Source organism: Paenibacillus sp. ACRRX (genome assembly GCF_022346885.1).
Taxonomy (GTDB): domain Bacteria; phylum Bacillota; class Bacilli; order Paenibacillales; family Paenibacillaceae; genus Paenibacillus_B.
In genome coordinates, this window is the sequence record NZ_JAKRNK010000008.1 from 115,343 (window position 1) to 230,685 (window position 115,343).

Annotated in this window: 103 protein-coding genes, 1 tRNA gene and 1 riboswitch (1 of these 105 cut by a window edge); of the genes, 51 read left to right on the forward strand and 53 right to left on the reverse strand. The window is 45.7% G+C overall.

Translation table 11 applies throughout. The annotated features are described in order from the left end of the window. Together MH117_RS20885 and MH117_RS20890 are read left to right on the forward strand one after the other, a co-directional pair. Positions 1 to 26: the final stretch of a mannose-1-phosphate guanylyltransferase gene (locus MH117_RS20885; protein WP_239332094.1), read on the forward strand. 1,027 nt of this gene lie to the left of the window's left edge; only the last 26 of its 1,053 coding nucleotides appear in the window; the start codon falls outside the window, past its left edge; the stop codon is at positions 24 to 26. Next, positions 23 to 973, forward strand: coding sequence for a GDP-mannose 4,6-dehydratase (locus tag MH117_RS20890; protein ID WP_239332096.1), 951 nt, complete (start codon positions 23 to 25; stop codon positions 971 to 973). The genes MH117_RS20885 and MH117_RS20890 overlap by 4 nt, the downstream gene beginning before the upstream one ends. 120 nt (positions 974 to 1,093) lie before the next feature. Here the strand turns inward: MH117_RS20890 and MH117_RS20895 are convergent. The 4 genes from MH117_RS20895 to MH117_RS20910 all read right to left on the reverse strand — a co-directional run bounded on the left by MH117_RS20895 (position 1,094) and on the right by MH117_RS20910 (position 4,042). After that, a tRNA-Pro gene (locus MH117_RS20895) sits at positions 1,094 to 1,170 on the reverse strand. Positions 1,171 to 1,342: 172 nt separating this feature from the next. After that, positions 1,343 to 2,002 carry a response regulator gene (locus tag MH117_RS20900; RefSeq protein WP_239332098.1) on the reverse strand — a complete coding sequence of 220 codons (660 nt, stop codon included), beginning with the start codon at positions 2,000 to 2,002 and terminating at the stop codon, positions 1,343 to 1,345. Then, on the reverse strand, positions 1,953 to 2,837 hold the full coding sequence (locus MH117_RS20905) for a sensor histidine kinase (protein ID WP_239332100.1): 885 nt from the start codon (positions 2,835 to 2,837) through the stop codon (positions 1,953 to 1,955). The genes MH117_RS20900 and MH117_RS20905 overlap by 50 nt, the downstream gene beginning before the upstream one ends. A gap of 200 nt (positions 2,838 to 3,037) precedes the next feature. Further along, positions 3,038 to 4,042, reverse strand: a complete 1,005-nt coding sequence (locus MH117_RS20910; RefSeq protein WP_239332102.1) for a LacI family DNA-binding transcriptional regulator — start codon at positions 4,040 to 4,042, stop codon at positions 3,038 to 3,040. Between the two features lie 290 nt (positions 4,043 to 4,332). Between MH117_RS20910 and MH117_RS20915 the strand changes: the two genes are divergently transcribed. Together MH117_RS20915 and MH117_RS20920 are read left to right on the forward strand one after the other, a co-directional pair. Then, positions 4,333 to 4,659 (forward strand): YbjQ family protein, encoded by a 327-nt coding sequence (locus tag MH117_RS20915; RefSeq protein ID WP_239332104.1) that lies wholly within the window; start codon positions 4,333 to 4,335, stop codon positions 4,657 to 4,659. Next, positions 4,659 to 4,919, forward strand: a complete 261-nt coding sequence (locus MH117_RS20920) for an HD family phosphohydrolase (RefSeq protein WP_239332106.1) — start codon at positions 4,659 to 4,661, stop codon at positions 4,917 to 4,919. The genes MH117_RS20915 and MH117_RS20920 overlap by 1 nt, the downstream gene beginning before the upstream one ends. A gap of 38 nt (positions 4,920 to 4,957) precedes the next feature. On the opposite strand, the gene MH117_RS20925 is transcribed toward MH117_RS20920, so the two are convergent. Together MH117_RS20925 and MH117_RS20930 are read right to left on the reverse strand one after the other, a co-directional pair. Continuing rightward, positions 4,958 to 5,098: a hypothetical protein gene (locus tag MH117_RS20925; RefSeq protein ID WP_239332108.1), complete on the reverse strand. Its 141-nt coding sequence runs from the start codon at positions 5,096 to 5,098 to the stop codon at positions 4,958 to 4,960. A gap of 285 nt (positions 5,099 to 5,383) precedes the next feature. Then, on the reverse strand, positions 5,384 to 6,352 hold the full coding sequence (locus MH117_RS20930) for an aldolase catalytic domain-containing protein (RefSeq protein ID WP_239332110.1): 969 nt from the start codon (positions 6,350 to 6,352) through the stop codon (positions 5,384 to 5,386). Between the two features lie 257 nt (positions 6,353 to 6,609). Here MH117_RS20930 and MH117_RS20935 point away from each other — a divergent pair, with 257 nt between their 5' ends. Genes MH117_RS20935 through MH117_RS20945 form a run of 3 tightly spaced genes read left to right on the forward strand, consistent with a single transcriptional unit; the run spans position 6,610 to position 9,053 of the window. Then, positions 6,610 to 6,843 carry a FeoA family protein gene (locus MH117_RS20935; protein ID WP_239332112.1) on the forward strand — a complete coding sequence of 78 codons (234 nt, stop codon included), beginning with the start codon at positions 6,610 to 6,612 and terminating at the stop codon, positions 6,841 to 6,843. Continuing rightward, a complete protein-coding gene (gene feoB / locus MH117_RS20940; protein ID WP_239332114.1) occupies positions 6,840 to 8,864 on the forward strand; it encodes a ferrous iron transport protein B in 2,025 nt (674 codons plus the stop codon). The genes MH117_RS20935 and feoB overlap by 4 nt, the downstream gene beginning before the upstream one ends. Before the next feature lie 21 nt (positions 8,865 to 8,885). After that, the gene (locus tag MH117_RS20945) at positions 8,886 to 9,053 is read left to right on the forward strand and encodes a FeoB-associated Cys-rich membrane protein (RefSeq protein ID WP_239332116.1); all 168 of its coding nucleotides are present in this window, start codon (positions 8,886 to 8,888) and stop codon (positions 9,051 to 9,053) included. 210 nt (positions 9,054 to 9,263) lie between these two features. On the opposite strand, the gene MH117_RS20950 is transcribed toward MH117_RS20945, so the two are convergent. Further along, complete coding sequence (locus MH117_RS20950; protein ID WP_239332118.1) at positions 9,264 to 10,154, reverse strand: LysR family transcriptional regulator; 891 nt, start codon at positions 10,152 to 10,154, stop codon at positions 9,264 to 9,266. A 201-nt stretch (positions 10,155 to 10,355) separates the two neighbouring features. Here MH117_RS20950 and MH117_RS20955 point away from each other — a divergent pair, with 201 nt between their 5' ends. Continuing rightward, positions 10,356 to 11,333 (forward strand): DMT family transporter, encoded by a 978-nt coding sequence (locus MH117_RS20955; RefSeq protein WP_239332120.1) that lies wholly within the window; start codon positions 10,356 to 10,358, stop codon positions 11,331 to 11,333. A gap of 250 nt (positions 11,334 to 11,583) precedes the next feature. Here MH117_RS20955 and MH117_RS20960 read toward each other — a convergent pair whose 3' ends face one another. The 3 genes from MH117_RS20960 to MH117_RS20970 form a co-directional block, all read right to left on the reverse strand. Next, on the reverse strand, positions 11,584 to 13,125 hold the full coding sequence (locus MH117_RS20960) for a leucyl aminopeptidase (protein ID WP_239332122.1): 1,542 nt from the start codon (positions 13,123 to 13,125) through the stop codon (positions 11,584 to 11,586). A gap of 61 nt (positions 13,126 to 13,186) precedes the next feature. Then, the gene (locus tag MH117_RS20965) at positions 13,187 to 14,641 is read right to left on the reverse strand and encodes an ATP-binding protein (protein ID WP_239332124.1); all 1,455 of its coding nucleotides are present in this window, start codon (positions 14,639 to 14,641) and stop codon (positions 13,187 to 13,189) included. 359 nt (positions 14,642 to 15,000) lie between these two features. Continuing rightward, a complete protein-coding gene (locus MH117_RS20970) occupies positions 15,001 to 15,408 on the reverse strand; it encodes a hypothetical protein (RefSeq protein WP_239332126.1) in 408 nt (135 codons plus the stop codon). A 167-nt stretch (positions 15,409 to 15,575) separates the two neighbouring features. On the opposite strand from MH117_RS20970, the gene MH117_RS20975 reads away from it, so the two are divergent. The 5 genes from MH117_RS20975 (at position 15,576) to MH117_RS20995 (ending at position 24,068) form a co-directional block, all read left to right on the forward strand. Then, positions 15,576 to 15,827: a KTSC domain-containing protein gene (locus tag MH117_RS20975; RefSeq protein ID WP_239332128.1), complete on the forward strand. Its 252-nt coding sequence runs from the start codon at positions 15,576 to 15,578 to the stop codon at positions 15,825 to 15,827. 229 nt (positions 15,828 to 16,056) lie between these two features. Next, the gene (locus MH117_RS20980) at positions 16,057 to 16,596 is read left to right on the forward strand and encodes a DUF4912 domain-containing protein (RefSeq protein WP_239332130.1); all 540 of its coding nucleotides are present in this window, start codon (positions 16,057 to 16,059) and stop codon (positions 16,594 to 16,596) included. After that, positions 16,593 to 19,613, forward strand: coding sequence for a 1,4-alpha-glucan branching protein domain-containing protein (locus MH117_RS20985; RefSeq protein ID WP_239332132.1), 3,021 nt, complete (start codon positions 16,593 to 16,595; stop codon positions 19,611 to 19,613). The genes MH117_RS20980 and MH117_RS20985 overlap by 4 nt, the downstream gene beginning before the upstream one ends. Beyond that, on the forward strand, positions 19,613 to 22,039 hold the full coding sequence (locus MH117_RS20990; RefSeq protein ID WP_239332134.1) for a sugar phosphate nucleotidyltransferase: 2,427 nt from the start codon (positions 19,613 to 19,615) through the stop codon (positions 22,037 to 22,039). The genes MH117_RS20985 and MH117_RS20990 overlap by 1 nt, the downstream gene beginning before the upstream one ends. Positions 22,040 to 22,043: 4 nt before the next feature. Next, positions 22,044 to 24,068: a glycoside hydrolase family 15 protein gene (locus MH117_RS20995; RefSeq protein ID WP_239332136.1), complete on the forward strand. Its 2,025-nt coding sequence runs from the start codon at positions 22,044 to 22,046 to the stop codon at positions 24,066 to 24,068. A gap of 82 nt (positions 24,069 to 24,150) precedes the next feature. On the opposite strand, the gene MH117_RS21000 is transcribed toward MH117_RS20995, so the two are convergent. Then, complete coding sequence (locus tag MH117_RS21000; RefSeq protein ID WP_239332138.1) at positions 24,151 to 24,696, reverse strand: peroxiredoxin; 546 nt, start codon at positions 24,694 to 24,696, stop codon at positions 24,151 to 24,153. Between the two features lie 424 nt (positions 24,697 to 25,120). On the opposite strand from MH117_RS21000, the gene MH117_RS21005 reads away from it, so the two are divergent. The 5 genes from MH117_RS21005 to MH117_RS21025 all read left to right on the forward strand — a co-directional run bounded on the left by MH117_RS21005 (position 25,121) and on the right by MH117_RS21025 (position 30,603). Continuing rightward, complete coding sequence (locus MH117_RS21005; protein ID WP_239332140.1) at positions 25,121 to 25,798, forward strand: class I SAM-dependent methyltransferase; 678 nt, start codon at positions 25,121 to 25,123, stop codon at positions 25,796 to 25,798. 36 nt (positions 25,799 to 25,834) lie between these two features. Continuing rightward, positions 25,835 to 26,920, forward strand: a complete 1,086-nt coding sequence (locus MH117_RS21010) for a glycosyltransferase family 61 protein (protein WP_239332142.1) — start codon at positions 25,835 to 25,837, stop codon at positions 26,918 to 26,920. A 189-nt stretch (positions 26,921 to 27,109) separates the two neighbouring features. Continuing rightward, positions 27,110 to 27,754, forward strand: coding sequence for an acetyltransferase (locus MH117_RS21015; protein ID WP_239332144.1), 645 nt, complete (start codon positions 27,110 to 27,112; stop codon positions 27,752 to 27,754). A gap of 30 nt (positions 27,755 to 27,784) precedes the next feature. Beyond that, entirely contained in the window at positions 27,785 to 28,891 is a 1,107-nt protein-coding gene (locus MH117_RS21020) for a DegT/DnrJ/EryC1/StrS family aminotransferase (protein WP_239332146.1), read from the forward strand. A 32-nt stretch (positions 28,892 to 28,923) separates the two neighbouring features. Next, entirely contained in the window at positions 28,924 to 30,603 is a 1,680-nt protein-coding gene (locus MH117_RS21025; RefSeq protein WP_239332148.1) for a DUF4214 domain-containing protein, read from the forward strand. Positions 30,604 to 30,633: 30 nt separating this feature from the next. Here MH117_RS21025 and MH117_RS21030 read toward each other — a convergent pair whose 3' ends face one another. The 6 genes from MH117_RS21030 to ilvB all read right to left on the reverse strand — a co-directional run bounded on the left by MH117_RS21030 (position 30,634) and on the right by ilvB (position 38,603). Then, positions 30,634 to 31,803: a glycosyltransferase gene (locus tag MH117_RS21030; protein WP_239332150.1), complete on the reverse strand. Its 1,170-nt coding sequence runs from the start codon at positions 31,801 to 31,803 to the stop codon at positions 30,634 to 30,636. 354 nt (positions 31,804 to 32,157) lie between these two features. Then, positions 32,158 to 33,252, reverse strand: coding sequence for a 3-isopropylmalate dehydrogenase (gene leuB / locus MH117_RS21035; RefSeq protein ID WP_239332152.1), 1,095 nt, complete (start codon positions 33,250 to 33,252; stop codon positions 32,158 to 32,160). Positions 33,253 to 33,568: 316 nt separating this feature from the next. After that, the gene (locus MH117_RS21040; RefSeq protein WP_239332153.1) at positions 33,569 to 35,119 is read right to left on the reverse strand and encodes a 2-isopropylmalate synthase; all 1,551 of its coding nucleotides are present in this window, start codon (positions 35,117 to 35,119) and stop codon (positions 33,569 to 33,571) included. Between the two features lie 93 nt (positions 35,120 to 35,212). Then, positions 35,213 to 36,205, reverse strand: a complete 993-nt coding sequence (gene ilvC, locus MH117_RS21045; RefSeq protein ID WP_239332154.1) for a ketol-acid reductoisomerase — start codon at positions 36,203 to 36,205, stop codon at positions 35,213 to 35,215. Between the two features lie 155 nt (positions 36,206 to 36,360). Further along, on the reverse strand, positions 36,361 to 36,861 hold the full coding sequence (gene ilvN / locus MH117_RS21050; protein ID WP_239332156.1) for an acetolactate synthase small subunit: 501 nt from the start codon (positions 36,859 to 36,861) through the stop codon (positions 36,361 to 36,363). Continuing rightward, positions 36,858 to 38,603: a biosynthetic-type acetolactate synthase large subunit gene (ilvB, locus tag MH117_RS21055; RefSeq protein WP_239332158.1), complete on the reverse strand. Its 1,746-nt coding sequence runs from the start codon at positions 38,601 to 38,603 to the stop codon at positions 36,858 to 36,860. The genes ilvN and ilvB overlap by 4 nt, the downstream gene beginning before the upstream one ends. A 572-nt stretch (positions 38,604 to 39,175) precedes the next feature. On the opposite strand from ilvB, the gene MH117_RS21060 reads away from it, so the two are divergent. Next, on the forward strand, positions 39,176 to 39,616 hold the full coding sequence (locus tag MH117_RS21060) for a GNAT family N-acetyltransferase (RefSeq protein ID WP_239332160.1): 441 nt from the start codon (positions 39,176 to 39,178) through the stop codon (positions 39,614 to 39,616). Between the two features lie 140 nt (positions 39,617 to 39,756). Here MH117_RS21060 and MH117_RS21065 read toward each other — a convergent pair whose 3' ends face one another. After that, positions 39,757 to 40,110 carry a hypothetical protein gene (locus tag MH117_RS21065; protein WP_239332162.1) on the reverse strand — a complete coding sequence of 118 codons (354 nt, stop codon included), beginning with the start codon at positions 40,108 to 40,110 and terminating at the stop codon, positions 39,757 to 39,759. 291 nt (positions 40,111 to 40,401) lie between these two features. Between MH117_RS21065 and aspD the strand changes: the two genes are divergently transcribed. Beyond that, positions 40,402 to 42,045, forward strand: coding sequence for an aspartate 4-decarboxylase (gene aspD / locus MH117_RS21070; protein ID WP_239332164.1), 1,644 nt, complete (start codon positions 40,402 to 40,404; stop codon positions 42,043 to 42,045). 711 nt (positions 42,046 to 42,756) lie between these two features. On the opposite strand, the gene MH117_RS21075 is transcribed toward aspD, so the two are convergent. Next, on the reverse strand, positions 42,757 to 43,830 hold the full coding sequence (locus MH117_RS21075) for a nucleoid-associated protein (protein ID WP_239332166.1): 1,074 nt from the start codon (positions 43,828 to 43,830) through the stop codon (positions 42,757 to 42,759). A gap of 268 nt (positions 43,831 to 44,098) precedes the next feature. Here MH117_RS21075 and MH117_RS21080 point away from each other — a divergent pair, with 268 nt between their 5' ends. The 7 genes from MH117_RS21080 to MH117_RS21110 all read left to right on the forward strand — a co-directional run bounded on the left by MH117_RS21080 (position 44,099) and on the right by MH117_RS21110 (position 51,069). Continuing rightward, a complete protein-coding gene (locus tag MH117_RS21080) occupies positions 44,099 to 45,772 on the forward strand; it encodes an alkaline phosphatase (RefSeq protein ID WP_239332391.1) in 1,674 nt (557 codons plus the stop codon). Between the two features lie 61 nt (positions 45,773 to 45,833). Next, positions 45,834 to 46,556: an ABC transporter ATP-binding protein gene (locus tag MH117_RS21085; RefSeq protein ID WP_239332168.1), complete on the forward strand. Its 723-nt coding sequence runs from the start codon at positions 45,834 to 45,836 to the stop codon at positions 46,554 to 46,556. After that, entirely contained in the window at positions 46,553 to 47,917 is a 1,365-nt protein-coding gene (locus MH117_RS21090; protein WP_239332170.1) for an ABC transporter permease, read from the forward strand. The genes MH117_RS21085 and MH117_RS21090 overlap by 4 nt, the downstream gene beginning before the upstream one ends. Positions 47,918 to 47,968: 51 nt before the next feature. Beyond that, positions 47,969 to 49,027, forward strand: a complete 1,059-nt coding sequence (locus MH117_RS21095) for a hypothetical protein (RefSeq protein ID WP_239332172.1) — start codon at positions 47,969 to 47,971, stop codon at positions 49,025 to 49,027. A 153-nt stretch (positions 49,028 to 49,180) separates the two neighbouring features. Then, entirely contained in the window at positions 49,181 to 49,825 is a 645-nt protein-coding gene (locus MH117_RS21100; RefSeq protein WP_239332174.1) for a TetR/AcrR family transcriptional regulator, read from the forward strand. Between the two features lie 4 nt (positions 49,826 to 49,829). Next, on the forward strand, positions 49,830 to 50,486 hold the full coding sequence (locus MH117_RS21105; RefSeq protein ID WP_239332176.1) for a hypothetical protein: 657 nt from the start codon (positions 49,830 to 49,832) through the stop codon (positions 50,484 to 50,486). Further along, on the forward strand, positions 50,467 to 51,069 hold the full coding sequence (locus MH117_RS21110; protein ID WP_239332178.1) for a GNAT family N-acetyltransferase: 603 nt from the start codon (positions 50,467 to 50,469) through the stop codon (positions 51,067 to 51,069). The genes MH117_RS21105 and MH117_RS21110 overlap by 20 nt, the downstream gene beginning before the upstream one ends. A gap of 146 nt (positions 51,070 to 51,215) precedes the next feature. On the opposite strand, the gene rplT is transcribed toward MH117_RS21110, so the two are convergent. The 7 genes from rplT to MH117_RS21145 form a co-directional block, all read right to left on the reverse strand. Continuing rightward, positions 51,216 to 51,575: a 50S ribosomal protein L20 gene (gene rplT / locus MH117_RS21115; protein ID WP_239332180.1), complete on the reverse strand. Its 360-nt coding sequence runs from the start codon at positions 51,573 to 51,575 to the stop codon at positions 51,216 to 51,218. 83 nt (positions 51,576 to 51,658) lie between these two features. Continuing rightward, the gene (gene rpmI / locus MH117_RS21120; RefSeq protein ID WP_239332182.1) at positions 51,659 to 51,859 is read right to left on the reverse strand and encodes a 50S ribosomal protein L35; all 201 of its coding nucleotides are present in this window, start codon (positions 51,857 to 51,859) and stop codon (positions 51,659 to 51,661) included. Between the two features lie 72 nt (positions 51,860 to 51,931). Beyond that, complete coding sequence (gene infC / locus MH117_RS21125) at positions 51,932 to 52,429, reverse strand: translation initiation factor IF-3 (RefSeq protein ID WP_239332393.1); 498 nt, start codon at positions 52,427 to 52,429, stop codon at positions 51,932 to 51,934. Positions 52,430 to 52,753: 324 nt separating this feature from the next. Continuing rightward, complete coding sequence (locus MH117_RS21130) at positions 52,754 to 55,060, reverse strand: DUF4434 domain-containing protein (RefSeq protein ID WP_239332184.1); 2,307 nt, start codon at positions 55,058 to 55,060, stop codon at positions 52,754 to 52,756. Positions 55,061 to 55,293: 233 nt separating this feature from the next. Beyond that, on the reverse strand, positions 55,294 to 56,535 hold the full coding sequence (locus tag MH117_RS21135; protein ID WP_239332186.1) for a glycosyltransferase family 2 protein: 1,242 nt from the start codon (positions 56,533 to 56,535) through the stop codon (positions 55,294 to 55,296). A gap of 611 nt (positions 56,536 to 57,146) precedes the next feature. Beyond that, positions 57,147 to 57,860, reverse strand: coding sequence for a glycosyltransferase (locus tag MH117_RS21140; RefSeq protein WP_343224478.1), 714 nt, complete (start codon positions 57,858 to 57,860; stop codon positions 57,147 to 57,149). Next, positions 57,785 to 58,333, reverse strand: coding sequence for a glycosyltransferase (locus tag MH117_RS21145; RefSeq protein ID WP_239332190.1), 549 nt, complete (start codon positions 58,331 to 58,333; stop codon positions 57,785 to 57,787). Before MH117_RS21145 ends, MH117_RS21140 begins: the two co-directional genes overlap by 76 nt. Before the next feature lie 244 nt (positions 58,334 to 58,577). On the opposite strand from MH117_RS21145, the gene MH117_RS21150 reads away from it, so the two are divergent. After that, positions 58,578 to 59,108 carry a phosphatase PAP2 family protein gene (locus tag MH117_RS21150; RefSeq protein WP_239332192.1) on the forward strand — a complete coding sequence of 177 codons (531 nt, stop codon included), beginning with the start codon at positions 58,578 to 58,580 and terminating at the stop codon, positions 59,106 to 59,108. A gap of 168 nt (positions 59,109 to 59,276) precedes the next feature. Further along, positions 59,277 to 60,443, forward strand: a complete 1,167-nt coding sequence (locus MH117_RS21155) for an MGDG synthase family glycosyltransferase (protein ID WP_239332395.1) — start codon at positions 59,277 to 59,279, stop codon at positions 60,441 to 60,443. 118 nt (positions 60,444 to 60,561) lie between these two features. On the opposite strand, the gene trmB is transcribed toward MH117_RS21155, so the two are convergent. After that, positions 60,562 to 61,284 (reverse strand): tRNA (guanosine(46)-N7)-methyltransferase TrmB, encoded by a 723-nt coding sequence (gene trmB, locus MH117_RS21160; RefSeq protein WP_239332194.1) that lies wholly within the window; start codon positions 61,282 to 61,284, stop codon positions 60,562 to 60,564. 227 nt (positions 61,285 to 61,511) lie between these two features. Beyond that, a complete protein-coding gene (locus tag MH117_RS21165) occupies positions 61,512 to 61,679 on the reverse strand; it encodes a hypothetical protein (RefSeq protein WP_239332196.1) in 168 nt (55 codons plus the stop codon). 422 nt (positions 61,680 to 62,101) lie between these two features. On the opposite strand from MH117_RS21165, the gene mnmL reads away from it, so the two are divergent. The 4 genes from mnmL to MH117_RS21185 all read left to right on the forward strand — a co-directional run bounded on the left by mnmL (position 62,102) and on the right by MH117_RS21185 (position 65,186). Next, a complete protein-coding gene (mnmL, locus tag MH117_RS21170; protein WP_343224479.1) occupies positions 62,102 to 63,067 on the forward strand; it encodes a tRNA modification radical SAM protein MnmL/YtqA in 966 nt (321 codons plus the stop codon). Between the two features lies 1 nt (position 63,068). Further along, positions 63,069 to 63,653, forward strand: coding sequence for a tRNA 5-(aminomethyl)-2-thiouridylate-methyltransferase MnmM (gene mnmM / locus MH117_RS21175; protein ID WP_239332200.1), 585 nt, complete (start codon positions 63,069 to 63,071; stop codon positions 63,651 to 63,653). Between the two features lie 149 nt (positions 63,654 to 63,802). Further along, the gene (locus tag MH117_RS21180) at positions 63,803 to 64,195 is read left to right on the forward strand and encodes a VOC family protein (RefSeq protein WP_239332202.1); all 393 of its coding nucleotides are present in this window, start codon (positions 63,803 to 63,805) and stop codon (positions 64,193 to 64,195) included. 22 nt (positions 64,196 to 64,217) lie between these two features. After that, entirely contained in the window at positions 64,218 to 65,186 is a 969-nt protein-coding gene (locus MH117_RS21185) for a type I phosphomannose isomerase catalytic subunit (protein ID WP_239332204.1), read from the forward strand. Positions 65,187 to 65,436: 250 nt separating this feature from the next. Here MH117_RS21185 and MH117_RS21190 read toward each other — a convergent pair whose 3' ends face one another. Both MH117_RS21190 and MH117_RS21195 read right to left on the reverse strand, forming a co-directional pair. Beyond that, complete coding sequence (locus tag MH117_RS21190) at positions 65,437 to 65,754, reverse strand: ArsR/SmtB family transcription factor (RefSeq protein WP_239332206.1); 318 nt, start codon at positions 65,752 to 65,754, stop codon at positions 65,437 to 65,439. Between the two features lie 150 nt (positions 65,755 to 65,904). After that, entirely contained in the window at positions 65,905 to 67,836 is a 1,932-nt protein-coding gene (locus tag MH117_RS21195; protein WP_239332208.1) for a helix-turn-helix transcriptional regulator, read from the reverse strand. A 128-nt stretch (positions 67,837 to 67,964) separates the two neighbouring features. On the opposite strand from MH117_RS21195, the gene MH117_RS21200 reads away from it, so the two are divergent. Both MH117_RS21200 and MH117_RS21205 read left to right on the forward strand, forming a co-directional pair. Continuing rightward, positions 67,965 to 68,798, forward strand: a complete 834-nt coding sequence (locus MH117_RS21200) for a CPBP family intramembrane glutamic endopeptidase (protein ID WP_239332210.1) — start codon at positions 67,965 to 67,967, stop codon at positions 68,796 to 68,798. A gap of 254 nt (positions 68,799 to 69,052) precedes the next feature. Continuing rightward, on the forward strand, positions 69,053 to 70,246 hold the full coding sequence (locus tag MH117_RS21205) for an MFS transporter (protein WP_239332212.1): 1,194 nt from the start codon (positions 69,053 to 69,055) through the stop codon (positions 70,244 to 70,246). Between the two features lie 73 nt (positions 70,247 to 70,319). Here the strand turns inward: MH117_RS21205 and MH117_RS21210 are convergent, their stop codons facing one another. Beyond that, entirely contained in the window at positions 70,320 to 72,116 is a 1,797-nt protein-coding gene (locus MH117_RS21210; protein ID WP_239332214.1) for a B12-binding domain-containing radical SAM protein, read from the reverse strand. Positions 72,117 to 72,297: 181 nt separating this feature from the next. On the opposite strand from MH117_RS21210, the gene MH117_RS21215 reads away from it, so the two are divergent. The 4 genes from MH117_RS21215 to MH117_RS26735 all read left to right on the forward strand — a co-directional run bounded on the left by MH117_RS21215 (position 72,298) and on the right by MH117_RS26735 (position 77,442). Further along, positions 72,298 to 73,533, forward strand: a complete 1,236-nt coding sequence (locus MH117_RS21215) for an aminopeptidase (protein WP_239332216.1) — start codon at positions 72,298 to 72,300, stop codon at positions 73,531 to 73,533. A gap of 361 nt (positions 73,534 to 73,894) precedes the next feature. Beyond that, positions 73,895 to 74,821, forward strand: a complete 927-nt coding sequence (locus MH117_RS21220) for a polyprenyl synthetase family protein (protein WP_239332218.1) — start codon at positions 73,895 to 73,897, stop codon at positions 74,819 to 74,821. Between the two features lie 81 nt (positions 74,822 to 74,902). Beyond that, a complete protein-coding gene (locus tag MH117_RS21225; RefSeq protein WP_239332220.1) occupies positions 74,903 to 75,082 on the forward strand; it encodes a hypothetical protein in 180 nt (59 codons plus the stop codon). Next, the gene (locus tag MH117_RS26735) at positions 75,073 to 77,442 is read left to right on the forward strand and encodes a sensor histidine kinase (protein WP_239332222.1); all 2,370 of its coding nucleotides are present in this window, start codon (positions 75,073 to 75,075) and stop codon (positions 77,440 to 77,442) included. The genes MH117_RS21225 and MH117_RS26735 overlap by 10 nt, the downstream gene beginning before the upstream one ends. A gap of 187 nt (positions 77,443 to 77,629) precedes the next feature. Here the strand turns inward: MH117_RS26735 and recQ are convergent, their stop codons facing one another. Continuing rightward, positions 77,630 to 79,477, reverse strand: coding sequence for a DNA helicase RecQ (gene recQ / locus MH117_RS21235; RefSeq protein WP_239332224.1), 1,848 nt, complete (start codon positions 79,475 to 79,477; stop codon positions 77,630 to 77,632). Between the two features lie 212 nt (positions 79,478 to 79,689). Between recQ and MH117_RS21240 the strand changes: the two genes are divergently transcribed. After that, entirely contained in the window at positions 79,690 to 80,910 is a 1,221-nt protein-coding gene (locus MH117_RS21240) for an RluA family pseudouridine synthase (RefSeq protein ID WP_275444762.1), read from the forward strand. A 156-nt stretch (positions 80,911 to 81,066) separates the two neighbouring features. Here MH117_RS21240 and helD read toward each other — a convergent pair whose 3' ends face one another. Further along, on the reverse strand, positions 81,067 to 83,424 hold the full coding sequence (gene helD, locus MH117_RS21245; protein ID WP_239332226.1) for an RNA polymerase recycling motor HelD: 2,358 nt from the start codon (positions 83,422 to 83,424) through the stop codon (positions 81,067 to 81,069). A gap of 495 nt (positions 83,425 to 83,919) precedes the next feature. On the opposite strand from helD, the gene MH117_RS21250 reads away from it, so the two are divergent. The 3 genes from MH117_RS21250 (at position 83,920) to MH117_RS21260 (ending at position 87,166) form a co-directional block, all read left to right on the forward strand. Further along, entirely contained in the window at positions 83,920 to 86,094 is a 2,175-nt protein-coding gene (locus tag MH117_RS21250; protein ID WP_239332228.1) for an anthranilate synthase component I, read from the forward strand. A gap of 289 nt (positions 86,095 to 86,383) precedes the next feature. Further along, positions 86,384 to 86,809: a GNAT family N-acetyltransferase gene (locus MH117_RS21255; protein WP_239332230.1), complete on the forward strand. Its 426-nt coding sequence runs from the start codon at positions 86,384 to 86,386 to the stop codon at positions 86,807 to 86,809. 102 nt (positions 86,810 to 86,911) lie between these two features. Beyond that, positions 86,912 to 87,166: a YciI family protein gene (locus tag MH117_RS21260; protein ID WP_239332232.1), complete on the forward strand. Its 255-nt coding sequence runs from the start codon at positions 86,912 to 86,914 to the stop codon at positions 87,164 to 87,166. An 82-nt stretch (positions 87,167 to 87,248) separates the two neighbouring features. Here MH117_RS21260 and MH117_RS21265 read toward each other — a convergent pair whose 3' ends face one another. Continuing rightward, a complete protein-coding gene (locus MH117_RS21265) occupies positions 87,249 to 88,043 on the reverse strand; it encodes a GNAT family N-acetyltransferase (protein WP_239332234.1) in 795 nt (264 codons plus the stop codon). A gap of 105 nt (positions 88,044 to 88,148) precedes the next feature. Between MH117_RS21265 and MH117_RS21270 the strand changes: the two genes are divergently transcribed. Further along, positions 88,149 to 88,538: a tautomerase family protein gene (locus tag MH117_RS21270; protein ID WP_239332236.1), complete on the forward strand. Its 390-nt coding sequence runs from the start codon at positions 88,149 to 88,151 to the stop codon at positions 88,536 to 88,538. Between the two features lie 107 nt (positions 88,539 to 88,645). Here MH117_RS21270 and MH117_RS21275 read toward each other — a convergent pair whose 3' ends face one another. Continuing rightward, complete coding sequence (locus MH117_RS21275) at positions 88,646 to 89,023, reverse strand: VOC family protein (RefSeq protein WP_239332238.1); 378 nt, start codon at positions 89,021 to 89,023, stop codon at positions 88,646 to 88,648. A 226-nt stretch (positions 89,024 to 89,249) separates the two neighbouring features. On the opposite strand from MH117_RS21275, the gene MH117_RS21280 reads away from it, so the two are divergent. From MH117_RS21280 to MH117_RS21295, 4 genes are all read left to right on the forward strand, one after another. Beyond that, positions 89,250 to 90,032, forward strand: coding sequence for an FkbM family methyltransferase (locus tag MH117_RS21280; RefSeq protein ID WP_239332240.1), 783 nt, complete (start codon positions 89,250 to 89,252; stop codon positions 90,030 to 90,032). Between the two features lie 320 nt (positions 90,033 to 90,352). Next, entirely contained in the window at positions 90,353 to 90,685 is a 333-nt protein-coding gene (locus MH117_RS21285; protein ID WP_239332242.1) for a YnfA family protein, read from the forward strand. Between the two features lie 208 nt (positions 90,686 to 90,893). After that, positions 90,894 to 92,390, forward strand: coding sequence for a gluzincin family metallopeptidase (locus MH117_RS21290; RefSeq protein WP_239332244.1), 1,497 nt, complete (start codon positions 90,894 to 90,896; stop codon positions 92,388 to 92,390). Between the two features lie 180 nt (positions 92,391 to 92,570). Then, positions 92,571 to 93,914: an aminotransferase-like domain-containing protein gene (locus MH117_RS21295; protein ID WP_239332246.1), complete on the forward strand. Its 1,344-nt coding sequence runs from the start codon at positions 92,571 to 92,573 to the stop codon at positions 93,912 to 93,914. Positions 93,915 to 93,973: 59 nt separating this feature from the next. Here MH117_RS21295 and MH117_RS21300 read toward each other — a convergent pair whose 3' ends face one another. The 4 genes from MH117_RS21300 to MH117_RS21315 form a co-directional block, all read right to left on the reverse strand. After that, entirely contained in the window at positions 93,974 to 94,384 is a 411-nt protein-coding gene (locus tag MH117_RS21300) for a VOC family protein (protein WP_239332248.1), read from the reverse strand. Between the two features lie 183 nt (positions 94,385 to 94,567). Next, positions 94,568 to 95,440, reverse strand: a complete 873-nt coding sequence (locus MH117_RS21305) for a sugar phosphate isomerase/epimerase family protein (protein ID WP_239332250.1) — start codon at positions 95,438 to 95,440, stop codon at positions 94,568 to 94,570. Positions 95,441 to 95,527: 87 nt separating this feature from the next. After that, positions 95,528 to 96,592, reverse strand: a complete 1,065-nt coding sequence (locus MH117_RS21310) for a Gfo/Idh/MocA family protein (protein WP_239332252.1) — start codon at positions 96,590 to 96,592, stop codon at positions 95,528 to 95,530. A gap of 58 nt (positions 96,593 to 96,650) precedes the next feature. Continuing rightward, positions 96,651 to 97,514: a sugar phosphate isomerase/epimerase family protein gene (locus tag MH117_RS21315; RefSeq protein ID WP_239332254.1), complete on the reverse strand. Its 864-nt coding sequence runs from the start codon at positions 97,512 to 97,514 to the stop codon at positions 96,651 to 96,653. Between the two features lie 298 nt (positions 97,515 to 97,812). On the opposite strand from MH117_RS21315, the gene MH117_RS21320 reads away from it, so the two are divergent. Continuing rightward, complete coding sequence (locus tag MH117_RS21320; RefSeq protein WP_239332256.1) at positions 97,813 to 98,886, forward strand: hypothetical protein; 1,074 nt, start codon at positions 97,813 to 97,815, stop codon at positions 98,884 to 98,886. Here the strand turns inward: MH117_RS21320 and MH117_RS21325 are convergent. Further along, complete coding sequence (locus tag MH117_RS21325; RefSeq protein ID WP_239332258.1) at positions 98,866 to 99,021, reverse strand: hypothetical protein; 156 nt, start codon at positions 99,019 to 99,021, stop codon at positions 98,866 to 98,868. The two genes, MH117_RS21320 and MH117_RS21325, sit on opposite strands and share 21 nt — an antisense overlap. Positions 99,022 to 99,099: 78 nt before the next feature. On the opposite strand from MH117_RS21325, the gene MH117_RS21330 reads away from it, so the two are divergent. Beyond that, positions 99,100 to 99,807, forward strand: a complete 708-nt coding sequence (locus tag MH117_RS21330; protein ID WP_239332260.1) for a M50 family metallopeptidase — start codon at positions 99,100 to 99,102, stop codon at positions 99,805 to 99,807. Between the two features lie 219 nt (positions 99,808 to 100,026). Here MH117_RS21330 and MH117_RS21335 read toward each other — a convergent pair whose 3' ends face one another. The 6 genes from MH117_RS21335 to MH117_RS21360 form a co-directional block, all read right to left on the reverse strand. Continuing rightward, a complete protein-coding gene (locus MH117_RS21335) occupies positions 100,027 to 101,037 on the reverse strand; it encodes an ABC transporter ATP-binding protein (protein ID WP_275444763.1) in 1,011 nt (336 codons plus the stop codon). Next, positions 101,030 to 102,016, reverse strand: a complete 987-nt coding sequence (locus tag MH117_RS21340; protein WP_239332262.1) for an ABC transporter ATP-binding protein — start codon at positions 102,014 to 102,016, stop codon at positions 101,030 to 101,032. The genes MH117_RS21335 and MH117_RS21340 overlap by 8 nt, the downstream gene beginning before the upstream one ends. Positions 102,017 to 102,029: 13 nt before the next feature. Next, positions 102,030 to 102,956 (reverse strand): oligopeptide ABC transporter permease, encoded by a 927-nt coding sequence (gene opp4C / locus MH117_RS21345; protein WP_239332264.1) that lies wholly within the window; start codon positions 102,954 to 102,956, stop codon positions 102,030 to 102,032. 75 nt (positions 102,957 to 103,031) lie between these two features. Next, on the reverse strand, positions 103,032 to 103,985 hold the full coding sequence (locus MH117_RS21350) for an ABC transporter permease (protein ID WP_239332266.1): 954 nt from the start codon (positions 103,983 to 103,985) through the stop codon (positions 103,032 to 103,034). Between the two features lie 67 nt (positions 103,986 to 104,052). Continuing rightward, entirely contained in the window at positions 104,053 to 105,795 is a 1,743-nt protein-coding gene (locus tag MH117_RS21355) for an ABC transporter substrate-binding protein (protein WP_239332268.1), read from the reverse strand. Between the two features lie 432 nt (positions 105,796 to 106,227). After that, entirely contained in the window at positions 106,228 to 107,172 is a 945-nt protein-coding gene (locus MH117_RS21360; RefSeq protein WP_239332270.1) for a helix-turn-helix domain-containing protein, read from the reverse strand. 162 nt (positions 107,173 to 107,334) lie between these two features. Here MH117_RS21360 and MH117_RS21365 point away from each other — a divergent pair, with 162 nt between their 5' ends. Further along, positions 107,335 to 108,015, forward strand: a complete 681-nt coding sequence (locus MH117_RS21365; RefSeq protein WP_239332272.1) for an MOSC domain-containing protein — start codon at positions 107,335 to 107,337, stop codon at positions 108,013 to 108,015. Between the two features lie 174 nt (positions 108,016 to 108,189). Here the strand turns inward: MH117_RS21365 and MH117_RS21370 are convergent, their stop codons facing one another. From MH117_RS21370 to MH117_RS21400, 7 genes are all read right to left on the reverse strand, one after another. Further along, complete coding sequence (locus MH117_RS21370) at positions 108,190 to 108,621, reverse strand: DUF6157 family protein (protein ID WP_239332274.1); 432 nt, start codon at positions 108,619 to 108,621, stop codon at positions 108,190 to 108,192. A gap of 183 nt (positions 108,622 to 108,804) precedes the next feature. Beyond that, a complete protein-coding gene (locus MH117_RS21375; protein WP_239332276.1) occupies positions 108,805 to 110,250 on the reverse strand; it encodes an MDR family MFS transporter in 1,446 nt (481 codons plus the stop codon). Positions 110,251 to 110,480: 230 nt separating this feature from the next. Further along, positions 110,481 to 111,173, reverse strand: a complete 693-nt coding sequence (locus MH117_RS21380; RefSeq protein WP_239332278.1) for an ABC transporter permease — start codon at positions 111,171 to 111,173, stop codon at positions 110,481 to 110,483. Between the two features lie 25 nt (positions 111,174 to 111,198). Next, positions 111,199 to 112,101, reverse strand: a complete 903-nt coding sequence (locus MH117_RS21385) for a glycine betaine ABC transporter substrate-binding protein (RefSeq protein ID WP_239332280.1) — start codon at positions 112,099 to 112,101, stop codon at positions 111,199 to 111,201. A 33-nt stretch (positions 112,102 to 112,134) separates the two neighbouring features. Next, complete coding sequence (locus MH117_RS21390; protein WP_239332282.1) at positions 112,135 to 112,794, reverse strand: ABC transporter permease; 660 nt, start codon at positions 112,792 to 112,794, stop codon at positions 112,135 to 112,137. Positions 112,795 to 112,798: 4 nt separating this feature from the next. After that, entirely contained in the window at positions 112,799 to 113,971 is a 1,173-nt protein-coding gene (locus MH117_RS21395) for an ABC transporter ATP-binding protein (protein WP_239332284.1), read from the reverse strand. A gap of 369 nt (positions 113,972 to 114,340) precedes the next feature. Next, positions 114,341 to 114,474: riboswitch (cyclic di-AMP (ydaO/yuaA leader) on the reverse strand. A 141-nt stretch (positions 114,475 to 114,615) separates the two neighbouring features. Further along, entirely contained in the window at positions 114,616 to 115,134 is a 519-nt protein-coding gene (locus tag MH117_RS21400; RefSeq protein ID WP_239332286.1) for a DUF2179 domain-containing protein, read from the reverse strand. Positions 115,135 to 115,343 lie beyond the last annotated feature (209 nt).

Here is a 115,343-nt window from a genome sequence, read left to right on the forward strand (position 1 = left end):
TTAAAGAGGTGAAACCAACCCAATGAAGGCTCTAGTAACCGGTATTTCTGGATTTGTCGGCAGTCATATGGCCGAATTTCTGTTGGATCAACAAGTCGAGGTGATCGGTACGATCCGCAACCGCAGCCGGATGGATCACATTGAGCACATTCAGTCTCACATTCGACTGGTCGAATGTGAGCTCCGTGATCCATTCTCAGTCGAAACGCTGCTGGCTGCAGAACGACCCGACTATATTTTCCACCTCGCTGCCCAAAGCTTCGTACCTACATCCTGGAACTCTCCAGTAGATACAATATATAATAACGTTGCAGGCCAGTTGAATATTTTTGAGGCCGTCAGACGACTGGAACTGTCTGCAAAGATCCAGATTGCTTGCTCCAGTGAGGAATACGGCCATGTGGAACCACACGAGACCCCGATTAGCGAAGACAATCCGCTGCGACCACTCAGCCCTTATGCTGTCAGTAAAGCTGCTCAAGATTATCTAGGCTATCAATATTATAAGAGCTATGGCGTACATGTTATTCGAACAAGGACCTTCAACCACACTGGACCGCGCCGCGGCGAACAATTTGTGACTTCTAACTTTGCCAAGCAAATCGCAGAGATCGAAAAAGGAATTCGACCTCCTATCGTATCTGTGGGTAACCTGCAGGCCAAACGCGACTTTACGGATGTCCGAGATATTGTACGCGCATACTGGGTGGGCTTGGAAAAAGGAGAGGCCGGAGAATGTTACAACATCGCCTCTGGTACGTGTGTCACCATCGAAGAAATGCTGAATCTGCTGCTTAGTATGAGCACGATCTCCATCGAGGTGGTACCGGATCCAAGTCGGATGCGCCCATCTGACGTCGAGATTCTGCTCGGTGATGCCTCTAAATTTGAGCGCCAGACAGGTTGGAAGCCAACAATACCGTTTGAGCAGACGATGTTCGATCTACTTACCTATTGGCGCGAGCGAGTCTAAATACATGCCATTGTAAAGACAAGGCAGCGCTGACAGTGCTGCTTTGTCTTATTACTTGTAATTACGTGCTGGATACACAAAAAAACGTATTCCCAAAGGAATACGTTGCGATGATAATAATGGTCGGGACGACACGATTTGAACATGCGACCCCTTGGTCCCAAACCAAGTGCTCTACCAAGCTGAGCTACGTCCCGTTATATGCGCCCTATTAAGGCGACATAGACTAATATAGCACACCTTAAAATAACGTGCAATACAAATCAGGCATATTTATGAACATTTTCAACCATACAGCCTTATTCATACCCATGTGCGCTCACCTTGACCTCATAATATGCGGTTACGATAGCGCCCTTCCTGTTTAAATCATGCCAACCCATTTTCAAACGCATAGCGGGTAAGCTGTACGCGATTATCCAGATGCAGCTTCTGTAAAATATTTTTGAGATGATTCTTTACGGTATGCTCGGACAAGGTTAAGCGGAGTGCAATCTCCCGATTGGATTCACCCTTGGCAACACGCTCTAATATTTCACGTTCCCGTGCCGTTAAAGGTGAAGCGTGCACAGGACGAGCGCTCTGCTTTGGCGCAAATTCCTGCAACAGCCGCATCGCTAGCTCCTGCGACATAGGTGCTTCATCAATCGCAACTGCACGTAAATATTCATGCCAAGCAGCAGGCTGCAAATTTTTAAGCAAATATCCTTGTGCCCCTACTTTCAGCGCTTCAAATAAGTGAGTGATGTCGTCGGAGACGGTAACCATCACTATTTTCACATAAGGGAACTTCTCCTTAATACGACGAGTTGCTTCTAATCCTCCCATAACAGGCATCGAGATGTCCATCAGAATCAAATCGGGCATTAAATGCTCGGTCAAGCTTAATGCTTCTTCTCCATTTACCGCTTCACCAACAAGATGAAATAAAGGATCAATGGATAAAATATCATTAATACCCTCACGCGCGTGTGCATTATCATCCGCAATTAATATGCGAAATCGCTGTTCTTGCAGTTTCGTGCTCATTCCATGACATCTCCTTTCCTTTGCTAATGCATATCACTGTTTCCTCATGCTGGCGATATACAGACATCTGCCACCCCATGTTATGAATTCGGTCTCTCATCATTTTCATACCATATTTTCCTGGGAGAGCAAACGGATCGTCCTTCATTCCCGCTCCATCATCCCGAACCTCACAATAAAACTGATCATTGCCTCCCTCTGACAAAACTGTAACATGCCTTGCCTGCGCATGCTTGCGTACATTGGTTAAGGCCTCTCGCACACAGGAAAACAACGTAATCTTCTCTTTTATCGTCATCTGCTCGTCATCAAGCCGCCAGTCTACTTCTGGCTCCCACTCCGTATCTACCCGCATTTCTTCAATCATCTGCATAAAGGTATTGCTCCAAGAGAAGTCAGCTTCCTGCGGTGCGGCTTGCAAATTGGCTATCGCTTGCCTCACATCATCATGCACGTGATGTACGGTCTGTTTCAATTTATCGAATTGGATTTGGCGCTCTTCGCCCTCCGCATGCTCCAGTCGATTAATCTTAACTGACAGCATAAACAGCGATTGCGAAATACCGTCATGCAGTTCTTGGGCAAGGCGCTCGCGCTCCTCCAGTTCAGCCTTTAACTGCTGCTCTTGCCGCAGCTTACACTGAGTCTCTTCCAATAGTGCAAACAACTTCGTTAAGAAGATAGCCGACACAGCAAATACAATAATCGGTGCCAGCACATTGCCCAGGTCCATCGACATGTAAGGGAGCAGGACAGTATGGCGTATGTACTCCCACAACCCTATCGTAATGGTTGGAATCCATAAGATAAGCCTTTTAATCATGCGATCGCTCATTACACACCTCCTGTTTGTTATGGTCTATTTTAACTATGAGGTCAGTTAGACTGTTGAATTGTTGAATTGCTATTACAAACTCACCTGCTGATACCGATTGTAAACATCAAGTCTCTCTGTGTCCATCATTTAAAAAAGCATGAGCGACCTGTGTAAGATCACTCATGCCTGATGGGTTTACAAAAGGAAAACGATTACAATTATAACTGTGGCAAGCGCGGAGCGGTTGATTCACGCACCACCAGTTCCGAATCAAATTTAAATGTCATGCTGCGTTTATTCGTGCCGTTCACTTGCTTCATCAGCACATCTACTGCCATTCTTGCGATTTGTTCAGCTGGCTGCTTCATCGTAGTCAAGCGCGGCTTAAGCTGGGAGGCCAGTATTTGATCATCATATCCCACGATGGAGACATCACGCGGTACCTTATATCCGGCTTCGGTTAAAGCGTTAATCGCGCCAATTGCCATAAAATCGTCGGCCGCGAATATCGCCTCTGGCACATTCCCTGATTCAATCCAACGCATCATCGCCTCGTAGCCGGAAGTAATGGAGAAATCACCGGTTTCCACTGCAAACGGTTCCAATCCCGCTTCCGCCATCGCTTGCATAAATCCGCGCTCGCGCTCGTGGGCACTCAAAAAGAATGCCGGTCCTCTAATGTGCGCGATACGCTTATGGCCCAGATCAATCAAATGCTGAGTGGCCTCGTACCCGCCTTTTAGATTATCAACAAGCACACAGGATACTGAAGGCTGCATCACTTGATTGTCAATCAGTACAAATGGAATCTTGCGCTTCTTCAGTTCCACGATGTACAGTTCTTCATGGACAGCCGATAAGATTAGCAGTCCATCCACCCGATCTTCTTGAATCAGCTCCGTTCCGTGTCCTTCTTCTGTAGGGTAGTTGGCAACCGAAAGTGCTAAATAATATCCATAGTCCTTAAGTTGGCTAGACACGTTCTGCACTACACTGTCCAGGAATGAATCCTGTAATGTCGTTACAATTACCCCGATTACGCCTGTCTTTCCTTTAGCCAAGCTGCGAGCCGCTGCATTCGGATGATAATCCAATTCCTTCATCGCCTGCAGCACCTTCTGCCTATTTTTCTCCCGTACGGTCTTTGCATTATTAAGTACGCGCGACACCGTGACGACAGATAAGCCAGCTTTTTTGGCCACATCAAAAATACTGACTTTCATCACTATCCTACTCTCCTCATAAAAACTAAAAATATGTGCTCTATTATTATTTATCTCTGTCTCCTTACATAATAAACAATGTACAGCCTCATTCCAATAAAATCCTTCGTATTTAATAACAATTCTTTCATTTTAGCAGCAAACAATATTTGGCATGAGCCATACCGAAACTCAATTGGATCAATGAAATAACACAAATTCGTGCATGTGAATGAAACGAATAGCGGAAACTAACCGTATTAAAAGTAAATGGCCGTCAAAATGGCCTGTGACAAAGAGGAGCTGACGTTATGCTGGTATCAACTACGGAACGTGTTGCAAATGCTGAGATCGCTGAAACTTTAGGAACGGCTTTTGGAGTTGTGGTGCGCGCTCGCGGCATTGGTGGAGACATTATGGCTTCGCTGAAGGGTCTTGTTGGAGGAGAAGTCAAACAATATACGCAAATGATTGAAGATGCACGTCGTCAAGCGATGGACCGTATGATTCAGAACGCACACGCAATGGGTGGAGACGCTGTCATCATGATGCGCTTCGACAGCGGCGACATCGGACAGAATATGAGTGAGATTGTAGCCTATGGAACTGTCGTGCGGCTTAAGCCGGTGAGTTATTAATGTCCGGACTCGCCACTTTGCTCGGTATTGCTGGAGTATTCTACGGAATACCGCTTATTGGTCTTATTATTCTTATTATTATCGGCAAGAAAGTGTACGACAAGCGCTATAAGCAGCATGATAATGTGCGGGATGCCATCGGGCTGAATGCTGATTATGTCCCTACCAAGGAAATATTTATTGATCCGCGTGACGGTTTTCAATATCAAGTATACTACAATCCCAAGACCGGTGACAGACAATACATCCGCACGAATTAATCGTGCGGATGTATTGTTGATTGCCTATTATCGCTTTATCATGCACATCTGCCCCCGTACAACTGAACTGTCACTTTGATTTTCAACTCGCCACGCTGCCACCTCTCCCCGTATTCATATACACCTTCGACGTGCCGCACCTCGATATGCTGCATTGGCTTCGCATCGTCGATTAGCACAACGTGCGTTCAGGCAATGAAGCTCCATCCGAAGGCAATGAATTTCAATAAGCCTCTGCTTAGCTATCTTTTAAGGTGCTCGCCATAAGCATTAACTACACTTAGCTTTTCGATCGGTCGCAGCTCTTGCACCTCTTCTTCAAGCGCCCCCATTTCCACACAACCATATGAAAGCCAATAGCTGTTGTCTTCATGCGCGCAGCATTATGAACTACTAGAGAACAATAAAACAGCACTGTCTCTCCTTAAGAGCAACAGTGCTGTACATATTGACAACATATCAAATTATTCCGGTTTCTTCTGCACAAAGTTACCTTCTGGTGTCATCATGCGGTCATAAAATTCGGTGAACTTGTTACGCTCCGGCGAAGCCAACAGTGCCATCGCAGAACGCGGATGCTCATCCAACGTGCCTGTAATCAAATATGGCACTAGGTAGCCCCACTCCCACTTTTCACGCATCGGAATCATGTGTTTCTCCAAGAAACGTAAAGTTGGACGCAAATGGAACTTGCTGTTCTTCAAATGAGTCAGCAGCGCTTCCGTAGGACAGTTCCCTGCTCCGCGACCCATGCCGTAAACGGAGGAATCAAGCAGTTCTACGCCTTTCTCCGCTGCAACGAGCGTATTGGAGAATGCAAGCTGCATATTGTTATGTGTATGAACGCCAAGACTCTTGTTAGGCAGATGTTCTTGGAACTTCGTCACTAAGAAATGAAAATCGTTATGGTCCATGCTGCCGTACGAATCCACAATGTATACGACGTCAACCGGACTTTCCTTAATCATCAGGAAAGCTTCATTCAAGTCGTTTTCCATTACATTTGACAACGCCATAATATTCAAAGTGGTCTCATAACCACGATCGTGGAACGTCTGAATAAGCTCCAATGCTTTGTCAACGTCTTTAATGTAACAAGCCACTCGAATCAGATCTAGCAAGCTTTCACTGCGCGGAAGAATGTCATTTTCATCCACTCGTCCAATATCTACTAATGCAGACAGCTTGGTTTGACCTTTTTGCGGAATGACCTTACGCAAGAAATCATCATTCAAAAATCGCCATGGACCCGTTTCATCAGCGCCACTTAACAGCTTAGGCGAATTTTTGTAGCCGATTTCCATATAATCGACGCCCGCTTCATTCAATGCGGCATACAGATCTTGCACAAATTCTACACTGAAGTCCCAATTATTTACGAGGCCGCCGTCTCGAATGGTGCAGTCGACAATTTTACAATGATTCGTTTTCATTCCGCTTTCTCCTTTTTACGTTTTAATTTTCTTCATTCTACTGGAAACAACGACATAAAGCAAAGTAAAAGATGCCTGATTTCGGTAATTTGATGCAAAAAAAGTGCTTATTATGACACATGTCTATCCCGAATATGATTTTGATCACAAGAGCTCCATATAAAAAGTGATACATTACAAATGTAAATGATAAAGATTATCACTCTTGAAGCTGAAAGTAGGAATCAGGTATGACTTCACACACACATTCCCCTTGTATGTGCAAATCGCTAGGACATCTAAAACCAGGTGAAACAGCATGTATTACGAATTTAGCCAAACTATCTGATGCTGTTTCCCATCGACTGCTGGATCTTGGTGTGACAAAAGGAACACTTGTGAAGGTGAAGCGCTGCAGCTTGTTAGGCGGTCCGCTGATGCTGGAAGCAAACGGACAATTGTTCGGTCTGCGCAGAGTCGAAGCGACTTTAATCGAGGTGGATGCATGTTGAGCACCTGGTCAACTGCCCTTGTCGGCAATCCGAATACTGGAAAGACTTCTTTGTTTAATTCCCTCACTCGCTCCTATGAATATGTGGGTAACTGGACTGGCGTTACCGTAGAGAAAAAAGTGGGGTTGCTTCGCAACCGTTCATCTCAATTAATTGATCTTCCCGGCATCTACTCATTGCAGCCTATGTCCAGAGACGAGGGTGTTGCTGTTCATTATTTACTGCATGATCGACCAAATGCGATGCTTAATGTCGTCGATGCCTCCCAATTAGAGAGAAATTTATTTTTAACCATACAACTGCTAGAATATGGCGCGCCGATGTTGATCGCCTTAAACATGAATGATGTGGCTGAAGGACGAGGCATATGTATTAAGTCTGAGCTCTTAGAGGCCAGATTGGGAATTCCAGTGTACAAGATCAATGCACGTCGTGATCAAGGAATCCCTAATTTACTGAACGACCTGACGCCAGACTGTATGATTGCCAAGAAACCTTCCACCTTCCGGCTTGATTACGGTCAGCCTGTGGAAACAGCTATTCAGAGCTTGGAGGCACTGCTTCCAAATATCGAGCATATTCCAAGCAGATGGATCGCCCTTCAATATTTAGAAAATAACAAAACAATTCACGAATGGGTTCACCAATACGCTGATATTGAACCTGCGATTACGCGCCTATACGAAGAGACCGAGCAACAACTGCAATCTGCTGGCACAGCACTTCATCTTCCACAGCATATTCGTGCTGTCAGGACTACGTATATTCGGCAAATCGTTGCCGAGAGCTTGTTTCACGCAGCACCCGCAAAGCCAACACTAACGGATCGAATCGATGACATTGTCACAAACCGTTGGCTTGGCATTCCATTCTTTATTGCTGTGATGTACTTGATGTTTAAAGTCACTTTTGAATGGATTGGATCCCCGTTATCGGATCTGCTTGATGGTTTCTTAGGTGGCACATTTACCGATTGGACCTCATCGCTGCTTGATTTGGTCGGTGCTTCAACTTTCACCCATGCTTTGATTCAAGAAGGCATCATTGCAGGTGTCGGTGGTGTCCTAGTCTTTGTACCGCAAATTTTTATTTTGTTCTTGTTTATTTCTTTCGTCGAAGATTCCGGCTATATGGCCCGTGTCACTGTTGTTATGGACAGGTTAATGGAGGCTGTTGGATTAAACGGAAAAGCGTTCATTCCCTTTGTTATCGGATTCGGCTGCAGTGTACCTGGTATAATGGCCGCACGTACAATCGAGCAGCCGCGCGAACGTCTCGTAACAACACTGCTTGTTCCGTTTATGTCATGTTCTGCTAGACTATCGGTGTACGCTTTGTTTGCGGGTGTCTTTTTTAAACAGCATCAAGCCCTCGTCGTATTATCCTTATATCTGCTTGGGATCGTACTAACGCTAATTTTAGCAAAAGTGTTCTCCAAAAGCTTCATGAAAGAAGAGCAAACCGTCTTTGTAGTAGAATTGCCGCCCTATCGCATGCCGCAATGGCGTACCTTGTTTCGCAGCACTTGGGAGAAAGGGAAGGGCTTTATACGCAAGGCAGGCACATTTATACTTGGCGGATCTGTCCTGATCTGGCTCTTGTCCTATGCCGGCCCTACTGGCATGGGCGTAGAGATGAATGAAAGCTATCTAGCCAAACTAGGAGGCCTATTAGCACCACTGTTCGTTCCACTTGGCTTTGGTACTTGGCAAGCAGGCGCAGCTCTTGTAACCGGATTTATGGCGAAGGAAATCGTTGTATCCACGATGAACATTATCTATCACGCGCCTGACGCAGCTATGCTGGAAGCACAAATTGCACATGCATTTACGCCGTTAACGGCTTATGCCTTCTGTGCATTCGTCCTGCTGTACGTTCCGTGTTTAGCGACCGTCGGCATTATTCGGCGAGAGGTAGCTTCATGGAAATGGACACTTTTCGCAATGGGCTATGCTTTAGTGGTGGCGTACCTAGTAGCCTTGTTTATTCGGCTTGGCGGCATGCTGCTCGGCTTTGCTTAAATGGGAAAGGAAGCGATAACGATGTCGTGGTTCGAATTCATACTATTGGCTGCCATTTTCGGATATGCAGCCTGGGCTGTTCTAAGACATGTCAAAAAGAGTAAGCAGGGGGCATGTGCATCTTGTTCCATCAGCAATTCATGCTCTTCCAAATGCGGAATGCAGGAGGACACATTCCCACGACCTTAGTCATTCCACATACTTGATATTCAAATGACAGAGAACCTTTCATCCCGCTTTTAGGCGTGGGATGAAAGGTTCTCTGTTTACATAAGTCCATATTCCTCATTGGGCTCGCTGCCGCTAACACCAAATCCAATTCCGGCACCCGTCATAGTCCACTTGGTCGACTTCAAAAATGCCACGTACCTTACATTTGGTTATCGGTGATCGTATCTGTTATACCAATTGTCGCCTCAACTTAGTGACTTCATGGATCGTTTCCATAAATTTACGTTCCACTTCACCCAAATAGGCATCCATACGGCGAATATACAAGACAGACACATACCTGAACTGCTCTGGTATAGTATACAGCTTCACCAATCCCTCGCGCTCCAACTTCTCGACTGCGGCACGAGGAACAAGCGTAATGCCCAGTCCCGCTACCACCGTACCGATTATCGTTTCCAGCGTACCGAATTCCATCACTTTATGCGGCGTCACGCGCTCAGCTTGCATCCACTGGCGCAGCTTCGCACGGTATCCACATCCTTGACGAAAAACGAGCAGCGGCAGATGCAGTAATTCTCGTACATCGCGCAATTGAGCTAGTTCATCACGATTTGTACTGCACACCAGCACAAGCTCCTCCTCGAACACCGGGTGTTGTTCTATATTAGGCTCTTGAATAGGGCCTGACACAAATGCTCCATCAAGTTTCAATTCTAGCACTTCTTCTATTAATTTCTCCGTCACACCTGTCATCAGCGATAGGTCAACCTTCGCGTACTTGCGATGATACAGGCTTAAAATATCAGGCAAGCCAACCACTGTCTCGACAGAGCCAATAAGAAGGGAGCCCGATGGATCTTCAGGATTCTGAAAGGCCTTCCGCATCTCCGTAATCAGCAGCAGCATACGCTCGGCATAAACGAGCAGCTTCCTGCCTTCCGCATTAAGGGTCATCCCGCGGCGATGTCGGTGAAATAACGGATGTCCGATCTCTTGTTCCAACGTGCGAATACGTGCCGTTACGTTAGACTGCACATAACCAAGCTGTTCTGCAGCGCGACTGACGCTGCCCTGCTCCGCAACCGCCTTAAAAATATGGATATCACTCAAATCCACACTGAACACCTCTTCACATCAGACGTTAGGTATTAATTTAAATGATATCATAAATCACTTTCAATTATTTTACAAGATACTTCCTTAAGCCGTATGATGATTCCTGTCGATAGAAATTAATTCAGATTTTAAATATGATTGTCTATATACATGAAACTGTCGTTACTTCATGAGTCAGACAACTAGGAGTGTGCCGTTACCATGTCCAAGTCTCAATTGTTAAAGGGAGCCTTATTATGCTTTATTGCTGCTGTCGCTTGGGGAGCGATGTTTCCCGTAGCTGAGAGTGCGCTCCACCATCTGGATCCCTTCTGGTTCTCTACCCTTCGTTATGTAACTGTTACGATCCTCCTCGTTTTGTTGTTGCTATGGAAGGAAGGTCGTTCTGCTTTCCGCCTGGATGGCAAGGGATTTAAGCTCTGGATATTTGGTACATTTGCTTTTACAATCTACAATTTTGGCGTGTTCTGGGGACAGCAGCAATTAGGAAAATCAGGTGTCCTGCTTGCCTCGATTATGGAGTCGTTTATGCCTATGTTAGTCGTACTGCTGATGTGGTTCCTAACACGAAAGCGCCCTAATCTAGGAACATTAGCCTGTGTCATCGTTGCATTTATAGGCGTGTTGTTTGTAGTAACAAAAGGTGATCTGGCGATGTTTGGTAGCAGTGGCTTTAAAATAATGCCATTGCTTTCTATTTTTGCAGCGGTCATTAGTTGGGTACTGTATACGGTAGGCAGCGGACAATTCAAAGGTTTCTCCGCGCTGCGTTATTCCACGCTAACCTGTTTATTAGGATCGATTACATCTTTAGTTATCGTATCGATAGCGACGATGTTTGGTCAACTCAAAATGCCAACATCAACTGAAATTGTGCCCGTACTGCCGGAAATGGCATTTATGATCCTTGCGGCGGGGTTGCTAGCACTGCTCAGCTGGTTAAAAGGCATTGAACTGCTATCGCCAGTTAACGGCATGTTATTTATTAACTTTGTACCTGCAACTACATTTGTAATTTCGGTTCTTCAAGGCTATAGCGTGTCTGTCGCAGAATGGATCGGTACTGCCCTTATCGTCGGCGCTTTAATCGCAAACAACATCATCAGCAGGCGTCCAGCTGCCGAAACGGCACCTAATGGCCATGCATCCAAGGTCAAATCACGCGCGAGCGTAGCTTAGTCAGTCCGGTATCCTGTTCACTAACAGTGACGACAACGTCCTCTGCTTGAGGGCTGCAAGCAATGACTTATATTTCATTCGGTTTATACCCTACAGTTAAACCATTCAGCCCGCTTCACATGCAATAACACATAGTTCCTGAATGAAACAATACAAAGAAGCACCATCTCCGCCAATAGTGTGGAGATGGTGCTTCTTTGGAATATATGTTCACGGGTATTACCTATCGTTGTCGAGCCTGCTTCAGCTCCTACAAATCAGACATAATCGTCTCTGTTATCGTTCTCACCATCACACCAGTAGCACCCTTCGGGTCTACTCCGCGCGGCTTGCCCAGGAACGCTGTTCCAGCAATATCAAGGTGAATCCAAGGCAATCCGTCTGCAAACGTGCCTACAAACAAACCTGCCGTGATCGCACCGCCACCTCGACCGCAGCTGTTGCGTACATCTGCCACATCACTCTTCAGCAGCTCTGCGTACTCGGGGTGTGATGGCAGCGGCCACACATATTCTCCAGTTCGCTTCGAAGCTGTGATAAGCTCCTGCATAAAGGTCTCGTCATTCGTCACAACGCCGGTCGTAATATCTGCCAGCGCTACTACTGCTGCACCCGTCAGCGTTGCAACATCGATCAGCTTCGAAGCGCCCAGTTCCTTGGCATAGGTCATGCCGTCTGCCAGCACCAAGCGACCTTCTGCATCCGTATTAAGCACCTCAATCGTGCGGCCGCTATATGTGGTCAGCACATCACCCGGTTTCATCGCACTGCTTGAAGGCATATTTTCTGCGGATGGAATAACGCAGAGCACGTTCTCCTTCGGCTGCAGCTGGCCAATCGCTGCCATCGTACCAAGCACAGTAGCTGCGCCGCCCATATCGCATATCATATCGTCCATGCCTTCTGCTTTCTTAAGTGAGATGCCGCCAGTATCAAAAGTAATCCCTTTCCCAACAAGTCCAAACACGTCGTTCCACTGCTCTTTGCCTTGGTATTTCAGCACAATCATGCGGGGAGGATTGACACTGCCTTTGCCTACGCCAAGCAGTCCGCCCATCCCTTTCTCTTGAATCTGCTGCTCGTCCAGCACATGTGCTTCGAAGCCGTATTGAGCTGCAAGCTGCAGTGCATAATCTGCCAGCACACTAGGCACTAGCAAATTGCCCGGCAGATTCGTCAAGTCACGCGCCACCGTCGTACCTATCGCATAAGCTTTACCAGCTTCTGCTCCCTGCTGCCATGTGCTTGCCTCAAGCTGCTCACCGCAAAGAGTCAGCGATTCAAACTTATGTATGGGCTTCGCGTCAAGCTTATAGGTGACTCGCTGATATGCGCCAAGCAAGAATCCTTCGGTGAGAGCATGGGCAGTCGCTGCCGCGTCCTTCTCTACAGTCAGAGATACCAGATCTTCCGGCACCGCAACCGCAACCCGTGCCACCCCAAGCTTATATGCTTCTTTGGCTGCATTAGCCAACATCAGTCGAACATCTTTAGTAGTCAATGGATCTTCTTTGCGGCCAACCGCAATTAGATAACGGACGTTTCCGTCACGTACCGGAAAGACGCGAGTGTTACGTTCCTCTACTTGGAACAGCCCACATTCAACTGCATCCTTGCACAGTTGACCGCCGGGCACATCCTGTGCACGATTCTGCCACTCCGACTTGGAGAATAGCACAATGACAGCATCTGCCTCTACTTCCTTCACAGACTTGGCCATTACCTGCACCGAAATGCCACCCAACTGCTCCACATTGGTCAAATTCATCATTATACCTTCCTTTACTGTCATGGTCTCGTCCTGCTAATCCTTATTATACCACACCCTTAGATTGCAATTAGAACCTATGAGGTTAGGAGTCGAAGTACAGCAGATTAGCAGGTTTTGAACCGTTAAGCGGCAGCCGAATAATAAATTCGGTCCACTCGTCCTGCTGGCTGTCTACTTCAATCGTTCCCCCGTGATTCCTTATGATGCGATAACTCACGGACAAACCTAATCCAGTACCTTCCTCCTTTGTTGTAAAAAAGGGATCAAATAAGCGTTCCAGCGTTCGCTCATCCATGCCCTTGCCATTATCTATGATGTGTATTGCTACGTAACGGCCTTCTTTAACCGTCCTGAGCGTAATAGATCCTTTACGCTTGTCGCGCACTTCATCTAAGGCGTCAATTGCGTTCCGGATCATATTTAACAGTACCTGTTTGATTTGCTTTACATCAATCGATACAAACAAGGTACCGTCTTGTATTTCGTTAAGTAGTATAATCTCGCAGCCTTTCATCAAAGCTTCGCTTTCGGTTAATAGCACAACTTCTCTCAATAGAGAGGATATCGGAATCTCAGAAGTCAGTGGAGCTGTCGGCTTGGAGGAGTTCAGAAACTCGAAGATGATATCGTTCGCACGATCAATCTCGGCTAGAATAATACGTGCATATTCTTCTTTGCCGAGCTGCATCAGATGCGGACGCAATAGTTGAATGAAGCCGCGAATCGAAGTTAATGGATTCCGAATTTCATGAGCGATGGCTGCTGCAATTTTGCCGAGTATAGCCAGCTTGTCATTTTGCACAGCCGTTTGCTCGATGCGCTTATAATCAGACACATCCTTGATGCTGAACAAATAGTCCCCATCCATCTGCTCTCCATGCGTGAACGTGACCAAAAACGTCCGACCTTGCTTATCAACGAATTCATGATAGCGCTTTCTATAAACAATGGTCTCTCGGTACATACGCAAGATAAGTTTCCGTTTTTCACGACTGATAGAAGGATGTCTCATCACTTCAAGCAGCGTGCAGCCTACAAGTTCTTTACGAGGTACATGTAGAAGTTTGGCCGCCTCTACGTTAATAAAAGACAATATGCCGGTGTCATCAAACAACACGATGGCGCTGTCCATTTGCTGAAGTACGTTCTCATACTTGTTGCGAGAAATCGTGTTTGCAAACAAGGACTGAGCAGACTGCATCCACGGTTCGCGAATCGGGTCAATGGACAATACATTCCCCTCCTTGCTACCTCGTTCCGCCTGAATGACGGACAAGCACTCCATAAAATAAGCATATGACCGATGGAACATGACTTCTGCTTCATCCAGTTCAACATGCGTCAGCATCATCGACATCGTATCTTCATGAAGATTAAGCACGTCATTTGGTTGTAATTCAGTCAGTGAACGTGCAGCCTCCCTCGCCTGTTCCAATTCCTGAGCATGGCCGTTAATAATATATCGGCGCAAGCTTCTGGAATATCTTTGTTTCCACAGAACAAGCTCACGCTCCTCACTCGCACTAATCCCACTCAATGTATCTCACCCCACTGCAGCACTAATCTGCTGTAGCTACAAATTTGGCTTGAATCATCAATGATTTCATCATAGTTAAATTAGGATATTAAAATCAACCTAATATAATGTCGAATAACAGCAAAAAAACAGGGATTGCCTAAAAGAAACCTAAACATTTAGAAAACCGTTTAAACTTTCTACAATTTCAGAGCAAATACGGAAAGATGCGCGTAACGCAAAGGTTGGGAGCATAAAATGTCTTTCTTGTAACGGAGACGAGTTGATTAAGCGGCGGTGGTGACTGCACACTTCAAAAAGGCGACTTTCGTCGCCTTTTTGTTATACGTGAAGTCCATTCGTGGGGCTGACAAGGATCATTACTTCTGCTTGGTTAATTGTGACTTTCTGCGACTCATTAGTGCTAATCGCCGTTTGAGCTGAGCTTCCCATTGGGCATCTTTCCACTGCTTGGCAAGCGCCAACAGGTCAAGAGCGGAATCAATCTGGCTGCGAACGATTTCAAGCGGATCTTCGTCTTCATGATTCACGCAATTCTCAAACAACTTCATGTCTTCTTCTGTCACGTAATCTTTAAAATCAACGTCCTCAACACCGTCTGTCTGTGCATACTCCGCTAAAATCTCATACTCATTTTCCACAAGATAATGCACTTCAATGCGCTGACACACCGGACATAATAGCAGGGGAACATTATGAATCCTTGTCCGATAATGTTGTAACGTACCTTTACTTCCAATCATGCTTGCCCCGCAACAAAAACTCATGTGCTCCCTCCTCTTAAATGCACCTTCATGTGGATGCAACATTTGGTTAAGGAACGATTGTTGTAGCATATTCGTCACACAATCAACAAATTCCTTTTTTCAAAACAAAATGAAATGAAAATCGCGGTATCATGTACGTATATTGTGCCTAATTTCTTCATATACATGTGAAACATTACAAATTGGAACGGGGTGTGTGCACCATGCCATTAAATGTATTGTTTGTCCCTTCTAAGCAAATAAGCTATCTCCTATACGATGAAACCACTAGTGAATTGGTAGCCCAATATGCAACTGGTGAAACCAAATCCTATCGAAGTGTACCCGCTAGCTGGTTCAGACAGCTTCAATTGTCTGACAATCGTTATGACGATTTTGTTGAGCTGACACAACGTATTGTGAAAGCCCCGCAAACCTGATCCTTTGCCACACCCAACTCACACACGTAATAGAGTTTTTGCCAGACCGCTTCTACTAAACTATTGTAACTCTTTTCATAGATTATCATACTTTTTCAAAAGCACCTTATTTAATATTTCTTTACTGAAACATTAGACATAGATCGTGAATATCACGGATATGATGGTTTGGAACCACTCTGTTAGCCGGTTTGTCCATCATCGTAATCACGGGTGAAAGGAGGTCTCTATGTTTAATACCACATCGATAACAGCATGGCCGCCACGCTATGACACGCAAATCATCCATCTCATGATCCAAAGCCCGACTGTGCTTTACGCATACTGGGAAATAAGTGAACGCAGGCGGCGGATGATAGCCGCCCACTACGGAAAACATTGGGATGGATTATGCAAAGTGGCCCGATTATTAAGGTCATTTACCACATCTCAAACCGGAGCGGTTGAATCGTATACGGATGTATATGTCCATGATACTGATCGTTGGTATTTCCGGCATCTTGAACCAAATGTCGTCTACCAGTTGGAATATGGCCTTCTAACTGAAGATCACCTGTTTGTCTCACTGCTTCGCTCTCCTGCCATACGTACGCCGCGCAGCGAGCCAGTCCTGTATGAATCCAGTAATGCCGCTGACAAGAACGATGAGGGTCATCAGCATAAGTCACCAGCACATGGTACCTCCTTGTCATCATATGATCACGCTTCGCCATTCAAGCAGTTCTCGACGTATTCGTTATATCCAATTGAAGAAGGGGTTCAAAAATGACCGTTCACAAAGAGGATTTATCATCAGCCCATCATGGGCTGCCCACGGGTTATGTCGCATTGGTTCTTCACGCCCATCTGCCTTATGTGCGCCACACCCACCGAGATGACTTGATGGAAGAGCGATGGTTTTTTGAAGCGATGACGGAAACGTACTTCCCTTTGTTGGAGTGCTTCTCCCGTTTAAAGCAAGATGGCATTCCTTTTCGCTTGACGATGACGATGACGCCAACATTATTAGCTTTGATGGATGATCCCGTTATGCAGTTGCGTTACGAGAAGCACCTTGTTCACAGCATCAAGCTTGCAGAGCTTGAAATGGAACGCCATAAGGAACATGAGCATCTGCATGACTTGGCTGCAATGTACCAAGCACGCTGGTCTAAATGGCTCCTCTTGTATCGGGAATGGGAGTATAAAATCATTCCTCGCTTCAAAACATTTGCTGATGAAGGCTATTTGGAGCTAATGACTTGTGCCGCAACACATGCATTCTTGCCCTTTATTAAAAATGAGGCGGTAGCCAGAGCCCAGATTGAATTTGGCGCCGCCGAACATGAGCGGCATTTCGGTGCCCGCCCTAACGGCATTTGGCTGCCGGAATGCGCGTATTCGCCGCATCTGTCACCTATGCTTCGTGAGAGCGGGCTCCGCTATTTCATTGTGGATGAGCATGCGATTTCACATGCCGATCCTTGTCCTACGCGCGACACACTGGCGCCCGTTCAAACCTATGACCACGTGTATGCGTTTTGTAGAGATGCCGCCTCTTCACATCAAGTGTGGAGCAGTCACGAAGGGTATCCGGGAGATCGGGATTACCGGGAGTATTACCGAGACATCGGGTATGATCTTGGTTGGCATGATCTGGAGGAATGGGAATATATTAAGCCTCATTTGCTCTCTGACGGGGCGCGGATTAATACAGGAATCAAATATTACCGCATTACTGGAGCAGGTTCCCATAAAGAACTTTATAACGAGCAATCGGCACAAGCACGTGCGTATGAGCATGCCAGACATTTTTTACATAGCAGGCTTTCTCATGTCTTGCATACCAACAAGTTGGATCGTCCTCCTATCCTCCTGTGCCCTTACGATGCCGAGTTGTTTGGACATTGGTGGTATGAGGGGCCTATATGGATTGAGGCAATCTTTCGCGAACTACATCACCTACAGCAAACCATGGGATCAAGTATTGCGTTTATTTCGCCAATTGACTACATCGCACTTCATCCTGAAGCACAACAAGTTGAGCTGCCTTGCAGTAGTTGGGGGCGCGGCGGTTATGCAGAAGTATGGCTTCAAGAACGCAATGATTGGGTCTATAAGCACCTGCATCAGGCGGAAGATAGACTACTTGAATTGATAAGCAAGCAGCAGCGCCAGCTCTGGGGCTTTCGTTCTGTACAAGAGCGGTTATGCAACCAATCCATTCGCGAGCTTCTCCTGGCAGAAAGCAGTGATTGGGCATTCATCATTGACGCCGATACCGTTCCCAGTTATGCCTCACAGCGTACAAAGGAACACATTATGCGATGCCATCATCTCCTGGATATGTTAGAGCAAGGAGTATATGACGAAGTGGTACTGTATGAGATGGAGCAAGCAGTCAACTGTTTTCCTACTATAGATTATCAGGTGCTGCTGCAAATGTATAAACGCCAAGTGCAGTGCAGCACAAGCCATATGACTCTAACAAATTTGACTGAACAGATCAGTCCTTCCTTGCAAGAGAAGGTCCCACTCACATCTTGGCAGCGCTCAAGTACTGCCACCAAGTGTGTCCTGATGCTGGCTTGGGAATTCCCGCCGCTAGTCGTTGGCGGTCTGTCAAGAGCTGTGTACGACTTATCGCGTCACCTTGTTCGTCATCAATGTGAGGTCCATGTCATTACACGAGAGGTGCCCGGCAGTCCGACTACAGAATGGATGCATGGTGTTGTGGTACACCGTGCCCCACTGCCGTCCTGTGCAGCTCCCATTGGATTTATGGATTGGGTTCTGCAATTGAACGCAGCAATGTGTGATTGTGTAGATGAACTCATTCGGGATGGATTACACATAGACTTTGTTCATGCCCACGACTGGCTTGTGTACTTAGCAGCTAAAGATCTCAAAGATACATATCGATTCCCTCTCATCGCTACTATTCATGCTACAGAACACGGGCGCAACAATGGCACTTTACACTCTTCTGTTCAACATCGCATCCATGAAACGGAGCGTCAGCTTGTTCACGCGGCTGAGCATGTCATTGTATGCAGTCATGCAATGGTCCACGAAGTCGAACAGCTATTTGATATTAAGCGATCTGTTGTAAGCATGATCCCTAACGGGGTGGAATGTGCATGGCAGCCTGCTGCCCTTGCGGGGGTAGGCAAGGATCACATTACATTGTCACCAAGCTTATCATTTCGAAGAGAGAGATCAGACAGCTTGCATGCTTTCCGTGCTCAATATGCTGCTCCTGGAGAACGAATTCTTTTCTTTATTGGAAGGCTCGTTTACGAAAAAGGGATTCAGGTACTGCTTCATGCGCTGCCGTTGATTAAACAGCACATCTCCAATATCAAGTTAATCATTGCTGGAACGGGTCCGATGCTAAATGAGCTGAAAAGGCAAGTTTACGAGATGAATTTAACTGACAGTGTATATTTAGCAGGCTTCGTTCAGGATGAAGTACGAGATCATTTGTTCCAGATTGCTGATTTGTGTATATTCCCCAGTCTATATGAGCCGTTTGGTATCGTTGCGCTTGAAGCGATGGGTCACGGTATTCCCGTTGTCGTGTCAGATACTGGCGGTTTGGCCGAAATTATCGATCATGGACGAGATGGCTACAAAGCGCTGCCTGGTCATGTTGAATCACTTGCCTGGCATGTGACAGAACTACTCCGCAACGAATCTCTGGCTGAACGTTATGCAGTAGAAGCTATGCGCAAAGTTCGTACGATGTATGACTGGGATTCAATTGCGGTTTCAACACGCCAAGTATATGAAGGGGTGATCGCCTGATGAAAGCCGTTATTATGGCTGGTGGAAAAGGTACCCGATTACGTCCGCTAACGTTGAATACTCCAAAACCGATGGTACCGCTGCTTAATCGTCCCTGCATGTCCTATATCATCGATTTGCTGAAACGTTATGATATTCACCAAATCGCCGTAACCGTTCAATACTTGCCTGATGTCATCCGTCAGTATTACGGTGATGGCTCTGAATATGGCGTTCAGCTGATATATGCAGAAGAAGATACCCCCCTTGGTACAGCAGGCAGCATAAAGAATGCGGCACATTTTCTAGACGAGCCGTTTATTGTTATTAGTGGCGATGCATTAACTGATTTCAACTTACGCCATGCAATTGAATACCATAGACAGAAGCAGGCTTTAGCCACGATGGTGTTAACTCAAGTCGACACGCCACTCGAATATGGCGTGGTCATGACTGGGGAAGACGGCAGAGTAGCCCGTTTCCTCGAAAAGCCGAGCTGGAGCGAAGTGTTCAGCGATACGGTGAATACAGGAATTTATGTGCTGGAACCGGAAATCCTCAACTGGATACCCGCAGGCAAGCCATATGATTTCAGTATGGACCTGTTCCCAGAGCTTCTGGCCAACCATGAGGCGTTATACGGATATGTTGCCTCTGGTTACTGGTCTGACATCGGCAATCTGCAGCAGTACCGACAAACACAATTTGATATGCTGGACCGAAAAGTGGGTGTAACAGTAGCAGCCTCTGAAGTGCTGCCTGGTCTATTTGTAGAAGCTGGTGTACGCCTTCCTTCACGTATACGACTAAGCGGACCTGCTTATATAGGAAGCGGCTGCACATTGTATCCTTCCTGCGGCATTGGACCATACACCGTGCTGGGCGAAAGTAATACTGTCCATTCCAACAGCATATTAGAGCGGACAATTGCGTGGAGCGGCAACTACATTGGTGAAGACTGCGACATTCAAGATGCCTTGATTATGGATCGTACCATCATCGGCTCTAACGCTCAGCTTCAGGAGGGAACCGTGATCGGCAGTGGTTGTACGATAGGGTCAAAGGCAACCATTCGTCAACATGTTAAGATGTGGCCAAACAAGACGGTTCCTACTAATGGCACGCTGCACACCTCGTTGATCTGGGGAGATGCCGCAGCCAAACCTCTGTTCAGCAGCAAAGGAGTAGCAGGCATTCCAAATGTCGACGTTAATCCGGAATTTATGAGTAAACTGGCTGCAGCATATGGATCTACCTTGCCAGAATCATGCACCATTATGGTATCTGCATGCTCTCACACCTATTCGTCATTATTAAAAACAGCATTCACCACAGGACTGCGCTCTGTCGGAGTTCATATCGTCGATCTAGGAATAGTATCAGACGAAGTCACCCGAAATACGGTGCGGCAAGAAAAAGCAGATGGCGCTGTTCACCTGTATCTGGCTCAGCAGTCTCCCATGATGAATGTTGTCGTGGAGTGGATGGACCGCCTGGGTCTTCCGATTGCCAAATCAGCAGAACGTAAGATCGAAAATGCCTATTGGCAAGAAGACTTTGTCCGCTGTCATGCCGACCGTGTTGGCAGCTGCAAAAGCTATAAACATGCGGACAATGATTATCTTGATGCTCTGGCGCAGCACATTGACTTCAGTCTGATTCGTGATGCTAACTTCACGTATGTGCTGCTTGTCGCTCCTTGTGCGGATATGGAGCTTATACAACGCTGGTCCACATATGTAGGCGGCACCAGAATGGTCGTCCAGCAAGTCAAAGACCAATCCACCAATCTGCATGAACATGTCCACAACTGTAAGGCCAACTTTGGTGTGTACTGGGATGATGAAGGAAAGCTGTCCTTTGTTACGCCTAAAGGGTCCATTTTATCTCCTGACAAAGTGGCACTGCTTACGATGTTGGCACTTGCAGAGACAGGAACCAACGCAGTATTGGGCGTGCCTGCCAGCATGGTCGGATCGCTGCCAGCTTCTGTTGCGAGCAGCGGACTGCGAGTGATAAGAACCAAGGAATCCCTTCGCTCCGTAATGGAAGCAACCGTCGGCTTGCCGTTCTCGCCATTTGCTCATCGGTTGTATATGCTCAGCCTTATTTTACAGCACTTAGCAATAACCAATATGCCGCTTGACGATATGGCTGCCGATCTTCCCAATTCTTATACAGCGAAGGAAGAGGTCTCTTGCAATTGGAACGAAAAAGGTACGCTTATGCGCTGCTTGATGGACTGGGTTCGATCCAATGGTCAGGCAGCTGAACTGCTTGATGGCATCCGCATTCAGTCACCAGAAGGTTGCGTGCTTATATTACCCGATCAAGATGAGCCACTCTTTAAAGTTTACGCTCATGCGGACAGTCCAACTCAAGCCAAAATTCTAGCACACAATTATGCATCCCGCATCGTTCAATCTCATCAACAACTAAGGAAGTGATGGTGTGCCGCGATATCTCGTCGTAGGCAATGGGAAGTGCTTAGTGAACCTGGATCAGCACGCTTACATTCGAGACATTTATTATCCTTTTGTGGGCCAATTAAATCATGTCGGAGGTTACCGCTGTCGTTTCGGCGTTTGGGTAGATGGCGTATTCAGTTGGCTGCATGAAGAGGAATGGCAGATTCAGATCGGTTATGTAGACGAATCGCTTGTTACGGAAACTAAGGCGCATCACCCTCGTCTGCAGCTCACGTTAACGATTCATGACGCCGTTCATCAGCGAGAATCTATCTTTCTAAAGCGGGTTCACATTCAGAATCACATTAGTTCCGAACGGGAAGTCCGATTGTTCTTCCATCAGGATCTTGTCATCAATGAAACAGAAGTAGGCGACACAGCTGTCTTCTATCCGCTCAATCGAACTGTATTTCATTATAAGAAAGATTGTTACTTTATGTTTAATGGCTGCTCGTCGTACTCTCTCCCCTCTCAGTCTTCATCTACTAACATACGTGCAGCTGCTGGTCACCCTGTTTGGGAAGGGATTTTTGAGTATACAACCGGCATCAAGCGCTTTCACCAAGCAGAGGGCACTTGGAAAGATGCTGAGGACGGTCATCTGATGGGCAATGATATTGCTCAAGGATCGGTAGACAGTACGATTAGTCTTAGATCCTTTGTCCCACCACTTGGCGACAGCTACCACCATTATTGGTTTTCGGCAGGTAAACATCTGGATGAAGTCATCCGTCTAGACCAATATGTACGCGACAATCATCCTGGGCACTTGCTGGATCGGGTGGAGACTTACTGGCGGCGATGGGTCAACAAAGACAACATCTCATTTGCAAATCTAGATGCTGAACTGATCCGGTTATATAAGCAGAGCCTGCTGATTGTCCGGACACAAACCGATGTCGGTGGTGCGATCATCGCAGCTAATGATACGGACATTATGCAATTCAATCGCGACCATTACAGCTATATGTGGCCCAGAGACGGCGCTTTGGTGGCCAAAGCGATGTCGTCAGCCGGGTACCATGGCATGATCGCCCCCTTCTTCCGCTTCTGTGCCCAAGCGTTGACCAGTGAAGGTTACTTGCATCACAAGTACAATCCAGACGGTACGGTTGGTTCCAGCTGGCATCCCTATATACATGACGGGAAACAACAGCTTCCAATCCAAGAAGATGAGACTGCACTTGTACTTCATGCCTTGTGGCATGACTATACGATCCACGGCGATGTAGAATTAGCGCAGTCCTTATATCAATCCCTTATTCGCAAAGCCGCCAAGTTCTTGCTTAACTATCAGGATGAGCGGCTGCAGCTTCCGCATCCAAGCTATGATCTGTGGGAGGAGCGATATGGCATCTTTACATTTACAGCCTCTGCTGTATATGGAGGACTGACGGCTGCAGCGGAGTTTGCAGCGCTGTTTGGTGATGACGCCCGTTCTGAGCGGTACGCCCAAGGTGCAGAACGAATAAAACAAGGCATTGTTACACATTTATGGAATGAGGAGCATGGACGTTTTGCTAGAAGCCTGTTCCGCAGAGAGGGCCGTTGGGTGCAGGACATGACGCCTGAAAGCAGCATATTTGGTATTTATGAGTTCGGCGTACTCCCCCCTACCGACAGACGTGTAGTTGCGACTATGAATAGTCTGCGCAGCAGGCTCTCCATTCGAACACCGGTTGGCGGTATCGCTCGCTATTGGCAAGATTACTACTTTCAGCGCTGCTCTGACTTGGATGTGGCTCCCGGCAATCCATGGGTCATATGTACGTTGTGGTTTGCCGGCTATGATATTGCAACCGCCACCACGCTTCAGGATCTCAAACGGCCGCTCGAGACTCTGCAGTGGGTGCAGCGTCACAGCTTATCAAGCGGGCTGCTTTCTGAACAGGTTGATCCACATCATGGTCAACCTATATCTGTAGCTCCGCTCACTTGGTCGCATGCCACTTATGTTGATATCGTATTAAAATACATTAAGCGGTACGAAGAGCTTCAGGAGCAGTAATCTTGTTCCATTTACAATGCAGCGAAAAAGCCCCTCAAGGATTGATCTCCTTGAGGGGCTTGTCCGCTATATAGAATGTTAATTAGGCGTTAAGGTTTCTGTCGCCTGGTTTCCAGTTAATTGGGCACAAACCGCCGGATTGCAAAGCTTGCAACACTCGCAAAGTCTCTTCTACAGAACGGCCTACGTTATTGTGATTAACTACTTGATACTTTAATTCGCCTTCTGGATCGATAATAAACAGACCGCGAAGTGCGATACCTTCTTCTTCGATCAAAATGCCGTAGTCACGAGCAACGTTCTTCGTAATGTCAGAAGCAAGCGGGAAATTCAGCTTACCAAGACCGTTATTTTCTTTATCTGTATTGATCCATGCTTTGTGGCTGTGTACCGAGTCAACGGAAACACCCAACACTTCTGTATTCAACTTGTTGAATTCTGCTGCTGCATCACTCAAAGCTGTAATCTCAGTCGGACATACAAATGTAAAATCGAGTGGGTAGAAGAACAATACCAGCCATTTGCCACGATAGTCGGACAGTTGAGCTGCGCCGAATGCTTGTCCATCACCATTTACTGTTTCCATGTTAAAGTCTGGAGCGGGTCTTCCTACTAAACGTTCTGCCATTTGAAAAATCCTCCTTCATATATATGTATCATAATTAACGCGGGTTAATTGGCTGTTGCTTGCCGCTTGTACAGCGGAATAACTTACATACTGAATGTTATCACTAGATTATAATGAAGTCAAGATTATATTAATTATTTAATTATAATTATTATAAAATATTAATTAGTTTGTTTGCAAATCTAACTCCCCAGTGACTGCTATTCTATTTGATTTCCTCTTTAAAATGAGCTTTCCCTGCTAAGATTAGCTGCATTAATAGAAAACCACTAATTTTTTCGACATTTGATCAATGATAAGCTCATTTCATTTAAAATGTGCCATTTTGTCGTTTTACAAGCCCTTTCCTAGCATACAAGCCATTCATAGAATATAGAATCCCACTTCATTCTGGTGGAATACTTCGAAAGTGGTGAGTCTAGTTATGAAATGGAATTGTTATAATACACCATTCATCGTTGAAAACTCGCCTGAAATACCGCGTCATTTTACTGTTAGCGGAGCATGGTCAGGTCATCGTCGTTTTGCTTATGACCTGATTCGAAACAGCAAACCGCGTATGGTCGTAGAGTTGGGCACATTTTATGGTACTTCCTTCTTCAGCTTCTGCCAAGGAGCAAAGGATGAGAAACTATCAACTCGCTGCTTTGCCATTGACACATGGCAAGGTGACCCCCATAGCGGTATTTATGACCATGTCGGCGAGCAGATCTTCCAAGCGGTACAGGCCGTCAACACTAGGGAATTTCCGTCGATTGGCACACTCGTGCGCTGCGAATTCGATAAAGCATTGCCGTACTTTGCGAATGATTCCATCGATGTCCTCCATATCGACGGTTATCACACATATGAAGCCGTGCATCATGATTATACGACATGGTATCCCAAGCTCGCACCTAACGGAATTGTGCTGTTCCACGATATTGCAGTACGTTCAGGAGACTTTGGCGTTTATCGCTTTTGGGGCGAATTGAGTGCTCTGCCCCGTATCGAATTTCCTCATTTTCACGGCTTGGGCGTGCTGTTTCCAAAGGGAACCCCTGATTATGCCCGCGCCTTACTGGACCATAAAGATGCGCTTATTTCACATTATATATGTTAATGCTATGTATTCATGTCTTATTATGGAGGCTGGAGCATGTACACAATTCCTGAACTATACTACGACAAAACTATCGATTGGGCCATCGATACGGTAACGGATATCCATCTAATCCATCATTTCTATAAAGTGATCCACCCGAAGGAAATACTCCATCTTCCTCCACCGAAAGGGATTGATCCCGTTCGCTGGCCAACAGCATGCAGCTTTGACGATGCCTATGTTGCTGTTATCCCGCAGGGGCGACTAGTAACAAGCAATTGTTATGTGGTGACGCCAAATAACAAGCGGCTGCGAGATGTAGAATATTACTATGATTATCCATTCCGGCAGCTACCCGCTCCAGAATACAGAGCAGGAGCTGTTGCGACCTTAGTATGGGGGTGGAACATACCTGACTATGTTTCTACCCAAACGATTTATGGTCATTGGTTTTTTGATATTTTGCCACGTATTCATCTGATCGAGCAAAGTGGTATTCCTATCAGTAAATATGTAATAGGTAAGCTAACCCATGCATTTCAGTACGAATCATTGGAGCTGCTTGGTATGTCATTAGATAGATTGCTTCAAGTTGACAGACTCGACTTCCATCTAAAGGCCGAACTATTAGTCGTTCCCTCTGTCCCGCTTCTTACAGGTAAAAGTCCGAGATGGGCCTATCAATTTATTCAAGCGCGACTGAAAGAACATCATGCCATTCCCAAAAAACCCGGATATGAGCGAATTTATATTTCAAGGCAGGACGCCTTCGCACGATATGTCGTGAATGAGGACGAGGTTATCCAGTACTTGCAGCAGAAAGGTTTCACGACTGTCGTGCTTACACCACTTACTATGAGGGAGAAAATATCCATCTTCTCCACAGTCGAAGTGGTAGTCGCTCCATTCGGGAGTGGCAATGCCAATCTGGCATTCTGCAATCCAGGAACTAAAGTGGTAGAATTGTCGCCTACCACCGTAATTGATCCTTATTTTTGGAGAATAAGCTGTCATGCTCAGCTTGATTATTATGAGGTCGTGTGTGAGATCGAAGAGCCCCCTAAACCAATTGGCGGGGCTGACAGTCTGATCGTAGATCTTAACAAGCTGGATCAGGTTCTAAGACTGGCCGGCATTTGAATATCATTCGCCCGCGTCCAACAACAGCGCGGGTATTTTTGACCTTACATTCATCAAAATCTTATATAAATCTCTTATTTTCAGATCTGCACAATACCTATTTTACGATAACGTACTACTTGGCCTAAACCGCGCTTCGATTTTAATCATAACTTACATTAAGTCGCCAGACAGTCAGGAGGACAGGAAATGTCTAGTTCACGAAAAACCGTTATCATTGGTGCAGGCGGACACGCTAAAGTGATCATTGATATTTTGCGATCTATGCCTCAAATAGAGATTGTCGGATGCATTGACAGATCAAGCATACGCTCTATTATGCAAGTTCCTGTGTTAGGAGATGACGACCTGCTCCCTCAATTATTTCATATAGGCGTTGAACATGCGTTTGTGGCAATTGGTGATAATCGAATTCGCCAGAGATTGGCGGAGCGTGCAGCAGAGATCGGATTTACACTGATTAATGCAATTAGCCCACATGCCAACATATCAGAATCTGCTAGCCTGGGTTCAGGTATTGCCATCATGCCAGGCGCCATCGTTAATGCAGAAGCCGTCATTGACAACTATGCCGTCATCAATACCAGTTCGTCCATTGATCACGAATGTCGGATTGGAGAATCCTGTCATGTAGCGCCAGGAAGCCATCTGTCAGGAAATGTCCATGTGCAGGAAGGCGCATTTCTCGGTACCGGAACTACTGTCATTGACGGGATACACATCGGCGCATGGACTGTTATTGGCGCAGGATCAGTCGTCGTACGCGATATTCCTGCACACTGTCTGGCCTATGGGGTACCTGCGCGTATCCTTACACAGCAGCAGCCATTGTGAGGCGCGTCTTAATTGTAGGAGGGAGAATTCATGAAGAAATATTACCCTATAGCTACCCCCATTTTAAACGGAAATGAAAAAAAATATGTAATGGATTGTCTGGACTCAACGTGGATATCGTCCAACGGATCGTACCTGGATCGCTTCGAGCAGCAATACGCGCTATTTAATGATACAAAGCATGCGATTGCTTGCAGCAACGGCACAACAGCCCTCCATCTGGCACTGCTGGCACACGGCGTTGGTAAGGACGATGAAGTGATTATGCCGACATTAACGTTTGTGGCGACGCCTAACGCTGTCACATACTGTGGTGGTATACCCGTATTTGTTGACTCAGAGCCAGAGACGTGGAATATCGATACTTCAGCCATTGAAAACAAAATCACGGCCCGTACAAAAGGCATTATTGCTGTTCATTTATACGGACATCCCGCTAATATGGAGCCCATTATGGAAATAGCCAGCAAATATGGACTCTTTGTGATAGAAGATGCGGCTGAGGCTATTGGCGCACAGTATAAAGGACGTATGGCAGGCTCCATCGGTCATACAGCTACCTTCAGCTTGTTCGGCAATAAGATTATTACAACTGGAGAAGGCGGCATTATAACCACAAATGATGACCAAATTGCCGATACGATCAGATTACTAAGAGGACAGGGCATTGATAAGCATAAAAAATATTGGCATCCTGTTATCGGTTATAACTATCGGATGACCAATGTTCAAGCGGCTATCGGCTGCGCGCAATTAGAGAAAGTCGATTGGCACATCCAGCAGCGTATCCGAGTCGCTATGGATTATTATAAATTTTTGCAAGACGATGATCGTCTCACACTGCCCGTGCAGAAAGTATGGTCAAAAAACGTGTATTGGATGCTTGGGGTTGTCTTGAATCAAAGTACAGAACAACAGCGAGATGCCGTTATGAAGCGCTTAAAGGATAACGGTATTGAAACAAGGCCTTTCTTCTATCCCATGCATATTCTACCGCCATATTCGGATAAGCAGATATACACAGACTTTCCGGTCGCCAATCGGATTGCAGCACAGGGCATAAATCTACCAAGTCACGGTGAGCTTACAAGAGAAGATATTCAATTTATAAGTGAGACATTACGGAATAGCTTGTAACCTCTGTAATCACGCAGGAGGGGGAGATCCTATTGGCTCAGCAGCATAGAGTCATTCATATTATCCACGCCATTATAAGGCTGGAAGGACACGAATTGATTAGAACATTATACGTCCATTTTCTACACAGAGAACCCGGCCCTCATGAATTGCAGCATTACTTGCGAAGGCTGAATTCTGCAAATAAACATGCCATTATAGGTGAAGTGATGTGCAGTTCAGAAGCAGAGGCGCTGTACAAACAACCGCACGCAAGTCTCATTCCTGATCCCCATGAATCAGCTGCATCCCTGATACGTCACTTTTATCCATCAGATCCTCTCTTTTTTATACACGCGTTATATAATGAAATATTAGGTCGAAATCCAGATCCAGATGGACTTGGCCTACACTTAAAAGCAGTCCACAAAGGAGTCCCCCGCAGAAGAATGCTCCTGGAATTTTTTAATTCCGCTGAATGCAAGCACCTGTTGACCCTTTTACACATTCCCCACATTAACGAGTATCACAAGACCAAAACCGTACTTGCATCAGGAGGCCACCGCGTTGTACATCACATCGGGATCTTTCTTGGCTACCCCCATCCTTTAGCATTAGAAGGTGAAGGTATCGGTCGCTTTCTTTACCGGTTAACGGAAGGCTTCCTCAGCTCTCACTCCCATATCCATATCCATATCGCAACCACTGAATATAATTATATTAACTCGGAACATTCTTTTTCGGCTCTTAGAGCACGGTTTCCAGGGAGGATCCATATAACCAATTCCAACAATATGGAATGGATTAACAACCATGTTCCAGCTGAAGTATGGATTGTCCCCATCGTCTCGCTTGAACTGGCGATGTTTTTAAATAAGCCTTATATTTTATGCCTGCATGACATGGTTCACCATCAATTTAAGGAACTTTACTTTTCCATGCATTCTGATTTCTGCTATCGAGTCGATCGTAATGCCTACTCCCTCATGAATCAAGCATCCGCTATCGTTTCGAACTCTCAGTACGTACGTGCTAACCATGCGATCGGTTTTGCCAAAATGCCCGTTGAGAAGACACATGTGATTCGAATGGCACCGCCTGTTAATGAATATCAGTCTTTCCCACCAATTGATGAAGGGACTTTCAGACAAAAGTACAATCTGTACTATCCTTACATCGTGTTTCCTACGGTACTGCGCCTTCATAAAAATTTTGAACGATTAATTGCCGCCTTTATTAGATTCAGACAGACACACGATGGCTATCATTCCGGCTTACACTTGGTATTTACCGATCAGTTACACCATAATCCAAAACGGGCTGAAGTTGCTGCTCTGCTCCAACAAGCTCCTGTTGTTCGTAACAGTATCCTTTTTGTCGGGAGAATTCCAACATCTGATCTGCCTTCCCTTTATAAATATGCAGTCGGTACCATCGTCCCTACGTTATTTGAAGGAAGCTGTCCATTTCCTATTCTGGAGTCCTTAACTATGGATACCCCTGTCGCCGCCGCTAATATCGAAGTAAGCAATGAGATCATCACAGACATGTCTGCTTTTCTTGCATTTAATCCATATTCAATTGAAGAAATGGAAGCCTCCATCCGCGCCTTATGGACACACCGTCAGCACTTGTTGCACCCACAAAAAGCTGCGCTTTCAGGCGCAATGCAGCGAACCTGGAACGACGCAGCTCGTGAATATTATGCATTGATTCAACAGGTAGCCGAATAGCAGCCACGGGGTTCGATCAGGAATTATTCTTCATTTGAGAGCCCCGTAGTATTTTAAATAAGCGATGCGGAACGCATGAATGTATTTGCTGGCTACGTCATCCCATGTCTCCGAAGGATCATGGATGCCGTGCATTGCAGATGTTTTATAATGTACATAATTAGAGGATAGATGCTCTAGTGCATGCAGGATTGAATCAATCGATTCCGGATTAAACCAGCAGATGTCAGCGCTGTGTCTTGACAAATGCTCTCTCATGACAGGAATATCGGAGCAGAGTACCGGCACACCCAACTTTAACGCTTCTTCTACCGGATAACTGCCGCCACCTTCCGATAAGCTTGGCATAATAACTGCATAGGCATTCGCAATTAGTGGAATTACATCATTATCAGGAACAAAGCCAAGTGGATATATTTCTTCATCAAGCCGTAATCCTGTTCGTTTCAGTAAAGATATCAAGGTCGGGACAAACGGAGTATCGGGCCAATTCGGTGCCTGATATCTTAGCAGCTCTGTGTTATAGCCGAATAATACAAGCGGGCATTCGCGGCGCGGCGTAAATTGAGAGTAGGCCAACATTAAATTGGCATGATTTTTGTGTGGACTCACATTGCTAGGATACAGAATATATTTTGCTGGTATTCGTGCAGAAAGCCCCTCACTTATCGTCCTATTGGTTATTGTAGCCGCAGGTACAATTGCATGTGCAATTACAACTGCGTCATTACAATGAGGTCCAAAGTGTTCTACAAGCCGTGACTTTACATGTTGAGAGGATACAACAACAGTCGTAACGTTGTCGACCCAACCCTTGGCGGCGCGCCAATAATGCTGCACGGATGAACCACTCAAAAACGGTAAGATGAAGTCCAATACTGTTGTATCATGGTACGTGCAAATCGTAGGCAAACCAATACTTACAAACTCGGGGCCATGCGGCCAAAAGAAATAAACAACATGGCAGTCCTGCAATAAGGCTCTGCCTTCATTCGATTGAATACTTCCATTAAAGTAGACAATGTCGATATTCGAATATCCAGTAATATCAATTCTTTCTTTAAATCGAGTCTCTGGAGCAATAACCAGTCTAACTAGATCAATGTCTGGCTGACGTGCCATTGCTGGCAGCAGATTGGAGAGCAGTCGTGCTCCCCCACCTGCGGAAATGACGTTGGCGCACCATATCATAATTCTCATCTCACTGCTCCCCTTTTCCACAAGCATTGTTTAAGGCATGCTCATAAACTGTATGCGATTTGCGGGAAGAAGGTTCTGATTCTATTTCAAGGGATTGCTTGAGAGGTTCTCCTCCCTAGATCTATACTCCCCTTACTTGTTGCCACAATAAATAGGCTGGCTAATAAAAAAACCGATGTCTACTATTAAAATAGACACCGGTTCTAGTTATGTTGTTAATGCTCCATCTGCCTTCCCTAAGGAACTGGGAACTCTTCATGTAAAGTACCTTATTCCCTAGAGCTTATCTTAGAATCAAGCCTAAAGACTAGAGATTTATCCTTGATACTTAAAATTTAGAACTAACGATTAAAACTATGCGTTCACGACTTGCTCGCTTAATGCAGCAACGATCAGATCCCCCATCGCTTCCGTACCAATCGCTTGGGACCGATCCACTGCAATATCGCCTGTACGATGACCAGCATCAAGCACTTGCTTTACCGCCGACTCAATGGCATTGGCTGCCTCTTCATAACCAAAGGTGAGACGGAACATTAACGCAACGGACAGTATGGTTGCGATCGGATTAGCAATCCCCTGACCCGCAATGTCTGGTGCTGACCCGTGCACCGGTTCGTAGAGACCAAAGCTGCCCTCACCGAGCGAAGCCGACGACAGCATGCCGATCGAACCGGTCAGCATGGCTGCTTCGTCACTGAGAATATCTCCGAACATATTCTCTGTTACGATGACATCGAAGCTGGCAGGACGGCGCAGAAGCTGCATTGCGCAATTGTCGACCAGTACATGCTCCAGCTCAACATCTGGATATTCCGGGGCAATACGGTTTACAGTCTCACGCCACAAACGAGAAGTTTCCAGCACGTTTGCCTTATCAACTGAAGCCAGCTTCTTGCGACGCTTCTGTGCAACTTCGAAGCCTTGACGAACGATGCGCTCCACTTCTTCTACGTTGTAGACGCAAGTGTCCACCGCTTCCTGTCCCCGTTCACCCTCACGTCGGAATTTCTCCCCGAAGTAGATTCCCCCTGTTAACTCACGCACTACGATGAGATCCGTACCCTCAAGGACTTCTGGTTTAAGAGTCGACGCGTCTTTCAGACAATCAAAGACAACCGCAGGGCGAATGTTGGAGAACAAGCCCAATGCTTTACGAATGCCGAGCAGTCCAGTTTCCGGTCGCAGTTCTTTCGAATTGTTGTCCCACTTCGGGCCGCCTACTGCTCCTAGCAGTACGGAATCCGCACGCTGACACATGTCCAACGTTGCCTGTGGTAAGGGTGTCCCTGTTTCATCAATCGCAATGCCCCCGAACAATCCGTGCTCGAATTCAAATTTATAGTTAAACAGCTCTTCTGTACGCTTCATCACTTTGATTGCCTCAGCTACCACTTCCGGTCCAATACCGTCACCTGCTATAACCGCTATTTTTTTTACTTCTGTCATCTAACTCACTCCTTCATCCCCGATGGTTGTTATCCCAGCTCCTATAATAAAGCGGATAATGACACTCCGCCTGCTCACAACAACTCCAAATGTATTATTACATTTGTATCACACATCAGGTACATTTGACTAAGATATAAAATCTATCAATTTTATAGGTAAAACCTATAAGTATTGTTCAAGTAAGCTTCATTCGAATACTACGCGTAGTGACTGCAAGACCTTCACAAATAAAAGGTTCCAGAGAAAAAAAGAAGACTTCTCCCTATGTGCACCAGTTGGCACATTATGAGAAAAGCCTTACTTTCATGTAACCTTAGATCAAACTGATCTTATCGCGCCGACTCGAGCTGCCGCTGCTTCGCTTCTCAATCAATCGATTCAGCGCGTCAATATAAGCTCGCGCACTGGCCTCCAGAATATCCGTACTTACCCCGCGGCCAAGTACCGCAACTTCATGCTGATTCATCACCACATGCACTTCACCTTGTGCATCCTTACCGTGTGTCACTGACTTGATGGAATAGTCAGAGAGTACGACTTCTTCACCCGTCGCCTTATCAATGGCGTTGTAAATCGCATCAACCGAGCCGTTCCCCTCTGCCTCTTGCTCAAGCACTTCGCCCTGCAATGTAACGATACGAACTTTGGCCGACGGTGTTGATTGGTTACCATATGAGACGTATATCGTCTCCAGCTTGAACTCTTCTCGTGTTTCAACAAGCTTCTCCTCGATAAAGGCCCGGATATCTTCGTCGGAAACTTCTTTTTTCTTATCCGCCAAATCTTTGAACTTGGAAAATGCTGCATTTACTTGTTCTTCTTCAAGCTCATATCCCAGGTCCTGCAGTTTCTCGCGGAACGCATGACGACCAGAATGTTTGCCAAGAACTAATGTGCTCTCCTTTAAACCAATCGTCTCCGGCGAGATGATCTCATATGTTGTTTTTTCCTTCAGCATACCATCCTGATGGATACCTGATTCATGAGCAAAGGCGTTCGCGCCCACAATAGCCTTGTTACCAGGCACAACCATACCGGTGAGCTTACTGACCAGACGGCTTGTACGCGCAATCTCGGACAATACAAGTGAGGTCTTTGCCTGAAAAAAGTCCTGTCGTGTCTCCAATGCAAGCGCTACTTCCTCGATCGCCGTATTGCCGGCACGTTCCCCAATGCCATTGATGGTACCCTCAATCTGGTCTGCGCCATTCAGTACCGCAGCAAGCGCATTGGCAGTCGCCATCCCCAGATCATCATGGCAATGAGCGCTTAATTGAATACGCTCGATACCAGGTACATTTTCCTTCAGCGTCTTAAAGATGTTGCCATATTCGTAAGGGGTCAAGTACCCCACAGTATCCGGTATGTTCACAACCGATGCACCAGCCTTGATCGCCATTTCCGTCACCTGACAGAGAAAATCGAGCTCCGTACGACCTGCATCTTCTGGTGAAAACTCTACCTTGCTAAAATATTTCCTCGCATACTTAATAGCGTCCTCCGCCGTCTTCAGCATCTCTTCCTTGCTCATACGCAGCTTGTATTGACGATGAATTGGCGATGAAGCAAGGAACAAGTGCAAGCAAGGATCTTGCGCATCCTTCAATGCTTCATAGGCCGCGTCGATATCTGGAATGCGGGAACGCGACAACCCTACAACTGTCGCATTCTTGACTGCTCTCGCCACGGCATTCACCGCAGCTAAGTCTCCGGGAGACGCTGCCGGGAAGCCAGCTTCCATCCGATCGATGCCAAGCCGTTCCAACTGATGCGCAATTTCAAGCTTTTCTTTGGTGTTTAGGTTGACGCCTGGCGATTGCTCCCCGTCACGCAAAGTGGTGTCAAATATATAAATTTTACGCATCGCTGCGCCTCCTCGTTCGTCCATATAGTAAAAACGTCCACCCGCCAAATGACGGGCGGACGCTACGCGTTATCGCCTTGCCTGTTTACTCGATTATTTCTTGATCCAGTGCATCATCTCACGTAATTGACCGCCCACCACTTCGATTGGATGGCTAGCTTCATTACGGCGAGTAGCCGTCAAGAAGGCACGATTCGCTTGGTTCTCCAAGATGAAGTCACGTGCAAATTTGCCTTGCTGGATATCAGACAGCACTTCTTTCATCGCTTTCTTAGTATCTTCGGTTACGATACGTGGTCCAGTAACATAGTCGCCGTATTCCGCTGTATTACTAATGGAATCACGCATAGTCGCGAGACCACCTTCATACATCAAGTCCACGATCAACTTCAGCTCATGCAAGCACTCGAAGTATGCCATCTCTGGCGCATAACCCGCTTCCGTCAGCGTCTCGAAACCTGCTTTGACAAGTGCGCTCACACCGCCGCACAGTACCGCTTGCTCACCGAACAAGTCTGTTTCCGTTTCCTCTTTGAAGGATGTTTCGAGGACACCTGCACGTGTACAGCCGATACCTTTTGCATACGCCAGACCGAGCGCTTTCGCAGTGCCGGTTGCATCCTGTTCAATTGCAATCAGTCCAGGAACGCCAAAGCCTTCTACATACGTGCGGCGAACGAGATGACCTGGAGATTTAGGTGCTACCAGCAATACATCTGTATCTTTTGGCGCTACAATTTGGCCAAAGTGTACATTAAAACCGTGGGAGAACATCAGAGCCGCGCCCTTCTTCAAGTTAGGAGCAATCTCATCACGATATACAGCAGCTTGTGTTTCATCCGGCATCAAGATTTGTACAACATCTGCACGGCTTGTTGCATCCGCAACTGACAATACTTCAAATCCGTCTTGGCGAGCTTTGTCTGCCGATTTGCCTTCACGAAGGCCAATGACCACTTGAAGACCGCTGTCGCGCAAGTTTTGCGCCTGTGCATGCCCTTGGCTGCCGTAACCGATTACCGCGATTGTTTTCCCTTGCAATACACCGAAGTCTGCATCTTTTTCATAGTACATTGTAACTGCCATAAGTGTGATCCTCCTCATATTGGTTCCCATTGTTATATTATTGTGCCTTCTCCCCAGATGAATGTGGGTATTTCAAGTGGCAATATTGGCTTGTCCCCTGAAATACCCCTTCATCCAGGGATAAGCAGATGGATGAAAGGTATAATGCCGATTAATTATTTACCGTCTGTTACTGAACCACGAATCATCGCTGTTACACCGGTTCGGCTGATCTCACGAATACCATAGGGTTGCAACAGCTCAACCATAGCTTCAATCTTGACCGAATCACCTACGACTTGAACAACCAGTGTCGTTGGCCCAATGTCTACGATGGAAGCACGGAATGTTTCTACTACACCAAGTACTTCCGGGCGCTCTCTTGGCTCTGCTTTTACTTTAATAAGCGCAAGTTCACGACCGACCATCGCTTGCGAACTTAAGTTAATTACTTTGATTACGTCGATAATCTTATACAACTGCTTTTCGATCTGCTCCAGCATATGATCATCGCCTGTTGTCACAATAACCATACGCGAAAGACCCACTTCCTCCGAAGCACCTACAGTGATGCTCTCAATGTTGAAGCCTCTGCGTCCAAACAGACCTGATACACGTTGGAGGACACCTGGCTGGTCATTTACGATAACGGCAATGGTATGTTTAGTGGTACTCATTCGCTATCCCCCATTATCATTTGATCTATCGTGCAGCCTTGCGTAACCATCGGATACACATTTTCATGCTTGCGTACAACAAACTCAACAACTGCTGGTCCAGGCGTATTTAACGCTTCCTCCCAAGCTTGAAGCGCTTCTTCTTTGTTCGTCGCACGGAATCCGCGTACACCATAAGCTTCAGCCAACTTTACAAAGTCCGGGCTGCCTGCAAGGTCAATGTGGCTGTACCGATTGTCATAAATGATTTCCTGCCACTGACGAACCATTCCCAGCACTTGGTTGTTAATAATCGCGACCTTGACCGGAATGTTGTTGATCGCACAAATTGCAAGCTCTTGTGCACACATTTGCATACCACCATCACCATTAATCGAGACAACCGTACGGTCCGGGTTCGCCATCTGAGCACCGATAGCAGACGGGAATCCGAAGCCCATCGTACCTAGTCCACCAGATGTAATAAAGGATCTAGGATTGTTAAACCGATAATATTGAGCTGACCACATCTGATGCTGACCGACATCTGTTGTCACGATGGCATTACCATGTGTCGTGTCATGAATCATCTCAATGACCCATTGCGGCTTTAATTCATCATTCGAATCGATATAACGAAGCGGCTTATCCACCTTCATCTGCTTCACCAGATTGCGCCACTCTTCCGCGTTATCGGTGTGCTTAATTACAGTATTAGCTTGCTTAAGTGTCGTCAAAATGTCGCCTACGATCGGAATATCCGTCGGAACGTTCTTGCCGATCTCCGCCGGATCGATATCGATATGAACAATTTTGGCGCAAGGCGCGAAACCTTCCAGCTTCATCGTCACCCGATCGTCAAAACGTGCGCCCACGTTGATAAGCAAATCCGCTTGTTGAATTGCATTGTTGGCGGTGTATGTGCCATGCATCCCTGGCATGCCCAGCCACAATTCATGCCCGCTAGGGAAGCCACCAAGCCCAAGTAATGTTGTAGTGACCGGAATGCCGGACTTGTTAACAAATTCCAGAAGTTCATCGTGTGCCCCAGAATGTACGACGCCTGCTCCCGCCAAGATGAGTGGACGCTCTGCCTGCTCAATAGCCTTAATCATTTTGTCGACCTGATACTTATTCGGCGTAACCGTTGGATGGTACCCGCGAATATCAATCTCAGATACAGGTTTAAACAGCGTTTTCGCCGCTGATACATCTTTCGGAATATCGATCAATACCGGTCCTTTGCGACCTGTTGAAGCAATGTGGAATGCTTCGTGTATAACACGAGGCAAATCCTCTACATCACGTACCAGATAGCTATGTTTCGTCACGGGCATTGTAATGCCTGTAATGTCCGCTTCCTGGAAAGCATCCGTCCCAATCAGCGTAGTTGCTACGTTGCCGGTAATGACAACAAGCGGAATCGAATCCATATACGCGGTGGCAATACCCGTAACCAAGTTCGTGGCCCCCGGACCAGAAGTCGCAATACAGACGCCTACTTTGCCGCTTGCGCGAGCATAACCGTCTGCTGCATGGATAGCACCTTGCTCATGACGTGTCAGCAAGTGATTAAAATCATCAAAGCCATGCATCGCGTCATAAATGTAAAGCACTGCCCCGCCCGGATAACCGAAGACACACTCTACACCTTCCAACAATAAGCTGCGCAGCAAGATTTCCGAGCCTGTAATGACTTCCGGCTTCATCCATTTTTCTCTTAATTCATCTTTTGATCGCTTGGTCGTGTGATGTGTGCTCATTCGACATCCTCCTTAACTTAATTTCACTGTTGAATCCTTTGTAACATGTATAAATATCAAAAAAACCTTCCGTCTCCACACAGCTATAGCTGTGTAGGGACGAAAGGTTTAGCTTCCGTGGTACCACCCAAGTTCGCTGTGCATCTCGCAATGCAAAGCCTCCATAAGTACACGAGTCCAATCTCGTATACTTGACGCCTAACGCGCGTCTGACGATTCTTCCTAGTGGGATCATGTAATTCCTCAAGTCATAAGCAAGTTATGACTTTCATCATCTGTTCAGAAGAACAGCTCCGAGGTGAGCTCGCACATCAGGGATTCTGGCGTCGGTTTCAGCAGTGTTCCGAACGCTCTCTGTTCAAAAGGGCCCTAAGTCTTCGTCCTCTTCATAGCCGTTGGGATTATATAACAATCCGTGTTGCCGAATGTTTAGAAACATTATATTCCTCCACCCCTAGGGAGTCAATAGGCTGTTTTTAAAAATTTGGAGCGCCGCACCCGGCAGGCCGTACTGGCATAACTTATAAAAAAATATTGCCATATGGCATAAATCGCGTCTTGGAGGTATGCTCATGCTGCGATTGCGTAGGCCGGGATCAGATGATGACGGCATCTGGCAGCTCATCGTTCAAGAGCTGATTCCGCGTTCTAACAACGAGTGGGACGCCAAGGAAATAAAAGACGAATTGCCGCAACGCTTGAAGCGCGGCATCACTTACGTATATACGGACGGACTTGACCGGATATATGGATTTATTCATGCCGTATTCAACAACCGCAAGCTTATTATCGACATGCTGGCCGTAACTACGCCTATGCATGGAAAAGGCATTGGACTGCACCTCTTGAGCGCAACGGAGCAGACAGCTCTACAGAAAGATTGCCTATCTTCCTTGCTGCTGATCGATAAAGGCAACGACCAGGCCAAACGTTTCTATGAACGCAATGGTTATGTTATTACACGGTATATTCCAAGTCTGAAATGTTACGAGATGGAGAAGCAGCTGAAATAGTCTAACAGCGCTCATCTCGTATTAAAAAACGTAAAGCAGTCGGACACAATATCTACCTACTCTTCCCTACCTTCATGCCAAACAGCCCGGAGTCTCCCGCTCCGGGCTGCCCACTCGCCTTACATCCTCACGCGACCGGCCTATTTCTCTCCTTGTCGATAGGCATTGCCGTACTGTCCACCGCAGCACCCGTAGCCGCCGCCATAACCGCCACCGTAGCCGCCGTAACCGCCGCCATAGCCACCTCCATAGCCACCGTAACCGCCACCATAACCATATGGATTGCTGCTAAAAGCACCAATGGCTAGCAAGTCAAACAATACTAAAGGCAGGATCGCCTTTGTTTTTGCTTGTTTGCCTTTTGGCTGCTCCAGGACAAGTCGGTTTCCAGCTATCCGGACAAGCTTGCCAGTAATTACAGAGCCATTTTTACGCACCGCATAGATGCGCTTGCCTACCCATTTGCGGGCCTCGGCTTGTGTAACTCCACGCATGAGAACTCCTCCTTTTTCGTTCCTACGATTTAGCTTATGCACGATAGACAAGGCTGCTTGTATTGGTAACCCTATCAACTTCCAATCTGTGCTAGAGTCCTAGAAAGTAAAAGCTGCACTGCATTCCCCTCATAACATTCCTTTTTTTGGACAAAATGTAGAGAAGATAACTGCCATTCGTAGTGTTTGCCCACGATAGCCGTAGGACTATATCGTATCGTTATCTTTAAATATAGTCATGCTGTCAGGACGGCTCGAACGATCCAAATTTTTTTAAAGAAGAGGGAATCCATGATCAAACCTGACCATCCGCAACGTCGAGACATGGAGCGAATATACGGCTCTATTAGTCCCTTTGAATTAAAGGACACACTGATCAGCTTTGCAAACGAGAACGCTACTGCACATGCACAAACCATGCTGAACGCAGGAAGAGGGAATCCAAACTGGATTTCAACAGAGCCACGCGAAGCTTTTTTTGCATTGGGGCAATTCGCTATTGAGGAATGCAAGCGGGTTCACTACGTTGACCCCGGACTTGCTGGCCTGCCAGAACGACAAGGGAGCTATGACAGGTTTAGAACCTATGCTGCCAAACATCGTTACACGGCAGGCATCGACTTTCTGGAGGCAGTCATCGCCTACGGTGTGAAAACGCACAACATGCGTCCAGATGATTGGGTATATGAACTGGTTGACGGCATAATTGGCGGACATTACCCATATCCCGACCGCATGCTTCCCCAAATCGAAAAAGTAGTTTACGACTTCCTTTGTCAGGAGCTTTATGGCGGCACATCACTGCAAGGGCATGCCCGCATTTATGCGGTCGAAGGTGCTACTGCAGCTATGTGTTATATTTTTGACTCTTTGATCGCTAATCAGCTGTTGGAATCAGGGGATACGATCGCCATTATGGTGCCAATCTTTACGCCGTATCTGGAAATTCCACATTTGCCCCAATATCATTTTAAGATTAAATATATTATAGCAAGCGGCACAAATGCGGACGGTTCACACAGCTGGCAGTATCCCGATTCAGAGATTGAAAAACTGAAGGACACTAGCATTAAGGCTTTATTCTGCGTTAATCCGAGTAATCCGCCTTCGGTGGCGGTGAAGCCTTGTACGGTAAATAAGCTGGTCCAAATCATTCATAATCATCATCCGAATTTAATGATTATTATGGACGATGTGTACTGTACCTTCGTTGATCAATTCAGGTCAATCATGACGGATATTCCGCGGAACAGCATCGGGGTATACTCATTTTCAAAATATTACGGTGTGACTGGTTGGCGGCTCGGGGTAATTGTTGTGCATGACAACAACGTTTTTGACGAACTGATTCGAAGTCTACCGACAGCAAAACGTGATGTCATCCAATCCAGATATAGCGCACTGACGACTCATCCTGAGAAGATAACCTTTATCGATCGTATCGTAGCCGATAGTCGACAAGTCGCACTTAACCATACTGCGGGGTTATCCACACCACAGCAGGTGCAAATGGCATTGTTTGCGATCGCAGGTCTGCTAGATAAACAAAATACCTATAAAGATTTAACGAAAAGTATTTGCCGACGCCGCAAAGCAATGCTCTACGAAGGACTTGACATGGACGTTGTTCATAACGCCTATGATGCAAGCTACTATACTGAATTTGATTTGCTCGTATGGGCACGCCGACATTGTGGAGAAGACTTCGCAAACTACTTACAGGAAAATTTTGAACCTGTGGACATTTTGTTTCGGTTAGCCGAGGAATCATCAATCGTTTTGCTGAACGGCGGCGGATTCCACGGACCGGCGTGGTCGATCCGTATATCACTTGCAAATCTCAATGATGAGGCTTATTTACAGATTGGACGAGCAATTCGCCATATACTCCACGATTATGTCAACCAATGGCATTCAACTCAAAATAAAACTTAAGACGGCTGCATTAACAGCTTGAGCAGCAAGCAACATAAGCTGCCTCTGATGAATGTAGGGAGCTTATGTTGTTAAAGCAGATGACCTTGACCCAGCAAACTTATCGGCTCGGTGGACAGATGAAGTCGAATACGGCGAGCACTTCCAATTTAACAACAACTGTCCTCCCCCAATGGACATAAACAACAGATTATGCTGCTATTTTGCAGCGCGCATATTATCCAGTAATTTCATGCGTATTCATGATAGAACTGAATCACCAACTCCAGTTGGATGGATTATTGATACAGCTTTTGCAGGCTCATCGTGAATTCTATTTATGTTTACGTGTGATACACTTCTTAAGCTATTCCTTACCAGTCGCTCAATAATACCAACAATAGATTGTATTCCCTGCAACCTTATCGCAGTTGTTTGATTTGAATACAAGGTCACCCAGCTAATTTTCGCGAGGGTTTCTTTTCACTAAAGAGTTGAACAGCTGCTCCGCATTCATTCACATGCAGCTTTATTATATTGCTGTTGAGGCTGACTGCAATACAACGTAAATATTACACGATAGACCTATCTGTCCTCAAAGGGGAGACAATAGAATTTATTAATTCACATCCTTATAGCTAGTTAACAACTCGAAATATTTGAGCACAAAATAACAAAAAAAAGCACACCTCCTGTTAACCCAGCTAACAGGGGCGTGCGACTTATTGCCATCTATTCTTCCTCGTTAAAATACACTTTATAGAAATACATTTGGCGCTCCTCATCATACCCGCGCTCCAAATAGGGGAAACTTTCATTTTTCAACTTGATGTCAATTCCCGTATCCGTTTTGATGTTATTGCGTATCGACTGCTTTGCCTTCTTGAGAGCCACATGTGAAATCGGCATCGCATCAAAAGGAGGTAGATCATTTGCTTCCTCATAAGTTTCCTTGTATGCCTTAAACATCGGTGCATGCTGTGCATGTTGAGGCCGCTCATGCAGCACGGTATCCACAAACGATTGCTCATCAAACGTATCATGCTTAGAAAAGTATTCCATCGTGCTATTGATGAACTCCAGCTTCTCTTTCTTCTCCGGCAGCTCTGAGGCAGGCGCAATGACGCTGTCATAAAATTCACTGCACATCGTAATAGCCTCATCCGTATAATAATGCTCGTCCTCTACCATCGCAAGCTGCAAGAAATCATCTTTCCAATATTGCGCTTCCTCAAAACCACGACTGCCCGTATCTACCATACATACCCGATATCCCGAATCTGCATATAAATTAAATATAATACATCCTTTATCCAGCTTCTTGATGTTAATACCTTCTTGCAAGTAGACACCCAGATCCGTGTCTGACTTCTCCTTTACTTGCAGAAACGCATCTTTATTTTCCGACTTAAATATACCGATCGCGTCTACGCTAAAGTTCCCATAGAGCACATTATTAAAATGAGTAACGTACAATTCTCCCGGCTTAATCTGAGGGTGTGTAGACTGTGCGTATAAGTGGTTCAGAATATGAACCGATTGCTCTTGAAAAGTTGCCGGCTGATCGAATATGCGGGAAGCAAACGTATAAATCTCATTCATGCTCAGATCTGCTTCATGGTGAAGCCGATAAAACCAATCAAACTTAAACGGCTTAACAAAATATTGCGTAAGCGCAAGCCGCAGCTCATCATCTCCCGCTACATCGGTTAAATCCCGTGAAACCCATACTCCCTCGTCACGGGCGGCGCTTCCTACTTTATGAATAATAAGTTGATGAATATTAATCTGCGATACATCAATCACGTTAAATGTTCCTCTCTTCCGTACGGCATTCGTAAAGGAATTGTAAGCTTAGGAGTCCGGTTAGGTCAATGGATAATTTATAGCATGAAGCCTATTGGTTTGGAAAATGCTATGGCACCAGCGGATTTATTTACACGAACTTTACACGTACTTAAAAGCGACTTAACAATCAACCTTTACAATGAACTTGTTAAACCAAAAATAGTTGGAGGGGTTACTGTTGAACAAATATGTACGTAAATCGTTAGTTACTGGCTTGGCGCTGCTTATGCTCCCATATGGTGCATTGCAAACAGACGCAGCCCAAACGAATGCTAACAAAAATGCCAAGCCTTCTTCCAAAAACTTGATCGTCCTCATTGGCGACGGCATGGGTCCAGCACAAGTATCTGCTGCACGGATCTTCTCCAAAAACAAGTTGAACAAGCCCCACCTGAACATCGACAGCATCTATGTAGGTCAAGCGACTACTTTTGCTGACAAAGGCGAAGACGGGAACAAAGTCGTATCAGGTGAAGTTACGGACTCCGCATCCGCCGGAACTGCATTTGCTACAGGACACAAGACATATAATGCCGCAATCAGTGTTTCAAATGAGGACATATCCAAGCCTTTCGCATCCATTATTGAAGCCTCTGAACAAGTTGGCAAATCGACTGGCCTTGTTACTACGGCACGTATCACGCATGCTACACCTGCCGTATATGCATCACATGTCCGCAATCGCGATAACGAGAATGCAATCGCGACTCAATACCTTACATCTGGCGTAGACGTGCTTCTCGGCGGCGGCAAGCGCCACTTCGTGGGCAAAGACGAGAAAGGCAAGCGCGAAGGAAAATCAATCATTCCCGATTTCCAAGCTAAGGGCTATAAAGTCATATACGATAAAAAAGGGCTGAACGCCTTGACTGCCAAAAACGGAAAAATTCTGGGTCTGTTTAATGATTCCCATGTTGACTACGTCATCGACCGCAAGCAGGAGACACCAAGCTTGGCAGATATGACGAAGAAAGCAATCGAATCGCTCGCTACGAACAAAAAAGGCTTTACGATGATGGTTGAGGGCGGCCGTATTGACCATGCCGGCCATGCGAATGATTTCGCATCCGTTATTCAAGAGATGCTTGATTTTGACGCTGCTGTCAAAGTAGCTCTGGATTATGCAAAAAAAGACGGCAACACATCAGTTGTTATTACGGCAGACCATGAGACAGGCGGCTTGTCCCTGTCACGTGATGATATTTACGAGCTAAATGTTGACTCTTGGAACAAACAAAAGATCTCTTCCGAACAGCTTGGCCCCAAATTAAAAGCAGTTAAAACAACTGCTGAAATTAAGCAGCTCGTACAAAAGTATACAGGATATAACGATCTGACAGAAGAAGAAGCTCAATTCATTATCGACGGTGACAAGTCTTCTTATGCACAAGAAGGTGCATTTAACGCAGTAATGTCGAAGCGTTATTTGGTCGGCTGGTCCGGCCACGGTCACTCTGCAGTTGATGTTGGCGTCTGGGCATATGGTCCAATTGCACAGTCCGTAAAAGGGCAAATCGATAATACTGATATCGCCAAGAGTGCAGCTAAAACTGCAGGATTAGATCTGAACAAAGCATCTGCCGACTTGCAAAGCAAGCATCTCTATCCGAAATTCAAAGTGACACGCGAAGGCAGCGTCATGTATCCTGCTCCTGCACTTGCCAAGTCGCTTGGCATTACTGTAACAAGCGATAATAAGAATAACGTGACAACATTTAAAAAAGGAAAAGTGACGCTGCAAGTGAAGAACGGTACAACTGTAACCGTAAATGGCCAAGCGACATCACTTCCAGCCGAAATAGACCGTAACGTTCTCTACTTAAACTTGGATGCCTTCAGCAAATTGACAGGGAATGCTTTGAAGTGGGACTCTCTATCTGAGCGAATTGTATTAAAATAAGAGCAGTCAAATAATGGGCAGGATGGCAGCTGTCATCCTGCCCTTTCTCGTGAGGTGTCCGATGATACAAATCCACCAGATTCGCAAGTCCTATCGCACGCAGCAGCAGGAACTGCCGATTGTCCATGTTGAGAACTGGCACATACAACAAGGGGAACAAATTGCACTTCTTGGACCAAGCGGCAGCGGAAAAAGTACACTTCTATATCTGCTATGCGGCGTGCTCCCGCTCGACGAAGGCGAGCTGCATATTATGGATCAGCCATTGCATCAGATGAATGAGATGCAGCGAGATCACTTCCGTGCCAAACATATCGGAATCATATTTCAGGATTTCCATCTCATATCCTCTCTCACAGCTAGACAGAACATTGAATTAGTCTATGAAGGCCCACACAGAGGGCGCGAACGTTATGCCCATATTCAGCAATGGTTTGAACGTGTTGGTCTGCAAGATAGAATGAATCATCTGCCTGGGCAACTGTCCAGAGGACAGCAGCAGCGAGTTGCAATTGTTCGCGCCCTAGTTAACCGTCCTGCACTCTTGCTTGCAGATGAACCAACTGGAAGTCTCGACTTTGAGACAGCCCATGACACTATGAATCTGCTTTTGTCCCTATCAAGGGAAGAAAAGGCTACTTTGATCACCGTCACGCACGATCAGCATCTCGCTTTGCGATATCCAATGCAGGTTCATATTGAGGAGATCAATCGTTGTACGCAGCGTCTTAACCATAAGCTTTACGGTACTGGTCCTAGCTTGAAAGGAGCGCAGCAAGCATGAATGTTTTTCACATCTTATGGCGCAATGTGATGCATCGAAAAGTATTATCGCTGTTAACGATATTATCCATAACGCTTACTACCGGGCTACTCGTCATCTTATTACAAGCAAGCGATGGCGTCGAACAGAGCGCGGAGAAAGGCTATGGTCCCTTTGAACTTACTATAGGAGCAAAAGGCAGTCAGACACAACTGGTGTTAAACACCTATTACCGTGTTGGATCACCAATTGGCAACATTCCGCTGCAGGTGCTGCAAGATTTGAAGCAAGAGCCAGAGGCAGCTCACGTGTATGCTATGACTGCTGGAGATGCTTATAATCGTTATCCTATTGTAGGCATCGAGCCTGATTATTTCCTGACACGTTACGGCGACCAGAGACTGCAAGCTGGCAATATGTATGCCCGTACAGGTGAAACGATCGTAGGCGCTCATGTTGCCAAAATGCTCGATCTAAAGGTCGGAGACACCTTTCACGGCAGTCACGGGCTTGTTCACGAAGGTGGAAAGTCATTTGATACGAATTCGGGAACAAATGTTAATTCTACTACCAAGGATCAGGAACAGGAACAGGAGCAGGGAATACATCCTGATGAGCACCATGAAGACAACACCCATGTGGAAGAGTCTTCGGATTTGTCAGAAACACATCTGGATCAGGCGACCGCTAACCGTAATGCACAAGAGCATCATGATGATCATGAGCATTTCGAGTACAAAATTGTAGGCATCCTTCCGTCACTGGGCACTGCTGATGATCGAGCTGTATTTACAACTGTTGATTATGCTTGGCATGTTCATGGCATTACACATGATGAAGACAAAACCATTACCGCCATTCTAGTGCAGCCCAAGTCACTGCTTGGGACACAATTCATCAAGAACAAGTATGACAAGCGTGTTGACGTTCAAGCCGCCTATACGAGCAAATCTGTAGCGGACGTTGTAAATGTTGTAGATCAGGGAACCGAGTTAGTCAGCTTTGTCTCCATGATCTGTGTTGTACTCGCCGCCATTTCCCTGCTCCTCTCGTTAACATCAGTTGTCACTGAACGTAAAAAAGATGTGGGTCTTATGCGTCTTGTTGGCAAGTCAAGGCGATATGTATGGTCCGTACTCATTGGTGAAGGAATGCTGTTGACTTGCGTTGGACTGGTGTTCGGCCTTCTGCTCGGTCATCTTGTTACGTATCTATGTGCCAGTTCTATTCTAGAATGGACCGGCGTTCATGTTAACGCGGCCCGGATCGTATCTGGAGAAGGTTGGCTCCTGCTTGGCACACTACTTATTGGCTTTATCGCCTCCATCGGCCCAGCATGGAAAGTATATCGGGTCGATCCACTGCAACTGTTTAAGAATTAGCTACACCATGTCAAGCTTAGACTTCATTTCCTACTAAAGCGAGGGATAGATATGAATCGAAATGCAGCGTTGGCTATTACGGCTGCTATGGCCTGTGGAATTCTGCTAGCTGGCTGCGGACAATCTAAATTACCTAATGGTCAATTACCAGATTCTTTTGCAGCAGCCGCATCTAAAACAACAACTAATAGTGTCGTCACAGCTGAAAAAGCTCCTACTATTGGAGACACAGCCTCCCGAGAAGGGACTGATGTCAAAGACATACCCGAATCTACTGATGGTAACCCTGAGGAGCAAACAAGCTCAGCCTATGATAAGAAGACCATCGATGCTTCCTTAAGTACGTCTGGGAACAAGTTTACGGCGACGTCATCCACACAAGCGCCCAATGGGGATACAGCGCAAACGACTCAAGGTGCTGTAGACAAGGTCCCCCCTGTGAGACAATCAACTACTGATAGCAGGAAAAACCCTGCTCCTGATAATGATACCCATCTAGAAAGGAAAGCGGCGCTTCACAAATCGACAGATCCAATGCGAACTACACCTCCCAAGTTATCCAAGTCGGAAGGTACGTCACCATCAGCTCAAAAATCAACTCAAGTGAAAGCATCTCAATTAGCTGTGAATGACAAAAAGCTGAATAAGCCCGCAGCTGTACAAGGTCGTAGTCCTGATAGCAAAAACGAACCAGCCAAATCGCAGTCAAAACCTGTTGTGCAGCAACATGCGCCAAAGTCTTACTCGAATACGTTGTTATGGTCCGAATTTTTTGATAATGAGAAGCAAAACACACCATCGGAGAAATTTTGGGAGCTAAGCGGTAAACAAGTAACAATAAAAGGATACATGGGAGAAGTACTTTCCTTTGATAAGAACTGGTTCCTGCTTATCCCTGCGCCAGGTGCAGAATGTCCATTTGACAACGGTGATGAAACGTACTGGAACAAGATTATGATGGTCTTTGTCCCCAATGATACGAAGCTCCGTTACACATCAGGACCGCTTGAATTAACAGGAACACTGGATGTTGGTATCAAAATTGATGAATCTGGCTATAAAACGATGTTCCGCTTATATGATACGACATTTGAAAAAATTAGTGAGTAGCAAAAAATGCACCTGATAGAGCGCCCCTCATGGGTAAGCTTATCAGGTGCATTTTATATATCTTCGCTTTTCACTTGACAAATGTTACCTTATCGACAATAATTATGAGTATACTCATAATTTAGTTTGCTCATAATTGAAAGGAGTTGTACGATGAGCGGTATACGAACAGCTAAGAAAGAAGCGACTAGAAAGCTAATTTTGGAGCATGCCTATGATCAATTTATGCAAGTAGGCTATGGCAAAGTAACCACATCTAAAGTAGCCAAGGCAGCAGGCATCGGTGAAGGAACGTTGTTTAACTATTTTCATTCGAAAGGTGACCTGTTCGTCAGTGCCATGTTTGGTGATACGGTGATCCAGCCCTACACACTCCCTGATCAGTCTATCCACAGCATCAGAGAGCTGTCAGCAGCGATTACTAGCATCATTGATTATTATTTAAGCAAAATTAAATCAGTTAACAAGGATTTGTTAAAGGACTTCTTCTCCGTTGTGTATGGCAGCCAGGCCAGCGCCTCTACCTTAACTCGCAGCAGCTTATTTAAGCTGGATCAGTTTATCATTAGTCATATCGAGCAGCTGCTAAAATCAGTTATGGAAGAAGCTGATCACGATTTGGTCCTGCAGCCCGCACTCACTTGTATTGCCGCTTGCGTCACTCACCAGCTTAGCTTGTATGTGCTCATGGACGAATATCAATATGATGACATGCTGCTTGCTCATCAGAGAGGTATTGAATTTGTGCTTCAAGGTAATCTAAGTATCCGATCCACCCACAAAGAACGGGGAGAGTGAACATATGGGAGAGCATACGCGTATTGATTGGCATTATAGCGGCAAGGAAGATTTAGGTGCTGGAACTGGCGCTTATCCCGAAGAAAAAGCACTTGGATACTCAGGCTGTATTGCACTTGTCGCATTGTTAATTTACTTGCTGCTCACAGGTTATGTGCAATGGAATTGGCTTCAGATCACGATTGCCTTCCTCCTCGCTTTTGATATTGGAGGTGGCCTCGTGAGCAATTCCCTGAATTCTTGCAAACGTTTCTACCATACTCCCCTGCTAGCAACTGAAAGCAAATGGGCTGCAATCGTAAAGAATAAATTTCTATTCAGCAGCTTTCACATTCACCCTCTTGTCGTAGGTCTGCTGTATGGCCCCATGAATATCACATACGGATTAATATGGTATCTCCTATTTATGACTTCTGTCGTCATTGTCTCCATTACCCCTTTGTATGTAAAACGTCCAGTATCTATTCTTATCATTCTATTAGCCATCCTCATTCAACTTTATGCTATTCCTCCTATCCTGGGCTTTGAGTGGCTGATTCCACTTTTATTCCTTAAAGTTATTCATGGTCACCTCGTAAGAGAAGAACCCTACAGAAAGGCTAAACATAAACAGCCATGTCACTTTACAGGAGGTGTCCAAGGTGAGAACAATCGTTGTTAGGCCAGCCTGTAAAACAGATTTTAATTTTGCCTTTGATCGGATAATATCTGCTGGAGGTGGCCTCATCGAGAGATTGCTGGGGGGCGGGCGTCAAGAAATCGCTAGAAAGGTTATGCAAGTATTATGGACTGCTGAACCGAATCCTTTTTATTATCAAGCCAGTTTAATTGCAGAATTAAATGGCACTCCTGCTGGTTTACTCACCTCATTTGATGTTGAAACTAGCTCCTGTGCAGACCTGCCGTTGTCTTTATTGATTCGTGCTGGCGGTATTAAGCTGGTAGCCTATCACTGCCTCCACCCTCTGCTTGGCATCCAGTCGCAAAGACTAACAGCCAGAACTATTGATGAGTGGTATATTAACTTTATAGCTACTGCTCCCCGCTATCAAGGTCTGGGAGTAGGCAACGTGCTTATGCAAGAGGCCTCTCATCAAGCAAGGCAAGCAGGAATGCCCAGATGTTCCTTATTCGTGGAGCCTAGCAATACCCGTGCTATTCAACTCTACCAAAAACACGGATTTGTCGAGCAGTACTACTTAAAGAAACCCGTTCCTTTTATAAAAATGACTGTTACTATCTAGCGCTAATGATCACAAGGAAATACGCTTTTTGCTTTGCTCCTTTACTTCATTACAAACCAAAAAGTGCACCCGTCAGATTACACAGGACAACGTCCTATGTTCATCTAAAGGGTGCACTCTATGAAATGCCCAGCTCAAAAACTGAACTATGCGTTTACTTTTTCTTTTGCTACAGCAGCCAAGGAGTTGAACGCATTGATATCGTTCACTGCCAAGTCAGCAAGCATTTTACGGTTGATGTTAACTTCAGCCAACTTCAAGCCGTGCATGAATTTGCTGTAAGACAAACCGTTCATGCGAGCTGCTGCGTTAATACGAGCGATCCACAATTTGCGGAAATCACGTTTCTTAACGCGACGATCGCGGTATGCATACAGCAAGGATTTCATCACTTGCTCGTTTGCTGTTTTGAATAAACGGTGTTTGGAGCCAAAGTAACCTTTAGCTAGTTTCAATACTTTCTTATGACGACGACGTGTAGTAAATCCGCCTTTAACTCGAGCCATTCTAGGTAACCTCCCAATTGATTCTAATATGCATATAAATGCTTATGCTTCGTGTGGCGCACACACGAGAGCGAATAAATTCATTACTTCAAGTTAGCCAATTGTTGCTTCAGACGACGAACGTCACCAGCAGCCATTACTGGGCTTGTTGCCAATACGCGCTTAGTACGTTTCGACTTGTGTGAAAGCAAGTGGTTACGGCCCGATTTATAACGGCGAACTTTACCAGTACCAGTGATTTTGAAGCGGCCTTTAAGGCTGCTGTGCGTTTTCATTTTAGGCATTATCATTTCCTCCTCAATAATTAATCCAAGCCGCCACCTTCACCTGCGTGGCGGGACCATTTAATCGTTAAATTAAGTAGTCTTAGGTGCCAATATCATAATCATGCTGCGTCCTTCCAACTTCGGTTGGCGCTCAATGATGCAAAGATCGACAGTTTCCGTCTTTACACGCTCCAACACACGTTGACCAACTGCTGCATGCGCGATTTCACGGCCGCGGAAACGAACAGAGCATTTTACTTTGTCGCCTTCGCCCAAGAACTTAATAACATTACGCAGCTTTGTCTGGAAGTCATGCTCATCAATGTTGGCACGGAACCATACTTCTTTAAGATCAACGATCTTCTGGTTCTTGCGTGCTTCCTTCTCTTTCTTCTGCTGCTCATAACGGAACTTCCCGTAGTCCATAATGCGGCACACAGGAGGCTTAGCCTGAGGAGCCACATTTACAAGATCCAGGTTCGCATCAATAGCCATCTGAAGAGCTTCACGGAAAGGCTTAATCCCGATTTGCTCACCTTCGGCACCTACAAGACGTACTTCCTTCGCACGAATTTCTTCGTTGATAATATGATCCTTACTAATGACCTGCCACCTCCAAATACGATTTACCAAACTTCATCAAAAAAAGGGATGTTAGCTCTCAAAAGAGCCCACATCCCTCACTATACATTATCGAGTGAGTACCGTCAGTACGGTAAAGTTCAAAGACCAGCCAACCAAAGTCGGTCAGGTGAGAAGCGGGCGCCTCTGCTTTTCATTAATCATACTCAAGTAATATATCACACACAAATATAATCGTCAAGTCTTAAGTTAACTTAACTTCATTTAATTTAATTGAATTTAATTGAATTTCTTATCAGCCTCTTGTTATCTTTTTTTCTTTATCTTTTTTCAGCGATATACCGTCATTTCATCCATGAAAGACCAGCCGCTCGAAGTTATGATTTCTACCTGTACATATCTGGCTTTGACAGTGCTGGTCAGCTTGAAGATATAGGCTTGACGTGACTTATGGTTTGCGGGCACTTTATTAAGTGTACCTCTTGTTGTAAACCGCTGACCATCTGTGGACGTCCTCACCGTTATATATTCAGGCAGGCGAATAGCCGCACCTTCGTCACGCAGAAATGAAGCGTCCAGGCGACGAAGCATTACAGGACGAAGAAGATCCAGTGTCACACTGTACTTGGCAATATCCGCTCGACCTTGCCAGGCGGAATCTGTATATTCAACGCTGCCAAGCTTACCGTCAGTCAGCTTGACACGTCTCTGATCTGGGTAAGATGATGCAGCGGCGTGAGACACTGTGTAGGGCTTATGCAGGCTTACCCGCTCTAGCGGCTCCTTAATCGGTATCCCTGCTCCTTTGTAATGATCTACATGAAATTCATCCATAAAAACCCACGATTCTGGCATTATCGTAATAACAGCCTTGACGTAACGAGCCTGTGCTTGTGGAAATACAAGTCCAAACTGAACCTGGCGATTAACTGCTGGTTCACCGTAATTGGCACTGCGATAAGGCGCCTGTCCCAATGATCGATAGTTGATATTGTCATCCGATATCCAATACTCCACTGTGTCCGGCAGCACTGCGCCTACCGCACCATGGGTCAGGAACTGCAGCGAAACACCCTCCACTGGTCGTATTTTCTCTAGATCCAGAATTACCGTATACGTTTCCGGCATCCTGCCAGCCTTTCTGCCCTGCCAAGCCGGGTCTAACGGTTCATTACTGGCAGCATTTCCATCCGTCAACTTGCTTTCGCGGTCCGGATAAGCTGAGTTCGCCGGCATCGATACGACGTAAGATTTGCCGAGCGCCCAGTCCGTCGCTTGATAGGACGTCGCAATTGAGATAGGATCTGATAACCGTGAACGATTGCCCGCGGCATCTGCCGCCTCTATCCTATACCTGTACGTTGTATTCGGGATAAGCCCGGAATCCTGATACTGCGGCACGTAGGACTTTCCGATCTTCACCCCATCGCGATAAACGTAGTACATAGCCCCGATATTATCGGACGAGGGCTGCCAGACCAGCTTTACTTTATCTGTCCCCCATGCGGCCACTTGCAAGCCTGAAGGAACGGTAGGAGCTTCAGAGTCTACTCGCCCTGTTCTCACGTACTGTAAATATGTTTCGTGATAATATGAAACACCAACAATCTTTGGACTTTGATAATGGTCATAAGAGAACGTAATCAGTTCGTCAACGTAAGGCTTAATCCGCTGCATATGCTGCACGACCTCACGAATCGGCATCGGTTCTGCAAACCAAGGTTCTGGGTTGACAGAGCGGAATGTCTCCACATCTGCCCACAGCTTGGTCATTGGGTGCCGATCCGTCACCGACTTCATAAACGCATACCATTGTATGGTTGCCTCTTTACTGCGGTAACCCCCACCCAACCCATCCTGGACAATAAGGTAATCCAGAGCTACCTGCTGTAAAATACCATCCCAAGTCTGTTTCCATGCTCGTTGATTCTGTGCAGGAGATTGAGTACACCAACTTTCAGGCCAAAGCGCCGGAGCCGTCGACGTCTTCATATTACCTGGCAGCGCATGCACGTGATCCACAATCCGTTTAAACTCTGCGGCCAGATTTCGAATGGAGGCTTTGCTCTGATAACTGCAATTTTCCATCTCATTGTTCAAATAATATCCCTTCAAAGAGGGGTGCTCAGCATAACGAGCCTGTAGCTCATCCACAAATTTTAATCCATATGTAAAAAGCTGATGAAGCCACACCTGTTGATCCGCATGATATTTGTACCAATCCTGATTCTCATTCAGACCCAGCCACACTTCCAAGCCCAAAGAATCAGCTGCCTGAAGCGCGAACTCCAATGGGTCTCCCTTGTACTTTGCATCCTGCTTAAAGCCAGCCAGAGCAGTCGGATAGATCGTTTCTTTCTTCTTCGAATCCCCCGTCCATTGAATAATAACAAGACGATTACCTGCTTCTTTTAAAATAGACAGTTCTTCCAACCAATCCTGAGCTGTCCACTCATACGTAATATTAGGTTGAATAAAGCTGCCAATTGATCTTGCATCCCAGACGGGCTTTACAGCCTTGTCTCCGGAAGCTGCTATCGTTGTACTGCTTGTGCTGCTCCACAAGGCTGCAAAAAGCAGGATGAACAGCATGCAGTTCAACTTTCTTCTCCCTCTGGCAAACCACTGTCGTCCCACTCTAATTCTCCTTCCAATCTCTGCATCCAAACTGAGTATATATTCCCAGAAGTATAACTGGAACTTTGTACTCCATATGTAGACTGCCCTGGCATGCGTTAATTTAACAACTACATAGCATTTCCACTAATACTCCGATTTCTTATATGCCATGAACTGGCCCTTCCCACACAAAAAAGAGAGGCAGCAACTGCCCCTCTCCTGCTTGCGTATTTATTCCATGTGGAAATGACTTAACTTACTTGTTTGCCGTGCACTTCATCCAAACGAACGACACGCGTGTGCTCCGTATGGCTCCATACTTTGTTGTTCTGTGTAAAGAACGCATAAAACGTAATTGGCCACCAAGACAACAGGAAGATTGGGAACGTAATAAGCGATGCATATACACGCCACGACTTGACGCCCTCTAGAATGAGCGCCAATATAAAGGCCGCGCACGTAGCTACAACCGATACAACTGCCAACCAAGTCGGCAAGTATTCATAGAGCGTAGGGAAATTCGGTCCGTTAAACAACGCCGCATCCACCCACATATAACCGGTAAGTAAAAACGTAACGAGCACCGTATACACAGTAATCGTATATAATGCAGTATCAAACTTCGCCAAGTTGCGTTCCTTCAAACTCTGCCACAGCAGCGGGAAGAAATAACGGCGAGCAACCGTAAAGTGTCCCTGCATCCAACGCAACCGCTGACGTGCCGAAGCCTTGAACGTAAGTGGTTTCTCGTCATACACACGTGCCTTGTAGTTAAATACGGGATTTACGCCATTTTTCACGCAACGAACGGTAAACTCCAAATCCTCTACCAAGCTTGTCGCACCCCAGCCCATATCTTTCAGCAGCTGGTTCTCGAAACACATACCGGTGCCGCCTAAGAAATTAGCCATCTTTAAGTTCGTACGGGACAACTGCCACAAGCGATTGCAATACCAATAAGTAACACCATATGCCGCAGTAATCCATGAGTCATGCGGATTTTTTGTATCAATATATCCTTGAATGACGCGCGCTCCAGAACACAGATCGTTGTTCATTTCACGCAGAAAATCAGGGCTGACCAAGTTGTCCGCATCAAGCATGACCACCGCATCGAATTGACGAGGCATTTCCCACAGCTTCTTCAACATCCATTCAATGGCAAATCCTTTTCCGCGTTGATGAGGATTATGGCGTTCACATGCTGTCCAGCCATGCTCGCGTACAATGTCAGCCGTATTATCCGTACAATTGTCACAGATAACAAACACATCATACATATCCTTTGGATAATCTACTGTCTTCAGATTCTCCATGAGTGCATCAATAACGGCTTCTTCATTATGTGCCGCAACCAAAACCGCAAAGGTCTTCTTCGGCTCGTATTCTTTATGCTTCTTTTTTCTGTAAATACCAAACAGCGACAAGGTAAATTGATAAACCCCGATTGCCGCCAATATAACTTGCAAGGCAACAAGCCACTTTTCCACCATGATTAGGTGTCCCCCTTTATTTATATACCCCTGAAACATTGGTTCTTTTTTCTCTATAATCTGTTAAAGTAACCAATTCAAACTTACATCAGCCATTTTTCAGTTACGTCTTTATCTATTTTTATTGTAACGAAACAGAAAACGGTCAAACACGATTTTCTAACGTTTGCCCTCTTTTGTCAAAACCTTTTATTGGCTTCCACAGCCTTCTAGGTTTAATATTTGCCATTATGTCAAGAGAAAAGTCATCGGATCATGCTTTAATGCTTCATTTCGTTTTATTTTCATCCAAATGCACCGTTTTTATGGCTTTAGACCTCCTTTTTGCAACGAATGTCGAAAGCAGCGCAGCGTTGTTACTAGGGTTGATAACATTAATAAACGTCGTGTCGGTTCTTACTCTGTACGCCGTACTTCACTATTTAACGTACTGGACATACATAAGGTTGCAGCAACTACTACCTGTTAACCAAGAAATACGAAACTGAAACGGGAATATTCGTCAATTTATAAATGTGATGTTTTTGTGAACATAATTCAAATAGCATTTCCATCTCAGACGAAAACTAACGACACATTCCATTTTTTTACCAAACTGCGTTAACCGTTTGTTAAGCTTCCCAACAGTGTGGAACATTAGCGATCTGTCTATATTGATCTAAAATTCCACAAAACACCTGATCCCACGAACGACGTTCAGCGCAGCGTCTTCCCGCGCTCCCCATCACTGTGCTGCGCGACGATTCCACATGCGCACGCAGCAGAATGTCGCTAAGGGCCTTTATGTCATACGAAGGAACCAGCCAGCCGGTTGCATCGGATATTACAAGCTCAGCCGCAGCACCCGATTGTGTCGTAATGACAGGTAAGCCACAAGACATTGCTTCAAGAATGACGTTGCCAAATGTCTCACTTGCGGACGGAAATACAAACCAGTCCGAGATCCCGTAATATAGGGGAAGCTTATCTTGAGGTTGAAAATCAACAAACCGAATGTCGAGCAAGGTGCCATCGCCATGCAGGCGCTGAGCTTGGAGCAATCGCGCCTGACGTTCCAGCCTGATGCGTTCTGGCCCGTCGCCAACGAGCACAAGCAAGCTTTCTTCCAATTGAGCTACTGGAAGTGCAGCATAAGCTTCAATTAACAGATCTACAGATTTCTCGGCTGCCATTCTGCCCACATACAGCATGATCTGGCGATCGGTAGGCATTCCGAGCTTAATTCGTCCAATCCTTTTCTCTACAGGCGTTAACGGCTTAAATAGTTGCGCATCAACTCCCCGAGTCCAAATGTGCAGCCGATTCCAGCCCTGGGCTTCAAGCATTCTCTTTGTATAGGAAGATGGGGCATAAACAGCTTGGCAATCTCGATGAAACCAGCGCATATATTCCATAACAGCATCTCCAAAGACTCTAAATGATAAAACTTCAAATATTGATCAAAATGAGTATGGTAAGATGCAACAAGGGGAATTCCACGAGAACGCGCATAACGAACTCCGATCAAGCCAAGCGAGAACGGAGTCGCAACATGAATAATTGAAGGATTAAAGCGATCCAACTGGCGTCCTATCCATGAAGGATTCGGCAGGGCAAAGCGGCAGTCTGGATACACCGCAAATGGAATGCTAAAGACGCGGTTAACACTCCACTCATTCTTTAAGGGGTGTTGCGGTTTAGGTGCAATGACACGAACGGGTACATGATGCTTGCATAAATATTGCGTCCAACGTTTCAACGTTCTTGCTGCTCCATTAAGCTCCGGCCAATACGTATCAGTTAACAACGCAACACGCATAAGAAGCCCCCTCCAATATTAACATTTTCCCTTACACACCTATTAGGGTAAAATGACAATATAGACTGCATATCAAGGCGATGTAAAAAGATCGTGAAGATGCATTAGATGGCAGTTTTTATAAGAGGTACACGATGAGTATTTGCTGAACTTTCTTAATTGAAAATTCACAAATCGATCATCTTCTGATAATGTTATTTTGTTACCCTACTTATTGAATATACCGCATAACGGAGGGAAGACCATGACCCGTGTTATCGCGTGGCTCGGACATCGTGAGCGACAATTATTTTTCTGGATTAATCATCGTCTGCATCACCGATTCCTTAACATTATATTGTACACGCTGACCCATTTAGGAGGAGCAACCTTTACGATCACCTTTTCGGTGCTGCTGGCTCTGTTCGCTCCGCATCCGTGGGACACCGTGGGATGGCAGTGCTTGGTAGCGTTGACCGTAAGCCACATTCCAGTAGCACTCATTAAGAAAATATATCCTAGAATTCGTCCACATCTGGCGTTGCCCAATATTCGGACATTCAAGAAGCCGCTCATCGATCATTCCTTTCCATCTGGGCATACCACTGCAATCTTTTCAATTGTAGTTCCCTGCATCATGATGGTGCCGATGCTTGCATGGCTACTGCTACCTATAACTGGCATTGTAGCTTTATCACGGATGTATCTTGGGCTACATTATCCATCAGACTGCTTAGTCGGTGCCTTGCTTGGGACTAGTGCTGCTGTGGGAACTGTCATGTTGTGGCAAGGTTAAATAAGTTGAATTGGGCTGGACTACAACCTGGTTTTGGTTATCATGCAACTTTTTCCTGCACTTATACGTAGTGAACTTATTATGATAAAAGGACTTGGTTACTTAAATTATAAAAAAAGAAAGGTGACGACCATGCAACAAGCTGTTACATTGCTCCCTTCTTCTGATATGGGATTGCCTGAAGAGGACTGGGGAAGCAAGAAGCGCATTTTGTTGTTATCGGAACGCTTCGGCGCAGGTCACACTCAAGCCGCTCATGCGCTCGCAGTCAGCTTACGTAAGCTGTCGCCACACGTACAAACACGTGTTATTGAGCTGGGCAGCTTCCTGAATCCCAAGATGGCTCCGCTTATTATCCATGCTTATCGGAGAACGGTAACTGTACAACCTAAACTTGTCGGATTTATGTATAAGACCCAGTATCACCGGTCATTGAATCGTCTAACGACATTAGCACTGCACCGTGTATTTTATACGCATGCAATGGCCGTGATGAAGCAATTAAAGCCCGACATGATCGTATGTACGCACCCGATACCTAACGCGGTCGTATCTCGGCTACGCAAACACGGTCTAACTGCGCCGCTGTATACGCTCATTACCGATTATGACGCACATGCTGCCTGGGTGAGCCCGGCAGTATCCAAATACTTGGTATCTACTCCGGAAGTTAAAGACAAGTTAATGAATCATGGTGTACGTGCAGAACGTATCCATGTAACGGGCATTCCTGTCCATCCTAAGTTCTGGGAGAAGCACGATCGCGACACCAAGTCAGCCATCCGAGACAAATTTGGTTTAAAGGAAATGCCAACCGTCCTCGTAATGGGGGGTGGCTGGGGATTAATGGACCCTAACGACGTGAATGAACTATTAACCAGATGGCGAGGGGACGTCCAATTTGTTTTCTGCATCGGCAGCAACGAGAAACTGCGCAATCGCTTGTTGCGCAACCCACGGTTCCGACACGAGAACGTGCATTTAATTGGTTATACCAATGAGATCGATCAACTGATGGACGTAGCCGATTTACTTGTTACCAAGCCTGGGGGCATGACTTGTACTGAAGCATTAGCTAAAGGTATTCCAATGCTGTTTTACAGCCCACTGCCAGGACAGGAAGAAGAGAACTGCCATTACTTCACTGCTAAAGGATATGGAGAACCCATTGAGTCCTCGCATACGGTTACGAAATGGATGAACCTACTTGTACGGCATTATGAAGAAGTCGTTCAACGCCGTAGATTGTACGAACAGAATGCGGCCCAGTATAATCCCAAAGCTTGCGCCGAAACGATTCTGACCTCATTCTTTGATAAGCATGAACCCAAGTAATCGAGACGCTCTCATTCCTTATCCAAAGCAATCGTATATTAGATCATACAAAAAGGTTCCCTTCCGTCATCGGAAGAGAACCTTTTTAGGTGTAAATGACTGCGAGCATCATATAGAATTAATAGCGGCGTTTCACCAGTGACTTTCTGTCTTCATAGCGTGCTAGAGCCGCCGATCCTATCACGACTTCAACCCGATGAATGTTCATCCCTTTGCCAGAGAACTTCTGCTCGTATTCCGTCATAACATGTTCTTCATTCAAGCCACCCCGGTGCAAGTCAAGCGAGATGTTTGTCATCTGGAGACCCATATCAGCAAATGAATTTAAAGAGAACTCAAACAAAGTCACCGAGTCCGTCTTCAAATGAATCTCAGCGTTATCGTTCATAATCCGACTGTACTTCTCTACAAATCTTGGATGAGTTAATCGACGGCGCGCATGTTTCTTCTTCGGCCATGGATCACTGAAATTTAAGTAAATACGATCAAGCTCTTGTTCTGCAAAGATCGTTTCTACAAATTCAAGGTTTGCACGCACAAGCTTCAAGTTAGCCGGATGCTCCAGCCCTTCTCCAGCCTGCTCACCTAGTGCTAGCGCTTTCTCGCTGGCACGCGCAATCAATTCATCGTACATATCGATACCAATAAAATTGATATCAGGGTAACGCACACTCATCTGCGTAATAAACTGGCCTTTGCCCATCCCAAATTCTACATAGATCGGACGATCGTTGCCGAAAAGTTCCTTCCACTTTCCTTTATGGGCCTCAGGGCTCATCACCACGAGTGTGGACATTTGCGCCAACATCTCAGGTGCGCCTTTTTTGCCGCGTAAACGCATGTTTATGCCTCCATTAGTGTGTAATAGTATAATGACCACAACTAAGAATTAACTGAACTTCCCCTGTGGATGCTCGATGTCAATATCCAACAATTAATTGTGCCGAATGATCAAGCAAATGTAAAGTACGAAAAAAAGGAATGTACATAGGCAGCAACCTCGCCCTGACATTCCTGATCGTGGAACATGTATATAAGATGCTTAAGTATAAAATTAACGCTTAGCCTCTACACTTCAAACTTGCGATCAATGGCATGCTTCAGCTTACGTGTCGCGTCGCTCTTCACCTGAGGCTGATCATTAAAACGCTGACCAGACAGCGCCAATGCCTCCTTAACAGTTAGTTCAACCGTAACCTTCTCTTCTCCACGCGGAATAACGATACTTGGATTCATTATCCTTCACCTCACTAATCGTTGCTTTCCTGTTATTCAGTATAGACAGGTCATGCAGCGGATATGCCAAAAAAAGATCAATGAAAACGGTTAACACATTGCTGTTATGCGATTTTAATGTAACATGAAATGTAAGCTTTTTCAAGCCTAACTTCGCTTTTATTATCGTTTCTGATACAATAAAATAAGCTAAGGATGCCGTTTCCAACCTACTGTGAACAGGCGTGCGCAAGTACGTACTTCTGATGATTTCCAGATCAGCATGCCGCTTTAGGCTTTATGTGAATGTGCTATCCACGGCATTTTCATCTGAACAGAACACTCCGCTATCCGCTATTTGTACCTGTATGGACGGTAGCGAAGACAGCCGCACCTTCATCGCGGACTTGATATACGAAAGGGCTTGCTGAAAGTTGAGACCAATATACGAGACAGAACTATTAGATTGTGAACTTTCTCCCCTGCATTGGGGAGACAAACGTTTTCATACATGGAATTACGAGATGCGCGAGCAGTTTGGCAACAAAGTATTTAAAGTCATGCTTGATGCTGGTTTTACCTGCCCGAACCGCGACGGTGCAATTGCAATTGGCGGCTGCACATTCTGCAGCGCTCGCGGCTCCGGCGACTTTGCCGGAAAGCGCCGCGATGATCTTGTTACGCAATTTAACACAATTCGCGACAAGCAGCATGCCAAGTGGCCAAATGCCCAATACATCGGCTATTTCCAAGCCTATACGAACACGTATGCGCCGGTTGAGACGCTGCGTGAGTATTTTGAAGTCATCTTGGAGCAGCCTGGAGTTGTCGGCTTGTCTATCGCCACACGTCCAGATTGTCTGCCCGATGACGTTGTAGAATATTTGGCTGAGCTCAATCAACGCACGTATCTCTGGATTGAGATGGGGCTGCAGACCATTCATGAGTCCACATCAACGCTAATTAACCGCGCGCATGATACACAGTGTTATTTGGAGGCAGTCGAGAAGCTGCGCAAGCATAACATTCGAATCTGCACACATATCATTTACGGTCTTCCTCAGGAAAGTCACGAAATGATGTTAGATACGGCGAAGGCCGTCGCCCAGATGGACGTACAAGGCATAAAGCTCCATTTGCTGCATCTGATGCGCAAAACGCCGATGGTCAAGCAGTACGAGGCTGGCCTGCTTCGGTTTTTGGAGCAGGATGAATACGTGAAGCTTATCGTCGATTCACTTGAGATTTTGCCACCTGAGATGATTGTGCACCGTGTAACAGGTGATGCGCCTCGCGACCTGATAATCGGCCCAATGTGGAGCCTGAAGAAGTGGGAAGTGCTTAACTCGATTGATGCAGAACTGAAACGACGCAACACATGGCAGGGCAAGTTATGGAGGGGCGAATAAGATGGGATTCTTATCCGTGCTGAGCTATGCCCAGCAGATCGTCAAAGAGCGCGTCCACCCTGGCGACCTCGTCGTGGATGCAACGATGGGTACGGGCGTGGATACGCTGTTCCTCGCCCGCTTAGTTGGTGAACGCGGTCACGTTGCCGCGTTTGACATCCAACATGAGGCGCTCGGACTCACCGAGGAGCGCCTGCACGCTGCGCTTGGCGTCGATGGCGCCAAGCATGTGGCCTTGCGCCATGCGAGCCACGCTGGCATGGCAGCCCTGCTGCCGCCCTCGTGGCTTGGGCAGACGGCTGCCGTCATGTTTAACTTGGGCTTTCTGCCTGTGGCAGAAGCCGACAAGTCGGTCATGACGGAGCCGGACACGACGCTGAGCGCGCTTGAGGGCGCGCTCAGCCTGCTGCGCCCAGGCGGGGTGCTCAGCGTCGTGCTGTACCCAGGCCACGATGGTGGCGATCGCGAAGCGGCCGCTGTAGAAGCGTGGGCAGAGCAACTTCCCGCGCACGCAGGACAAGCGGTCGTGTACCGTATGGTCCAGCGTCAACACGCACCTTACGTAATCGCGATTGAGAAGCGCTAGTATCCATCCAAGGTGTATATTTTAAGGCATTAAAATAGAGAACAAATCTATAATATGAACACTCTTTTTCGCTTTTCCTTGATTAATATAGAAGATATACAGTGTGATAATGGAACATTTTCTATTCAAGCCGTAAGGAGATGGAGTAGATGACTGTACGCAAGCTAGAGCATACTGGCATTATGGTCGGTGACTTGGACGCATCCATTCAATTTTACACGCAAGTGATTGGTATGACTCTCAAGGACATCGTGAATCATTCTAACGGTGTGATTCGCCTTGCCTTCCTTAGTTTTGAAGGACAAGAAAGCATTGAACTTGAGCTGATCGAGGGATATAACGGTCAACTGCCTGTTGAAGGAAAAGTCCATCATTTAGCGTTTACCGTAGATGACATTGAGTCTGAATTTAAGCGTATTCAAGCAATCGGTATCGAACTTATCGACCAAGAGATCGTCACACTTCCTAATGGAAGCCGATACTTCTTCTTTAAAGGTCCTGAGGGAGAATGGCTTGAAATGTTCCAATCAACAAGAAATTAGACTACGCATGGGAGTGAAGAGCATGATTACACCATACCCGCTTAAGTTTCAACCCGAATTCAAAGAACGTGTCTGGGGCGGACGCGCATTAGAGCAGTTCGGCTTAGCCTTGCCTGAAGGTCATATCGGAGAAGGCTGGATGATCGGAGACCATCCGAACGGTATCACTCGTGTTGTCAATGGCGAACTGGCTGGCAAAGGTCTGGACGATGTTCGCGAGCAATACGGCAAGGAATGGTTTGGAACAAAAGGCTTTTCCGAGAAAAATGGTCGTTTCCCATTATTAATAAAACTGCTTGATTGTAATGATGACTTGTCCGTTCAGGTTCATCCAACTGACGAGTACGAGGGCTTGCCGCAAGGTGAACTTGGCAAAACAGAGATGTGGTACGTACTAGATGCCAAGCCGGATGCCAAGATTATTTATGGCTTAAAAGAAGGCATCGATCGTGAAGCGTTAGCAAAAGCGATCGCTGAGGATCGTATTATGGAAGCGCTGCAAGAAGTTCCCGTTCAAGCAGGCGATTCCTTCTACATCCCTGCTGGCACGATCCATGCCCTTTGTGCTGGCGTGGTTGTAGCTGAGGTTCAACAGAACTCTGACACCACGTATCGTTTGTATGATTACGACCGTCCTGGACTTGACGGCAAACCGCGTGAATTGCATATCGAAGATTCCCTTAACGTGATTGCTTATGAGGGGGCAGGTGCTTCCCGTATGAAGACGGACGATGCACAGCCTAACGAGTGGCTCACGCTTGCACAATCTCCTTACTTTATCGTGGAGAAAGGAATCGTCACCGCAGAGTGGGCTTTGACGACTACATCGGAGAGCTTTGTGATTCTGGTCGTGTGCGAAGGAACAGGGACACTACGCTGGACAGATGGCTCCATTGAATTCCGTTCAGGAGAGTGCTTCTTGCTTCCAGCAAACCTGGGAGAATACTCACTGGATGGCAATTGTACTGTATTACGTTCAGTAGCTCCTTAACTGCACGTATCACCTTGTAATCTTCATGCACATGCGGCATGTTTTGCAGTTGCATTTATTGTACTTACAAGAAACAGAAGCCTATTTCTGGCTTCTGTTTCTTTATTTACTCCGTTATAAAATTTCTCAACTATGAAACTTTATTTCCAACTCCAGGCTTCATAGCTATTCAATTGAGTTCGCATAAATGGAGCAGCGAAGCGTTCAAAAAAGCAGGACACATCGTGCCCCGCTCCATTCGAAACTAACTTCATACTATCGGATTCTTTTGTTCATAATGAAGGATAATGGCCAGTAAACCAGGGAAACGATCATCCAGATCTTCAATTCGTAGAGATACGAATCGCAGCGTTCCTTCTACTCTTGTTCTCATAATGCCCGCTTCTCTCAGCACTTTAAAGTGATGTGACAATGTAGACTTTGGCAAGGCGAGCTCAAATCGTCCGCAGGATAACTCCGGCTCTATCATGAGACGACGCACCATCGTTAATCGAATGGGGTCGCTTAGCGCATAAAATACACGCTCTAATTCAATATCCTTGCGCTCTGGGTGAAATAATGTTCTCATATTTATATTATACGCCTCTCTCATTAGTCATTCAAATGTTCGAGTAGATACAAACTTATATCATTTATGGCCAATCGTACCTGAAACTGCAAGCTGCAATGCTGCATTTCACTTGTGTAGGTCCACTAACTATATGATAAGATTAAACATTTAAAGTTTAATCTTTCTGATCAAACGAGCATCTCGACCAGCATTTGCTGCAGATTGACGATCACTGACACCTAATTTGGCATACAGACTCGAAATATAGTTGCGTATCGTTCCCTCTGACAAAAATAATCGCTCCGCAATCTGCCGATATTTCAAACCCTCAGCCAAACTATCCAGCACTTCACGTTCCCGTTCCGTCAGACCATAAGGATCAACTGCTGCATCAGGCGCATAATCGTATTGAAATTGCTGTTTATTTGCCCGAAGTTCCCGCAGTTCTTGCATCATAGAGCTAGCCAAATCAGGAGATAGCAGCGTACCTCCGTTATATACTAAGCGAAGACTTGCAAGCAATTCCTTAGGGTGGATAGACTTAAGCAAGTACCCCTCAGCCCCAGCCTCAATAGCCTGTGCCGCACTATCAATCTCATCCAATGTCGTCAGCAGCAGTACTTTAACCTGAGGATAATATTCTTTAATAGCGACCGTGCAGGCTAATCCGTCCATACGCGGCATTCGGACATCCATCAGCACAACATCTAGGAAATTGGGGACTTGCGCTTCAGATAGATTCGGAATGGATGCCGCCATATGATGCACTTGCTCTACAACGTGCACCCCATCTGTCGCAGTAGCTACAACTTGAATATCCTGCTCTTGCTCACATAGGTAATGCAAGCTTTCCCGAATTAACTGCTCGTCATCGGCTATGAGAATACGAATTGTGCTGCCCTGTTTAACTTGACTTAACAGAGGTAGCGTGCAAGCAAGTGTAGTCCCCTGATCCAGACAGGATTCTACACGAAGTTGTCCTCCATAAGCTTGTAATCGGTCTCGCATCGCTGTCAGACCAAAGCCAAAGCGCACTTCTTCAACACCTTGTCCGTTATCTCGCAAAATCATCTGCAGTTCACGCTCACCATACTCCAGCAAGCAGTGAATATGAGTAGCTCGTCCGTGCTTCACGGCATTGGTCATCGCTTCTTGAGCACAGCGAAGCAGCAGGTTCTGATGAGCAGAAGCTAATACAACCTGCTCGCCCGTAATCCGCAAATGAACGTGCAGCCCTGTCTGTGCGACCATATCATCACCTAAGCGCCTTATGCTTGTTTCCAGATCAATCTCCTCATCATGCCCTGCAATTCCGTGAATATGGCTTCGAATAGACGAAAAGTTAAGTCTTGCGTGATCTAAAATAACATCCAGCCGTTCTTGTGCAAGCATAACGTCCGTAACGATTGCACTCTTCACTGTTTCCAATCCCATTAATAGCGACACATGGGCATGGCCCACCGTATCATGAAGTTCAGCAGCCATCCTGGATCTTTCCTCCTGAACCGTCAGCTGTTCCACTTGGGCTGCATACTGTTGGATGACACGATATTGTTGGTGATTATGCGCAAGCAGTTGCTGCAGCCGTTCCTGACTGAACAATAACATGTTAAAGCCGATGCCAATACCAAACAAGATCAAGTGGTTCATCATTTGGTCCATACTTTGCAGCACCGACAGTTTACCACTCCATATTCCAATGAACGGGAATAAGATTACGATCGGGCCTGACCAACGAACAGAAGATGTTGTTGACAGAAATCCGGCCGTTAGAGCTACAAGCACCATGTTATCGATATAATTCATCATCGATACATGCATCAGTATATTAATACCACCAAAACAGATTATTTCCGAGGCAATAAATCGTTCTGCTTGAATCTTTCCTGGTCTCCAAAATAGAAAAGGAACAGCAACAGACAATATATATAACCCGATAGAAGGCCACTTAGGCGGGGCAATCATATCCGTTAAGACGTACACATACACAAATCCGGATATGACCCAAAGCAGAAATAATCCATACAAAGCCCAGTCGATCCACTGCCAGGATCGATTCTGTATGATGCGATCCGGCAACTTGATTCGAGTTTGTTTCATCTACAGACTACCTTTCCGACAAAATCATACTTTTATATGATTGCTTTCCGATATGTATCACTACACATCCTACTCCTATTTTAATACGCTAGTACAGCATACAAAAGAAAAAAATTGGAGGAACAAATATGTTTACACAAATTACAGATCAAATGAAGGCCATCATCTTTACAATAGTAGTGCTGCTGCTAGCTGTAGTTTTTGCATTACTACCGAATGTGAATTCACTCGTCTACATGCTAACCCCCACGCTGGCTGCGCTAATCATGATGTTTGTGTTTACTCGTGATGGCTTCAGCCGTGCTGGTTGGGCTGCATTAGGCTTGCATCGTTGGGGCTTCAGGGGTTACATGCCTGCCTTCTTCATCCCGCTGATTATAGCCTTTATCAGCTTTACTCTCGCATGGTCTTGCGGATTGATAAAGATTCAGCTTCCCGAGCAGTATGGAGGGGCACCATGGGCTGTGTTCCCAATCCTGATACTCCTCACTTTTGTAATTAATGTACTGACGACATCTTTAGGCGAAGAACTAGGTTGGCGAGGATATTGGCTGCCGATTTTAGTAAGAGTATTAGGAGAAAGACGAGCTTATGCTGCCAATGGCATCATTCATGGCCTATGGCATGCTCCTATTCTGCTTATGACACCCATCTATCACGCTGAGCAGCAGCCTCTTCTTGCCATGCTGCTGCTTATTGTGAATTGTATAGCTCTTGCTCCACTCATTGGCAGCCTAAGGCTTCGGACCAACAGCATCTGGCCAGCCTCCATTTTACATACGACGCATAACCTGACTTGGAATGTGTTGATGAGCATGACAATACCACAATCCGCCCTCTCTTCCTATATCAGCGCCGAGAACGGTTTAATTACAGTTGCCTGTTATACGATAGCAGCCTCTGCTGTTTATTATCGCATATATAAAAAGACATTGTTCACACAAGACACCACCGTTCACTAGTTATATAAGCGATTCCCGATGTGATAAACCACTAACACTTCCCCCACGTAAGTGTCCCTACAATCGTGTGTAATAAGACTGCCTGTTCCACCAGGCAGTCTCTATTCCCATATCCGATAAAACCTAACCAAACAATCAAAGCGTTGACATCTAAACATCGTTCGAATAAAATCGAATTATCGAACAATGAGTGTGCACCTCTTGTTATAACTTCTCGCGGTTAAACCGGTTTTTATGTCAAAGGAGTCTTTTATATGAAATCGATCATCTGGATATTGTTTGCTATTATGTTTGTCATCGGTACGGATACCTTTATTGTATCTCCGCTGCTCCCTTTGCTTGATGCCAAGTTAGCGATTCCTATAGAGCTCTCAGGCTGGCTTGTATCGGCCTACGCAATCGGGTACTGTGTTACTGCTTTATTTGCAGGCCCCTTGTCGGACCGATGGAACCGTAAATCCTCGTTAATGATTGGGCTTGCCGCATTTGCTCTGTTTACTGCGGGCTGCGGACTAGCCTTCAACTTTTGGAGCTTGTTCCTATTCCGTCTTCTGGCAGGGATTAGCGCAGCTTTCGTATCACCACAAGTGTGGGCATCTATTCCACAACTCGTCCCTCAACATCAGACCATGCGCGCGATGGGCATAACAAGTGCTGGGCTTGCATGCGCCCAATGCTTCGGTGTCCCGCTTGGCAGCTACCTTTCTGCTTCGCACTGGCAGACACCATTTGTGTTTATCGGCGTGTTGGCGCTGCTGCTGATCGGCATCGTATACGCACAATTCCCTAATTTACCTGCACAAATATTAACATCGGGACATGCTGTCAACAGCATAAGCCGCATGTACCATGAATTACTGCGTAAACCCCATGCCATTAGATGGTTTGCTGGTTATTTCATATTTACGATGGGGATGTTCGCCGTTTTCTCCTTTATCGGCCATTGGCTTACGGATACATATAAACTTACTGTCTCTCAGATTGGCACCTTTGTGCTCGTTATTGGTGCTGGGAATCTGATCGGCAGCTTACTTGCATCTCACGTCGCCCAGCATGGATCACGTCGACGGGTCATATCCTTACTTATTACAGGTATGATCGCAGGATTTATCGTTGTGGCATACAGCACTTATCTGCCACTTGCTGCAAGTGCTTACTTTGCACTGACTGCATTAGGCGGCATTCTGTTCCCGCTGTTGATGATGATGCTGCAATCCTTGCATTCCGAAGCTCGTGGCATGATCGCTGCCCTGGCTAACGCCATGATGTATGGCGGCACGACGGTCGGTGCAGCCTGTGCAGGCATCCTCTATACGGTAGGCAGTGGCTTCACCACTATTATTTGGTTTACCATGGTGTGCTATCTCATTGCCTTAATTTTGTTCCGCACGAAAGATGATATTTCCGTATCCAACATTTCATTATCAAAAGTTTCTCTAAAAGTATAACTGCAACGCAGTCCATGAGAACAGGCCTGCCCTAATTGACATAGGAGCAGACCTGTTTGACTATATAATCAGCTTACTTCAGTACGAGATTATGTTCCGGCACAAAGAACAACAGCGGTTTCTCATCTTCCGTCTGTTGGTATAACACGATCACGATGGTGGACGTCTCATGCTCAACAGTCTTTTTGTTAGAATTCACAGCTTCAGCATTATCTAAAGTCATCCACTGCAGCGCGTCAAATGATAGACGTTCCACAACAGCATGCTTATGAAGCTCTTTCTCACTTAATCCAAGACTCGCAAACACGCTGGACACTTGATCTGGTTGCTGGGCTGCGTAACGTAATACATTGGCGGCTTCGTCTTTTGACAACGATACATCCCACCATATTTTACGCGGCTTGTACTTATGGTTCATAAAGTAATCCAGCTTCATCAACCCAAGCGCAACGGATGTCTGTTTTAATTCCCGCTCCTGCAAGAAGCCCCGAAGTCGCACAAATAAATCTTCTAGCTGATGGCCGATCTTCTGCCAGCCTTTGGACTCCCAATAATCACCGAACGCCTGAAAGAAATCAAATGGTGAATCAAACTCCCGTTCCATCAGATGTTCCATCGTATAGTCCATGCGATGTGAATTCCAATATTTCTCCAGCACATCTTCAAGCCTCTTTAAACGAACCACATCATCAAAAGGCATCACGTTATTGCTTAACATTTCATAAGGTGCATGGTCCATATAAATATATCCATACTTCTCTGCATCTCGTCTTAGTCCCGTTCCCCGCAGCATTTTTAAGAATCCAAGCTGCAGTTCCTCCGGTCTTAACGCAAACACATCATTAAACGTTTTACGGAATGTGTCATAGTCTTCAAGCGGCAATCCGGCAATTAAATCCAAATGCTGATCGATTTTCAGACTATCCTTCACTTTGTTCACTGTACGTGTCAGCTTCGCAAAGTTCTGACGACGCTGTACCAATTCGTTAGTCGAATCGTTCGTAGATTGTACACCAATTTCAAATCGGAATATGCCTGGAGGCGCATTCTCTGCCAAGAAATCCAGTACTTCAGGTCGCATAATATCAGCCGTAATCTCAAACTGAAAAACACAACCTTGGTGGTTGTCAATCAGAAATTGGAACATTTCCATTGCATAGTCACGTTTAATATTAAAGGTACGGTCCACAAACTTAATCAGATTTGCCCCGTTTTCAATCAAGTATAAAATATCAGCCTTCGTTCGCTCCATATCAAAATAACGCACGCCTACTTCAATACTGGACAAACAGAACTGACAGCTGAATGGACATCCACGACTGGTCTCAAAATAAACTACGCGTTTACCGAGCTCACCAATATCCTCCTTAAAGCGATGAGGGGACGGGATTTCATTCAGATCCAACTTGGGACGAGGCGGATTAATAGCAACTTTGCCGTGCTTGTCCCGATATGCAAGTCCAAACACAAAGTGGTATTTTTGATCTGTGCTCATCTCACGCAGCAGATGTAATAATGTTTCCTCCCCTTCGCCCACAACGATGAAATCAACATCCGTTACTCTTTCCATCCAATATTGAGTGTCGTATGACACCTCAGGACCCCCGAGGAGAATCCGAACGTCCGGACGAACCTTACGCAGCATGCTTATCACTTTAATCGTCTCTTCAATATTCCATATATAACACGAGAAACCGATCACATCCGCATTTCGCTGGTACAAATCAGATACGATGTTCATCACCGGATCCTTTATCGTGTACTCTGCCAATTCTACGTCAAATTCATGCTCACAATGCGCCTTCAAGTACCGGATCGCAAGCGAGGTATGAATATACTTTGCATTTAATGTCGCTAATACAACTTTCATAATTTCTCCTTTCTGCTAACAGCAGCCCTTCCCATTATAACCATTTGCATCAATTAATTCGACAATCGCTGCGATTATGTCCAAACACCAAAATTTGTAGATTTCAAAAGTCTGTTTTGATTGAGATCGTAAAATGGTTTATATTTGTAACACAGGTCAATTATTAAAGGAGGATTTCCCAATGACTGCATCATTTGAACACAACTTAAAAAAATATGCGAATCTAATCGTAAAAGTAGGCGTAAACGTTCAGCCAGGACAAGATGTATACGTAACCGCGACTACTGAAGTTGCTCCGCTTGCCCGCCTGGTAGCTCGCGAAGCCTATGAAGCCGGCGCAGCCAACGTTCATGTCGACTGGGTTGACGAGGAATTGTCCCGCTTAAAATATGAGAAAGCAGCAGATGAAGTGTTTACGGAATACCCAGAATTCGAGGCTTTAAAACGAAATACATTTGTCGACAAGCGTGCCGCATTCGTTGCAATTGTCTCATCTAACCCTGACTTGTTAAAAGGCATCGATCCGCAGCGAATCGGTAACTTCCAGAAAGCATCCGGCCAAGCACTTGATCATTATCGCAAAGCCGTTCAATCTGACAAAGTAAGCTGGACAGTCGTTGGTGCTGCTAGTGTAGACTGGGCTGCCAAAGTATTCCCGGATTCAAGCCCTGAAGATGCAGTAGATAAGTTATGGGATGCCATCTTTGCCTCTGTACGCCTCCATGCGGAAGATCCTGTACAAGCTTGGGCCGACCATAATACTACCTTACATAAGAAAGTCGATGTTCTGAACGGCCAGCATTTCCATAAGCTGCATTACCGGGCTCCAGGCACAGATCTGACGATTGAGCTGCCAGAGAAGCACCTATGGGTTGGCGCAGGCAGTACTAACGAGCAAGAAGTTCCGTTTATGGCGAACATGCCAACGGAAGAAGTGTTCACAGTGCCGTTTAAGGAAGGTGTTAACGGCTACGTGTCCAGTACGAAACCGCTCAGCTATGGTGGCAATCTAATTGACAACTTTAAGCTGACGTTTGAGCAGGGCCGGATTGTCAAAGTAGAAGCAGAACAAGGTCAAGAAATTTTGCAGCACCTTGTGGATACAGACGAAGGTTCGCATTATCTGGGGGAAGTTGCACTTGTTCCACATCACTCCCCGATCTCAGAGTCGAACATTTTGTTCTACAATACGTTATTTGACGAAAATGCTTCCAATCACCTTGCGATCGGCAGTGGTTATGCATTTAACGTAGAAGGTGGCAAAAAAATGTCCAGTGAGGAGCTAAGCGCTAACGGCGTAAATAACAGCATCACACATGTGGACTTTATGATCGGCTCAGCCGAGATGGATATCGACGGTATCTTGCAGGATGGTACAGTCGTGCCTGTATTCAGAAAAGGCAACTGGGCTATTTAATAGAATCATTATGCATAAAGCGGCAGAGCCTTCAGGCTTCTGCCGCTTATTTAATTGCCGGGGACAGGTAGATGGAACCGCCAACACGGATCGATCTCTGATCATGCTGTGAGTTTCATGACAGGCTTCAAGGAAGCTAATTAAACGTTATTTAACGGTTAGTATTCAACAAAGCAAGGGCGTCAAGCTCCTGACTTCTCCCTTTAATACACTTTCAATTGGGACGAAGCTGGATAAGAACTATTTCACTTAAAATGTTTATCGATATCATTTTTAATAACAGCTCTTATTCAGTTGCCTGTTTTTTCTTTTGTAGTTATTATTATCATTAGTAGTATAGTATCAATTGTGGAGGTGAGACATGGAAATAGAACTAGTGAGAATGAAAGAGGAACTGTACGCATTGATCGACGATTTTTTTACAGATTCGATAAGATTATATGCGCGTCGTTTCTTGGATGACAAACTAAAAGAAGGTACTCATTTTGGTTTGTTGACCATATTCCACTATCGGATGTTTGGGGGAGAAGGAGAACTGATTTATAAAGCTGGCGCTGCTATGGAATTGTTCATGCTTAGTTATGATATTTTCGACGATGTACAAGACCAAGACGCCTCACATAAGTCCTGGATGCAGATTCCCCAGCCCTTGGCCATTAATGTTGCAATTGGATTATTGAACTTGGGACATTATGCTCTACAGTCTAGTTCTATAGACTTGGAACGTGTTCGTTTAGTCGCTAATCTGGCGCATCGTCATTTGTTAGCTGCTGTGAATGGACAGACGATAGACCTTATGAACAGCGTTGTGGATATGGAATCATACATGGACATGATTGAACAGAAATCTGCTTCAATGTTGATTATGGCGTGTACGACAGGAGTACTGCTTGCTACAGGAGAATACAATACTACCGTCGAGACCTACGCAAGAGAAATGGGCTTTGGAGCCCAATTGTTTAACGATTACCGTAATATGATTCGCTGGGAACACTCCAGTGATATCGCTTCAGGTAGAAGGACGCTGCCAATTCTAATTCTGTTGGATGAGCTTCACAAAGCAGAATACTTAAGCGAAGCACAATTCAACAAGCTTCCAGAATATATAAGCAGCGAACCGTTCAGAAGCGAAATTATTCGTCTATTTGAGAACGCTGATGTTGAAATGTACATTGATGTCCTTCTCAGAACACATTATTTCCAATGCATGGAGCACTTTGATTTCTTATCTTTGCCTGATTCCAGCAGAACCTTATTTATTAATTATTTTGTTAATGGTCTAAAGTAAACCGCATCCGTTAGTTGGAGCAAAAGTAACATCTCTAGCGTCCAATAAGATTAAAAGTATTTATAAAATGGAGGTATTTACATGTTATTAAACATTATGAAGGAACTTAAAAACGATACTGGCAAAATGGAATTGTTTATGACTGGACAGCTGCAGTTTGCAGGAATGTCAGCGAGTCAAGAGCGAGCGCTCAAAGCTTCTTTGAATACACACAAGGAGGCTAGAGAGAAATACTCATTTGGGTTCTGGGCGTGGGCGTAAAAAGAAAATTCATTAACTGGATAGATGCGCTTTTTTTTATTGTTCTACTGTTCGTTATCATTCATCTCGTCAATGTATCATTAGCTAATGCTAAAATAGGGCTAATCGTGACCCAATCTTCAGGAGAATATCGGATTACCGAGGTGTATCCATTTGATCAAGCTGATCAAAATAAGATACAAGTAGGGGATATATTACTTGAAGTGAATGGCCGCGATGCAGGTGAGCATTACTATGTTGAAAAGTACAGAAGTGTAGAACAAGCTGACACATTACTCATTCAAAAACAAAATGGCGAAATCCAGGAAATACATATTAACAATAAAAACTGGCTGGATAACATTAATACAAACACCTTGTTTTTTACCATCATTGTACCTGGCTTATTTTTATTCGTTTTTCTTCTAATGTCTTTTATTGTGTACGTCAAAAAGAAAGATGATAATGCAGCCAGACTACTTATTCTTTTCTTTATTTCTGTCGGCATGATCTATTTTGCTTCTCCTGCCTCTGGCAGACTAGACCTCGTGGGCAAGCTGCTTATGTCCTTACTACCTCTTTGTTTCTGCATATATATGTATTTCATGAACGTGTATCTTGCTCGCTTCAAAATCAAATTTGTCAAACCAGTGATTATTCATACACTTACTGCTATTGTAGCCACACAATGTATTCTTAGTGGTTTATTTATGGTGGACACTATCGAGTTCGACATTATTTGGATGATCAACCCGATCTTTTTAGCTTTGATCGCGGTTAGTTATTTGATCTGTTTGTACCGACTAATCATCATATTTAAGCGATATCGATACACAAAACTCAATCCGTTATTTAAATTTATGCTTGTTGCCCATGCGGCGTCTTTTATCCCTTTTGTATTAAGTAATGTTATTACGCTATTTTTCTTTAAAGTCCAACTGCTTCCCGCCTTTTTCAGCACCTTGTTCCTGTTGGCGTTGCCCGTAAGCTATCTGTATTTATTTACTTCAAATCGTTTATTCGATATTGATTTTATGCTTACAAGGTTTAAGTACTACACCGCATTATCCGTATTACCTGCACTTGGCGTCCTGCTCTTTATAGCGGTAATTCTTAATATTGAGTATGACAAGACGTGGGTTCAATGGTTTCAGATCTACGTAGTCATTCATATCGGGTTCACGCTTTTTCTTTACCTCAAAGAGCTTATTGATTATAAGTTCCGCCCCAAATTTTTTAAACAGATGTATAGCTACCAGGACAGTCTTGACCGCTTCTCCCGTTCGATGGCACGTGTCATGAAAAAAGACGACCTGATTCGTGCCATTGAACAAGAAGTGTCAATCATGCTGCCTTATTGTAAATATCAGTTTTTAACGGTCAACAGCGATCACCAGAGCGTGACTCCAGTTCCCTCTAGTGACGTTGACCAAGCGATCTCAAAAGCACTGTTAGCAAGCGCCAATACTTTTCAAATCGCTGATGTGATCACGATGCCGCATGGTGTCGCCTTAATAATTGGCAAACGAAAAGATTGTCTGTATGTACTTTGGATTGGAAATAAAAATAACCGTACCTTATTTAATGTGGATGAGCTTCAATGGCTGAAGACCATTGCTAACTACACCAGCATTGTGCACGAGAACTTGTACTTTCTTGAGAATCTAATGGAGCAGCTAGAAGAAGAAATGAGTCAAGCACAGTCTGCTGCAACATCTCCTTGGCTGCTTCGGCTCTTGTTCCTCCTGTCCGAGAATGAACGACGTCGACTAGCTTCAGATCTCCATGATTCAGCTCTACAGGACCAACTCATCTGGTACAGAAGACTTGAAACTTTTATGGTAGACAATAAGATGTCTGTACATATGCACAATGAGCTGTACCAGATCAAAGAAGGATTGCTCGACGTCATCCATCAGATTCGTGAAACGTGCAATGAATTAAGACCTCCGTTAATCAACGAGCTCGGCATTGTAGAGGCGATACAATCTCTGACGGATCACCTGCAGCTTCAAGTGAACTTCGCTGTCATTCTACAGAGCAAGCCCGTGGCGGCAAAGCTGAGCGAAGAACAGATAACAGCAGTTTATCGAATTATGCAGGAATTATTGCGTAATACAGAAAAGCATGCGAAAGCGAATCAGGTCATTATTGATATCGAGGAAATCGATCGTCATATTCATCTTGCTTATAAAGACGATGGTATTGGCATGAACCTCGAAAACATGCAATCATCATTTAGTCGTATGGGCTTATCAGGAATTCGTGAGCGAGTGATCAGTCTGGAGGGGAAAATTGAGTTCCATTCTGAAGAAGGTGCAGGCTTCAGTGTACATATGATAATACCGATCAGCTTATCAAACCGACGAGAAGAAATGTGACTATCAATGTGATTATCGTTGATTCGTATCTGATCAGCTAATGAAGAAGGACCCGGCGATTCGGGTCCTTTACTTGTAGGTTGAGGGTATTGGTTAATAGTTGATAATCAGAGCTCATTATGCCCCCCTTACAAAGATGAAAAGGAAGTTCACTATTGCCAGACAACCGCTCATTGAATAGATATGCTCATTCGACTATTTCTTCCCAGTCGCCACGCTCATCTTGCTCCGCTTCTGAATCCTTTAACTGCCGGAACAGTTCCAAGAACGGCATTCCAAACTTCTTGATCTTGGCTTCCCCGACACCTTTCACCTTTAAGAAAGCAAGCTCTGTCGTCGGACGTGTCTCTGCCATCTCGCGCAGTGTGCTATCATTAAAGACGATGTACGGCGGCACATTCGCTTTGTTGGCAATGTCACGACGCAGCAGTCGAAGCTGCTCAAACAACGTCTCATCCACCGCAGCTGACGCCTTGGGTTTAAGCGAGCTGGCAACTCTCTGCATGACCTTGAGCTGCCCTTTCAGAACATCTGCGGCCGGTTGAAGCAGCCGGACAACCGGATACTGGCCTTCGCTAAGCTGCAAGTATCCATCTGCAATCAATACGTAGATCAAGTCTGCGATCGCCTTATCGGTTAGATGACGCATCTCACCATGAGTAGACAGCGTATCAAATCGATAGTCGAGTACTTTCTTGTTCCGTGATCCTTTGAGCACAGAGGCAACCATCGAGACACCAAATCGCTCTCGCATCCGATAAATACATGAGAAGATCTTCTGCGCTTCAACGGTAATGTCTACCTCTTCACGCTCATCTTTGCAGTTGCCGCATACGCCGCAGGGGATCTCGTTCTCCTCACCGAAGTACTTAAGCATATAAGTCTGCAGACAGCCAAGCGTATAGCAATAGTCGATCATTGATTGCAGCTTCTTATACTCATGTGCCTTACGTTCAGGCAACGATTCACTCTGCTCGATAAAGAACTTTTGTGTCTGTATGTCCTGCGGATGGAATAACAGCACGCATTCACTAGGCTCACCGTCACGCCCTGCACGCCCCGCTTCTTGTACATATGCCTCCATATGCTTCGGCATATTGTAGTGCAGGACATAACGTACGTTCGACTTATCGATACCCATGCCAAATGCATTTGTCGCCACAATGACCCGAATGTCGTCATAAAGGAAGGCTTCCTGCATTTTGGCCCGCTCGTCGTCCGATAAGCCTGCGTGGTAACGGCCTGCAGGAACGCCTGCCTTCTCCAGCATCTCGTGCAAATCCTCCACTTCCTTACGGGTGGAGGCGTAGATCACTCCTGACTGACTAGCCCGCTGCTTGACATAGTTAAGCGTGAATTCTTTGCGATTCTCTCCGCGCAGCACGGTAAAAGCAAGATTATCCCGCTTGAAGCCGGTAATCACCAGCTCGGGCTGGCGCAGCTCCAGCAGGCGAATAATGTCTTCCGTCACTTCAGGCGTCGCGGTCGCCGTAAATGCCGCCACGAGTGGACGCTCGCCAAATTCATGCGCGGCAAGCGCGCGCACAAAAGGTGCGATTGCTCGGTAACTCGGGCGGAAGTCATGCCCCCATTGCGAGACGCAGTGGGATTCATCAACTGCGATGAAAGAAATTCGCAGGGAGGCCGCCCGTTCACGGAACCAATCGCTTTCAAGCCGCTCAGGTGCTACATAGAGCAGCTTCAGTTTCCCTTGTTCCGCCTGACGAAGAATACGGTTTACCTCGGCAGCTTCTTGTGTGCTATTAATAAATGCGGCTTCAACACCTAACGTATGGAGCGCATCTACCTGATCCTTCATCAGCGAGATCAACGGCGAAATAACCAATGTCAGCCCGTGCTGAAGCAGTGCCGGGATTTGGTAGCAGATCGACTTACCTCCACCCGTCGGCATAATACCTACTGTATCCTGTCTATTTAACAAATGCTCGATAATGAGTGTCTGGCCTTCCCGGAAATCTTCATATCCATAAATACGCTTAAGCGTGTCCCGTGCATCCATCATCGTTAATGCCATTGCAGCAATCTACTCCCTTTGTTCAAGATCCCGTATATCACGATCCAGTTGTGTATGTTGTTAGTATACCATGTGAGTACTGCTCGTGCAGGGCTAATCAACTCCACTTAAACTTAGAAAAAAGCAGGCTTTAGCCATCTTATAGCGGTTGTTCGCCCTTTTTGATATGATAGGAATATTAAATTCGGTTACGAATGAGGAGCTATCCATCTATGAAATCACAGCGTCAGCCAAGAAAGACCAACCACGCTAACAAATCCACTGCCCAACGGCAGCCTAAGCATGGATCAAACACATATACAGCATCATCGAACTCTAACGCTAAGAGCAAGTTTGATTACGCAGCAGCACCTTCGAGGAACGATCGCTCATCTGCCCAACAATCTGCTGGGGCTCCTGGCAAGCAAGCCCATTCCTCTGCCAGACACACAGCCGCCAACAAGGGTGCACGGTCTGCTTTTGAATATTCGACTAAGCCAGTTCCAGCTTCTGCCTCCAAGCATAAAGCAGACAACAAGCGCCAAGATAAACCTGCCACGGCACCTATAAAGTCAAAGTCCTATGAAGTCAAGCAGCAAGGCGAACTTCTTGCTTTCCTGTTGGAACAGATGTCCGGTTCTGGACGCAACGCCGTCAAGGCGATGCTTGCGCGTGGTCAAATAGCGGTTAACGGTCGGGTAACCAAGGCCTACAACTACAACCTTGAGCCCGGGCAGACCGTTATCGTCCGTATAGGCCGCGCCCCAGAAGAAGTGCCAATGATTGGCTTGCGCATCATCCATGAAGATGATGATGTCCTTATTATTCATAAGGATGCTGGTTTGTTGTCCATTTCTTCGCATAATGACTTTCCAGGTGATGAAGTGACGGCTTACCGCCAGCTGATGGCTCATGTTCGCAAATCAGGCTCAAACAACCGAGTATTTGTTGTACATCGGCTTGATCGCGATACGTCGGGGGTTATGATGTTTGCAAAAAGCGAACATGTACAGCAGACGCTGCAGCAATCGTGGCAGGATACGGTTCAAGAGCGTACCTATATTGCGCTTGTAGAAGGCGCTGTAAAGAAGCCTGAGGGTACTGTAAAATCATGGCTCAAAGAAACCAAAACGCTTAAAATGTACTCCAGTCCATTCGCGAATGATGGCCAGCTAGCGATTACGCATTACAAATCACTGCAAACGAATCGCCATTATTCTCTATTAGAGGTAAACCTGGAAACCGGCCGCAAAAATCAGATCCGTGTCCATATGCATGATATCGGGCATCCAATTGTAGGCGATAAGAAATATGGCGCCAAGTCCAAAACCATTGGACGTCTTGGACTACATGCTCGCGTCTTGGCGTTTAAGCATCCGACTTCAGGCAAGCTGATGCGCTTTGAGACAGATATCCCTAAAACATTTACCAATCTGTTTCGTGAAGAACGGTAATTCATAAGCGTATAATTGAAATAAGCCTGGCAGTTCACCTGCCAGGCTTATTTCTAGCTCGAATTCTTCGTAAGATCATCTTAAACCAAACTATAACACCAAACGCAATCGTTAATATGCATCATATCCCACTCGCAGAAGCCTAACAGTTCACTACTAATTTCCTTCTACGTGTACGTAGCTGTCTTCACCAACTTCATTAATAAATGGGCTTCGCTCCCCCGTATAATACATGTAGAGTTCATGCATGGCACGGGTACATGCGGTATAGAACAGTTTTCGTTCTCCTTCTTGGGCGTAATGTTCAGCGGATGTGTTATATACAAGCACAGCATCGAACTCCACACCCTTAGCCAAATACGAAGGGATAACCAGCGTCCCGCGCTCAAAAGAAGCTGTGTTCTTGCCGATGAGTCGAAGCTGAACCAGATCCTTCAGCGCCGCATGCGCACGTTCACTTTCAGCAGCCGTCTTGCAGATAACGGCGATAGACTGGTACCCTTCCGCTTGAAGTGATTGAATACGCTGAGCTATATTCTTTATTAGTGCTGCTTCATCGGGTACCTTCATTAAGGTCGGCTTCACACCGTTCCGATTAAACGGCTGGATCACCTCGCCGCCTTTAATCAACTGCCGCGTGAATTCGACGATCTGCCTTGTTGATCGATAGCTCTGCGTTAATACAAAGGTCTCTGTCTCGCCATCGTCATAATGCTCCTTGATCGCTTGCAACCCACTACCTGAACCTGCATGCGTAAAGATGGCTTGGTTCAAGTCGCCAAGCACTGTCATCCGGCTGCGCGGGAACATACGCTTCACAAAGAAGTATTGATAAGGCGAGTAATCCTGTCCTTCGTCAATAAAGACATGGCGGATTGACGTATTGACGTGTACACCTTCAATTCGCCCTTGAAGATCAAGATAAGGCGTTGTATCCTCATAGAGCAGAATACCAGCATACAGACGTTCTGTCGTCATCCGGGTAATACCCGCCCACTCATTTGGCAGCTTTGACTGCAAAGAAGCGGCTATACGAGTATTCTCGAACAACTGCATGTAAATGCCTTGCAAATCGATAAACATCAATTTTTTAACCATATTTCGCAGCGGTTTTAACGCATCCTGAACAATCTTAATCGCCATCAGTTCCTGTTCACGATCAAAATCATCAAAGGTATCCTCTTCAGGCGTACTTCCGCGTCTGCGTCGAAGTTCTTGATGCGCCCACAAGTAGTCCTCTTTTTCCAGCAGCTCCATCTGTTCTTCTACCCATGGTTTTTGAGTCTGCGTTCGAGAATATGCCTTTAACTGTTTGAGTATCCAATCCTTCAGCATATCCACCCGATTCGGAATTGAAATCGCCTGACTATACGAATAGAACAGCTCACATAATCGTTCAGCAGAAACAATCACATCATCATGGAAGTAAATAGACTTAAATATCATACCTTCTCGCCCCAAATACTCCACATATCGTTCGATCGTCTCCATAAAACTGACGGAAGATTTATAACTGACAGCAGCCATTCGCACACCGTAAGCAGCATCATCTCTGGCTGAATGCTCATATTCCAGCAAATCAATCGGATCTTCCACTGCAAAGAAGGGACTTAAGCGGTGATCCAAAAACTCCTGATAAGTAACCTGCTGCATATTTTCCTCACCAAGCTCTGGCAGCACCGTTGATACATAATGGTTAAACATCGGGTTAGGGGAAAATAACACAATTTGTTCCGCACTGAGCGTCTGACGATAACGATACAGGAGATAAGCAACACGCTGCAATGCAGCCGAAGTCTTACCACTACCCGCTGCACCTTGCACGACAAGCAGTCTGCTGTGTTCATTGCGAATAATGCGATTCTGCTCACTTTGGATCGTAGCTACGATACTCTTCATTTGAGAGTCTGCCTGTTTCCCCAACACTTCTTTAAGCAGTTCGTCGCCAATTGTCACACCCGTATCAAACATGCTGCTGATGCGACCATTACGAATAATAAACTGCCGTTTTAATTGCATCTCACCATCAATTGCTCCACCAGGCGTCTCGTATTTGGCTGGGCCTGGCGGGTAATCGTAATACAAGCTGGATACTGGTGCTCGCCAATCATAAATTAGGAACTCCATTCCACTCTTATCTAATAATGAAGCAATGCCAAGGTACACCTTATCCGCACCTGGCTCGCCCGTCTCCTTAAAATCAATGCGGCCGAAATAAGGCGACTGCTCCAGCCTTGCCAATGTCTTCATCTGCTTTTGCGCATGACGATGGCTCCGTTCCCGCTCGGACATCAGCTCGGCTTGCTGCTTAATGCTCGCTGCCGTCTCAGCGGCTTCATCACCGTCCTCAAAGTTAACGGTTACGTCGTCCCAGAACGTCTTTCGGATGTCTACGATATCCGTTCTCACGTCACTTACTTGATGCCCCAGAACTTCAATACGATCATGGATTTCAGCCACAATACGATTGACGCGTTCCTGCTCGTTCAGCCACTCTTGATTGTCTGTACTCATGTCACCGCTCCCTTTATGTTAATAATTACATACTGTTTGACAAAGCATTATTTCTGTGGTAATCTATTATTAGATAATAATGCTTAAATCACTCAACAATAGACAATAAGTACTCCCATCTTAGCATATGAGTGGGCTAGCTTCAAGCTATTGTTAGCATTTCCCAGATGAATTAAGACATCGTTTATTAATAACAGGCGAAGACTTTATGTCTTCGCTTTTTTTGATGTTCGGAACAGCTTTCCTTTGACGAACTCGACCTTTTTCATTACAATGAGATAAATCTTAGTATAGAAAGCTAAGACAGGCATGAAAGCGAGCGAATTCGGCAGTTGACTGTACGATGTGCAAGCCGTTCATGCAGGATACCAGTTGAGCAGAGTAGAGCAGAGAGAACGTTGAGATGAGTTGAGTCGAGCAAAGTTATATATTTATCTACGCTAGGGGATTCTTCTTCTCAGCTCTCTTCTCCACATTTTAAGGAGGAAGAGACAGATGAGCATTCACTTTCCATTATCCGCACAGCAACACAATTATGTTACCCACGGCGGCGTTCACGTTACCCGTCATTTAATTCCGACTGAAATTGAGGCATCCATCACAAGAATAGTGTCTCGGATCGATCAGGTTCGAGGTGCTTTGTTTACGAGTGGTTATGAATATCCCGGACGTTATTCGCGTTGGGATATCGGATTTACTGATCCACCACTGGAACTGCGTGCCTCTGGCAAGCAGTTTGAATGTCGTGCGCTTAATGCACGCGGTTGTGTACTCCTTGACATCATTCGCCCTCACCTTGAACGGACATCTGAACTAACAATTAAATCAAATACCGATAGCACCATTCTCGGCACTATGGAATCGGCTGAGGAAGTTGTATTTGAAGAAGAACGGACACGCCAGCCCTCCATCTTCATGCTGATGCGTCTCTTCAAAGACATATTTCACTCGCCTGAAGACTCCCACCTTGGCTTATATGGTGCCTTTGGATACGATCTTGTGTTTCAATTTGAGTCTTTGCGCTTAAAACATACACGTTCCGACACCCATACAGACCTTGTACTTTACGTGCCCGATGAGATTGTTATCGTCGATCGACATATCGGCCAGGCCTATACGCTTTATTATGATTTCGCATTTGAGGGGCTCACAACACAGGATATGGAACGAGCAATTGCCAATGATATCACTGGTACAGATGCTCACATTCCCTCACCACAGCCTTACCAGCCAGGAAAATACGGGCAACTCGTCGAAGAAGCTGTCCATGAATTCCGAGCGGGCAACTTGTTTGAAGTGGTGCCCTCCCATACGCTCGTTGAGCCTTATCATGACAAACCTTCCGAAGTATTTAAACGGTTAAATGCGATTAACCCCAGTCCTTACGGATTTTTTATCCATCTGGGACATGAGCATCTGGTTGGATCATCACCCGAAATGTACGTGCGCGTAGAAGGAAATCGGGTTGAAACTTGCCCGATCTCCGGTACGATTAAGCGTGGTATATCTCCGCTAGAAGATGCGGAGCAGATTCGTACCTTGCTTAATTCCAAGAAGGACGAAGCGGAGCTAACGATGTGCTCAGATGTAGATCGGAACGATAAGTCACGGATTTGTGTTCCTGGCAGTGTCAACGTAATTGGCCGACGCCAGCTGGAAATGTACTCCCATTTGATCCATACCGTAGATCATATTGAAGGCAGACTATTGCCGGAATTTGATGCCTTAGATGCGTTTATGACACATATGTGGGCGGTTACAGTTACAGGCGCTCCCAAGCGTGCCGCGATCCAATGGATCGAAGACCACGAAGCAGACGCGCGCGGCTGGTACGGCGGTGCTGTCGGCATGTACACGTTTAACGGCAATCTGAATACGGGTCTGACACTCCGTACCATTAGGATGAGTCACGGTGTTGCCCAAGTGCGGGTAGGAGCTACCCTGCTGTATGATTCCATCCCTGAAGAAGAAGAACAAGAAACACTTGTAAAAGGTGCTGCCCTCATTCAGGCTATCCGCGGTACTACAAAAGTGAAAAATGCTGAACAAGAGGACAATTTAACGGGTGTTGGACAGCGTATTTTGTTTGTTGACCACGAAGATTCCTTTGTCCATACGCTCGCCAGCTATTTCAGGCAAACAGGCGCTGAAGTCATAACGGTCAGAACCAAACACGCGCAGCAGCTGCTTCGTCAAAATAATACCTTTGATCTTGTTGTCCTGTCGCCAGGACCTGGGACACCGAGCGACTTTGATCTTCACACGACAATACAGTTGTGCGCGGATCGCCTGCTGCCGATATTTGGCGTTTGCTTAGGCTTGCAAGGGATTGTCGAATACTTTGGCGGTCAACTAGGTGTTCTGGACTATCCACAGCACGGTAAACCGGCATGCCTGTCTATTACGCAGCGTACTCCGCTCTGGGATGGGCTGCCGTCCAGCTTTAAGATTGGCCGCTACCATTCACTGTACGCCGCACAAGTACCTGAGTGTTTGCAGGCTACTGCCATGGCCGATGACGGAGTTGTGATGGCAGTGGAGCACAAGGAGCTGCCCATCGCGGCCGTCCAATTCCATCCGGAATCTATTTTGACCATGTCTGGTGCCGCGGGGCATAGGATCGTGTCAAACGTAATGGCGATGCGCCGCACAGCAGTACAGGCGAACTAAGTCACACAGACGGACACAAAGCACAACTATCAGCATGTAAGATCATTTAAGATAAACCGTAAAAACTAGCAAAAGGAAACACAAAAGAGCGGGTCTGCCCCGTTTTCTTTTGTGTTTCTTTTACTCCTTTTTATTGATAGCTGAAAGAGAAATTAATGCTGTACTCCCGAGTGCGCGTACCTTGCTTATTTATCCAGCCTCACCATTGCTTTATAATAATCTTATGGACAAGTTTCAATCCAGAAAAGGATAATGTTCCATCAATTGATCTACCTATGGAGGGTATAATATGGATTCAGCAAACAGCAAGATAACCGTACTATACGAAGCTCCCCAACCTGAAGAATACTTACAATTAAGAGCACAGACTGGACTTAGCCTCAAATCGCTTGATGGAGCAAAAATCGGATTAGCCAACTCCATTTTTGCTGTTATTTTACGCCAAGAGGACAAGCTAATCGGGATGGGAAGAATAATTGGAGACGGCGGCTGCTTTTATCAAGTAGTAGACATTGCAGTTGATCCTGCGCAGCAAGGCCAAGGATTAGGTAAGCTGATTATGAACGAAATAACGACATATTTGGACATCCATGCACCTAAAGGCGCATATATCAGTCTACTCGCTGATGTTCCAGCCGACCAACTGTATAAGCAATTTGGCTTTGACTATACGCAACCAAAGTCTTTAGGGATGTATAGACTCATCGCATTATAAGGCGGCTGACTGATAGCCGCTTTCCTTAAGTGCACTGCACAACCATCCCATTTAAGCTATAATAGTCTAATGAATCTACTAGTATCAAAGGAGAGCGATCATATGGCTTACTTTGCAGCAGTATTGGACATGAAAGACGAATCCAAAAACTTGACGTTCCGTCCGCATCATTTAGAGTACTTAGCTACGCTCAGCGAACAAGGAAAAGTACACTTAAAAGGTCCATTTAAAGACGGTTCCGGCGGCATGGTGATCTACATAGCAGATTCGCTAGAAGAAGCTCAGCAGCTTGCCGAGAACGATCCTTATGTAGTTGAAGGTGTACGCAGTCTGCATCTCCGAGAATGGGGCATTTAACATGAACGCAAAGAGGACCGTTTAGCGGTCCTCTTTTATTTATGACAGATAGCATTGGGCTAGTACAGTACTAAAAAGTCCTTTAATTAGAAACCTTTGTAATGACCGTATAGGCGTTTGCGTGAGAAAAGCTGAGCTTTTCAGCCAGGCGCATCGATGATTTGTTGTCTATATTACATTCCCAACGCGGCATTAGACCTTGACGCCAACTATGCTGTATGAATGCCGCTGCAGCAATACGACCTAGACCTAGTCCACGGAATTCCGGATGTGTCGCAATATCTACTTCTACATAGGGATGTCCAAGGAAGATTGCCGTACATTCGCATACGATTCGTTCCTCGTAAGTAATAACATACCCGAAGCCTTTTCGTAAAAATCGTGTGACAGAACCCCAATACTCTTCGTAATAAGCAGCCTTAAACATCAAGCTCTCTTGTATCGTCTCCGGTGTTATACGCTTAAGCCCAAAACCTGCCTCCACATATGCGGGAGGAAATGAGTCCAGCTTGTGACGCAGCACATAAGAGGCTCTGCGGTGCCTTTCGCCGTTATCCCCCATCATATCGGTCAGCACCCGCTCCCATTCCGGTGATGAAACAAACACTGAAAAACGCTTGTTGGAATCTCGATATCGGTACGTATAAAGGCTGTTCAGCCATGCATACACATGGTGATCTGCCGCATTCCCCAATACAGCAAATAAACCGCTCTTTGTACCAATTACCGCCGTTGTTGGATTTAAGTTGTCATTTACCCAGACCGAACCTTCAATATTGTCATGCAGCACGGCATGTACGAGAGAAGGAACATACGTCATCTGTTCAATTAGAGGCTGCAAGAGCCGGTGAAGCGGCTTGGCGTCCAACAAAATCATGATGACTCCCCTTTTTATGAGCAAAATATGGAAACTTTTTATATGAATTATTATAATGTATTTTATAGTCTATCACCACTTCATATACAGGGGGCTCATTACCTGATGGGACAAGTCAAGGTATACGGCATACGAACGCAATTAAAGCCACGACAAGCTCAATTGTCGATGATTATTCATTCCTGCATCGTTGATGCACTACAGTATCCTCCAGACAAAAAATTTCATCGATTCATCCATCTAGATCCAGAGGACTTCAGTTTTCCGTCTGACAGAAGTGCGAAGTACACCGTGATCGAGATCCTTATGTTTGAAGGGCGTTCCGTCGAAACAAAAAAACGTCTGATCAGCATGCTGTATCAGCATATTACGGAGCAGTTGGATATCGAAATGAATGATATCGAGATCACGATTATTGAATCTCCGAAGCATAATTGGGGGATACGCGGCCGTACTGGGGATGAACTGGAGTTAGCCTATCCAATTAATCTTTGATCAGATTGTTGGTAGGATGAAGTATCTTTTACGCTTCAAACTCATCTGCTGTACATAGAAAAGAGTCGCAGTGCGACCCTTCAGCAACATAGGTATTCCTTTGATGATTACGCGCATATCATGAGCAGATTCCCATCTGGATCTTTAAAAACAAACCAATGTCCATTCTCGATCTCTGTAACAAGCTCGATTCCTCTTTCCTGCATATATGCAAAGGAGGCATATATGTCATCGGTTTTTAACATCACCGCAGGTGTCTGGTAGGTCGGCGGACCACCAGGCGCCTTGCCGCCCCACATCGGCATCGTATCTAGAATAATACCAGTACCGTCTCGCATTGGGAGAGAACATAAGTGACCGCCAATAATGTCACATTCCACGGACAGTCCAAGCAGTGTACAATACCAGTCACGAGCTGCTTCTATGTTGCTGACAGGGATAAACACATTAGAGATCTCATTTAGAATAGGATTCGCAGCTGTCATCGCTTAATCTCCTCTCGCCTTTCCGATTTAACTCCCATACTCCTATCCTATCCAGATTACACCAATTGGATTATATTGTATACTCACATGTGCGACTATTCTAATTCACTAAACATGTATTCACAAGTATCTCATCAGCCTATGCATGCAACTACTTAACCACCCATAAACTGCTTATTAACAGCCTTATCGCACAGGCAAAAGCAAAAATAATGAGGTGGTACCTATGGATGCGTGCTATATTGGTAACCAGCGCATGCTGTTAAAAACGGGATACGGTGGCTTGCTTATCTGTCCATCAGATGATTTAAGCTTGATGCCCTTTTTAGCCCTCACGGGGGTGTTCGAGTCTCCCTTAACGAATTACTTTTCTCGTATGGTTAAGCCTGGTCAGGTCGTTGTTGATGTCGGTGCCAATATCGGTTACTTTTCTGTTCTGCTGGGCCATCTGATCGGCCAAACAGGACACTTGTATGCCTATGAAGCAAATCCACATTTGCTCCATTTCCTAAATGATAACCTGTCATTAAATTATTTGCACGACCGCACTCAGGTGCGGCAAGAAGCTGTGTACCATGAGCCTGGGGATGTAACTTTTCATATCGCGAAGCGGTTTATGGGCAACAGTTCCATTCGCGAGCATGATCAATCATACAACCAGCATTACACCGATGAGTTCGAAATCGTATCTGTAAAAGCGGCCGTTCTTGATCAAGAGCTGAAGCACCTGCCCCGTATTGACTGGCTTAAGGTTGATATAGAAGGAGGGGAATACGAAGCCTTCTTAGGCATGGAACAGCTTTTGCGAAATAAGGTTAACGTAACCGTGTTTGAAGTAAATAAAGCCATGATGCAGCATCGCTGGACCGCATTTACTGAACTACTGCAGAAGTACCACCACGACTGGGGCAAGTCGTTCTATATGCTGTCCCAAGAAGGTCTCCCCATACCGATTACATTGGAGCAGGTCATTCAAGACGGCAACTATCCTTTCGTGTTAATGTGCTAGGATAGCTTGTCAGTCTTTCGTCATTATAAGCAATCATGGGGAGCAGGAGCCCATGCTTTTTTTGTCAGTCAAATGACCAGAACATGAACCCCAACTTCCTTTTTAAGAGTACTGCGCTATAATAATCGTAGAGCGTAAAATTACGGTCCGATTGGTTGCGTGGGTACATATCCGTTTAATTGCAGCGGCATGCTGGCCGCACTCTCCTCTACACAGCAAGGGAGCTTACGCATCACACACAGTAAATGCAAGCAGTACTCGTACACCATACGAAGTCAACCGCCATCGTTATTTTTAAATAAGAGAGGAGCATGTAATACGTGTTTATAGCCATTTTACTCTTTATCGCTGCAGGACTCGCTGAGATTGGGGGCGGATATCTCGTATGGTTATGGCTTCGAGAAGCAAAGCCACTCTGGTACGGTATCGTAGGCAGCTTGATCTTGATTGGATACGGCATTGTACCGACGCTTCAGAACTTTCCATCATTCGGCAGAGTGTATGCCGCATATGGCGGCGTATTTATTGTACTAGCCGTCTTGTGGGGATGGCTGGTTGACAAGAAGCTCCCTGATCGCTACGATGTGATCGGTGCAGCCATCTGTATCATTGGTGTCGCCATCATCCTATGGGCACCTCGAACATCCGCATAACACCACTCCCCTTCTCGGGCTTCTTATCTCTAGCAGAATTGGAACTTCATGAGAAAGCTCATTGATTCCAGCCAGAGGCATGGAAGTTCATTACAATGCTGTAAGCTTGCTGTAAGTTATATCAATACTCCATCGTTCCTGTTTGCGATACAGTTGATCTTAGGTATCTTCAATAAAGATTGACTAAGCAGGAAGGAGTCCTATTACTATGTACCGATTCAAGCCCCAGCGCACGGTAATGATTATCGCCATGCTGCTCATTATCATTTTAATCGTACTGGCGGGTATAAAGATCAACCAGCGGCCGGCAATTAGCGAAGCGGCCCATACAGACCCACCTCTCCTATATAATATTCATGCAAGATGGTTGGATAACAGCCATACGCTGCAGACAACAGCCGATATTACGTTTAGAAATGAATACGGCGATCCTTTGTCCGAGCTCGTATTTCACTGGTTCGCAGATGTGTATCGTAACATCTCCAAGCAGCCTATACGTGATAGACAGTTAAATAAATCATTATTGGAAACAAAGCAGGAAGGCGCGCAAAAAGTGGTAGACGATTTTCAAGGGGGAATTACCACTTACTCTGTTACAACAGCGAGTGGCAAGCCCCTCACTTATAACCATCAGAACCAAGCGTTAACGATAAATCTCCCAAAAAGGATGCAGCCAGGGACGACAATCAAATTAACTATAAGATACGAGGTAAAATTCCCGTTTGGCGCTCACGCGCTAAGCTACTCCGATCACACGGTTGGCGGCTACATGTGGACGCCACAACTTGCTGTATATAACCAATCTGATCGCGGGTGGAATCGTGTACCTTATAACTCGTCCTACCGCAGCGACTTCTATCCAATGGGGCAATATCATGTCATGCTTGATGTACCCGAAGCTTGGGAAATGGTAACGAACGGACAAGAAATTGATCGCGAACAGAAGGATGGGCGACTGCTACTAGAAACAAAGTCAGAGGCAAGCAGACAAATTGCTTTCTACGGAGGCCGTTACAAGCAGGAAGGTGAACGTACATTAAAAAATAATTTACGCTTAAGTGTTCATCGTATTCATACCGTAAACGATCAGAAGTCCATTGATTACGCTGCTGTCCTTGACACCGTCGCTTCTGCAGCAGATTGGCTATCTGCCACAGTCGGACCATTGCCTTATCCTGAGCTGAAGTTAGTAGAAGCTCCCTATAGTGGAATGTCCTACAGCCCTGATGGAATCGTTGTGTTCAGCCGCCAACCAGACGGTTCCGTTCGTCAGAATGAATTAATACGCGCTGTAGCCAAGCAGTGGACTCAAAATGCAATTGGCTCCAATGCGAGCACAGACGGCTTTATAAGTGACGGATTATCCGCGTTTTTAACGGCCTATTTCGAGCATGATCAGAAAAATAAACCATGGCCTCAGCCTGTGATCCTAAATACAGATATGTATCCTCCCGCGGCACCAGCAGTAAGATTGGGGGCTGATGCTGAGCTGCATTACCAGACAAAAGGCACCGCTGCGCTCATTCAATGGGTGAATCAATATAAGTTAGAGGCCTTTAACAGCTGGATACAATCTTTTTATAGGACTTATTCTGGTAAAATGACCTCTGTCAACGGCCTTCTTAATACGGTAAGTGAGCAGATTAGCCCACAAGCAAAGGCTGACTTGGAGGCACTACTTACACACGCTAAGCCTTCCTCATAGTTTATGAGTCAGACCAACTAAGAATAGTCAACAATACACTGGGGGCCACAACCCCCGGTGTAACTGTTTGGGGCCAACTACATTTGCATTTTATTAACATAAAAATGACTTTTACCAAACTGTATCGGTACAGTTTACTTCATGTATAATAAATAAGACTTTATAAAAGGAGGCAGAGGGATGAAAAAATATGATGCCATTTTATCCGATATGGAAGAGAAAATAAAAAATCAGCAGTACAAGCCCGGCCACAAGCTGCCTTCTGTACGAAGTGCTGCAGCATTGTACCATTGCAGTATTAGCACGATTATACGGGCGTACGCAGAACTCGAAAAACGGCATGCCATCTATTCCATTCCACAGAGCGGCTTCTACGTGGTCGACATACTTGGGAATAGTTGTGACAACGCAGACAATGACATGATAGATTTTGCATCAGCGTCGCCGGATATCAACGTTTTTCCTTATTTGGATTTTCAGCATTGCCTTAATAAAGCAATTGATACTTATAAATACAATCTGTTTACATACGGCGATACCCATGGTCTAGATAAACTGCGTCATACGCTTGTTTCCCACTTGGCTAGTGATCAAGTATTTGCACCGGCAGAGCGTATCTTTGTCACTTCTGGCATCCAGCCAGTGCTTGAACTGCTGTCGAATATGGATTTCCCAGGCAGCGGGACGTCTATCCTCGTTGAGCAGCCAGGATACGATATCTATTTGCGCTACTTGGAAAGCAAAAATATCCCGGTCATCGGGATCGCCCGCACAGCGGCTGGTATTGACTTGGCAGCGGTTGAGGCACACTTCAGCAGCGGGAAGATCAAGTTTTTCTACACGATGCCAAGATACCAAAATCCACTGGGCACCACGTTGAGCGCAGACGAAAGAAAAGCGATCGCTGAGCTGGCTACCAAATACGATGTATTTATCGTCGAGGATGATTATATGGCAGATTTAGGCGCTGAACGCAATTTTGAGCCCATCTTTGCCTACAACAGATCTTCCCACGTGATTTATGTGAAGAGCTTTTCTAAAATCATTTTTCCAGGCTTAAGATTGGGTGCAGCCGTGCTGCCCGAGCGGCTAATAAACAAGTTCAACGATGCCAGCAGATACGGCGACACCTCGCTATTGTCTCAGGCGGCGCTTGAAGTGTATATCAATAACGGCATGTACGAACGGCACAAGCACAAAATAATAAGTCAGTACGAGGAACGAATCCGTTTACTTAACGAAGCAGTAGGACGGTACAACGAAGCAGGACTGATTGAAGTTCCGGTTATCAATTCAGGAATTTATATTCAGTTTAAACTGCCACAAAAGGTTAATTTGGAACAATTAACGAAGCGACTCGCTAAACGAAAAGTACATGTTGTGTCTGGGCGCGGATTTTATTTGAATGATTATGCAGAACGAGAAAAGTTTATTAGAATTAGCATCTCACGAGCAAAATCAGAGTCGATTGATGATGGCGTGAAAGCGATTATCGAGGAGATCCAACAGGGAATCAGGTGGTAAGATGGCCAAGCCGCTACTCGAAATACAGCGGCGGCTTGACAACACCTATCACCTAATATCTAATTGTCTGTTATCGTTAACTGCCAAGTGACGCCGTATTTGTCAGCCACCCAGCCAAACTTCTTGCTAAATGGGTATGCTCCCAGCGGCATAAGTACAGAGCCTCCCTCGGATAATGCTGCAAAGACACGGTCAATTTCTGCTTCCGTATCACAATTCACGTATAAAGAAATGGCCGGCGTAAATGTAAAGCCATGCTTCACACTGCTATCGATGCACATAAACGTTTGTCCTTGCAATTTAAAAGCAGCATGAATTATACTTCCTTCCGCACCAGCTTCATTCGCGCCATAACGAGAAATACTTACGACTTCCGAATCATCAAACAACGAGATATAGAAATTCATCGCAGCCTCTGCTTGTCCTTCAAACATTAAAAAGGTTACTATTTTCTGATTGATGCTGCCCATTCATGCCAACTCCTCTATCCAAATTCGTTTTCCATTTGCACTGCGGCATGATCTACTAACTAACTTTACTCGCCATGCAGTTTCCTCAACTGACACGTAGTATAGTTGAATCGACCTCTTCATGCAAATGGATACACAAAAGGCGCCACTGCTCAAAGTTGCGAGCAATGGCGCCTTCGTCTGTTACTTGTAGCGCTTAATAAATTCTACCGCTTTACGAATATCTACTTCTGGCGAGTCGCCCACTTCTCGTTCGATCGTCAAATATCCGGTGTATCCGATATCAGCGACAGCTTGGAAATAAGCATCAAAATCGACTTTGCCCTCACCTAACGGCAGCTCAGCAAATGGACCGGAAGTTGCCATCTCGGCAATCTTCTCATGCGACATCGGCTCGTAGCCGAGCATGCCGTATACGTCACGCGGATCAACATCCTGCAGCTTTACACCGTCTTTGACGTGCGTGTGTACCACGTAATCCTTGAGCGTAATTAGGCCTTGTACCGGATCATCTCCCGTAACCATTACCATGTTAGCAGGGTCAAAGTTAACCGCTACGCCTTTGCCTGTGAGAGTGTCCAGGAACGATTTCAGATGTGCCGCTGTTTCTGGACCTGTTTCAATGGCAAAATGCCCGCCTAGACTGTTCGCATATAAGCTCAGCTCTTCGCATGCCTTCTGCATTTCTTCGAAAATATAGTTCTGCTCGTGAGGTACCAGCCCAATATGTGTTGTCACAATATGGGTCCCAAGATCAAATGCGAGATCCATAATCCGCTTCGATTTCTCAATCTTTGCTGGATTAGCTTCCTTGTCCTGGAAGCCGTGGCCTCCAAGGTCACCGACCAGTGCGGATACTTGCAGCCCCAGGCTGTCGATATAATCTCGCAGTTCCTTACGGGCAGCCTTACTTAGGTTAGCCGGGTCCATCTCTCCCGACACTGCATATATTTGCACACCGTCTGCGCCGACTTCCTTGGCCTTTACCAGCGCTTCCCTTACCGGCAAACGAAAACTATCTGTGATGACCCCTATCGGGTTGTTCAGCTTTACCATATCCGCACGCACTCCTCTATTTAGAAAGTTCTGACATGACTACCCGTCCTCTATTACAACGAATGGCTATCAAATATACGATTCACGCTATGAGGAGTATACGACTTCGCGTCCTGTCGCACTGGACTCATAAATACCGCACAAAATTTTGAGCATTTCGACCCCGTCCTCAACAGGGCAGATCGTTTCTTCCTTGCCAAGACAACAGTTTACAAAATGATCGATTTCATTCTGGAATCCTTTATCAAAATCAAAGCTCAGATGATCGATCTGCGGTGTCATGTTGACCATCGTATTATGCTTTTCACCAATAATCGTCAACTTCGGCTCAATCTCAGCGCCGCCTTTATCACCAAATAGCTTCATGCTAATTTCATCTTCTTTCGCCATCAACGAGAAGCTGACATCAACGGCAAGCGAAGCACCATTTTCGAACCGAATCAAAGCATTCGCCATGTCCTCCACCGTATTGTGCTCTGCATCATAGTCCGCTGCTTTATAGAAATCGTAATTTTCAATATGATTACGATTGCCAAGCTTCTTATAGGCATTGCCGGTGACTGATTTGACCTTGGGCTTGCCCATCATGTACCAGCACAAGTCGATGACATGAACACCGATATCAATCAGTGGACCACCGCCCGAACGCTCCACATCACTGAACCACCCGCCTGGATTGCCGAGACGACGAATACAAGAAGCTTTTGCGTAATAAATATCCCCCAGATCGCCTGCTTCAATAAATTTCTTCAGCACTTTAGTGTTAGTACCATACCGGCGAACGTACCCTACTTGAAGCGTACGATCTGATGAACGAACGGCCTCTTCTACGGCCAACGCCTCCTCAACCGTCTTACACATCGGCTTCTCCACCAGTACATGCTTGCCCGCTTTAACTGCCGCAATACTGATCGGGGCATGGGTGTTATTCCACGTACAAATGCTGACGGCATCAATGTCGGGATTCGCAAGCAGCTCATTATAATCGGTATATACGTGAGCCGCACCGTACTTATCCGCTTTGGCCTTTGCACGCTCTTCGTTCAAATCACAGATCGCGTAAATTTCTACGTTATCATTTTTTTGGTATCCGTCCAGATGACACTCGGAAATGGAGCCTGCACCGATAATACCTACTTTAATCTTGCTCATCTCGATCCCCTCCATAAATGTAAAGCTGCTTATTCCTGATCTAATCTTGTTTGTTACGTTACGCTTGCTCCCAGAGCCGGCGCGCGTTGGCAATCGCAATTCGAGTGGCCTGCAAACAATCTTCCATACCTTCAAATTCGATGGAGAAGTAACCGTCATACCCATTGTTCTTTACAACTTGTATAATGTCGCTAATCGGCAGGTCTCCTTGTCCTACAATCGCGCCGCGCAGATGCTGACCGTGCAAAGAGTTAAACCAGCCTTCCCCAGGATTGTAGTTAGCAGGTCGGATATAAAAATCCTTCAAGTGTACCATTGATGCATACGGCAAGTTCTGCTGCACCGCATACAAAGACGGTTCATCTACGCAAATAAAGTTGCCAACGTCGAGTGTTGTCTTAAAGTTCGGCCGATTCACCGCTAACACGAGCCGCCGTACGCGCTCACTTGCCTGCAAGTAGAAGCCGTGATTCTCCACACTTGTTGTGATGCCATATTGTAATGCATAGTCCGCTACACGTTGGCAGGCCTCCACAAGCTGCGGAAAGTCCTGCTCGAAGTATTCTGTGCCTGTCATTGCATGTGGTCTGGAGGCCACGTCGTGTCTCATCAGCTTTACGCCTAAACGGTGTGCAACATCTACATGTGCTTGAACCCGCTTCACTTCAGCCTCGAAAGCAGCTTCATCCAGTCCCGCAAAATTTGCACCGATACAATAATTGGACAATTCCAAGCCGATTTCTTCTGCCTTCGCACGAATATCTTCTGCCAATTGGGAATCATCCAGCAGATCAAATCCAAGTGGAACGATCTCTGCGTGTTCTGCACCCTGTTCTTTTAACCATTCAAGCGCACCAAGCACATCCAATTGGCCGTTCTGGATTGCGTTGTACAAACTATAAGTACTAACTCCAAGTTTCATCTGGCTCACTCCATTCCAAGTTGGGCAATCGCTGCTCAGCATTCATGCAAGCGCTCGCAAGTTGTGTGTTGTCTTCCTACATTATAGGTCGAAAACGTTTACACCCATTGCACTATGTTCCACAAATGTTGTACTTTCTTACACAGATTTGATTCCGCTACGTACTGTATTCACTTTATTCAAAGAATACAGCTTCATGACGAACAGGATATTTTCCCATTTTATAACTGGATATGATAGAGTTGTAATTTTATAATAGGAGAGCTTGTATAAGAGAAATAGGGGGAAACTTCAAATCATGAGAAAGTCATACTGGCTTGTACTTGTACTTGTTTTATTTATCTGCTTTACTCCTATTGCAGGAGCAGCTCAACCTGTCAACACGAATAAAGAAATTAGTACATTTTATAACGGCAAGCTGCAAATATCACCTTACAAATCCGTTATCGTAAACGATGCTGCAACCTACGTTCCGCTCCGGCTTATCGAATCGTTTGATCATATTAACGTTCAATATGATGGACCTTCCATTCGTGTTGTTACCGATAAAGGAACATTTTCCATCGACAAACAAAATACGATTCTGCACCAGAATACGACATATATCACCTTTAAGAAGCTGCAGCAGATGAGCGCGATTACAGGAAAGTACATATCAAGTGCAACATCGCTGTTTCTGTGGGATACCGCTGTTGGGGCAGCAAAGACTGACGAGTTGGTTTCTCATATCTCAACTGTGCCTGGTAGCCTGCGTGAAGACTTTGGCAAAAAGATATTTCCCACCTCTGAATTCAGTTCCAGATGGATCATCGACGTCACAAAATCTGCCGTTGATCCTGATGATTACAACATCGAAGTAATGAAGCCTGACGGGACAACGGAAACGATTCCCTATCAATATGTATCCGAGACAGGTTTACGTGCATTAAAGAACATGATGCTTAACCAAACCATATGGATAAATAAAAATTCGACATCTGCAACTTTCAGCTCTAATCTGAAACATATTGAGAAAGTCACCATAACTTCTATCAAGTTTATGGACAGTAGCTTATTCTATACGCTGCGTAAGCAAAATGGAACGCAAGCGACGATATCACATCCTCTTTTTGATGTAGATTCAATGAGTAACAGGTATCCTTTATACAACAAGAATCCAAAGAGTGTGTTTAATTGGAAACAAAGCGTATGGAAGAATATTGAAAACGAAACAGTAGCCGTCGGAATGGAGATGACTCAAGTTTTGATGGCTTGGGGTGAACCAGATAGGACTTATCCTTCTAAATCCCCTATTGTTGAAGCGAATATGTGGATTTACGGTAATACTTATTTGTACTTCACAGACTTCAAACTAAGTCTGATACAAGACTAATAACGAAGCCGATGTCCCTGTAACGGGGCGTCGGCTTATCCATTTACATCCTTCTGCTCCTGTCCCGTGTTCCGTTAACCGCTCTAATACATGTACAATGCCATCTTTTTCAACATCATCCACTTTTCCATTCATATAAAAAATGACGTGATGTCCCGCTCCCGTTTCGTTACAATAGAAGGGCGTATTGTGGCACATACAGGAGGTTAAGAGATGAATCGCTGGTGGAAGACGATTTTATTTATAGTAGGCGCGGCAGTGCTGACACGGTTCATTCCGTTTTCATCTTTTTTCAGAAGTGTGGATACGTTAATCCATGAATTCGGGCATGCCTTGATGACACTACTGTTGTCAGGAAAAGTGTGGTACATTCATCTATTTGCTGACCACAGCGGAGTCACTTACTCCTCAGCCGCTCACGCTTGGCAGTTCATACCGATCGCGCTAGCCGGCTATCTTACATCTGCACTATTTGCCATGCTGTTATTTTTCCTGTATTCACGCGGCAGGACGCAAGTAGGACTGATCGTACTAACCGTGCTGACCGCTGTATGTCTGCTCTTCTTCTTGCGTAATTCGTTTGGCGTGACGTGGGGCATCGGATTTATTCTATTAAGCGGAGCGGTGTGCTTCGCCCCTTGGCGATGGCTGCAGGAGTTTTATTATTTACTAGTTGCATTTATTTGTCTTGTGGAATCCGTGTTAAGTCCCTTGATCCTGGTGATGCTGTCCGTACAAAGTCCTTCGCAAGCAGGAGATGCAGCTAACTTGGCGCGTATGACCGCCATTCCAGCTTTGTTCTGGTCCTTGCTCTTTGTACTGGCTACCATCGCATGCGCACGTGTGTCGATGAGCTTGTTCTTTAAGCCGCGTCCAGTACGAGAGCAGGTGCGAACTAGCGCTTGGCACCAACGCAATTAGCAGCATTCGCACTATTGCTTACTCATAAGGCCGCGAGCTCCATCATGTGGATGCTGGCGGCTTCTTTGTTTATTACTCCTCGGGCGGATAACAAATGCACAAGCTGAATTCGGCCAATCCAACGAACAACAGCATTCCCTCCCTCCAAGCAACACAAAACCCCTGCCTTGCAGGCCAGGGGTTGCGCAGTCCGACTGTAGTCGGCACACCAGAGTATAGTTAGACCAGGTGGCAAGCTACATAATGCTCGCTGCCCATGTGCCGGAATTCCGGCACGAGCTGACGGCAGATGTCCGTCGCATATGGGCAGCGCGTATGGAACTTACATCCTGCCGGCGGATTCGCCGGATTCGGGATGTCGCCTTTTAATACGATACGCTCGCGTTTCAAACGCGGGATCGGTACAGGCACCGCTGACAGAAGTGCCTTTGTGTAGGGATGGAGCGGATGCTTAAACAATTCATCACGCGGTGCTGTCTCCATCATCGTCCCCAAGTACATAACCCCGATCCGAGAACATAGATGTTCAACTACACTCAAATCATGCGAAATAAATAAATAAGTTAACCCGCGTGTCAGCTGCAGCTTGCGGAAGAGATTAATAATCTGTGCTTGAATGGATACATCTAGCGCAGATACGGGCTCGTCGGCAATAATTAGATCGGGATTCAGCACAAGCGCACGTGCTATGCCGATGCGCTGACGCTGTCCTCCCGAGAATTCATGCGGAAAACGGTCGATATGATATGAAGAAAGGCCGCATGCTTGCAGCACATCCAACACCCGATCACGAATTTCTTCTTTTGGCGCAAGTCCGTGGTTAAGCAGTGCCTCTCCAATAGCATCGCCAACTCGAACCCTCGGATTAAGCGAACTGTAAGGATCTTGGAAGATTAGCTGCATCTTGGGACGCAAATGCCGCAGCTCTTTCTCTGGCATGTTGTAGAGATCGATCCCTTTATACAGCACCTCGCCGGATGTCTTCTCGGTTAAACGAATAATCGATCTGCCGACCGTACTCTTACCGCTGCCCGATTCCCCTACCAGTCCAAATGTCTCACCCTCCTGCAGCGTGAGACTAATGCCATCTACGGCTTTAACGTGACCAACCGTCCGATTGAACAAACCTGATTTGATCGGGAAGTATTTTTTCAAATCTCTAACCTCAAGCAAAGGCGCTTCTTGCTGCGGCATAATCCTTTCAGATGTCGCAATCGTCAGTTCAGCCATGGCTCACACCTTCCTCGTACAGCCAGCAGGCCACTTTTTGTCTTCCTGCCATCGGATGAAGTACAGGCTGCTGTGTACGACATACCGACATGCAATGCTCACATCGGTCATGAAAATAACACGATTCCGTCAATTCAAGCGGATTAGGAACTTGACCCGGAATGGAATACAAATCCTCCTGACGCTGACCGATGATAGGCTTGGAACGCAGCAGCCCTTGCGTATATGGATGCTTCGGGTGCTCGAACAGCTCGACTACATCGCCTTCCTCAACAATTTTGCCAGAGTACATGACGATTACATAATCAGCAATCTCTGCTACTACGCCCAGATCATGCGTAATTAACAGGATTGATGTGTTGGATTCCTCCTTGATCTGGCGCAGCATATCCAGAATCTGCGCTTGAATCGTAACATCCAGTGCCGTCGTCGGCTCGTCGGCAATCAGGAGCTTCGGATGACAGGAGATCGCGATAGCAATCATAATTCGCTGCAGCATACCACCGCTTAATTCATGCGGATAGCTCTCAACAATTTGCTCTGGTCGAGAAATGCCAACCAATTCAACTAGCTCAATCGCCCGTTTGCGCGCTTCCTTTTTACTTAGCTTCTGGTGCTCCATCAGCGGCTCCATAATCTGCGTGCCAATCGTTAGTACCGGATTAAGTGATGACATCGGTTCCTGGAAGATCATCGCGATGTCGTTGCCACGAATTTGACGCAGTTCATTTTTGTCGATGCTGAGCAGGTCTCTTCCTTCAAAATGGATTCTCCCGTCCACCACCTTGCCGCTTGGCTCCTCGACAAGCCCCATAATGGACATCGCGGTCACACTCTTGCCGCAGCCCGATTCGCCCACGATACAGACAGTCTCACCTTCACGTATACGCAGACTGACGTCATTAACCGCTTTAACGGCACCTTCCTCTGTATAGAAATACGTACTGAGATGATCGATCTCGATTACATTATTTTTCATCAGATGTCATTCCTTACTTCTTCTGTTTAGGATCCAACACATCCCGCAGCCCATCTCCAAAAATATTAATTGCAATAACCGTCGTAAAAATGGCCACACCCGGGGGTATCCACAGCCAAGGATGCTGTTCAAAATCAATTAGGTTGTTCGCTGCATCAATCATGTTCCCCCACGTAGGTGTGGGAGGCATAACACCTAACCCAAAGAAACTCAGTACAGACTCGCTTAAGATGGCACCGCCAATGCTTAGCGTCGCAATAACGATAAGCAGTGGTACGATGTTAGGAATCATATGGTTAAATAGCTTTCTCCGGTCATTTAAGCCCAGCACAATGGCTGCCTGCATATATTCACGCTCGCGGATCGTGAGCATCTGGCTGCGAACAAGACGGGCAAGACCCGGCCAGCCCACAAAGCTCAACATCAGCATTACGATATACATCCGGTATTCAACTGGCACTTTCCATTCCGACAACAGCGCACCGAGAATAAATAAGATCGGCAAGCTTGGAATCGTCAATAACAGGTCAGCGATTCGCATAATAATCTGATCGACAATACCTCTGTAATAAGCGGCAACAGCGCCTAATATCGATCCGATAATGACCGAGATAATCATCGATGCAATCCCGACCGTTAAGGAGATGCGACCTGCCTGCAGCAGTCGTGTCAGCACATCCCGTCCAAGCAAGTCAGTACCAAGCCAATGTTTAAACGAGGGGGCCTGATTCATAATGGCTGGATTAATCTTGTTGTTGGCATAGGGTGAGAATAAAGGCCCTATAAAGCACACCAGAAACATAAACACAATAAAAGCAAATCCGGCCATAGCCAGCTTATTTTTACGGAGACGACGGAAAGCTTGGCGCCATAACGAAGAGCGAATCGGAGCTGCCGCTGTCCGCTTCATATCCGTCAATCCGCCAGTAATGGATGACATGGTGAAACCTCCCTGCAATGCGCGTTTAACAAATGCTTGCTGATTAATGCTTTTGCCCTGTCCGCTTCTGTATGATCACAACTTGATTCGTGGATCAGCTGCGTGGTACAAAACGTCCGATATAAGCGTACCTATCACGGTTAGAATGGCGATAAACATCGTAAAGCCCATAAGAAGCGGATAATCCCTGACGGTAAAGGACTGCATATACAGTTGACCGATTCCCGGCCAGTTAAATATTTTCTCAATGATAAGCGAGCCTCCGAACAAACCTGGCAGCTCAAAGCCAATCAGCGTAATCGCCGGCAGCATTGCATTACGAAGTGCATGTCGGTAAAGAACAACTCGTTCCTTCATCCCCTTGGCGCGTGCTGTGCGGATAAAGTCCTGGCGAATGACGTCCAGCATGTTGCTGCGAAAATAACGAGTCAGCGAACCAACACCAAGCAGCGTCATTACAACAACTGGAAGGAACATATGATGGACAACTTCCTTTATATATTCCATGCCGGTTGCGTTACTCCCCGTAACCAGCATGCCGCCCGGCGGCAGCCACTTCAGGTCAACGGCCATAATCTTGATGAGAAACAGCCCGATAAAGAAAGAGGGAATCGACATCGCCGCAAATATAAAGATCATCACCATCGTATCAAACCAAGAATACTGCTTGTATGCCGCCGCAACGCCGATGACAACCGCCAGCAGCCACGTAAAGAACGTCGACGTAATGGCAAGCAAAAATGAATTCCAAATATAATCGTTAAACAACGTGAGAACAGGCTTCTGCTGCGACAACGAGAATCCGAAGTTGCCATGAAATGCATTGTTCATCCAATTCATATAACGTTCAAGTACAGGCTTATTCAGGCCGTATATCTCTCGCAGCTCTGCCTTGCGTTCAGCGGGCAGCTTAAAGTTATTGGTGACAAAGTCCCCTGGCATCATCGCGTACAGCAAAAAGATAAGCAGCGAAGCGCCTAACAATATGAGTATCATATACATGAATCTACGCAGTAAATAGGTGCTCATGACCGTCTCCTTTGCAAGTCATTCACCCCCGGTATTTGCAGTGCATCTGTCCGGGGGCAAGGAGTTGTTATTTTAATTTCCAGTCAGGCAAGCTTGCAGACAGACCTCGAAGCGGGCTGATCGACAAGCCCTCGATCCGTCCATTGTAAGCTACAACCAATTTTCGGTAGCTAGTGAAGATGTATGGCGCATCGTCATTAATGACCTGATACAGCTCTTTGTACACCGCTTTCCGCGCTTCGTTATCGCTCGTTGCCAAGCCTTTTTCGTACAGTTCCTTCACTTTCGGATTGTCATATCCTTTCACTTCTCCATTCACGAAGGAAATAACACCATCTGAAGGATCGCCTAGAATTGGCGTAGAGAAGGATACCAGATCAAAGTCTCCGCTCTCGAACTTGGCAATTTGCGCATTAAAGTCCGCAAACTGCTCAGCTTCCAGCTGAACGCCGATCGCCGTGTAATTTTCTTTTGCCACAGCAATAAAGATATCCGTCGCTTTGCTTTTCGAACCAATGAAATGAATTTTCAGCTTCTGGCCATCTTTTTCCCGAATACCGTCAGCGCCTTCCTTCCATCCAGCTTCATCAAGCAGCTGCTTTGCTTTCTCTGGCTCGTAGTTATAAGGGTTAATTCCCTCTTCCGTATAGGACCATGAGATTGGTGACGCCGGAATATTAGCAATCTGTCCAGCACCTTGGTTCGCGTCGACATAGATCGTTTTTCGATCCAGACCGTATGTCAGCGCTTGGCGAACTTTCTTATCTTTAAGAGTTGGATGCTCCAAGTTAAATTGCAAATAGCCATAGTTGTTAGCTGTGTAAGGAATAATGTTAAGGAAGCCAAGCCCCTTTAACTTATCAATATTTTCTTGCGTAGCTTGGAAGCTGCCATAGTCCTGTTCACCAGTTTCAATAAATTGCCATGTATCGCCTTCTGTTGTTTTATAAATAAAGTGCTCTGTCTTCGGTTTGCCTTTGTAATAGAACTCATTTGCTACAAATCGTACCTCTTGACCTGGAATAAACTTTTCCAGCTTGTATGGACCAGTACCAACAGGAGTCGCATGCAGTTTCTTGATATAATCGAGACTGCCGAACTTGTAATCTTTTCCATAATAAGCTTTGGACAAAATTTCGCTCCCTAGTATAGTCAGTCCCTTAGCATTAGGCTTATCAATAGTGACTGAAATTGTCTCTGGATCAATAACTTTAATGCCCTCAATCAACTTAGCCTTGCCTTCTTTGTATGCTTTGCCGCCTTTAATCGCAATCGTAGTCAGCAGTTCGCTTTGCCCGTCGTAGGACTTATCGTGGATCAGCGTCCACGTGAAAGCAACGTCATCCGCGGTGAGCGGTGTGCCATCGCTGAATTTCAAGTCTTTGCGGAGATGGAATGTATAAGTAAGGCCGTCCGGGGATATATCCCACTTTTCTGCAAGATCTGGAATCGGAAGTCCTTTATCGTCAACCGTTACAAGTGACGCGTACAGTACGGAGGAGACATTGCCGTCATAACCGCTCTGTTGGAAATAAGGTGTAAAAGCACCACTTGGGTCTGTAAGACCTACAATAATCGTGTCGGTCCGTTTTTGCGCTTGGGCTGGAAGCTTGGAGAGGTCACTCGCCGCAATTGGCGCCGTAAGCTCCGCTACCGCAGGTATTGTACTGCTGTTTTCCGTTCCTTTTGTGTCTGCTGTGGCTGACTGTGCGCTGCCTGAAGCAGGTGCTGAACTATCATTGGAGCAAGCTGCCAACAGGATGCTGCTTGCCATTGTGATCGACAATAAGGTAATCAATAATTTCTTCATAGTGACCCTCCCTGAAAACATATGTTTATTATTTATAATCCCTATCAGTTAACTAGGAATTCAATGAACCTCATTATAGACCTATAGTTAATAAATGTAAACCCATCTTTTCTTAAAATTTTCCACCTGTTTCAATTCATCGCCTTTCCTTCCACAGCATCGTGCCGTTGCACACAACAAAAAAGCGAACAACCCTATACTGTATAAGGGTTATTCGCTTTCGCAGTTATTTAGAAGTGTAAACTCCACTCTGGATACGTTATATACATTTTTAAGTGTCTGGTTATTTATTTGACCTCAGTTAAACGGCTTAACATCAACATATTATGGATTGTATGGGTCAAGATCAAAGCCCCATCCAACTGTGCCCGTCTACTAATGTGTAGTCTAAGATAAAGACATAAATTCAATATGAATTTATGTTTCGCGCCACTATACGGATGATGCATTTTTCTTAAAATGGGTCGGTGTCACACCTGTCTGGCGCTTGAACACACGTGAAAAGTACGGGACGTCATTAAATCCGACTTGAAAACAAATGTCTGTTACCGTCATGTCAGTGTCAATAAGCATCGCAGCAGCTTGATGAACGCGATAATCGATCAGATAGTCGTTATAAGTCTTTCCTGTGAAGCGCTTGAATAAGGCGCAAAAATACGATTTGGAAATGCTGAACTTGCGACACAGCTTCTCAAGCCGTAATTCTTCATTGTAATGCTCATGAATATAGTGAATAGCTGCTGTCATTAGTTCCCTAAACTTCTCTACCCGCTCATCTTCCTCATTCGATTGACCTGACTGTCGTGCCATTTCCCGCATAATGACAGACATCAGCTTCAACAAATTTGCTTTCAGCACCAGCTCATAATAACGCTTGCCAGACTGGAACTCATCCAGCATGTCATGAAGTAGACGGGACACCTCAAGATCCGTCTCTCCACTGAGCGCTAGTTTAGGGGTCACATGCTCCTCATCCAACATAAATTGTTCTAGGTAGGAATAATCAAAGCTGTCTTTGCCCCCGCTATGCGGCTGATACTGTTCATCAATAAAATGAGGCAAAAACTCGCAGCCGATGATATCGATATCTTGACCGGGCACCAGATCAACCCGGTGAACAGCATAAGGAGGAATTACAAAGATATTCCCTTTGACCATGGAGTAGGTATGCTGATTAATCGTATGAATGAACTCTCCTTTGACGACATACCAAATTTGGAAATAATCATGGGTATGATCGCGAATACTCCCACCAGCTCTATTCCAACGGTATACTTTAAATGGAAGCAGCGTTCCGATCTCACTCTCAGCCCGATAAAAAATGACATCTTCCTTTCGGGACTGCAACGGTGCTAGATTATGCTCCTGATCCGACAACTTTATCACCCTGACTATACTGTTCATTTAATGGCAAATGCACTATATTATTAACTAGATTAGGTCATGCCAATACAACACTTTATTGTTAGGACATATAACAAGCTTAACCTACCAACTCATACATGTAAATTGGATAACATTATCTTAAGGAGGCAGTTCATGCAAGCTACAATTATTTCATTAAATGTCGCATTGCCAACTGATTCGCTCACTTATAACGGCAAGTCAGTTCGTTCCGGTATGGTCAAGCAGCCTGTTGAGCTGCCTATACACTTGCAGGAGCTTGGCTTTGAAGGAGATGGCGTCGCAGATACGAAGCACCATGGTGGGCCCGACAAAGCGATTTGCGTCTACGCCAGTGAGCACTATGCCTTCTGGCAGCGGGAATGGGATCGCGAATTGCCGCATGCGGCGTTTGGGGAGAACTTGACGACTAGCGGACTGATAGAGACAGACGTCCACATCGGTGACACGTTCCGTATTGGGGAAGCAATCGTACAGGTGACACAGCCTCGTCAGCCATGCTTTAAGCTTGCCGCGCGTTACGATATGAAGGAAATCCCAGTATGGATGCAGGACACTGGATTTACAGGCTATTATTTGCGTGTGCTAGAGCCTGGATTCGTGAGGCCAGAAGATATGCTGACCTTAATTCAGCCAGATGATGCCGCCATATCCATTCAATATGCCAATGACGTGATGCATCATCACAAGCACGGTGAGGAAGGGATTGCTCGTATGCTCGCCAATACCGCGCTGTCCGCCAGTTGGCGTGCAACTTTGACAAAGCGGCTGCAAGGAATCTCGCAAGATACGTCTGCGCGGATTCAAGGCACGTAAAGCTAAACCCAGTAGTTGGTGTACAAGCGATTCTATCGTGCAGCCCACCATAAGCAGCGTGTACATGCGCCTTACAAACCAGTGTGTTCCAAATCGCAGCACTGGTTTGTAAGTTCAACATCTTTATAATGAATTGTACAGTCAACATATCAGCATATAAATAAAGTCCTATACTTATCTATTCTTACTTTTGTTACGCATGGCAGACACAATCTGTAATGTTCCGTCTCCGTTCTCTAATAAACGGTTGTATTCAGGAGATTCCATCGGTACAAGCGCCAATTTGCCCTCCGCGTTAAAATGAATACCCCAGCCAAACTTTTTGGACAGCATGGAAGCTCCGAGACAAGCCTTCGGCTTGTTAAAGAACTCTTGTCTAAGCTCGGCATCACACAACTTCAACTCATCCGCTGGAATGGCCTTATGTCGAATATGAACCTGAAAAAGTAGTTCCTCTTGTGTATACTCATAGGGATGCTCAGCAATGAGATCATATTCAATTCCATGTTTGGACATACCATCCTTCTTAGCAGGAGGCATAGTTCCAAATTGAACCGGACAATCTGGTGCTACTGTAATAAACGTATTATAGTAATTCCAATCCATATGCATAATCTCCTCTCTAAATTCACTACCATTATAACCCAAAATAATCATTCATATCGATGAATGTCATCTCCTTGTCGATATAAAAAAAGAACGTCCTTTCCGCCGCGTTGGCTTAGAACGTTCATCATATCCTACTATCACGCTGCTCCTGATGAAGCAGCATGACAACAAGTCCTTCCTTTATTCCTCGATCTGCTGCGCAATCTTTCCCTTTCGCTCTTTAAGCAAGAAAGCTACTGGAATTCCCACCAGAGTCATGATAAAACTAATAAAATTAATATCATTAATACCATGCGTATACGCAATTGGCTTTATTATCGCGATGTCGCCTCCCGTAGTGCTAAGCTCCGCAACATACGAAATGGTACGGGCCGCCAGCAGCGACGAGAACAAGCCAATGGACAACGAGGCTAGTCCCTGACGAATCCAGCTATTGATGGACGAGGCGTAGCCGGACCATTCCCTTTTTACAGCGCTCATCCCTGCGTTCATCGCCGGCGTATTAGCAAGTGCTATTCCTACATTACGCAGTGCCATCCATAGTGTAATTTCCAAATGAGGCGTGTTTACATCTAGCCGACTGAGCATGTAAGTGCCACAGCCCATAAATAGGAGACCAACTACGATCAGTTTAACCGGGCCGTACTTTGAGTACCATCTGCCTGTAAAAGGAATTAACAACGCCATCAGCAAGGAGGCGGGAAGCAAAATAAGTCCGGCTGTCAACGCAGATGCACCCTGTACATTTTGTAGAAATAAGGGCGTTAACAAACCACCTGCATATAGACTGATCGTGATGATGCTGACCAGCAGCATCGAGTATGAAAAGCGTAAATAACGGAATACACGGAATTCGAGCAAAGGATGCTCCTGTTTCAGAGAACGGCGTATAAACAGCCCGATAATCAACAGCCCCCCTATAATAAAGCCCAACGTCTTCATAGAAGTCCAGCCCCAGCCCTGTCCATTGCCAAAGGCGAGCAGCAGCAGCAGGCTTCCTGTTATAACCATAATAAAGCCAAGCTTATCGAATCGCTGCTGCTCACTCATGCGATACATCGGAATAAACTTAACGACAGTGAGCAGTGCCACTAATCCGATCGGCACGTTCATCCAGAACAGCCAATGCCAATCGGCAACATGGATGATCCATCCCGCCAGCGTAGGCCCGATAGCAGGTGCAAGCATGGCGGACAAGCTCCAAATGCTAATGCCAAAGGCTTGCTGCTCCCGCGGTATGATCTGATATACGATAGTCATCGTTGTTGGCATAATAATACCGCTGAACAACCCCTGCAGCACTCGAAATGCAATCAAACTATGTTCATCCCAAGATATTGCACATAAGACTGAGGTTAGCACAAAGCCACTTAACGCAAACAAATACAACCGCTTCGTGCTAATCCGGTTAGCAAAATATCCTACAGCAGGTGCCACTGTACCCGTTGCCAGCATAAACCCTGTTAGTACCCATTGAATAGACGGCAGCTCCACGTCAAAGTGCTTCATGAGTACAGGCAGCGCAACATTAACGGTATTTGTGCTTAATACAGCAAGGAAATTGCCAAAGAAAATAGCAAACATAATGCTCCAAAACGTTTTCTTGGATAATCGTTCTTCATTCATAACTCACATTCCACCATTCACTTGTATCCGTTTGGTATCGTCCTTACCGACTTTCACTACTTATCCCAGTGTAATAGTATTGAATTAATACGTCAACATTTACATATAAAACGTAAGAAAAAGGGATAAATTCCTTCTAGAATCCGAAATACATGCATTAAAAATACACCTTTCGTATAGATAGCAAGTGCTCCTAAACGAGCATGCATCCATCAAAAGGTGTAAGTTGTTTACGTAGTGCTAATTTTCTTATTTCCTTGACGCTTCACCTTACGCTCGTCAAACTTAAGCTTGCGTTGGAAGTAGCCCAGTACGATATCTGCCACAATTGCAAGCAATGCAGCGGGGATCGCCCCCGCATAAATGCGCAGCGGGTTCTGGTTGTTAATGCCCGCGTAAATCTCGCGACCAAGTCCTTCTCCGCCAACCATTGGCGCAATCGTGACAACCCCAATCGCAATGACAGCTGCGATCCGCAGCCCTGTCATCATGTACGTCAGCGCAAGCGGAAAGCGAACTTTCATCAGCAATTGCAGCGGACTCATGCCAATCCCGCGTCCAGCTTCAATATAGCTTGGGTTCACCTGCTTTAGTCCCACGTACGTATTCCTTACGATTGGATTTAATGAATAGAACAGCAAACCAATAATAACGGTTGTACTGCCGAGCCCTAATACGAGCATCAGCAGCACTAGCAAAGCTAAGCTTGGTATAACCTGCAACACGCCTGTAATTCCTAGAATGAATTTGGCCAGCCTTTCATTTTTCGAACATAATATCCCTAAAGGCAAACCTATCACAATCGCTAACCCGAGACCGCTCAGCACCATCACAACATGTGATACAAAGTACTCCCAGAGCATACCCGAATTACGACTCATGTAAGCTAACAAATCTGCTATCGACCATTGATAATCTCCCATTGTATCCTCCTTTCTTGTCTATACACTATTTCTTACTCAAAAGCCCTTTGTCTTGCAAATATTGAAGCGCAACCTCGCGCTCACTCTTCTTCTCCATATCGACCTGATAATTCAGGTTGATCATCGTATTCACATCAATGCTGCCAATCAGCACCTCAATGGCCTTTGCCGCTTCCGGATGCTGCTGCAAGGCATCTTCGCGCATCACTGGCGACGCATCATAGGGTGGGAAAAACTGCTTATCATCCTCTAATGTAATCAGATTGTAGGCCTTTAAGCGCGAGTCTGTTGAGTACGCCACCACGATATCCACTTGATTGTTCCCAACTGCCTGGTAGACTAAGCTTTGCTCCATTGGATACGACTTCCCGAATTTATATTGATAAGCTTTTCGGAATGCTGGATAGCCAACGTCTGTTCGTTCGAGCCATGTCGTGTCTACCCCGAGACGCAAATCAGCTGCATCTTTGCTTATATCCGAAATTTGCTTATATCCTTTCTCATCCGCTAAATCTTTTCGAACTGTGAAAGCATACGTATTTTCAAATCCTAACGAATCAAACCACTTGAGACCCCAATACTTATGGAAACCTTCTTTTGCCTGCCGCAGCACACGATCGCGATCCTTTGTCTCTTCAATCGGGAAATGGTTGTTAAAAATCTCGCCACTGTACAAGGTGCCTAACTGCACGTCATCATTTTTAATTGCATTTAGAACAACGGTGCTGGACGCTAGGTCTGGAATCACTTTGACCTTGATGTCCGTCCGATCTTCGATAAGTGCCTTATACATTTCAGCCAAAATCTTCGTTTCCGTAAATGTCTGTGTTCCGATAATAAATTGGTGCTCTGTGCCACAGCCAGCCAGAAGTACCGATATCATAAGCATGACACCTGTAAGTCCGGCTGTTATTTTGTTGCGTAGCATACCGTTTCCTCCTCCTCGTGCTCTAGTTCGGTTTTATGCAGCAATCGAACTTGTCCGTCCGAATCGTTTTGTTAACAAACGCTCCATCCAGCCAAGCAGAGCATCAGCAAGCAGCGCCAGCAGGATTGCTCCCGCAGCTCCCGTCACAATCAGCTCCAACTTGTTCACGCCAAGTCCAGATACGATAAGCTGCCCAAGACCGCCAGCACCAATCAGCGTCGCAAGCGTAGCCCAGCTGATGATGTAAACTGTCGTAATGCGAATTCCCGACATTACATAAGGTAGTGACAGTGGAAATTGAATGCGTAAAATACGCTGCATCGTTCCATACCCCATCCCCCTTGCCGACTCCAGCACACTGGAATCTACAGAAGCAAAGCCATCATACGTATTACGCAGTATCGGCATGATGGAATACAGGAACAAGGCTACCACCGCAGGCTTCATGCCTATGCCGAGAAAGGGAATAAGAATGGCGAGCAATGCCAAGCTTGGTACGGTCTGCAGTAAGTTTGCAAAGAAAAACACGATGCTGTTGATCCATTTGAAACGGTTATATACAAGTAAAATACCTAATGGAATGGACAGCAAGCAGCCCAGCAATACGGATGCAAAAGTGATGACCAAATGCTCCTGAAGTGCGATTGCAATATCAGCACCTCGTTCTTGAAAAAAGGAAACCAAGTTATTCATAGGTCTAGGCCTCCTCTCCGAGGCTAGAAGCAAATTGTTCCACAATCGTCGGATAAACTTCATTCAGATGCTTAACGATGCTGCCCCGCGTAATCAGTCCAAGCAGACGACCATCGTCATCTACCACGGCCAGGTTTGTTAATCTGTGATTGCTCATCATCTCAATAGCTACTGGAAGTGATGTACCCGGAGCGACCTGATAGCCAATGGGACGCATGACGTCACCGACCGTCTTATTTTCCTCGTTAAACATATTAAGCACACGATAAATGGACACGATACCAAGCAGCTTGCGGAAGCGGTCTACTACAAACAAGGAGTCAACCCTGCGCCCTTCCATAATTTTGACGGCTTCTGCCAATCCACGGTTGGGATATGTTGTCGCCGGCTGCGTAACCATCACGTCATCTACAGTAGATAGACGCAGCGGCTCTCCCTGCGGTCCTTCCTCCATCCGTTTCTGCCCGATAAAGGTGCGAACGAAGTCATTTGCGGGATAGCGCAGTATTGATTCAGGTGACCCCGTCTGAACAACCTCTCCATCCTTCATCATCACGATCGTATCGGCGATCTTTATGGCTTCGTCCATATCGTGGGTAACAAATATAATCGTCTTATGTAGCTCCTCTTGCAGACGACTCAGTTCCTCTTGAAGCTGTTCGCGACTTATCGGATCTAATGCGCTAAACGGCTCATCCATCAAAATAATGTCCGGATCAGCGGCCAATGCGCGAATAACCCCGATACGCTGCTGCTGCCCCCCGCTCAGCTCAGATGGATATCGATCACGGTAAACCTCAGGGTCCAAATTAACCATCCGCATCAATTCATCTACTCGCGGTTGAATGCGATCCTGCTCCCATTTTTTCAAATGCGGCACCACTGCAACATTTCTCGCAATGGTCATATGCGGAAACAAACCAACGTTCTGGATCACATAACCTATATTCCGTCTGAGCTCAACCGGGTTCTGTTCGGAAATGTCTTTGCCATTAATAAGCACTTTACCACTAGAAGGGGTAATCAAGCGATTGATCATTTTCATGGTAGTGGATTTGCCACAGCCGCTCGGGCCAATAAAGACGGTAAGCTCACCTTTTTTGATCGTGAGGTTAATATCTTTTAAAGCATGAAATCCATCATCATATACTTTGTTTACCTGCTGCAGTTCAATCATTTACAGTCACCTCTTCTATCTATTCTGTTCTAAGCCACGTGCAGACACCTTGTATCCTTAAACTTATCCGTTTATTTTCAATCAAAAATGAAAACTGCCGCCGTGCTTTTCGTTCGAAAAAATGCGATTATAGCCAGTTTGTTCATAAACCTCCTTTCTAATTCTACATTTGTGCAGAGCAGTGCCAGTTAATAAAAGAGATGGGCCTGGAGAGAAATAACACGGGTAATAAAGAGTGCTACTTGCGCGGGAATCCGAAATAAGAAAACCCCGAACAAACGGATCGTCATCATGACATCCGATTCATCAGGGTCTGTAAATGCAAAAAAGAACCCAAAATCACGTTCGGGTCCTAAGCCAAATGATCATAAATAGACCCATCTCCTACTGACGAGGTTAGCTGACGGGCTCGGAAAAGATGGATTCCTACGCCATAATGGCGATTCGCCCCAATGAAACGGTTCCCCCGCTTCCCTTGGTTGGGAATTAAGCATATGTAATATTATATATAGGTTTGTGCATATAGTCAACTTTGGTCAAATGTTTGAGCTCATATCCTTCGCTTATTTAAGCCATGAACGTAATAAGCCCAGCACCTATAATCACATAAAAACACCTATGTAGAACCCCCTGAAAGGATATCGCTAACGCATAGTCGCCTTCGCCCAAAAGCCCCCATGAAGACGCGTCGGCTCAGATGTCACAATAAATGCGCGCGGCTCCACATCCATGATGGACTGATATAGTTTTTTTTGATTTTTACGGCGTGCCAGTACCTCCAGCATTAACCGATGTCCGTCTCGCCCGCTCCCAATCCAAGTCGTCACACCGTAACCCAGATCACGCAGATGGTTGGGCAAACCACTCTCTGGATTGTTTACAATCACCCGCAGTGTGACATAACCAAGCGCTATCTTTTCTTCAATCCAAGATCCAACTAACACACCCAATCCATAACCAAGTGCATATACGATCAAACTTATCGGCTGATCCAAATACTTGAGCACCATGTTTAAACCAAGCACATAAATCGTAATTTCGACACAGCTCAGCGCAGCGGCATAATACTTCTGCCCTTTCAGGGTTAAGATCATCCGAAGTGTGAAAAAGGAGACGTAAACGATTTGGATGATAAAAATAGAAACCAATAACCCTATTACCATGAATTTCTCTCTCCTTGGAACTGCCCTTAGTTTATATCTTCATCATTACCCTGACAGCCTACATTCCAAACGGAACAAAAACAGGATATTTCATACATTTCGTTGAAACAATGCGCTTGTCTACACGTACAACTCCTTATTAATAGTTGAATGCTTCTTGTGTTGCAGACCGTGCAAAGCGAGAACCGCCTTAGCCAATTCGTGAATCC

What these genes read in the sequence shown, in the direction of transcription:
- MH117_RS21015 (WP_239332144.1), top strand. Translation starts at nt 27,110, where the DNA reads ATGTCTAGTTCACGAAAAACCGTTATCATTGGTGCAGGCGGACACGCT.
- MH117_RS21030 (WP_239332150.1), bottom strand. Translation starts at nt 31,803, where the DNA reads ATGAGAATTATGATATGGTGCGCCAACGTCATTTCCGCAGGTGGGGGA.
- MH117_RS20970 (WP_239332126.1), bottom strand. Translation starts at nt 15,408, where the DNA reads ATGAGTTTTTGTTGCGGGGCAAGCATGATTGGAAGTAAAGGTACGTTA.
- MH117_RS21080 (WP_239332391.1), top strand. Translation starts at nt 44,099, where the DNA reads ATGCTCCCATATGGTGCATTGCAAACAGACGCAGCCCAAACGAATGCT.
- MH117_RS21185 (WP_239332204.1), top strand. Translation starts at nt 64,218, where the DNA reads ATGATTACACCATACCCGCTTAAGTTTCAACCCGAATTCAAAGAACGT.
- MH117_RS21095 (WP_239332172.1), top strand. Translation starts at nt 47,969, where the DNA reads ATGAATCGAAATGCAGCGTTGGCTATTACGGCTGCTATGGCCTGTGGA.
- MH117_RS21085 (WP_239332168.1), top strand. Translation starts at nt 45,834, where the DNA reads ATGATACAAATCCACCAGATTCGCAAGTCCTATCGCACGCAGCAGCAG.
- MH117_RS21000 (WP_239332138.1), bottom strand. Translation starts at nt 24,696, where the DNA reads ATGGCAGAACGTTTAGTAGGAAGACCCGCTCCAGACTTTAACATGGAA.
- MH117_RS21315 (WP_239332254.1), bottom strand. Translation starts at nt 97,514, where the DNA reads ATGAAACTTGGAGTTAGTACTTATAGTTTGTACAACGCAATCCAGAAC.
- MH117_RS21065 (WP_239332162.1), bottom strand. Translation starts at nt 40,110, where the DNA reads ATGCGTGGAGTTACACAAGCCGAGGCCCGCAAATGGGTAGGCAAGCGC.
- MH117_RS21340 (WP_239332262.1), bottom strand. Translation starts at nt 102,016, where the DNA reads ATGAAAAATAATGTAATCGAGATCGATCATCTCAGTACGTATTTCTAT.
- MH117_RS21290 (WP_239332244.1), top strand. Translation starts at nt 90,894, where the DNA reads ATGTACCGATTCAAGCCCCAGCGCACGGTAATGATTATCGCCATGCTG.
- MH117_RS21040 (WP_239332153.1), bottom strand. Translation starts at nt 35,119, where the DNA reads ATGCGTAAAATTTATATATTTGACACCACTTTGCGTGACGGGGAGCAA.
- MH117_RS21365 (WP_239332272.1), top strand. Translation starts at nt 107,335, where the DNA reads ATGCAAGCTACAATTATTTCATTAAATGTCGCATTGCCAACTGATTCG.
- MH117_RS20915 (WP_239332104.1), top strand. Translation starts at nt 4,333, where the DNA reads ATGCTGGTATCAACTACGGAACGTGTTGCAAATGCTGAGATCGCTGAA.
- MH117_RS21005 (WP_239332140.1), top strand. Translation starts at nt 25,121, where the DNA reads ATGAAATGGAATTGTTATAATACACCATTCATCGTTGAAAACTCGCCT.
- rpmI (WP_239332182.1), bottom strand. Translation starts at nt 51,859, where the DNA reads ATGCCTAAAATGAAAACGCACAGCAGCCTTAAAGGCCGCTTCAAAATC.
- MH117_RS21165 (WP_239332196.1), bottom strand. Translation starts at nt 61,679, where the DNA reads ATGAATCCAAGTATCGTTATTCCGCGTGGAGAAGAGAAGGTTACGGTT.
- MH117_RS21020 (WP_239332146.1), top strand. Translation starts at nt 27,785, where the DNA reads ATGAAGAAATATTACCCTATAGCTACCCCCATTTTAAACGGAAATGAA.
- ilvC (WP_239332154.1), bottom strand. Translation starts at nt 36,205, where the DNA reads ATGGCAGTTACAATGTACTATGAAAAAGATGCAGACTTCGGTGTATTG.
- MH117_RS21310 (WP_239332252.1), bottom strand. Translation starts at nt 96,592, where the DNA reads ATGAGCAAGATTAAAGTAGGTATTATCGGTGCAGGCTCCATTTCCGAG.
- MH117_RS21400 (WP_239332286.1), bottom strand. Translation starts at nt 115,134, where the DNA reads ATGGTAATAGGGTTATTGGTTTCTATTTTTATCATCCAAATCGTTTAC.
- MH117_RS20980 (WP_239332130.1), top strand. Translation starts at nt 16,057, where the DNA reads ATGTTTAATACCACATCGATAACAGCATGGCCGCCACGCTATGACACG.
- MH117_RS21385 (WP_239332280.1), bottom strand. Translation starts at nt 112,101, where the DNA reads ATGCTACGCAACAAAATAACAGCCGGACTTACAGGTGTCATGCTTATG.
- MH117_RS20930 (WP_239332110.1), bottom strand. Translation starts at nt 6,352, where the DNA reads ATGAAAACGAATCATTGTAAAATTGTCGACTGCACCATTCGAGACGGC.
- MH117_RS21355 (WP_239332268.1), bottom strand. Translation starts at nt 105,795, where the DNA reads ATGAAGAAATTATTGATTACCTTATTGTCGATCACAATGGCAAGCAGC.
- MH117_RS21295 (WP_239332246.1), top strand. Translation starts at nt 92,571, where the DNA reads ATGAAAAAATATGATGCCATTTTATCCGATATGGAAGAGAAAATAAAA.
- MH117_RS20955 (WP_239332120.1), top strand. Translation starts at nt 10,356, where the DNA reads ATGTCCAAGTCTCAATTGTTAAAGGGAGCCTTATTATGCTTTATTGCT.
- opp4C (WP_239332264.1), bottom strand. Translation starts at nt 102,956, where the DNA reads ATGTCATCCATTACTGGCGGATTGACGGATATGAAGCGGACAGCGGCA.
- trmB (WP_239332194.1), bottom strand. Translation starts at nt 61,284, where the DNA reads ATGCGTTTACGCGGCAAAAAAGGCGCACCTGAGATGTTGGCGCAAATG.
- MH117_RS21180 (WP_239332202.1), top strand. Translation starts at nt 63,803, where the DNA reads ATGACTGTACGCAAGCTAGAGCATACTGGCATTATGGTCGGTGACTTG.
- MH117_RS21280 (WP_239332240.1), top strand. Translation starts at nt 89,250, where the DNA reads ATGGATGCGTGCTATATTGGTAACCAGCGCATGCTGTTAAAAACGGGA.
- helD (WP_239332226.1), bottom strand. Translation starts at nt 83,424, where the DNA reads ATGAGTACAGACAATCAAGAGTGGCTGAACGAGCAGGAACGCGTCAAT.
- MH117_RS21335 (WP_275444763.1), bottom strand. Translation starts at nt 101,037, where the DNA reads ATGGCTGAACTGACGATTGCGACATCTGAAAGGATTATGCCGCAGCAA.
- MH117_RS21100 (WP_239332174.1), top strand. Translation starts at nt 49,181, where the DNA reads ATGAGCGGTATACGAACAGCTAAGAAAGAAGCGACTAGAAAGCTAATT.
- MH117_RS21140 (WP_343224478.1), bottom strand. Translation starts at nt 57,860, where the DNA reads ATGCTTGAAGCCCAGGGCTGGAATCGGCTGCACATTTGGACTCGGGGA.
- mnmM (WP_239332200.1), top strand. Translation starts at nt 63,069, where the DNA reads ATGGGATTCTTATCCGTGCTGAGCTATGCCCAGCAGATCGTCAAAGAG.
- MH117_RS21220 (WP_239332218.1), top strand. Translation starts at nt 73,895, where the DNA reads ATGGAAATAGAACTAGTGAGAATGAAAGAGGAACTGTACGCATTGATC.
- MH117_RS21300 (WP_239332248.1), bottom strand. Translation starts at nt 94,384, where the DNA reads ATGGGCAGCATCAATCAGAAAATAGTAACCTTTTTAATGTTTGAAGGA.
- MH117_RS21305 (WP_239332250.1), bottom strand. Translation starts at nt 95,440, where the DNA reads ATGGTAAAGCTGAACAACCCGATAGGGGTCATCACAGATAGTTTTCGT.
- aspD (WP_239332164.1), top strand. Translation starts at nt 40,402, where the DNA reads ATGATCAAACCTGACCATCCGCAACGTCGAGACATGGAGCGAATATAC.
- MH117_RS20900 (WP_239332098.1), bottom strand. Translation starts at nt 2,002, where the DNA reads ATGAGCACGAAACTGCAAGAACAGCGATTTCGCATATTAATTGCGGAT.
- MH117_RS21215 (WP_239332216.1), top strand. Translation starts at nt 72,298, where the DNA reads ATGACTGCATCATTTGAACACAACTTAAAAAAATATGCGAATCTAATC.
- ilvB (WP_239332158.1), bottom strand. Translation starts at nt 38,603, where the DNA reads ATGAGCACACATCACACGACCAAGCGATCAAAAGATGAATTAAGAGAA.
- MH117_RS21390 (WP_239332282.1), bottom strand. Translation starts at nt 112,794, where the DNA reads ATGAATAACTTGGTTTCCTTTTTTCAAGAACGAGGTGCTGATATTGCA.
- MH117_RS20985 (WP_239332132.1), top strand. Translation starts at nt 16,593, where the DNA reads ATGACCGTTCACAAAGAGGATTTATCATCAGCCCATCATGGGCTGCCC.
- leuB (WP_239332152.1), bottom strand. Translation starts at nt 33,252, where the DNA reads ATGACAGAAGTAAAAAAAATAGCGGTTATAGCAGGTGACGGTATTGGA.
- MH117_RS21150 (WP_239332192.1), top strand. Translation starts at nt 58,578, where the DNA reads ATGACCCGTGTTATCGCGTGGCTCGGACATCGTGAGCGACAATTATTT.
- MH117_RS20910 (WP_239332102.1), bottom strand. Translation starts at nt 4,042, where the DNA reads ATGAAAGTCAGTATTTTTGATGTGGCCAAAAAAGCTGGCTTATCTGTC.
- MH117_RS21250 (WP_239332228.1), top strand. Translation starts at nt 83,920, where the DNA reads ATGAGCATTCACTTTCCATTATCCGCACAGCAACACAATTATGTTACC.
- MH117_RS21155 (WP_239332395.1), top strand. Translation starts at nt 59,277, where the DNA reads ATGGGATTGCCTGAAGAGGACTGGGGAAGCAAGAAGCGCATTTTGTTG.
- MH117_RS21105 (WP_239332176.1), top strand. Translation starts at nt 49,830, where the DNA reads ATGGGAGAGCATACGCGTATTGATTGGCATTATAGCGGCAAGGAAGAT.
- MH117_RS20935 (WP_239332112.1), top strand. Translation starts at nt 6,610, where the DNA reads ATGTGCAAATCGCTAGGACATCTAAAACCAGGTGAAACAGCATGTATT.
- MH117_RS21190 (WP_239332206.1), bottom strand. Translation starts at nt 65,754, where the DNA reads ATGAGAACATTATTTCACCCAGAGCGCAAGGATATTGAATTAGAGCGT.
- MH117_RS21195 (WP_239332208.1), bottom strand. Translation starts at nt 67,836, where the DNA reads ATGAAACAAACTCGAATCAAGTTGCCGGATCGCATCATACAGAATCGA.
- MH117_RS20890 (WP_239332096.1), top strand. Translation starts at nt 23, where the DNA reads ATGAAGGCTCTAGTAACCGGTATTTCTGGATTTGTCGGCAGTCATATG.
- MH117_RS21370 (WP_239332274.1), bottom strand. Translation starts at nt 108,621, where the DNA reads ATGGATTGGAATTACTATAATACGTTTATTACAGTAGCACCAGATTGT.
- MH117_RS21330 (WP_239332260.1), top strand. Translation starts at nt 99,100, where the DNA reads ATGAATCGCTGGTGGAAGACGATTTTATTTATAGTAGGCGCGGCAGTG.
- MH117_RS21375 (WP_239332276.1), bottom strand. Translation starts at nt 110,250, where the DNA reads ATGAATGAAGAACGATTATCCAAGAAAACGTTTTGGAGCATTATGTTT.
- MH117_RS21200 (WP_239332210.1), top strand. Translation starts at nt 67,965, where the DNA reads ATGTTTACACAAATTACAGATCAAATGAAGGCCATCATCTTTACAATA.
- MH117_RS21395 (WP_239332284.1), bottom strand. Translation starts at nt 113,971, where the DNA reads ATGATTGAACTGCAGCAGGTAAACAAAGTATATGATGATGGATTTCAT.
- MH117_RS20990 (WP_239332134.1), top strand. Translation starts at nt 19,613, where the DNA reads ATGAAAGCCGTTATTATGGCTGGTGGAAAAGGTACCCGATTACGTCCG.
- MH117_RS21090 (WP_239332170.1), top strand. Translation starts at nt 46,553, where the DNA reads ATGAATGTTTTTCACATCTTATGGCGCAATGTGATGCATCGAAAAGTA.
- MH117_RS21350 (WP_239332266.1), bottom strand. Translation starts at nt 103,985, where the DNA reads ATGAGCACCTATTTACTGCGTAGATTCATGTATATGATACTCATATTG.
- MH117_RS21225 (WP_239332220.1), top strand. Translation starts at nt 74,903, where the DNA reads ATGTTATTAAACATTATGAAGGAACTTAAAAACGATACTGGCAAAATG.
- recQ (WP_239332224.1), bottom strand. Translation starts at nt 79,477, where the DNA reads ATGGCATTAACGATGATGGATGCACGGGACACGCTTAAGCGTATTTAT.
- rplT (WP_239332180.1), bottom strand. Translation starts at nt 51,575, where the DNA reads ATGGCTCGAGTTAAAGGCGGATTTACTACACGTCGTCGTCATAAGAAA.
- MH117_RS20945 (WP_239332116.1), top strand. Translation starts at nt 8,886, where the DNA reads ATGTCGTGGTTCGAATTCATACTATTGGCTGCCATTTTCGGATATGCA.
- MH117_RS20920 (WP_239332106.1), top strand. Translation starts at nt 4,659, where the DNA reads ATGTCCGGACTCGCCACTTTGCTCGGTATTGCTGGAGTATTCTACGGA.
- MH117_RS21265 (WP_239332234.1), bottom strand. Translation starts at nt 88,043, where the DNA reads ATGATTTTGTTGGACGCCAAGCCGCTTCACCGGCTCTTGCAGCCTCTA.
- MH117_RS21380 (WP_239332278.1), bottom strand. Translation starts at nt 111,173, where the DNA reads ATGGGAGATTATCAATGGTCGATAGCAGATTTGTTAGCTTACATGAGT.
- MH117_RS21255 (WP_239332230.1), top strand. Translation starts at nt 86,384, where the DNA reads ATGGATTCAGCAAACAGCAAGATAACCGTACTATACGAAGCTCCCCAA.
- MH117_RS21135 (WP_239332186.1), bottom strand. Translation starts at nt 56,535, where the DNA reads ATGGTGGAAAAGTGGCTTGTTGCCTTGCAAGTTATATTGGCGGCAATC.
- MH117_RS20960 (WP_239332122.1), bottom strand. Translation starts at nt 13,125, where the DNA reads ATGACAGTAAAGGAAGGTATAATGATGAATTTGACCAATGTGGAGCAG.
- MH117_RS21240 (WP_275444762.1), top strand. Translation starts at nt 79,690, where the DNA reads ATGAAATCACAGCGTCAGCCAAGAAAGACCAACCACGCTAACAAATCC.
- MH117_RS21010 (WP_239332142.1), top strand. Translation starts at nt 25,835, where the DNA reads ATGTACACAATTCCTGAACTATACTACGACAAAACTATCGATTGGGCC.
- MH117_RS21210 (WP_239332214.1), bottom strand. Translation starts at nt 72,116, where the DNA reads ATGAAAGTTGTATTAGCGACATTAAATGCAAAGTATATTCATACCTCG.
- MH117_RS21260 (WP_239332232.1), top strand. Translation starts at nt 86,912, where the DNA reads ATGGCTTACTTTGCAGCAGTATTGGACATGAAAGACGAATCCAAAAAC.
- MH117_RS21205 (WP_239332212.1), top strand. Translation starts at nt 69,053, where the DNA reads ATGAAATCGATCATCTGGATATTGTTTGCTATTATGTTTGTCATCGGT.
- ilvN (WP_239332156.1), bottom strand. Translation starts at nt 36,861, where the DNA reads ATGAGTACCACTAAACATACCATTGCCGTTATCGTAAATGACCAGCCA.
- MH117_RS21275 (WP_239332238.1), bottom strand. Translation starts at nt 89,023, where the DNA reads ATGACAGCTGCGAATCCTATTCTAAATGAGATCTCTAATGTGTTTATC.
- MH117_RS21325 (WP_239332258.1), bottom strand. Translation starts at nt 99,021, where the DNA reads ATGAATGGAAAAGTGGATGATGTTGAAAAAGATGGCATTGTACATGTA.
- MH117_RS21320 (WP_239332256.1), top strand. Translation starts at nt 97,813, where the DNA reads ATGAGAAAGTCATACTGGCTTGTACTTGTACTTGTTTTATTTATCTGC.
- MH117_RS21145 (WP_239332190.1), bottom strand. Translation starts at nt 58,333, where the DNA reads ATGCGTGTTGCGTTGTTAACTGATACGTATTGGCCGGAGCTTAATGGA.
- MH117_RS21060 (WP_239332160.1), top strand. Translation starts at nt 39,176, where the DNA reads ATGCTGCGATTGCGTAGGCCGGGATCAGATGATGACGGCATCTGGCAG.
- MH117_RS20905 (WP_239332100.1), bottom strand. Translation starts at nt 2,837, where the DNA reads ATGAGCGATCGCATGATTAAAAGGCTTATCTTATGGATTCCAACCATT.
- MH117_RS21270 (WP_239332236.1), top strand. Translation starts at nt 88,149, where the DNA reads ATGGGACAAGTCAAGGTATACGGCATACGAACGCAATTAAAGCCACGA.